Source organism: Brevundimonas pondensis, from assembly GCF_017487345.1.
Lineage (GTDB): Bacteria > Pseudomonadota > Alphaproteobacteria > Caulobacterales > Caulobacteraceae > Brevundimonas > Brevundimonas pondensis.
This window is the reverse complement of record NZ_CP062006.1, coordinates 166,846-269,774: the sequence shown is the minus strand read 5'-3', so window position 1 is coordinate 269,774 and position 102,929 is coordinate 166,846. Positions and strand designations below refer to the sequence as shown.

The window sequence follows — 102,929 nt, the reverse complement described above, 5'->3', positions numbered from 1 at the left end:
ACAGCAGGCCGCTGGACTGAGCGACCGGGACTGACAGCAGTCCACCCGCCGCCGCCGCCGGAGTGACAGGACGGCGCGGAGCCGCGCGCGAGGCCAGAAGGCCCGCAAGGTTGTTGGGGTCCATCAGCAGTAGGCGCGCGATTTCATCCCGCACGGGCTGAGAGGCCGGGGACTGGAACCCGCGCACAAACCCGGCGAGCGGCGACAGGATCGCTTCGGTCCCGGTCTCGATGGCGGCGCCAATCGGCCCCTTGCCGTTGTCCATCTTGTCCGCGAAGTCGCCGATCCATCCGACGCCCCGGTCCTGCTCGCGCATGGCTTCCAGAGCTTCGGCCGTGGTCGAGTTGGTGCCGGGGGCCATACGACCGCCTGAGCGCGCCATGTCCGCTTCAGCCGCCAGCTTGGTCAGGAAGCCGTCCGTGGCCTCCGGTCCCATCAGAAGCGCCAGCTTTTCGCGAACCGCCGGGGTGCGAAGCTGGCGGATATTCACCCGCCCGGTGCGCGCCTTGTTGAACAGGTCATCCACCACCCCGGCGAGGGTGGCGTTGCGTTGGGTCTCGTTCATGCCCTCAACGCGCTGGCGGAAGGTCCGCTCATTGACGCGCGAGGAAAACAGGCTCGGGCCTTCACGGAAAGCGGCCTCGACACGGGGAGCGTCCCCACCAGCCTCCAGAGCCGCCTTGTAGGCCGCCCCCCACGGTTGGTCGGTATTGGTCAGTTCGGCGCGCAGGGCCTGCCGGTTGGCTTCCGCCGCCCGCCCCCCAGTGTCCAGGTTCATTTTCCCCGACGTGGAGTCGCGATAGCCCTCCAGCACGTCATCCATGCCGCGCTTCACGTAGTCCCACGTCTGCATCGACGGGGCTCGGACCTCGGTCACTTCCAGAATGGGCAGGCCCGCGTCATCCACGCCCACGGCGCGCGTGACCATGCCCAGTTCGTCGGGGTTGCGCCCTTCGTCCTGAGCGATCTTGACCGCCTTATTCATGGCGGCGCGGACAGACGGGCGGGACATCAGGTCGCGCAAGACCGGGCTATCCACGTTCTGTGCCTGATAAGCGACCTCATACAGCGGGCGGGCGGTCTCTCGACTCTGACGGGCGATGGTCGAGATCGCGTCTTCCGCCGCGCCAGGCTGAAGGCCTGAGGCCGCCGCAAGGTCATCCAGGACACGGCCCGGCTGTTCGACGGCACGCGACCCCAGCACGTCCAGCGCCATATCCCCGGCTTGGCCAGAGCGACGCGACAGGGCGGTCATCTGGTTGATGCCGGTGCGGCCCATGGCTTCGGCGGCGGTGATCGGCTTGCCGAGCGCGGCCACAGGATCGGCGGCGATGTCACGGCCGGACTGGCTCAGCAGCCCCTTGACATAATCCATGGCCGCGTCGGTGGCTTGGGGCGTGACCGGCTTTTCGGGCGGCTGGACCCCAAGGCCGCGCGAGACCCGCGAAGTCGCCTCGGATGCGCCGGAAGCCGTGCGGCGCAGCAGGCCAGGAACCGCCCCAACAAGCTCGTTCGCCAATGGCCCCGCAGCCGCGCCGATGAGGCCACCGACAGCGCCGGCCTGAGCGCGATCCTGCACGTCGCCGTCCGTATTCGCCGCCCCGAACAGCGCCCCGCCGCCAAGGCCGACTTGAGCCGCCCGGCGAGCCTGATCCACCCGCCCGACACCTTGCGCCACATATTTTCCCGAGGCGGCAGCGCCCGGCAGCAGCAGGGTCGAGGCGAAGCCCGCAATCCCGCCCGCATTGCGCGCGTCACGGTTGGTCTGGTTCAGCAGATCGCGGTTTAGGTCGTAGGACTCTCGCGTCGCCGCATAGCCATCACCTGTTAGGGCGCCGGTCGTCGCAATCGCCGCTTCGTCAAGGAAAGGGATTTGCTCAGCGGCGGCCATGGTGAAGGCCCCGACCTGATCCTCAAGGTTCGGCCGGCGGATATACAGATTGCCGCTGACCGGCTCGTCAGACCCCCGCGCACGGTCGCTGAAAGCGTCTCCGGGAAGCTGATAGACCTCCGCGCCGTTGCGGACCCACGCGCCCTGCTTCAGAGCCGCAACCTCGTCCTCATAGCGGAGGTTGGCCAGGTCAATGGCCGTCTCTCGGGACGATCCCAGACCCTGCCCGGTTTGCTCCTGCGGGAAGGTGTCAACCACCTCGGTCGCAACCGGGTCAGCCGCCCACCACGCATCTTGCGGCGGGGCGTTGCCGGTCATCTGCACGTCACCTTGAGGCTCGCCGTCCAGACTGAAGAACAGGTGATCGCCAATCGCGCGGCCCGTCCCGTTGTCCCATGCCGGTTTCGGGCGCCCCAAAGCGGCCTGAGCCTTGGGGGCGTAGAAGTGCGACGCCCCGCCGGTCACATCTTCCCCCTGAAGCACCCGATCCGCCAGCGCGGCGGCCCGGCGATACTCTGGAGAGTCCGGCGAGATGGACAGCAGTCGCCGGGACGTTTCAGGGTTGCCCCACGGCTCAAACTGGTTGCGCTCAAGCACGACTTGTTCGGGAGTGAGCCCACGGCTCCGGGCGCGGTTCATCACCACGCCGCCTACCGCCAGCATGCCCTCATCACCCTGATTGCCAGCCTCCCCGATGAGGGTGCGCGCAAGGGCGTCGCGGGCGTCAGCGAAGCGGATTTGGGGCGCGGGCTGACGCTGCTGCTGCCGGGCGGGCTGGGGCCGGGCCGGGGCGGCTTGCGGCGCCGGGGTGACGACGGGGTCAGAGGTCCACCATTGATCGGTCAAGGCTTCCTCCGGGTGGAGCCGTCAGGGGCGATGTAGGTGGAGCCGCTGGGGAGCGCCTGATACTGCGCCTGCGTCTGGACGCGGACGGGTTGACCGCCGGCCTGCCCTCCGCCGCTATACTGAGCCTCACGCTGGGCCATGATCCGGCGCTGCGATTCAGTCTTTCGCTGCTGAATGTTGCGGTAGGCCTGGAGACCGTCGAGGACGACATTTTCATCCCCCCAGCCGTCGATGATTTGGTTCAGGGCTCGCAGGGAGTCCCCGTCCGTTTGCGGCCCGGTTGCGTCATTCAGGATGCTGTTCCGCAGGCTTTCGACCGTGCGGCGTACCTCTGCCAAGGCGCGCGACTGGGGAGAACTTTGCCCGGTGGCGTTGCGAACCCAAGCGGACGCGCGCGACAGCGGGTCAAGGTTGACTACATCGTTCTGAAGCAGGCCGATTGCATTGTCCACGCGATCGATTACCGCCTGCCGGTCATCAATGGCCGCTTGGTTCTTTTCGTTGTCGCGACGGATGGCGTCAGGGAGCGCCCGGACTTCCGGGTTGCCCTGAACCGAGTTGATGACCTGTCCCGTGCGGGGATCGATGACGTTGGTCGTCCCGCCCTGCGGCGTGTTCGTGACCTCCGGGGCGATGAAGCCCGTAGCGCGCGGCTGGCCATCAGGCCCCACCCAGGTCGAGTTCGCCGCCAGCACGGGGTTTTCGGCGTTGAAGCGGGCCGTCACGTCCGAGTAGGCAGGCGCCGCCGTCGCGTTGACCGTCGATTGACCGGTCAACGGATCATTGCGGAAAATGTCGTCGTTGACCGTGGAGAATGACGGCGCGGCCACCGACTGCCCCGTGCCGAGAATGTCCGTCCGACCGCCAGCAGCGGTCGATCGGGGCGCGAATTGCTCGCCCACGTTCTTGCGCCACTCTTCGCCGCCGATGCCGAGGAACAGGGCGCGTTCGCGGGGGTTGGTGATCGCAGACAGTGCCTCTTGCTGCATGGCCAGACGCTGCGGCTTCATGGCTTCCGCTTCCAGCCGAGCGCGCTCCGCGTCCAGACCGCCCGTGATGGTCTCGCCACCCAGCACCCGGTCCAGCACCCGCCACCCGCTCACGCGGTCCCGTTTGGGCTGCGACGGGGCCTGCGGACGGGCCGCCACCGCCTGATCGACGCCACGCATCAGCGCCTCATAATCTGGTTGGTTCAGATCCATGCTCAGCAGGCCCGTCCCCCGGTGCAGCTGAGAGCTTAGAAGACCGCGCATCGTGTCTTACTTCCCGTAGCTGAAGCCGAAGTTCATGCCGGTCTGGGTGCCCTTCTGGGTGCCCGACGAGGTGCCCGACGATTTGGTGGTCGTCTCGTTCGCCAACAGGGCCATGAGTTGGTTGATCATGGCGTCGGTCTGCGCTTGGAACGTGTTCTTGTTGCTGTTCTCGCCCTGTGCGATACCCTGCGCCTGCGAATAGCCACGCGAGCGAAGGCCGGCGAGCGTGGTGGCCAGCGTCCGGTCGTATTGTCCGCGCGTTTCAGCCTCAGCCACACCCCGGCGATCCGACGAGCCCAGAGCCCCCCGCGCCAGCATGGCCTTGCGCTGATCGTTCATGGCCAGATCGCGCGAGGCGTTGATGTCCGCCGTCGTCGCGTCAATGACCTCCTGCTGATAGGGGTCTTCATAGGCCTTGTAGGCGTCGGGATCGAGCGCGGCGTATTCCCGGCCGCCCATCTCCCCGATCCGGTCCGTCAACAGCCCGTAGGCGCGCGGCGACAGGCTCGTGGTCTGGTTCTGGTCGAACTGTTGGTTGCTCGACGACTTGGACTTGTTCTTGCTGCCACCGAGGGAAAGCGCCATGCTCTAAAGCTCCTTTTCGACCGCCGGGGAGGCCGGTCGATAGCCGTATTGTCTGAGAAGCCGTGCCCAGCCCTTGCGCCCCGTGGCGCCGCCGCTGTCGCATCCATGTTTGCGCCCGAAGGCTTCGACCTGGGGAAGCAAGGCCCGCATGGCCCCCAACGATCCCCCGGCGATGAAGACGTGCATCACCTTGTGCCGGGGCGAGACGATGAACTCCGCGACCATGCAGCCCTCGGGGTGCTCGAACAGGAAGAAACAGCCCCGCTCGACGCCTTGCCTGATCTCTTCAAAGGTCCAGTCGCATCCCGCGCTTTCGATCCACGCCCGGCAATGCTCCATCAGGACCGCGCCTCGGTGGACAAGGCGCCGGTGTCATCGACCTTCACCGCCCACCACGACCCGTCCGGCGACTGAATCAAGCACTCGTTCCGCCCGAAACGCACCGTATCGCCCTTGCGGACCAGTTTGTTGAACCACTGGACGATCAGGTCGCGGGTTCGGCTTTCGTTGCTGGCGTCGTATTTCGGCCCGGCCTTGGGGAGGATCATCGCTTGCCTCCCGCCTTGGCCTCGAACCGGAACATACCCACCCGGAAGTCCCGGTCAGGCTTGGCCTCCAGCTTCACCGCCACCCGCCGCGCCGAGAACCTGCAATCCGTCTTGGCGGACAGGATGAACGGCCCCTGGTCGTATTCCGGGCTCATGGTCCAGTCCGCCGTGACGAACGACGCTTCCACGTCGCCAAGGGTCTTTTCGTCAGGGATGATGCCGTAAACCGACATGACCCGCTCGCCGTTGGTCAACTCGACCGGCCCTGACACTGCATAGGGCTTGCGCCCGTCCCGGCTTTGCCCGACCTCATGCTCGTAGAGATAGCCGTCCGGATCGACCATCAGGGGGTAGCTGAACACGCCACGATCCGTGCCGGATAGACGGGCTAGGGCGCCGATGTTCCAGTGTCCCTCGCGGTAGTTGAACAGGACGTAGCGGTCGTTCTCCATCGACCCCGCCGAAGGGTAGAACCACCAGATTTCACCGAACTGGCTGTTGTGAACGGCATGGATCTTGGAGACCTGACCCCGGTTGATGTTCGAGAACACGAAATCCCCGACATCGCACGGCAGCGGATCGACCGATCCGTTGAAGACCCAGAAGCCGTTCGGCGCCATCCAGTAGTCGCGAGAGTCCACGACAGCGGCGGCCTGCTTGGAGATGATGCCACAGCCCGAAGCCAGCCGGCGCACGTCGTAGATGTCGGGGTTGCCGACGTTGTATTGCATCAGGTGGCAGTCAACGTTCGTGTGCAGGATCGCCCCACCGCTGATCCGCTTGCCGCACATCAATCGGCCCGACGACTGAACCCGGAACCCGCCCGCCAGATTGGTCCCGGCAGCCTTCCACATGTGCCGGTTCTCAGGATCCGCCCACTCGACCTTGCGCGGATCGCCAGCCGCCCCGAGGGCCGCAACCGCGCCCTCTTCCGTGGTGAAGATCGCCTCAGCCGAGGGGGCGGCGTCCAGAGGATCAACCGACCCGTCCGCCAGCGGCGTGGCCGGGTTGGCGACGTTCAAGTCCCATTCGTAGATCACCCCGCCGAAGCAGGCGGTCAGCACCTCCCCGAAGGTGTCCAGCGTCCAGACCGAGGCCGGAATGACGTTGGTGTTGTCGGGGCGCGGAGTGCCGTACCGACCTTGACCGTACTTTCCCCGGCCATAGCCGCCGCCGGTCGTGGCGTCCTGCCTACCTGCGACGAAATCGACAGGGGTAATGTCGTGGAGAACCCCCCCCCGCGTGAAGACGAACAGGCCTTCATGGGTGCCGACAGCCGCCCATGCCTGATTGGTGTTATCGACCCAGGTCAGGATCGCTCGCGCCTTGCCGGTAACCGGGTCTGACGACTTCTTGCGCCAGCCGCCTACGGGGCGCTTTGTGTCCTCGAACCAGCGCCACAGGTCGGCGTCATAGTAGCGCCCCGCAGACTGGTTCTCGGTGCCGTTTCGGTAGACACCGGGGGGAAGATCAAGCGGGATCAGCATGTCAGAAAGCGTCCCATGCGGCGTCAACGCTGACCTGGACCGACTTTCCGGTGGCGGTGTCTGTAACGACGCAGGCAAATACCGACGCGAGCGTTTGGCCAGAACCCATGCTGGCAGTGAACTGCGTTGTCGAGCCATTCGGCACATTGGCCGCGCCGCCTGCGCCGGAAGTCCGCGCCCACGCATAAGTGAATGGGCCGACGCCGCCGCCGACCGTAACCGTCGTCGCTTCGGTCGAAATGGGACCCGCGAAGCCCGAACCATAAACGCTGTTAGGGCTCGCGGTTGCGACCATCTCCCCAGCGCCCAGCATCACGCACAGCGCCCCGCTCAAGAGACGCCAACCCCCGACAACACCCAGTTATTGGTTGCCTCATGGAGCAGTGTGGCCTGACCGCGAGTTGCGACAGCGCAGTTCTTGTTGGTCGCAGAGCCCGCCAGGGTCAGGACAACGCCCGATCCGCGCGCCACAGTCAGAGCGGCTGAGCCTGAGTTGCGCAGGACGATCACGGTCCCGACCGGGAAGCCGACCGAGCCCACTGGGGGGATGATCAGGGTCCGCGCCGTCGCGCCGGTCAGGCGTAGCGTTTTGCCTGCATCGGTCAGGATCAGCGTCTTGTCGGCGTCAAAGTCGATCACCGGAGCGGCGCGAAAGCCTGCCGAGTCCGTGGAGGTCGGGCCGGTGTCGCCCAGCTTGATCTCGCCGGTCATCGTCCCGCCCGCCTTGGGGAGGGCCGCCCCGGCCACAGTCTCGGTCGCGTTGCCCTGAACCGCCAAAGCGTCCAGATCGGCCTTGATCGGAGCCAGAGCGTCCGTGTTCAGTTCAGCGCCCCAGGTGTCCTCATCGGCATCAATCGTCGGGGTGGCGCCGGTATAGGTGATCGTGACGGTCACAGGGGCCTCCCACGCGCATTGACCGTTCCTGGGAAGGCCTGTCGCTTGTCGTCTGCGTTGATCTGGTCGATGGCGGCGTTGAAGAAGCCGCCCCACACGCCCACGCGGTCGTCGTCTTCGAGATACGGCGCGGCCTGAACGAGGGCGCCGTAGAGGTAGGCGTCGGGGTGCTGCTTAAGGAGCCAGTTGCACCGGTTCGTCGCGGACAGCGGGCACAGGCGCTTGCGGTATCGAAGGCGGCCCGCATGGACCCCATCGGGAACGGGGTCGAAGACGATCCGGTCGGTGATCGTGTAGCGGCACGGACGGCCCGGCGCGGCGAACGCGTCATCCAAGGCTTCCGGCAGCACGTATTCCGGGGCGGTCGAGGGCGTTCCGTCCAACCGCAGGGACTTCACTCCGGCGAAGTCGTTAGGAAGCCAGTAGTCCTCGCCGGAAATCGAAATCTGCATGGTCTGGACCATCTGCCGGCAGTCCAGTTGCCGGTTCATCTGGGCTTCAGCCAGACGGATGAAGTCGGGGACGCGCGCCGTCAGGTCCGAGCGGTTCAGCCAGCCCGCAATGGCTTCGCAAAGGTCGGAATAGGTCTCAAGCGACATGCTCGGACCTCCACTTCGCGACCACCTCGTCCTTCACGGCGAGGGCGTCGATGTAGTCGTATTCCCGCAGGCCGATGTGCTTCACCGACCGGGACAGGTCGTGATCAACCAGCGTGGCGAACCCGGCCTTGCGCGCCTGATTGCAGAACCAGACATCTTCGCCCCAATGCCCGTCAGAGGCTGGGATGTAGGGGATGTAGAACCACGGCTTTTCCATCGCCTCGAACACCGAGCGGTGGATCAGCGACACGCCCATGCCGTTGGCGGCGCACTCTTCCAGCCCCTCGCTTTCGGCTTCGGTGTAGAGCTTCTCGCAGGTCTTCAGCGACCGGAAGGCCACCGGTTCGGACGGCGATCGCCGGGTGGAATAGTTGGCGGTGACGATGGGCTCATTGTGCTTAAGCAGGCGCAGCAGCGTGTCCGCCGGAAAGCGCATGTCGCTGTCCAGCATCATCAGCCAGTCGCAGCCCTCGTCCAGGCAGGATTGCGCCAGCTTGGAGCGTTGGTCGCAGATCAGGGTGCCGGACTGCGTGACCAGCCGCAGTTCCAAATCGGGAACACAGGCCGAAGCGCCCATCATCACGGCAAGCGAATGCGCGAAGCCGGTCATCACCGTGTCACGAGCCGGAATGCCGACCATAACCTTGACGGTCATACCATTCTCCCCGTTCCCTTGAGCTTTCCGGGGCGCGTCCGATACGGGATCGCCTCATCGGTATCGGCCCACGCCATCAGCTTGACCGGGTCTTGAAGGACGCCCCGACGCGTCAGGTCCGCGACCTTCGTGGCGCTCAGGCGCAGCACGCGGTTCTTGGGGTCCAGCTCTTCGCCGTTTCCCCAGCCTTTGGTGACGTGGCTGTTGAATTCGGCCTTGTTGGCCTCGACCAGAGCCGTTTCGTCTTCCACCGTTTCGATGAAGGTGGCGCCGGTCTGGGCGTCGTAGTGAATGAACTCGGTGATCCCCAGCAGGGGGTCGTAGTCGAGCAATCGTCGGGCCATGCGCCCCCCCCATGAAAAAGGGGCCGATCCGAAGACCGACCCCTTCCAGTTTCAGGCTGCGGCCCGGTTAGGCGGCGGCAAGGTCACGCGCGACGGCGTGGGCCTTCTCGTTGTCCACTTGCAGGCCGTATTCGGTCAGCAGGTGGAACTTCTCGGAGTCGCCGGTCTTGGCCAGCTTCTCGGAGAACACCGGACGCAGGGTGGCCAGCGACAGGTATTCCGGGTCGATCAGGTAGGCCCGGTCTTCCGGCATGAACCGGTTGGGAACCACGCTGACGTTGCCGAAGTCCGAAACATAGACATCAGCCGCGCCAATGATGGTGCCTTGCTGGGCGCCGCTGACGTTGTGGCGCTGAGCCGCAATGCCCGCGAAGCCGGACACGACCGACTTGTTGAACGGCCCCACCATCAGCATCTTGGTCTGCCCACCGGACGACCATTGCTGCTTGATGATGTCCTTCAGGATCGTCTCGCTGAAGGTGCGAATGTTCGCCGTGGTGGCGGCGGTGCGGGCCGTGATCGGCGTGGCGGTGTAGGCATAGTCACCAGTGCCGCCGTTGCCGTTGTTGCGGTTGGTCTTCAGCCAAGGGTCCAGCGCGGCGGTCTTGCGGGCCGTGCTGTTGTCGCCGGCCACCGCGACCTGCGAGGAAGTCAGGGTGGCCTCCATGTCCCGCTTCAGCTCCTTCAGGCGCTTGGCCTTCTGGTAAGCGGCTTCCTCGGCGCGACCGGCACGGTCGGTGGCCTCCAGAGTGCCCGAGATGGTGAAGGCCTTCTTGGAGATCTGGGTGTAGTTGCCGACGCGCGTGGTGGGCGAAACGGCGATAGCCGCCGTGTCGTCGCCTTCGATCACCGCATTGGTGGTGACGGCGGCGGCGAGGGCGTCGGTCTGCCACTCGAAGAAGGTCTGCTTGGCCTTCTTCTTGCCGATGTTGGTCAGCAGCGGCACTTCGACCGGGCTGATATCGTAGATGATGTCCGAGAGGTCTTCGCGGACACCGACCGCATCATAGCGGGTAAAGGTGTTCGTAGGGGCGGCCATCAGGCCCTCCGTGATTGTTTCATGAGGATCAGGCGGGCGGCTGCGTCAGTGCTGCCTTCCGCCGCGAGACGATCACGCGCGGCTTTTGTCTCGGTGGCCCTGGAGGGTGGTGTCTTCGGTCCCGGCCGTGCCGTCTTGACCTGATCGACCTTGGCCCGCGTGTCGGGAGCCTTGGCCTTCAGTTGGTCGAACAGCATGGCTTTGCGGAGAGCAACGACGACGCGGTGATCCGCGATGTTGTCGATCTCGTCCTGGCTTAGTCCGATGGACCGGCCATATTCCACCAGCGCGGTTTGTTCAGCCTTGGCGACGGCGGCGTCTTTCCATTCGGGGAGTGCTGCCAAAAGCAGTTCGCCCTCCTGTTTGACGTAGTCCGCACGGGCATTGGCCTCTTCGTGGGCGGTTTCCTCGCTCAATCGCGACTGTTCCGCCTCGACCACCCGCGCCTGTTCGGCCCATTCACGATGCTGAAGCATCTGAGCTGACCATTCGGCGGGGTTGGACTGCCGAAGGCTTTGATCAACCCTCGGCTCGCTGGCTTTCAGAACCTCGTTCAGAGCCTCCAGACGGCTCGAATATTGGGTGCGCGTTTCCGCCAGGGTTTGGCGCTCGGCATCAGTGGACTTCTTGTCCTCTGCCAGCGCCTGCATCCGGCGGGTGAATACCTGTTCGCGGGAGTAGCCCTTCAGAAGCTCATCCAGCGGCACGTCCAGTTCCTCGCCGTCAACTTTCACTTTGAAGGTTTGGCTGGTGTCCTGTTCGCCCTCCGGGGTCTCTTCGGGGTCTGCGTCAGGTTCGCCTTCGGGGTCGTCGGCTTCAGCCTCTGTGGCCTCGGCGTCCTCTTCCTCGGGCTGGGGCTCATCGGCCCCCGTCTCGTCCTGTGGTCCGTGGTCTTCCGACTGGTAGTGGGACAGCAGACGTTCGGCGGCTTGCGCCTCCGTGATGCCAGTCTCTTGCGAGGTGCTGGTGTCAGTCATGTTTTCTCGGGGTTGCGCGGTTGGCTGCGCCGTGACCGCTGTTACCGACCGGCTTTTTCGATCCGGTCGGCGAGATAGACAGCGTCCTCCGACCAGCGCTTAAGCTGGGCTCGGATGGACTGGAGCGCGGCCACCTGATGGAACAGGACTTCGCGCTTATCTTGAGAGAGCGAGGCGCTGTCCCGCCACTCGGCTGACAGCTTGGCTTCGATCTCGGCAAAGGCTTCGGACAGGGTCTCGTCGGCAAGCAGCGTGGCGGACCGGCGGCCCCGCATGAGGGCCTGTTGCACCCGGTCTTCGGGCAGTTCAGCCAGGACCGAGACGGGGAGCCAACGCAGGATCAGGCGACGCAGGAAGGCGCGGATCATCCGGGCTCACCCCCCTGCTCCGGTCCGTTGACCGTGGTGGACGCTGCCGCGACCTTGGCTTGCGCGTTCAGTTCGTTGGCCTGGCGCTTCAACTCGAACTCCATGGCCATCTCGTCCCGCTTCAGTTGAAGCTCGGCGACGGCCTGCTCACGGCGGAACTCGGCTTCGAGCCGCTGCTTCTCGCGCTGGGCCTCGATGTCCATGGCCATTTTCTCGCGGGCGATTTGCAGATCGGCGGCCGCCTTCTGCACCTGAAACTGCATCTGGGCTTCGGCCTTCTGCGCCTCCAGTTGCAGGCGCTGTTCGGCCTCAACCACCTTCGGATCGGGCGGGGGCGGCTCTTGCGCCTTCGCCGCCATGCGCTGCTTAACCTCGTCCGATTCAGGATCGGTGAAGAAGGCGTCGGGGTTCTTGAAGCCCGCCTCCTGGACCAGCTTCGACAGGGTCGTATGATACTGCTTCACCGTGACCAGTGGATTGTCCGGCCCGGTCTGGAGCATGATGGCTTCCTGCTTGCCGGCGATCATCGAAAGGACGCTGATCTTCTGTTCCGGCGACCCGCCCCCCAGACCGACGTTGCAGATCACGTTCATGTCGGAGCGCCACGCGCGCGGGTCCATCGGAACCCACTTGTTACGCAGCTTCACCATGCGTTCGGCGCGCTGGTTCTCCGTGACCAGCACCGCGACCCGGCGGAACAGCTTGCGCATGCCCGACGCCAGGATGCGCGCCATCAGTTCGATACGCTCCTGCGAGCGGGTGAAGTTGCCCTCGGCCGCCGTGGCCGTGGTGTTCTGAAGCGCCTCCGCGTCCAATCCCATCGAGACCTTCGACATGCCGGTGCGGTTCTCCCGCAGCTCGTCCATGTAGGTCAGGAAGGGGAAGGCATGCTGAGCCGTGTTCGGCGCCGCCTGGAAGAAATAGGCCGACGAGGCATCCCCATCAGCCCGCAGGACCGCCCCCACCTCGGTGTTGAGCGCGTCCTCCATGTTGCCGTTGCGACCAACCACGGTGCGCGGGAACAGGCTCTGCGCCAGTCCGTCGAACCCGGCGCGCAACAGGCGAGACTTGCTCTCCTGCACGTCCATGGTCTTATCGGCCAGCGACTCCCCGAAGAAGGTGTGCGGCTCGGGATCGACGTGGAAGTCCGCGAACGGGTGATCGTCCGCCGGCTCCTTGTGGATGACCTTGTAGCCCGGCCCGACAGTGCAGACCTTCATCAGCTCCGCGATGCCGTCGCCGTCGTAGTCAGCCCGCACATAGGCTTCGACGTAGAGAACCTGACGCATCGTCGGGTCAATGGCGTCGTCCAAGCCATTCAGGGCCGGGTTGCGGGCCTGGCGCTCTTCGTTCCAGTCCAGATCATCCGACGCCCCGGCTTCGATGTCTTCCCGATCATAGCCGAGAGCGATCAGGTCAGAGACAGTCTTGGTGGTGCGGTGCGCCTTAAAGGCCGCTTCGTCCAGCGACCGGGCGTCGCGGGAGATCAGGAACTCTTCGGGCGGGATCGCTTCGATGCAGACCTTGTCCACCGGACGGGTCAGCTTGATCCGGACCGACAACCCGGCCTCATCCTCCGAGGACTCGACCAACTCGGCCTTGCGGGCCTTGTTCAGATCTTCCAACAGCAGCGTCAGGCCGTCTTCATCCAGCCCCGTATAGCTGCGGGTGCAGACCTCCTCGGAGTTGTCCCACCAGGTCTTGGTAATCCCCACCTTCTCCCGCAGCGCATTCTTCAGCACCGCGTAGAAGATTTCGAAGCCGTCGTTGTCCGTGGTGACGATGTAGTTGACGTAGTCGGTCTTCTGTTCAGCCTCGTCCACATCTTCGGGGCCGTAGGGCTCGAACTCGACCACATTCTCCGGGCCGAAGAAGATGCGCATCAGGCTCGGCATGGCCGCCGAAATCATGTCGTGCACGTCACGCGAGACAATCTGCGACCGGCCGGGCTCTTCGTCCCCGAACGGACGCCCGAAGTAGTAATCCACCGCCCTGACGCGCTGCGGGCCAATGTCGTCATCAATGAACGACACGGCGTCAGCGATCTCGGCCGCGACGATGCTCTGAAGCTGCGAATCATCCATGCGGTCGGTCATCAGGGCCGCGATCCGTTAGCGCTCATGAGATACCTCGAATGTTGCGGCGGATGGGGGCGTGAACAGCGCCCTTGTCGCGCGGCTTGCCGATTGCGAGGGTGCGGAAAGCGTCGGCAGGATCGCTCGCCCAGTCATGCAGCGGCGTGTCGCGATAGGCCTTCAGCTTCTCGTCCCAGACGCGGCGATACGACCGCAGCGCGTCCAGGCCCTTTTCGCACTTGTCCTTGTCAAACCGGCAGACCGGGATGATTTGGCGGACCTCGTTGATGTCGTTCGCCACCGACTTGGTGCGGGGCACGACACGGACGTTGGTCAGGCCCAGGCTCTTGACCGTGTCTTCGATGGAGCCCGTCGTGCTGACGAGCTGCTCGTTCTCGGCGTCGTGGGGGAGAAGGTGCTCCCCGTAGATGTAGCCCTTGTCCTGAACGACCTTGACGTAGTGATCGATGCCGACGCTGGTGTTGGCGTAGTAGTCCACCAGATCCCAGCCGGCGCCGTTGTCCTGCGCGAACCAGATCACAGTGGCGTCGTTGCGGCCCAAGTCCCAGGCCGTGTGAACCTGCTTCTGGGGATTGTAGGGGACAAACCCGATCCGTCCCTCGGTCTCAGCCTTATCGACCAGCTTGGCGTAGTAGGCCCCCGGCAGGGCCGCTGACCATGAGGTCATGTATTCCTGCTCGAAGATGGCCTCGCCATCCCCTTCGCCGCGCTCCGAGATCAGTTCCGCTTTCTCAGTCGCCAAGGCTTCCGGCGTGAACACGCCCGTCGTGTCCGAGGTCAGGCGCTCCGCGAACCAGTCATCCGACTGTTCGGCCATCTGGAACATGCGGTGCGCGTGGTTGCGTCCGCGTGGCGTGGTGATGAACATGGCCCACCCGCCGTTTTCCAGAAGGATCGGGCGGATCAGCGACCATGCCTGCGGGTTGCTCAGCGCCCACTCCGAGAACACAACCCCAATGGGCGGCGTCCCCACAAGGGCGTCGTAGTTGTCTGACCCGATCACCTGCCAAGTGCTTCCGGTCTTGAACCGGATAAGCATGTCCTGCTCTCGGGTCGTCTCCCTCAGCTCATGGGGAAAGGCGTCATCAATGCGCCGGCGACCGGTGTGCGGGTTCACCGCGTCCCAGATCGCCTTCCGGGCTTGGTTCTGTTGCGGCAGGAGATGCCAATAGACCCCGACGCGCTCATGGGCTGCGCAGGCGGTGTAGTGAAGCGCCAGATCATCCTTGCCGTGGCGGCGAGGCCAGATGGCAACCGCCCGCTTCCCGCCCCCGTGCATATAGCGCCACAGCGGCTCTTGATAGGACCGGGGGGTCCATAGGTGCGGAAGCTCGATCTTCACGCGGGCTTGTTGATGATGACCTGAAGCGGGGCATCATCCTCGCTGCCGCCTGTCAGAGCGACCTTCTCGCCATACTTCTTCGGCGCCAGCTTCGACGCGACCCACTTACGAGCGTCGATGCGGAGGCGGTCCCGCTGCGGGTCACGGACAACGGCCGAAGCCATATCCGCATCAGTCGGTCGCCACTGATCCACGCCGTCCGCGATGTCGATGATCTCTTCCGCGTAGTGATCGGCCTGGGCCTCTCTCGCGTGTGCGTATTGCCGCCGAAACTGTTCGTTCCAATCCTCATCCCCAGCTAGCCACCGGCGCACCGTGGTCTCAGAGGGCATGAAGTCGTCGCGCTGGGCTCCGGTGATCGACCGCAGGCTTTCGCCCTTGGACAGTCGCTCGCAAATCTCGTTGGCGATCTCGGGGGTGAAGTCGCTAGGCCGTCCCATAGTCATTGCCGCCTTGTCTCGGCGTTTCGATCCGAACGGCCGGTCGTTCGTCGCCCATGGTGGCGATCAGGCTGACGGCGCCGCTGCCCGATAGGGTGAAGCTGGCCTTCTTGCCTGAGACTGTAGGGGTGGTTGCTGAGGCGCCGTCGCTCGATACGGTGACGGCCTGGATCTCATCGGGGAAAACCACCTCAACCGCTTGGGTCATGGCGACATCCGCGATGGCTGCGCTCTTACGTGTGTCGAAGCTGCCGCCATAGACCGACAGGCCGCCGCGACGAAGGACGGTGATCCGCATGGGTCAGGCCCTCCTGAGGTAGTCGAGTGTTACGGCCTTCCCGGCTATCACGTGGCTCTCACCACCCGCGCCCCGGTTGCTTTTCGCTGTAAGGTCCGTCGTGTTTGCCCTGCTGCGCACTCTGGCCAGACCAGGGAAGGAACGGCGCGGGGTTGTGGGGTGTCGCCACACGCTGTCCGGCTATGCGCTAGAGGGCGGTGATGTGTGTCCGGTGCGTCGTGGCGATGGTGTTGCCGCTAGGGCGAAGGGGGCTGGCGACAGACCGGCCAGGAACCCCCGACCCTATGTCTGTCGCCGCTACTGCGCCCGGTGATCAAGTCGGGCGGCCCTCAGGTAAGCGAGGGACTTGGACAGCCGACTGGCTCCGCGAGGAACCGTGGCCGGAATCAGAAAGGCCCCGCCGAAGCAGAGCCTTTCCTCGGACGCGCTTCGCGACCTTGGCGTTTTGTCCCATGGTTCGCCCGGGCGGTCAAGCTGCCTTCTTCGACAATCTGTCGAATGAGGCCATAGCGTCGCGGACGTTCTCGGCCATCGCCCTGACGCGGGGGGCGTGAGCATCGTCGTTGACCTCGCCCGTCACCATCTGGACGATCTGGCGCCAATGGGCCGGAGCATTCATGCGAAGGGTGTCCAGCAACCTCATGTCCGTGGCCGAAAGGCGATCCCTGACCCAGCGGGCGCGGTGTGAGGCGAGGATCATGGCTTGGCTAATGTTCTGTCCGGGCGCTCCGTCCGAGCTGGCGCGGATATAGTCAGGGCGCCGCTCGGGGCTGTTATGACCCATGGATGTGTCCAGCGCCTCCTCATAGCGGCGGATGGCGTCGAAGGCGTTCTGGTCGATGGCCCGGCGATCCAGCAGGACGCGGAAGACGTCCTTGCGATTTCCCTTGGCCACCCAGTGCTTGACCTTGTTCTCGTCCCACTCGGCCACCACCAGGGCGTCAATGCCCTGCCCCTTCAGTCGGTCCCGTTCGGCCCGCGCGGCGGCCTGCTCAAGCCTCAGGCGCATGTCCTCGGCGGGGTTGTGCGGTTTACGCTTGGCCATGTGCTGCCCCCTTGGCTTTCAGTGCTTGGGCCATCACGTCCCGCAGGGCTTCGGCCATGCTGGACGGCTGGAGTAGATCAGCGTGGAACCCGCAGTCGAACGGATCGCCCGCCCTCTGGATCAGGTCGATATCAGGGCTATCTGTCGTCGGGGCGCATGAGGCGTCGCACGACACCTGACACTCGCAGACCGAAAACCACCAACCCGGAAGCGCCGCCTTGAACTCAGCAATCGCAGCCTCAAGGCCGGTCGCGGGCTCTGTTCGCCAGTCCGTCACGCTGCTGCCCCCTTGGCTACGCGGGCAATCCGCGCATCGTCGTCTGTGATCGCCGTGGCCAGCTTGCGAGCATGGCGATAGGCGTGTGTTGCGGCCTTGGCCTCCGACATGATCGGCTCGGCCTCCACCTGATCCCGGTAGGTCTTCAGGTGGCCGGCGATGATCAGGGCGCGGGCGTCGATCAGGTCCTCGCGGGTCATCTGGCGGCCTCCGCAAGGCTGTCCAAAATGGCGGCGTCAGCCGCCGCGACCGTGCGGCCCCGTCTCTCGTTCTCAGCAACCCACTTCACGTGCTGGAACCAGTCGCAGGATTGGCAGACATGCGTGTCTTTCGCCGCGCGTATGGCTTTCGTAGAGCGAAGTTCGTAATCTCCACATGCACACCGGACGAGCCATTGAGCCCCGGTTTTCTTGTGTCGTCGGTGATAGCGGATGACCCGCATTCCCTGACCAAACTCGTGGCCGGATAGGTCTTGTCCGCCGGACTGACGGTTGAATACGCCCTCTGGCAAAGGCGGGGCCTTCCAGTGCGCGTGCCAGGAAGGAACGCGCCCATCGTATGTGTCGCCGGTGCCGTCGCGAACTATTGACGCCGTTCGGTTGAGGGGCGCGGCAGCAGCGATGAAGTCGAAATTGGTGGTCTTCATCATCCCTGCCTCGCCATCAATGCGCGGGCCTCGGCGCTGATGCCGGTTTCGTCCACACGCGCCTGGGGGCTGGGGCGCCGCTTGGGTCGGATGTCCCGGATTTCCTTGCCGGCCATCTTCTGGTGGAAGTCTGCCATCAGCGCCTTCATCTGTTCTTGGGTCGGGCGATCCGCAGACTTGGGCTCGGGCTGGACCTCCTCCGGGAACGTCCGCGTCGCCGTCGTGGCGCGCATGTGCGCCCTGGCCCAGACGTTCTCATTCGGCACTGTCATCGCCAGCTCGCGCAGCTTGCCGGGCTTGGCCATGAACTCGGCGTCAGGCGACCGCACCCATGCCGCCATGCCCGCCTCAACCGCGTAGGGCGTCAGGCCGCGCAGGGCGTCGTAGTAATCGGCCCACCACGCCGCCCATTGCCCGTCGTCGCGCTTGGGCTGCGGGAACAGGGCGAAGCGCGTGCCGATGGTCTGGCGGATTTGAGCCTCGGTCGCCGGGGTCAGGGCCGCGTCCCTCAGCGCCGGAAGGGCTTGGCGGGCCTCGTCATGCAGGACTGGCGACCGCCGGATCGTCTCGATGGCGACGCTATCCGAACGCTCTGCGACCAGCCAGGATTTCAGAGGCCCGCTCAGATCCGGCCCAAGCGGCGTCGAGATTGTCTTGCTGTTCGGCGTAACGGTCAGGGCGTTCATTTCGGGGCCTCTGCGGCGTGATTTGTCGGGGTTGAGGGGCTTCGTCTTCCCACCCGGCGTCGTTGAGCCAGGAGGCGGGGTAGGGGATGAACTGGGGGTCGTCCCAGCCGGGCAGGGCGCGTTCGATCCCGGCGATGATCACGGCCAACGGGTCGTCCTCGGTGATCCGCCGCATGGCCTTGGCGAAGGCCTTGACCGCAGCTTCCTTGGATTTCTTGCGGGGATAGGCCGACCAGAACACCGCAAACCCTGCGGTCAAATCCGGCCCCTTACGCGCGGGGGTAGATATATCTCCGGGTGTGGGGGTGGGTTGTTGGGGGTCTGGGGGAAGAAGGGAGGGGAGAGGGTTGGCGTGACTGTCCACGCCTTGTCCCGTGACTGTCCCGTGACCGTCACGCTCTTGGGCGCGTTGGCGGCGCTTCCGCTCACGCGCAGCCGTCCGGCCCGCCTCGACCCTGCACTCGACAGCCTCAATGGCCTCGACAGCAATGGCGATGGCTTCAGGCGTGGCGCCTGCTTCAGCCATGCGGCGGATGAGGACAGCGATGCTCATCTCAGGCCGCCAGCGCGCGTTCAAAGGCGGCGTTACGCTCTGCGATGAGAGCGTTCAGATACTTGCTCGCCGCGTCGATGCGGACCTCAAGCATCATGTCGGGCGCCGCGCCGCAGCTACGGAAGTGGCGCATGATCGACAGCACGCTATCCAGCAGATCGCCATCCGTGACCATCAGCGCCTCTATGCGCTGGACGCCGTGCAGGATGGTGGTGTGGTCCCGTCCGCCGAGCAGCCGGCCGATGGCGGGGTAGCTCAGGTGCGGGCAGACCTCGCGCATGACGTACATCGCCACTTGCCTGGGGCGGGCGATCTGCCAACGGCGGTTCTCGCTGATGATCTGCGTGAACGTCAGCCCGTAATGCTGCGCTACGTAGTCGGTGACGACACGACCGGCGATCCTCATTGGCCTTCACCGATCAGGAGGCGCACGTCTTCCATGCTGCGGCCGAGTTGGGTGGCGATGAACTGCACCCCGGCGCGCGGGAACCGCTGACGGATTTTCTGGATCTCGGTCAGCGTGACCGGACCCTTTCGCGCGGTGGCGTATAGACCGGCGTCGGCCATTACATTTTCTCCGGGGTGACGGTCACGCGGACGCGGGCGGGCTTCACAGGCTCGGCGCCGGTCCAGCGGATGGTGATCTGAACGGTATCGCTGTCGTCGCGGATCACGCCCTTGAGGTACTTCTGGTCCTTGAGGGAATCCATGATCGGCTTGGCGCGGTTGTCGATGTCGCGGAGGGCGCGGCTGGGCCGGTCCACCTCGATCAAGACCGAGTGAGGGCCTCTGATCTGACCTCTGGCCTGCATGGGGATTGCCGCCTGGGCCTCGGCCAGCCACGCGACGTATTCGGCGCTCTTGTAGGTGGCGCCCTTGCCGTTGCGCCAAAGGCGGTTGGCAGAGGGCGGGTAGGGAAGGATGACGGTGATCATGCGACCACCCGGCCGTCCCGGATGCGAACGTCGGTCCCGGCCTTGATCGGCGTAGCGGACAGGGCCGACTGGACAGCGCCGCCGACCTTGTAGGTGATCAGATACTGATCATCCCGGCGAAGGGTGCAGGTCAGGACGTTGACGATCATGCGGCCCTCCGATGTTCGGGCTCATGGGCGGCAGTTTCGGGGAAGTTCGCGTGAAGGCGGTGATGGCAGCGCGGGCAAAGCCAGATCACGTCGAGAGGCTTGCTGTAGTCCTGGTGATGGCCGTGAACCTTGGCCTCGCCGCAGAACAGGCATGGCTCTTTGGTTAGACGCCCGTCGCGCACCGCGTTGTTGACGGCGTTATGCGCCCGGTAAGCGTCCGGGTGAGCCTCGCGCCACTCGCGGGCCTTCTCAATGGTCTGGCGCGATCCACGGCGGCGGTCGTATTCCCGGACGCTATCATTTAAGCGGCGATGCGCCCTGACGTTGGCCGTCGTGCAAACCCTGCACTTGGAGATATGGCCGCTACCTCGGGATTCAGGCTGCTTGTAGAACTCGTCCAGAGTCTTGGTCTGGGAGCACTGGCTGCATTGCTTCGACATGACGGCCCGCGCCCTCAAAATGGAATTGAGTCGTTCAGGTCGTAGCTTTCGCGCGGACCTGACGGCTTGTTGGCGCCACCCGAGGAGAAGCCGGACGAATAATCATCGACCTGGCTGCGCTCGCCCTCACCCTGCGGCTTGCCGCCAAGCATGGTCAGGACGCCGTTGAACTTCTGCAGGACGATCTCAGTCGAATATTTCTCGACGCCCTGAGCGTCTGTGTATTTGCGGGTCTGGAGCGATCCCTCGACGTAGATGGTCGAGCCCTTCTTGAGGTAGTTCTCGCAGGTCTTGACGATGTGCTCGTTGAACACGACGACCGCGTGCCATTCGGTCTTTTCCTTGCGCTCGCCCGACGCCTTGTCGCGCCAGCTTTCGGAGGTGGCGATGCGCAGGTTGGCGACACGGTCGCCGCTGTTCAGCGTGCGGATTTCCGGGTCGCGGCCCAGATTGCCGACGAGGATGACCTTGTTGACGGAGCCGGCCATGATCAGACCTCACCCAGGGCGACGAGGTAGAGGTCGAGGATAGCCTCCTCTTCCTGACGCTTGGCGCGGTCCTGCTTGCGCAGGCGCAGCACCTTGCGGAGGACTTTGACGTCGTAGCCATCGCCCTTGGCCTCGGCGAAGACCTCCTTCATGTCGATGAGGATGGCGTCTTTGTCCTCCTCCAGCCGCTCCAGCCGTTCGATGATGGAGCGCAGGCGCCCCTGTGCTGCTGCTGTCAGAACGTCGGAGGCAGGGTCGAATTCGGTATCAGTCATGGGTTCTCTCGGTTCAGGCGTGAAGGGGTTTGGAGGTGACGGCGGCGTAGGCCAGCTCAGCCGCGACCTGTTCGGTGCGGGCCTTGCGAAGCGCGGTACCCGTTGCGTGCATGGCGCGAGTGTCCCGGCGGATCTCGGCGCGAAGGCGGTCAGCGCGAGCTTTGATGAACGCGCGATTGGCCTCATGAAGACGCAGGGCCGCGCGGGCTTTGCGGAAGCCGAACATGTCGGGGAGGCGCTTCACTTGCCCCGCCCCTTGAACGTCACGACGTTGTCGGCGGCGGGATGAACAATCGGCGGAACGATGGCGGTCGGATTCTGCCCACGCAGGAGACTGTCCTTGCCCGACAGGAATAGGACTGCGCTGTGGAGGCGGGCGAGGGCGCAGGCGATCATTGCGCGGCCCCAGCGTAGGTCTGCACCAGCACCTTGCGGATTTGAGCCGGATATACACGCCTTCCCCGCGCAATGAGGTCCGCGACAGCTTCAGCCATCAGGTCGAACGGGATCGCTTCTGCATGTTCGTCGCGCACAGTGATTGTCCGCGCCTTATCCGGGGACATCGCGATGACGCCACGATCCTTGAGCGCATGGATCATCCGGTGAACCGGAGCCTTACTTGTCAGCCCCATCTCGCGCATGATCTCCTCGTATGACGGAGGGACGCCGTTGAAGGTCATGCGCTTGATGACGGCTAAGCACTCGGCTTGCTTCGGGGTCATTTCGCCCCCCCGTGCACAGCCTGGATCACGTCGTCCGCGTTGGCCTTCACCGTCATGGCCTGCTCGGTGATCGTGCGGCGCTCCATCGGGGTCAGGGTGCCGTCGCGCAGAGCTTCCCGAACGGCGCGTTGCAGATCGGCTGCGGCCTCGGTCGTCTCGCTCGCCTCGGTGTTGGCGCACTCGGGTACGTCATCCCCCTCCATCGCCAGCCGGATCAGATCAATGAGCGCCTGCTTCTCGGCGTCATTGGCGCACTCAAGAAAGCGGTGGAGCGGCAGGGTCGTATCGGGGTGGTTCTCGCTCTCGTAGAGGCTCCACGCGCCCTTGTTCGATAGGCCGCAGGCCATAGCCGCCAGCTCCGACGAGCCGATGCGCTTACGGATGCGCTTGGTCAGCGCCTTGATGACAGGCACGCTCATGTGGTCTTCCTGTTCTGGTAACGTTCCAAGGTGATTGTTTCGGTGAGCTTTGCCGTTGCCCGGCGCACAACAGCGCCATGGACAGACAGCGAGAGGCCGCGACGGGCGGCGATGTGATCTTTGTTTGCTTTCAGTCGCGGACGGCGAGCCGTGAGCCCCTGCCCGCCTCCCGCATCAGTGCAGCCGAATGGGCGGCTGGCGCGGCGCGGTGCGAAGCCCTGGCCGATCAGTCCGAGCCCAAGGTGGCGGAAAGCCTGCGCCGGGTCGCGAGGGCGTACCGCGCCAAGGCTGGACTCACTGGCCCGGCGGTGAGAGCGTGAACCAACCGGAGGGATCGCCATGGCCGAAGTCAGATTTGCAGCCAGCACCATCGAGGGCGCCGTCATCCTGCGGGTCTGGAGCGGCGCCGTGGAATCGCTCGCCAAGCTGTCACCGCAGCAAGCCCGCGACCTCGCACAAGTCCTGCTGGCGACCGCTGACGAAGCGGAAGGCGACGACGCTCGGTACTGAGACCCAGTCATCGACTGGACTCCGAGGCGTGACCGGCCCCACTCTGCCCGCCGCTTACAACGGGGGTTGAATGATGATTGCGGAAATCAGTGCGGGGCTCTCCGCCCTCAAGACGGCGAAGGATCTGATCGAAAGCCTTGACGGTATCGAGGGACGGGCGGCGCTTGCTCAGGTCAAGGCCGACCTGTTGCGAGAGCTGATCAAGGCGTATGACGAACTCCTCGTTGCACGAGAGGAGAAAGCGGCGCTCCTGCAAGCAAAAGACGACCTCGGCAAGGAGTTGGCCCGTCTTAAAGACTGGTCCGACGAGGCTCAACGCTACGAGCCGCAGCGGCGCTATCCGGGTGTTCTGGTCTATGCGCTTAAGAACGCCGAGCGCGCGGGACAGCCACTGCACAACCTTTGTGCAGCCTGTTACAACAAGGGGGCCAAGGGCCTTCTCCAGGCGACGACCGATGTCGATTCGCGGATTCGCATCCACAAGTGCGATACATGCGGCTTCCACGCGCCCGTTGGCGGTGTGATGGATAATGATGACTGAGCCCCCGGCAGACATTGGGCTAGTTCCGCTGCCGGGTCGGGTGGTAGTCGGGGAAGAAGTCGCCCGGCCCCACCTTCACGCCCATCGCGGGGGCAACCGCGAGGATGCGCCGCATCTGACTATGGGTCAGGTTGTTGGTGTGCCGCTTTTCACTGATCGTATGCGGCTTGACGCCCGCCGCCTCGGCCAGCCGGGTTTGGGTGCCGAAGCGCTCGGGCGAAGTGAGGTGGTCGATGACGTTATCGGACATGACCCGATAATATCGGATGAACCGATAATCGCAAGCCCCGATTTATCGGGCGCGCGGCGATATTCTTCCGGTCATAAGGTCGGGATGAACCTCGGGCTGAAACTGAAGGCCGAACGCAAGCGTCTCGGCATGACCCAGGCCGCTCTAGGCGAGCGGCTCAAGGTGGGGCAATCGACCATATCGGACCTTGAGCGCGGCGGCCTTCAGAGCTGGCACGTCCATCGCGACGCGCTCGCCAAGATATTCAACCGGCCTCGCAGCTTCTTTGAGCCGCAGGAGGGCGAAGTCTCCGACGAGTTGCCGGAAGACAGTGTCCACGCCGACTTGCCCGACTCGGTCAGCATCCCAGAATACGACGTGCGGTTATCGGCCGGCGGTGGCTTTGTCGTGGATCGCGAAAGCACGCGGCGCCATTGGGCCTTGCCGCGTTTCTTGGTTGAGGACCGGCTAGGCGTTCGCGCCTCGCAGGCAACCGTCCAGGAGGTCGTTGGCGACAGCATGGAGCCGACCCTATCGAGTGGCGACTACGTGCTAATCGATCTGAACGACCAACGCCTAGGCCTGCCTGGTGTCTTTGCGGTCTGGGATGGCGACGCGCTGGTGTGCAAGCGGTTGGAGCGCGTGCCGGGAACCGATCCTAGCGAGGTAAGGCTGAAGTCCGACAACCCACTGCACGGCGAATATCGCGTGGCCGAGGATCGTGTTCGGGTTATCGGTCGGGTGCGCTGGGTGACGCGTAGGATGTGATGACTAGTCACCGCAGCCATAATTTAGAAATGCTTCAGCCATAGTGTTGGGTGCCGCATAAGACCACTCTGACGTTTGTGCATTAGAGCGCAAGCTAGATGTGAGGTTCTGTCCTGCGAAATGGGCCGATTGCAGCCATCGAAAACGCCACTGAGAACAGTCCAGCTCAACTAGAGACCTGCTTGACCGCACGCCAGCCGTAGATTTTGCGTATTCGAAGCGTACCCATACACGCCCTCGCAACCGGAATGGCTGCGCAAGGACTAATGACTCGCCATCTACGTCTTCACCGATGTATGTCCAGTCGCCCACCAAGACATCAGAGTACTTTGGTGGAAGTTCGACACCTTCGTAATCACTCCCTGGCTCAGCCAGCGTGATTGCAGCCGCTATCAATATAGAGGTGAGCATTCTTGGTTCTAATTACCACGGCTGCGCGTGTATGGAGCCACATACGTCCCGTCCCGGCGGATGTATCCAGACACCGTTGTGTTGCGGGGCGCGTTAGTCGTGGCGCTCGGCTGGCCATAGCAAAGGCCTGTGCAGCTATTGGCTGAGCTGCTTTGCGGTGCCGCTCCGTAAACTTGAGCAGGTGCACGAGGCGTGGAGCCGTAGGAAGACGGCGAGGTCCCTGGCGATGAGCGGGTGTGAGGCGCCACATAGGTGCCGTCTGAGCGGGTGTAGCCCCGAACATTGACTTGGGCCGCTGCAGACCCGGCAATCAGTAGAGCCGCCGCAGCGACCGCGATCCTAAAAAACACGATACCCTCCCAGAGCGTTGCCCGATCAGGGTTACACGACAAGGCCTTGCTGCGCCTCCGATAAAAATATCGGAATGACCGATTGACAATATCGGAGCGTCCGATATTCTCTCCTCACGAACTGAGGAGCGCCACATGGCCAGCACCACACAGACACAAGCCGAAGCCCGCGTCGCTGTTGAAGTGGCCCGCTACGGTTCCGCCCGCGCCGCTTACCACGCGCTGACCGTTCCTTTCGGCCCGGTCCCGACCAATCCTGAGGAAGTCGCCTTCGACCGCGCCCTGTGGTCCGCCATGAACGGCGAGTGCTGGGAGCAAGCGGCATGAGCGCGTTCCCGGTCGCTGGATACGTCCACATCAAGCTGCACGCACAAGCCGTGGCTAACGCTGCACATCTTGTCTACTGGCTGACCCACGAGCGAGGCGGCGCAGACTATCACCGCGACGACCTTCTGGCCGAGTTCGCCAAGCTGGAGGCGCGGTTCACGGAACTGCGCGCCTCCATGGTCGAGGCGGCTGGGGCATGACCCACACCGATTTTACCGCCCGCAACGGCTCCGTGATCGACCCTTGGGGCGTGGCCTACACGCCCGCCGAGGCTGAGTTCCGCGCCGCCGTCATCGCCTCTGTCGCCCTCGATCTCCGATACGACGACGAGTTTGCGGAGGCCTCCACCATCCGCTTGGCCGAGCTGATCCGCGCCTCCCGCCAAGCCCAGCAACAAGGGGTTCCCGCATGATCGATCGTTTTTGGATCAAGGTCTCCAAGAGCGTCGGCTGCTGGGAGTGGTCGGCAGCCATCGACGCCAATGGCTATGGGCGGTTCAAGCTCAATAACCGCTGCACCCTCGCGCACCGTGTCTCGTGGGAGATGGCAAACGGCACCATCCCGGACGGCCTGGTTATTGACCACAAGTGCCGCAATCGGCGCTGCTTGAACCCGGATCACCTGCGCCTTGTGACCCCATCGGAAAACTCCCTGATCAACATTAGGGACGGCGTAACTGGCTTCAAGCCGAAAGAAGCTTGCCAGCAAGGCCATAACTTCTCGCGCGAAAACACACTCATCAATAATCGAGGCGCAAAGGTTTGCCGCAAGTGCGCCAAAGTCTCACGGAACCGCTATCAGGCCAAGCTTAGGAAAGCCGCATGACTGTTGACGCCTTCACCGCCGCGAGCCCGACCTATCGCAAGGCCAAGGCCACCGACCAATCGCGCGGTCGTGGCTGGGCGTTTGACCCCGCCATCCCCCGCCGTTCGGCTGGCTGGTGGATCGGCAACGTCGCCAGTGCCTCGGCCTGCACCCTGTTCGTGGCCTTTGTCGCCGCTCTGCTCTGGAGCGCGTCGTGAGCCTTCAAGTTTCATCCGCAGCCAGGGACTTCGGGGGCGTGGCGCAATCCACGCCTCCGGAGGCTGGCTGGACATTCCGCGCCCCGCGCCACGGCGACCTTGTGGCCTGCCCCTACTGCGCGAACCGCCTGACCGCCTGCTGCGACTACTGCGGCGATGAGGGGGTGCTGTTCGCGATGGATCTCCCGGAGAACCTTCATGGCTGAGTTCAACGACATTGAGCGCCAAGCCCTCGCAGCCAAGAACCTCCGCGAGAGCATCGCCCAACTGGCCCAGGGTGATGAGGACATGATCCTCGACATGACCGAGGGCGAGACCTCGCTGTTCGAGTGCATCGACACCCTGCTGGAGCAAAACACCCACGACGGCGCCCTGATCGAAGGCACGGCCAAGGTGATGGCTGACCTCGATGCGCGAGCTTCGCGTGTTCAGAAGCGCGTCGATACGCGTCGCGCCCTGATCGAGCAGGCCATGACGACGGCCGAGATCAAGAAGCTGGAACGCCCGACCGCAACCCTGACGATGGCGAACCGCGCCGCGTCCCTGCGGATCGACAGCGAGGCGGACATTCCCGCCGAGTTCTGGATCGCCGCCGCGCCGAAGCTGGACCGCAAAGCCCTTTCCGCAGCGCTGAAGGAGGGCCGCCCTGTGACCGGCGCTGCCCTGTCCAACGCGCCCCCGTCGCTTACCGTGAGGGTCAAGTAATGAGCAACGTCGCCATCCTTCCGACATCGGCCCTGTCAGGCGCGCAAATCAGCCTGATCCGCCGCACCATCGCCACCGACTGCAATGACGCCGAGTTCGACTTGTTCATGGCGGCGGCGCGCTCCGCGGGGCTCGACCCCTTCCGCAAGCAGATCAGCCCGCTCGTCTTCAACAAGAACAAGCCAGACAAGCGGCGCATGTCGATCATCACCACGATCGACGGCCTTCGGGTTATCGCAGCGCGCTCGGGGCGCTATCGTCCTGACGAGAACGAGCCGGTCCTCGAATACGACGCCGAAACCAAAGGGCCGACGAACCCGCTCGGCCTGACCAAGGCCCTGGTGAAGGTCTACATCGACGACAAGCCCGTCACGGGCGTCGCCTATTGGGACGAGTTCGCGCCGATCAGTGACGAATGGGGCGAGGGCGACGATGGGCGACGCCGGCCGACCGGGCGAAAGACGCTGGACACCGGCGGCAACTGGGGCCGCATGCCGCGTGTCATGCTGGCGAAGTGCGCCGAGGCCCAGGCGCTGCGCAAGGCCTTCCCCGAAGACCTGAGTGGGCTCTACGAGGGCGCCGAGCTGGATCAGGCCAAGCTAGTCGAGGTCCTGCCATCGGAGGCAGTGGCGACCGAGGAGCGCGATCAGCGGCTTGCCCGCATCGGCGGCGCCAACGGCATCCTGTTCCAGCTCTTCCCGAACGCCCCGCTGGAGAGCGTCGGACTTGGCGTCGTCTATGACCGTCTCTGCGAGCGCGTGTCCGAGATCGGCGACATGCAGATGCTCGACTGGTTCGAGGGCGCCAACCGCGCGCCCCTGCAAGAGTTCTGGGCTCGTGCCTCTGGCGATGCCCTGGAGCTCAAGAAGGTGATCGAGGCCAAGCGGCGCGCGCTCGACACGGTGCCGCAATGAGCGCCCCTCTGCCCTTCGTCTGGGACGGCGAAGCGATGCAGGTCCGCAAGGGCTTCCAGCGCCAGGCCGACGCCACCTACTGCATCGGGGAGAGCTATCGGCTAGCCCCCGTCGAAGACCGCTCCGAGCCAAGCCATAGGCAGGAGTTCGCGTGGCTGCGCGAAGCATGGGCCAGCCTGCCCGAGGCGCTCGCCGCTCAACACCCCACCCCGGAACACCTGCGCAAGTGGGCGCTGATCCAGGCCGGTTACTGCGACACGACCGACTACGCCTGCATGTTCAAGACCGAGGCCCGCCGTCTCGCCGCCTCGCTCCAGCAGCAGACCGATGACTACGCCGTGGTCATCGTCGCAGACACGGTCGTCCGCGTCCTCAAGCCCAAGAGCCAGTCGCGCCGCGCGATGGACAAGGCCGAGTTCCAGGCCTCGAAAACCGCAATCCTTGAGATCGTCGCGGCTCTGATCGAGGTCGAGCCCGCCACCCTCCAGCGCCAGCAGGAGGCTGCATGACCCGCGAACGCGTCATCATCGAGAAGCGCAAGCCGCTGACGCGCGCCGAGTTCGGTCAGTTGATGATCGACCAGGAGGGCAGGTGCGATTGCGGCTGCGGCTTGAAGCTCCAGCCCATGGGCGAGGGCGTCATTGACGAACACCGGGTGCCGCTGGCCCTCGGCGGGACCAACGACCTCTCCAACCGCCATCTGTTCCGCAAGCCTTGCGCCAAGGCCAAGACCTCGGACCGGGATACGCCGGCCATCGCCAAGGTGAAGCGGATCGAGGCTCGCCTGAACGGCACGCGCCGCCCACGCAAGCCGATCCCGAGCCCTGGGTTCGACAAGACGAAATCGCGTGGGTTCGACGGCAAGGTCCGCGCCCGCACCACCCCCACCGCAGGAGCCCGCTGAGATGCTGATCCTCCAACACCGCATCTACCGCGCGGACCTCCAGGCCAACCCGGCCGTCCTCTACGTCTTCGGTGACAACGAGGAGCGCTGGGGTCGTGGCGGTCAGGCAGCCGAGATGCGTGATGAGCCGAATGCAGTCGGCGTCGCCACCCTCAAGGCGCCCGGCGTCTTCTGGACCGAATCCGACGTGGCCCGCCAGTGCGCCGTCATCGACGCGGACATGGCCCCGCTCTTCGAGGCCCTGCGCGCCGGTCGAACCGTCATCTTCCCGCTCGACGGGATCGGCTCCGGCCTCGCGGACCTCGAACGCAGAAGCCCGACCACCTGGGCTCACCTTCAACATCGCATCAACGAACTCAAATCGGCCGGGGAGGCCTGAACATGGCTGCCAAGAAGAAAACGGCTGAGGCCACGCCTGTCATTCGCGCCATCAAGGCCTTTGACCAGAACCTAAAGTGCCGCGATTTCCAGTTCGCGATTGGCGAGACCTTCACCCACGTGGGAACGGTCAAGGCCTGCGAGGGCGGTTTCCACGCCATCACCGGTCACCCGCTGGCGGTCTTCGGATACTATCCACCCGCAGGAACGCGCTTCTGCCTGGTGGAACAATCCGGCGCCACCGACACGGACGACGGGGAAAAGACGGCGTCGGAAATCCTGAAGGTCGGCCAGGAGATCGGTCTTTCGGCTCTGGTTCAGGAGGCGGTGAAGTGGGTTCAGGAGCGCTCGACTCCTGAGGGCGAAACCGCCACCGGCACCCGAGGCGCAGCGTCCAGCACCGGCTACCAAGGCGCGGCGTCCAGCACCGGCGACTACGGCGCGGCGTCCAGCACCGGCACCCGAGGCGCAGCGTCCAGCACCGGCACCCGAGGCGCGGCGTCCAGCACCGGCGACTACGGCGCGGCGTCCAGCACCGGCACCCGAGGCGCAGCGTCCAGCACCGGCACCCGAGGCGCGGCGTCCAGCACCGGCGACCAAGGCGCGGCGATGGCCTCTGGGTTTGAGGGTCGCGTCATGGGCGCCGACGGCAACGCCTTGTTCGCGATCGAGCGAGAAACCTGGAATGGCCCCATCGTCTCCATCGCCAGCGGCATCGTGGGCCAAGACGGCATCAAGGCCGGCGCTTGGTATCAGGCCAAATCCGGCAAGCTGGTCGAGGTTCAGCCATGACCACCCCAACGGAAGTGCTGGAGGCGGGGGCGGACTGGCGGCCGGACGGAAAGCAGGTCATGGCCGCTGCTCGCGAGCTTACCAAGGCCGAGCGTCGCCATGTCATCGCTGGATACATTGGCGGCTGCTCGGCGCCGGTCCTGCGCAGCCTGCGCAACAAGGCGATGTTCTACCTGAAGATCACCAGCCCGAACGGTCGCTGCGGTCACATGGTCCTGACGCCGCTCGGCGTGAATGTTCAGGCGCTGCTCAAGTCCCGCCAAGCCTCCCGCCGTGGGGGTGAGGCATGAGCGTGATCACTGAACTGACGCGCCCGGTTTTGCGCTGGCATGGCGGCAAGTGGTTGCTTGCGCCGTGGATCATCGAGAACCTCCCGCCCCACCGCGTTTACGTCGAGCCATTCGGTGGCGCAGCGTCCGTGCTTCTGCGGAAACCCCGCGCCTACGCCGAGGTTTACAACGACCTCGATTGCGACGTGGTGAACCTGTTCCGTGTCCTGCGCGACCCTGAAAACGGTGCGCGGCTGGCCGACCTCGTGCGCTTGACCCCATTCGCCCGCACCGAACAGGTCGAGGCTTATGATCCTACGGATGATGCAGTCGAGCAGGCCCGCAAGCTGATCGTTAGATCCTTCATGGGCTTCGGCAGAAACGGGACGCACCGCGCCACGGGCTTCAGGGCAAACAGCAATCGGAGCGGCACCACGCCCGCGCGCGACTGGTTCAACTACCCCGAAGCCCTGGCGGCCGTGGTTGAGCGTCTGCGCGGTGTAACCATCGAAAACCGGGATGCCTGCGAAGTGATGGCGGCGCACGATACCGACGAGGCCCTGCACTATGTGGACCCGCCGTATCTGCCGGACACGCGAGACGCTGGGGGAGACTACGCGCACGAACTGACGGCGGAAGACCATGGAAAGCTGTTGGCCTTCCTGGGAGGTCTGAAGGGTGCGGTCGTGCTCTCCGGCTATCCTCACAGCCTCTATGACGACTCGCTCCCGGGATGGACCCGCATCGAACGCGCCGCCCTAGCTGATGGCGCAAGGGCGCGCACGGAAGTCCTGTGGATCAACCCGCAAGGTGAGCGCCGTCTTCATCGCTCGCGCGGGCTTTTCGGAGCAGCGGCATGAGCGGGGTGAAGCATACGCCGTGGACCTATGCATGGGAGTCGGAAAGCTCCGACTGGGTCGTCTGGGGATCGGTAAGTGCCCCAGACGAAACCGGAATGACGTGGCAACCGGCCATCTGCACGCTGTCCGACAGTCAAGGCGAGGACGTTGCCCGCCTGATCGCCGCCGCGCCTGATTTGCTGACTGTCGCGATCAAGAGCCACGAGCCCTACGTAGGGCTGTCGGAGGAAGACATTCGGTCGGTTTACGGGCTGGAAGAGGCCAAGCTGGCCATTGCGCTCCGTGACGCCATAACCCGCGCCACAGGTGACCGCCCCGAGAAGGGAGAGCAAGCATGACCGACCACCCCTCCGCGCTGGTGAGCGTGCCTGTTGAGCCGACGCAAGAAATGGTGGACCGGGCGCAGGAGTTTTGGCCCGACATTCGCGACATGTGGGCCGCCATGCTCGCAGCCGCCCCCGCCGCTCCCCAAGCCGCCGGGGTGGGGGAGGAAGAACTGATTGAGCGCGGCCTGCGGACGATCAGGGCTTATGACGCCGTTCGCTACCTCCGCGACGCTCTGTCAGCCACCACGGCCCGCCTGACTGGCTACGACTGGAACGCGGACCCCGAGGGACTGACCAAGCGGCAGGGCGATGCCTTCGCCGCTGCCGACAAGGTGTTTGCTGACTTGGACGCCGCCGTAGCGGCGCATCCTGAGATCGAACTTCCTGAATGCCAGACATGCGGCGGAGCCGGAAAGATCGAAGAAACGGCCCGCACGGAAGGCGCGAACCAGCATAGCGCCTGTGTCCGAACTTGCGATGACTGCGACGGTTGCGGTTTCGCGCCTGATGATGAACCGGAGCACCTCCGCGCCCCATCGCGCGAGCCGGAAGGCGGGGCGGTGGATGACGGTGCGTTCAAAATCGCGACCGACCTGCATAAGGCCTACGAGCAACTGATCTACGGCCTGCCGAAATATCTCGACGCTGAGAACCTGACGGACGAAGAGAACATGATCCGCGAGGCGTGGGTCACTCTCGACGTGACCGCGCATCGCCTTGCCGCCCTCGTCACCCGCGAGGAAGCCCCAACCTCGCATGTAAGCGACCGTTACAAGTTCGATGACGAGATCGCTTGGCTTCGTGAGGCGGCGCGCTACTTCTCGGCGCGCGACACCCAGGGCGAAGACCGGGCGCACTGGGCCAACGTCTATAACGCTGAGAACGCGAGGAAGTTAGCTGATCGGCTGGCTGAACTGTCAAGCAATCCTTGTCAGTTGGAAGCCCCGGCAGAGGCGGGGGAGGTTGAGTGCGATGGATGCGATGGCGACCGCTGCGTCTATGTCGGATCTCTGTGCAATCCCAGCGCCCTGCCGCAAGCCCGCGAGGACGCGCAGCCGGTGGGATGGCTAAGGGCCGCAGACGAGGAAATGGTCTGCGCGCACCTTGGAGTGGCCGACGCAGAAGACAGCTACGAAACCGCCAAGAAGAAACTTGCCAGTCTCATCCAGTGGAACATCGCCGTAGCGACGGACCCGAGAGTTGGAGGCCACCCCGCCCCCGACGCGCTGCGGGTAGCGGTGGAGGCGTCTGGCTTCCTGCTCGACCGACTGAAGGACCTTGAGCAGGACGTGAACGAACGCGACTTCTATGGCCACGTTCACCCCGCCGCAGCGCGGCTTCGCCTAGCCATCGCCGCCCTGCAAGCCGAACAGGGGGCGAAGTGATGGCTGCTTGGTCCAAGTTTCAGAATGACTTTGACGCTATGACTGACGTGCAGATCGACGCCGAGACTAGCGACATGCAGGACCAGCTTGAGCAGGCTGAGGAGTGGCTTGAGGCCGTTTCCGCGTGGGAAACCGCTGGACGCCCGCGCACCTCGGATAAGGAGGGCGGGGAGTGAGCGATTTCCACGACAGACTGTCCGCTATGCTGGCCAAGGAAGCTACCGCTGCCAGCAAGGCCCCTGACCGTCACGAACGTATGGGCGATATGATCGAGGGCTTGGCGCGTGGGCTGGGCTTTACCGTCGCCATCGCAGCGAACGGGAACGCCGAGACCATCGACACAATGATCGCCGGCGCCGAGCGCTATGCCCTAGAGGAAGCGGCGGACAAAGCCCCGTTCGCGCAGTTCATGGCTGCCGTGAGGAAGCCCCAATGACCCCTCCCATGACCCCGCGCGAGAAGGTGGCGGCTGTAGTTCTCGACGCTGCCGCCGAATACCTAGTTCAGCAATATGGGGCATCCCACGGCCTAGATCACGAGGTCGATAGGACGCGCATCATGTCGGCTATTCCAAACGACGCGATCCTCAACGCCCTCGCATCCGGCTCCGGCGATCATGCGGAACTGGAGGTGGTGGGGTGGATGATTGAGGATTTGATCCTGCCGCAACAGACCTTCACCACAGACGATGACTACGCCCGTCACAGGGCGGCCTACCGCTACGAAGGCGAGGTCACAGCGACGGTCGAACCACTCGTTACCGCCGCATCCGCCGAAGCCAGGATGACGGAACTTAGAAGTGCGTATTGCGCCGCCGAGTCTGACGCGATGACGCTCCGAAAACGAGCCACCCAAGCCGAGCGCCAGCGCGACGAGTTGCGGAAGGCGTTGGAGCCGTTCGCTGAGGCCGCCGAAAGCTTGGACGACGAGACGGGCGACCACGATCACATCTGGGAACTGCCAGCCGCCATGAGTATCGACGCGGGCCATCTTCGCACTGCACGGGCGCTACTCGCCAACCAGGGAGCTGACCAATGACCGACCATAGCGCGCTCATCGAACGGCTGGAGGCTGGATTCTTGAGTTCCAACCCTCACCACAGCGAGGTCTATCAGACGAACACGCTCCTCGCATTAGCCGCCGCAGCCCTCCGCGATCTGACGGCAGGCGACGTGGTTGTGGTACCGATAGAGCCAACGAACGCCATGCTTCAGGGGGCCTGCAAATCCCACACGCCCGGTATGTCGATGGGGGCTGACCGCTTCGGCAGGGTCAGTGGTGAATGCCGGTCGTTTGACCGTCGGCGTCGCATTTGGGCCGACATGATCTCTCGATACCTCCCGTCCGCCCCTAACCAAGCAAAGGAGGCTGGAGAGTGATGGTTCATTCCGCCGAAGACGGCTCCATACCTGTGCTGGATATGTCAGCCCTCATCGCTCTACTGGAAGCCGCTGAGGCGGGAAGCCGGGAGTTGGATGCGGCCGTCTGGGCGGCGTCCAATGGATACGAGCTTTTTGAACACGACGGCGCGGGCTGGCGGTACCGAATGAAGCCCGACGACATCATGCGTCATGAGCGCACGGGCTACATCTCGCCCTACACCACCTCCATTGACGCCGCCCTTGCGCTGGCTGAGAGGGTGCTGCCGGGGTGGCGCAAGTTCGTCGAAGTGGTGGGTGACGGTCGTGGCTCGGCCTGCGTCTTTCTCGCCCACGAAGCCATCGACCGCCCTTGGTTTCACGCTCCAACCCCCGCGCTAGCCCTGTGCATCTCCATCCTTCGGGCCATCCAGCACGGGTACGAAGCCGCAGGCGTAGTCTCCCCTAATCTCAAAGCCAAGGCACAGGGAGAGGGCGGATGAGCCAGCAGCACGTCGATGCCTTCTACGCCAAGCACGGTCCCTGCTGCGCTGGGTGCGACTTCTGGCGGTGGATCAACACGCGCGTCGGAGAGTGCATCAGAATGCCGCCGAACCAATCGCACGACGCGGCGGCGGGTCTGGGCTTTGACTTCTGTTTCCTGCCGCGCTCGACCTCCAACCTAACCGCCAGCGGCCATCTCTGCGGCGAGTTCAGGAACACCCCCACCACGCCCCCTGATGGAGAGGGACGATGAGCGCCGCCGCTGAAAGCCCCGTCCTGACCTTCGACCAAGTTTGTCGTGTCCTTCAGTTAGGAGAACACACCTTGCGTGGCCTGATCGCCAATGGTTCCCTGCGGGCCGGGAAGATCGGCAGAACCTGGCGCGTGCGCCGCGATGACCTGAACGCCTATCTGGAGGCTATGACTTGTCCGTCTTCAAGCGAGGCGAAATCTGGTGGTATGATTTCACGGTTCGGGGCGAACGGTTCCGTGGCTCGACCGGCGCGCGCCTCAAGGAAGACGCCCTCACCATCGAGAAGCGGGAACACCGGAAAGCGCTCGTGGGAGGTCTTCACCAATCCCTCACGCTAGAGGAGGCGACCGACCTCTGGTTTCAGGCCAAGGGCGCCGACAAGAAGTCAGCCAAGACCACGGCCCTGCGCATTGAGATCATGCTGCGCCACATGGGCCAGAATGTGCTGGTTGGGGAGATTGGGGCGCGGCACATCACGGCGGCGATCAATGCCCGTCGCGTGGAGCCCATCCTGCGCGGCAAGAACAGGGTCGAGAGCAAGGCCTACCCGTCCAACAGCACCGTCAACCGGGACATGATAGACTCGACGTTGCGGCCGATCCTGAACTACGCCCGGCGCAATCTGGAGGCCACCGTCAAGGAAATCCCCTGGTCCGACCTGCGATTGTCCGAGCCTCGAGAACGGGTGCGGTTCTTCTCCGATGAGGAGATCGCGGCATGGGAGGCCAACCTGCCCGTCTGGCACCGCCCGCTGCTGCATTTCATCCTGCGCTATGGCGTCCGGTTGAAAGAGGCCTTCTTCCCGCTGTCGGCCATGCACGGTGACGACATATACACCCGCGACCGCAAGAACGGACCCCAGGTCATTACCCTCATACCTGAGGACGCCGCCGAGATGCGGGCGCGCGCCGGCCGAGCGGTTGCAGCGGGACTGGACACTGTGTGGTTCAGGGAGATGCGCGACGGGTCGCTGACGCCGATCCACTGGCGCGGCTTCCAGTCGGCCTCCGGGGTGGCCCTGAAGCGCGCGGGCCTGACCGACGTGCGCGCGGTCCACGACGCTCGCCACCACGCAGGGACCACGCTCCTGCGGCAATCAGGGGGCAATCTGGCCGCCGTTAAGGAGCTGCTTGGTCATGAGGCTATCGCCTCCACCATGCGCTACGCTCACACCTCGCGGGATGACCTGCGCCGAACGTTGCGGCACGTATACGCCACACCAGAGGCAGAGCCAGCTAAAAAGACACGGAAAAGCAAGGTCTTGAAGGCCGTCTGAACTGGATTCAAAATCCTGTTCCGAGAGGAGTGCCGGTTCGAGCCCGGCCACCCGCACCACGTCTGGATGAGCGCCGATCGGCGCCATCCCTTCATTTCCTGACATCGTCATCGACCGGAACGCAGCCTTGGCCGTTCTGGCGCATTCCGTTCGCGAGGAGGGATGTTACGCGCCCCTGCGCCACGCGACATGGGCTGAAACAAAGAATGAGTCCGGCCGCACTTGATTAAGCGGACACAAGTGTCCACTTGGCGATCTTCATGACCCGTCCTCTGAGAAAAGACGCCGCCGAACGCCGCGAGGCCTTGCTGAAGGCCGCCGCAGAGGCCTTTGCGCGCGACGGGCTGGAGACGCCGCTGCACGTCATCGCCGAGCAGGCGGGCGTGGGACGGGCGACGCTATATCGCAACTTCGCCGACCGTTCCGAACTGGCCCTGGCGGTCTTCGTCGGTCAGATCGACGACCTGCACGAACGCACCCAGGCGCGCCTCGACGACCCCGAGGTCTTCCTGTGGTTCCTCGGCCAGATGGTCGAGTTGATGATCCAGAGCGCGGGCCTGGCCGGCGCCATCCGCGACCTGAAGGACGAGGCCCTGGCCCCGATCCGCCACGGCCTGAAGCGGGCGGGCGCCGAGGCCCTGGCGGTGTCGCAAGCCGCCGGCCGGGTGCGGCCCGACCTGAGCGTGGAGGACACCCGCGTCCTGGCCCTGATGCTGGGGGCGCCGTCGCGCACCGTCGGGGTCGCGGACAGGGATCAGTTGAGCCGCCGCGCGCTGGAGCTGGTGCTGGACGCGGTGAAACCTCAGGGGCGCGCCGCATGAGCCGCCGCAACTGGGACCTGCCCTGGGACGAGTATCTGGCGACGCTGAAGCCGCACGAGCGGCCGGCCCTGCCCGGCTCGCCCGCCACGCCCGATCATTCAACGCCGATGCGCTGGGCCTATGCCTGCGTAGGGGTTCTGGTGGCCCTGACCGGCAGCCTGGGCAATGCGGCGGTGACGGCCAACATCCCGCTGCTGGCCGGCTCGCTGGGGGTAACCACGACCGAGGCGTCCTGGCTGCCGGTCGTCTTCGTCATGACCAACGCCTGCATGAACCTGCTGCTGGTCAAGTTCAGGATGCAGTACGGGCTGCGGCTGTTCACCGAGATCATCCTGATGGTCTTCCTGGCCACCGCGACCGCCCACCTGTTTCTAGAGGACTACGGCTCGACCCTAGTGGTGCGCGGCATCGCCGGCATCGCGGCGGCGGGCATGTCGACGCTCGGCATCCTCTACATCATCCAGGCCTTCCCGGCGCAGCACCGGCTGAAGGGCATCATCATCGGCGTCGGCCTGTCCAGCCTGGCCATTCCCCTGGCGCGGCTGGGGGTCGGCTATCTGCTGGATCGCGACCTGTGGCGGGCGGTCTACATGTTCGACCTGGGCCTGGTGCTGGTCGCCCTGCCCGCCGTCTTCGCGCTGAAGATGCCGCCGTCGCAGCGGGTGAAGACCTTCGAGAGGCTGGACTTCGTCACCTTCGCCCTGTTCGCGCCGGGGGTGGCCCTGCTGACCGCCGTCCTGGGACTGGGACGGATCGTCTGGTGGACCGAGGCGCCGTGGATCGGCCTGGCCCTGATCGGGGCCCTGGTGCTACTGACCGCCGCCGTCATCATCGAATACAATCGCGCCAATCCGCTGATCGACCTGAAGTGGCTGGCCGGCGGCGACATCGTGCGACTGCTATTGGCCATCCTGCTGGTGCGGATCGTCCTGTCGGAACAGACGACCGGCGCGGTCGGCTTCCTGCAGCAGATGGGCCTGGGCTACGAGCAGATGCACAGCCTGTTCTGGGTCATGCTGTTCGCCACGGCGGCGGGGACCCTGACCAGCGCCTTCACCCTGAACCCGACCAAGCTGTGGAAGCCCATCTCCATCGCCCTGGTCCTGATCGCCGTCGGCGCCTTCATGGACAGCCACGCCACGGTGCTGACGCGCCCGGCCAACCTCTACTTCAGCCAGGCCCTGCTGGGGTTCGCCGCCGCCTTCTTCATCGGCCCGACCATGATCATCGGCTTCGGCAAGGTGCTGCAGGGCGGAGGCAAGCACATGGTCAGCTTCATCGTCGTCTTTTCGATCGGCCAGAACATCGGCGGCCTGATGGGCTCGGCCCTGGTCGGCACCATCCAGACCCTGCGCGAGAAGTTTCACTCCAACCAGTTGAGCGCCCACATCGACATGGGCGATCCCGAGGTGGTGCTGCGGCTGCAGCAACTGGGTGGGGCCTACGCCCACACCGTCGGCGACGCGGCCCAGAGGCAGGCCCTGGCGCTGAAGCTGCTGCAACAGCAGATCAGCCAGCAGGCCCAGGTCCTGGCCTATAACGACGTCTTCCTGCTGATCGCCGCCGCCGCCGCCGTCGGCGCCGTCTGGGTCGCCGTGAACCACTATCGCCCCCGTATCGAGGCGCGCCGCGCCGCCCACCGCGAGGCGGCCCAGGCCGCCGCTGCCGCCGCTGTCGAATGACCCGGACCCGACCATGACCGACGCCACCCCGCCCCCGCTCAAGCCCCCGCCGCTCCTGCTCCGGCTGCCCCGCCGCCCCCGCCCGCGTCCGCGCCCCAGCCGTCCAGCGGCCGCCGCGTCATGATCAGCGTGGTGCTGGCCCTGATCGCCTTGGTCGGGGTCGGTCTGGTGTTGCACGCCTGGCGCCTGCCGCCCTTCGACGGCGGGCCGCAAGTCACCGACAACGCCTATGTACGCGGCCAGGTGACGGTCATCAGCCCCCAGGTCAGCGGCTATGTGACCGCGGTCGAGGTCCAGGACTTCCAGACCGTGCAACAGGGCCAGCTTCTGGCCACCGTGGACGACCGCATCTATCGCCAGCGGCTGGATCAGGCGAAAGCGGCCCTGCATTCGGCCGAAGCGGCCCTGGCCAACTCGACCCAGAGTCAGGCCTCGGCCCGCGGCTCGGTCGCCCAGACCCGCGCCTCCATCGCCGGGGCTGAATCTGCCGTGACGAAAGCCCGCGCCGACGCCCAGCGCGTGCGCACCCTGTTCGCCGGCGGCTGGGTGGCCCAGGCCCAGGTGGATGTCGCCCAGAACGCCCTGCGCGCCGCCGAGGCGCAACTGGCCGCCGCCCGCGCCGCCGAGGGCGTGGCCCAGACCGGCGTCACCTCGGCCGTGGTCGGGCGCGGCTCGCTGGAGGCCGCCGTCGAGAACGCCCAGGCCCAGGTGCGTCTGGCCCAGATCGATCTCGACAACACCCGCATCACCGCCCCGCGCGCCGGTCGCCTGGGCGAGGTCGCGGTTCGCGTCGGCCAGCAGGTCGCGGTCGGCACGCAGCTGACGGCCCTGGTCCCCGACGTGGTCTGGGTCACGGCCAATATGAAGGAGACCCAGATGCGCGACGTCCGTGTCGGCCAGCCGGTCGAGATCGCCGTCGACGCCCTGGGCGGGGCCAAACTGAAGGGCAGGGTCGAACGCATCTCGCCCGCCGCCGGGTCCGAGTTCAGCGTCATCCGCCCCGACAACGCCACCGGCAACTTCACCAAGGTGGCCCAGCGCATCCCGGTGCGCGTCTCGATTGATCCCGGTCAGGAAGCGGCGACGCGACTGGCCCCCGGCATGTCGGTGACGGCCCGGATCGACGTGCGCGACGTCCGCTGAACCGCGCCGACGCGAAAACTTCATCCAGCTTGAGGGTTGCGTCAGGCTGACGCAGCCCGCATCTGGTCCCGATGACCAGCACCCCGCCCAGTACAACCGCCGCCCCCAAGGGGCCGGGGTTCGCCGAATTCGTCTGCCTGATCGCCGTCATGATGGCGATGAACGCCCTGGCCATCGACGCCATGCTGCCGGCCCTGCCGCACATCGGCGAAGACCTGGGCGTGGTCAACGAGAACACGCGTCAGTGGGTGATCACCGCCTATCTGCTGGGCTTTGGCGGCGCCCAGCTGTTTTACGGCCCCCTGGCGGACCGCTTCGGGCGTCGGCCCATCCTGTTCATCGGCATCGGCCTCTATGTCGGCTTCAGCATTCTGGCCGCCTTCGCCCATTCGTTCGAGTGGCTGATCCTGTCGCGCATCGGCATGGGTCTGGGTTCAGCGGCGACGCGGGTGCTGGCCGTCTCCATCGTGCGCGACCGCTATTCGGGTCGGACCATGGCGCGGGTCATGTCATTGAGCTTCCTGGTCTTCCTCGGCGTGCCCATTCTGGCCCCCACGGTCGGGCAGCTGATCATGCTGGTGGCGCCCTGGCGCTGGATCTTCGGCTTCTTCGCCCTGTTCGGCGGGTCCTTCCTGCTGTGGGCCGCCCTGCGCCTGCCCGAGACCCTGCATCCCGAAGACCGCATGCCGATCAACGTAAAGCGCATCGCCGGGGCCTTTGGTCAGGCCCTGAGCAGTCGCATCGGCATGGGCTACACCCTGGCCATGACGGCGATCAGCGGCGCCCTGTTCGCCTTCATCAACTCGTCGCAGCAGATCTTCTTCGACGTGTTCAAGTCTCCGGGCCTGTTCACCACCGTCTTCGCCCTGGTGGCGGGCGGCATCGCCCTGGCCTCGGTGCTGAACTCGCGGATGGTCGAGAAGCTGGGCTCGCGCCTGATCGCCCATACGGCCCTGTTCGGCTTCATCGGTTTCAGCGTCCTGCACGCCATCGTCGCCTATACGGGGCATGACAGCCTGTGGGTCTTCGCCGCTTTCCAGGCCTGCAAGATGTTCTGCTTCGGCTTCATCGCCGGCAACTTCGGCTCCATGGCCATGGAGCCCATGGGCCATATCGCCGGAACGGCCGCCTCGGCCCAGGGCTTCATCTCGACCATCGGCGGGGCCCTGCTGGGCTTCTGGATCGGCCAGCATTTCGACGGCACCACCGTGCCGATGACGGTCGGTTTCGCGGCCCTGGGCTTCGTCGCCCTGCTGCTGGTTCTGGTCGCCGAGAAGGGACGGCTGTTCAAGGCGCACCATCTGCCGCCGGCTGCAGCCAAGGCTTGATCTTTCGGGGCGAAGGGAGCCTTTTCGGGCGCATCTGAATACGGAGCGTTCGATGACCCTGAAGCTGGTTGGGCAGGTTTCCGCCCTCGCCCTCGCCGCCGCCTTTGTCTCTTCCCTCGGCGCCTGCGCCACCGCGCCCGGAGGATCGGACATGACCGCGCCCGCCGCCACGCCTGCGACGCCCGCCTTCGCCTACGCCAACGACATCCACTCCAACGCTCGTCCGGCCGAGGCGCGGGTCGGCCATGTCGCCCTGGACCTGACCGCCGACTTCGCGAGCAAGACCCTGTCGGGGTCGGCGACGCTGGACGTCACCGGCCGCGTCGGCGCGACCGAGGTGGTGCTGGACACCAAGAACCTGAACATCCGCGGCGTGCGCGACGCGCAGGGCCGCCCGCTGCGCTATGAGCTGGGCGCCATCGACGTCATCAAGGGTCAGGCCCTGACGGTCCACCTGCCCGCCTTCGCCGGGACCGAGGTCCAGAAGGTCGTCGTCGACTATTCCACCCGCCCCGACGCGGCGGCCCTGCAATGGCTCAGCCCGCAGCAGACCGCGGGCGGCCAGAAGCCCTATCTGTTCAGCCAGGGCCAGGCCATCCTGACCCGCACCTGGGTGCCGACGCAGGACAGCCCCGGCATCCGCCAGACCTATTCGGCGCGCGTGGTCGCCCCCGCCGACCTGACCGTGGTCATGTCCGCCGAGCACCTGACGCCGACCGGCGAGGCCGCCGCCGCTGGCCAGAAGGCCTGGCGCTTCGACATGGATCGCCCGATCCCGCCCTATCTGATGGCCATCGCCATCGGCGACATCGCCTTCGCCTCCTTCGACGGCCGCACCGGCGTCTGGACCGAGCCCAGCCGACTGGAGGCCGCCCGCGCCGAGCTGGTCTCGACCCCGCGCATGGTGGACGCCGCCGAGGCCCTTTACGGCCCCTATCGCTGGGGCCGCTACGACCTGCTGGTCCTGCCGCCCAGCTTCCCCTTCGGCGGGATGGAGAACCCGCGCCTGACCTTCGCCACCCCGACCATCATCGCCGGGGATCAGTCGCTGGTCTCGCTGGTGGCGCACGAGCTGGCGCACAGCTGGTCCGGCAATCTGGTGACCAACGCGACGTGGTCGGACATCTGGCTGAACGAAGGCACCACCGTCTATTTCGAGAACCGGATCATGGAGGCTCTGTATGGGCGCGACCGCGCCATGCAGGAGCAGGTTCTCGGCTGGGGCGAGCTGTCGGCGGAACTGGCGACCACCGCGCCGGACGACACCAAGCTGCACATCGACCTGACCGGGCGCGATCCCGACGACGGCCTGTCGGGCGTGCCCTATGAGAAGGGCGCGGCCATGCTGCGCACCATCGAGCGCATCGTGGGGCGCGAGACCTTCGACGCCTGGCTGCGCGGCTATTTCGACCGTCACGCCTTCCAGCCCATGACCGACGTGGGCTTCCTGGCCGACATCCGCGAAAACCTGATCAAGGGCGATGCAGCGCTGGAGGCGCAACTGCAGCTAGAGAACTGGATATACAAGCCGGGCATGCCGTCGAACTGGGTGCCGCCGGTGTCGCACGCCTTCGAGGCGGTCGACCAACAGGCCAAGGCCTTCTTCGCCGACAAGGGTCCGGCCTCGGCCGTCGACTGGCAGAGCTGGAACACCCAGCAGCGCCAGCGCTTCCTGGCCTGGCGTCCCGAGGGTCTGAAGGCCGGCGCCGACTGGCTGACGACGGCGCAACTGGCCGATCTGGAGAAGACGCTGAACCTGGCCAATGAGGGCAACGCCGAGCTGACCTTCGCCTGGCTGCAGATCGCCCTGGCGCACCGTTATGAGCCCGCCGTCGCCACGGCCGACCGCTTCCTGACCAGCCAAGGCCGTCGCAAATTCGTCCTGCCCCTGTTCCAGACCCTGTGGAACGAAGGCGACTGGGGCCGGGCCAACGCCACGCGCATCTACGCCAAGGCGCGGCCGCTCTATCACCCGGTCACGTCGGGCTCGGTGGATCAGCTGGTGGGCCGTCCGTAACCCCTAGAGGTTCACCACCTCGACGCCGTCCTCGCGGGCCAGCCTGTCAGCGAGGACGGCCCGGTGGCAGCCGCAGGCCTCGGCCTCGAAACACAGCAGGGCGATGCGTTTCTCCCCCGCCACATGACGCAGCTGCTGGAAGGCGGCCTCGGCGTCGGGTTCCTGCATGTGGGCGTTGAAGATGGCGTGCATGGTCGCCACGTCGCCCTTACGCGCCGCATCGCGCCCGGCCTTGGGCGTCCCCAGCGCCCGCAGTTGCAGATAGTCCAGCCCCTCGGCCTTCAGGCTCTCGCCCAGCACCGTCTTGGAGAAGCCCGCGATGCGGGACGAGGCCACGGCGCGCACGTCGGCGACCAGCTCGACGTCCGCCGCCTTCAGCCGGTCGATGACCTGGGGCTGGGTGGAGCCTTCATAGCCGATGGTGAATAGCTTCATACGGCGATGATGCGCGCAGGATCGCTTGACGCCAAGCTCTGCAGCAAGCTCTCTGGACGGCACGGCGCACAGCGCGTTTGGGGAGAAAACATGACGGACGAAACGTCGCCTTTAGTCCTGGCCTGTGACCACGTCATAGCCTCGGATCGCCCAATTCGTCTGATCGTTCATCACTCTGACGGCATGTGGCAACTCACATGCGGGGAATATGATCATTCTCCTGAGGGCGCCACGATGCGACCGGTGCACATCCACCACATAGTCGATGATCAGTCCGACCTCGGCGAAGCGATGCTCAAGACGCCCCGAAGTCATCTGTCGGAGCTGACACAAGAAGGTTGGCTCGTTCAGGCTCACGACGACTGAATGTCCATGAGCGACATTTCGTCCATGTTCTGCGTTGCCGTTGGAGGACGCCCATGATCCGCCCCCTGATGAAGGCCCTTCCGCTGGCTGCAGGCCTGATGGTCGCCGCCGCGCCCGCCGCCTTCGCCCAGAACCTGCTGATCCATGGCGGGACCATCTACACGGGCGACCCGGCCCAGCCGACCGCCGAGCAGGTGGTCGTCCGTGACGGAAGGATCATGTCAGTGGGCGCTGAAACGGCAGTGGCGGGCCCCGCCGACATGCAGGTCATCGACCTGAAGGGCGCGACCCTCTTCCCCGGCTTCACCGACGGCCACGCCCATCTGGACGGCATAGGCTGGCGCGAGATGACGCTGAACCTGGAAGGCTCGGCCTCGGTCGTCGAGGCCATGCAGAGACTGAGCGACTGGGCCAGAGTTCACCCCGAGGGCGTCATCATCGGGCGCGGCTGGATCGAAACCCACTGGCCCGAGAAACGCTTCTTGACCGCCGCCGATCTGGACGCCGCCGCGCCGGGCCGGGTGGTCTTGCTGAGCCGCGCCGACGGCCATGCGGTCGCGGTCTCCAGCGCCGCGCTGAGCGCCGCCAAGGTCGATGCGACGACGCCCGCCCCCTCGGGCGGCGAGATCCTGAAAGACACGAACGGCCAGCCGACCGGCCTATTGGTCGACGGGGCCATGGTGCTGGTCGAGCCGCTGACGCCGCAGGCCGACGCGGCGGCGACGCGCGCGGCCTATCGCGCGGGCTTTGACGTCTACGCCCGCTACGGCTGGACCGGCGTCCACTTCATGAGCGCGCCTTGGAAGGACGTGCCGCTGATGGAGGCGATGGCGCGCGACGGCGAGGCGCCGTTGCGGGTCTATAACAGCATCGACATGGGCGACGCCCGCGCCCTGATGGCCAGCGGGCCGCGCGACGCGGGCGACGGGCGCATCATCACCCGGGCGATCAAGTTCTACGCCGACGGCGCCCTGGGTTCGCGCGGGGCCAAGCTGTTCGAGCCCTATTCGGACCGCCCCGACACGTCCGGCCTGATGCTGGCGTCGCGCGAGGCGGTCATGCCCCTGTATCAGGAGGCCCTGCGCACCGGCATCCAGATCGCCACCCACGCCATCGGCGACCAGGGCAATCACGACGTCGCCGCCTGGTACGAGGAGGCCCTGCGGTCCGTGCCGAAATCGGAGTGGAAGCTGGCCGACCCGCGCTGGCGCATCGAACACGCCCAGATCATCCGACCCGCCGACTATCACTACTTCGACGAGCTGCCGATCATCGCCTCGATGCAGCCCAGCCACGCCATCGGCGACCTGCATTTCGCCGCCGACCGTCTAGGCGACGCGCGGCTGGACGGGGCCTACGCCTGGCATACCCTGGTGGATCGCGGCGTCATCGTGGTGGGCGGCTCGGACGCCCCGGTCGAGCGCGGCGATCCCCTGATCGAGTTCTACGCCGCCGTGGCGCGGCGCGACCTGAACGGCTTCCAGGGGCCGGACTGGCGCCCCAACGAGGCCGTGGATCGGGCGACGGCGCTGAAGATGTTCACCCTGTGGCCCGCCTACGCCAGCTTCCGCGAGAAGGAGCTGGGCACCATCGAGGTCGGCAAGCGGGCGGACTTCAGCGCCTTCAATATCGATCTGATGACCGTGCCCGCCGCCGACATTCCCAAGGGCCATGCGGTTCTGACCGTGGTGGACGGACAGGTGGTCTATCGCGCCGACTAAGGCCCTTCTCCCGGCCCTGTGCGTTGCGGCGGGGCGGCGCATCGGTTAAGCCCCGCCCATGGAATTCTTCTCCGGTCGCCCGCCTGCGGCCGGGTTTGGCGTTGGAGCGCTCAGATGGCTGATTTCGCCCCCGGACTGGTCACCGTTTTCGGCGGCTCGGGCTTTGTCGGAACCCAGGTGGTGCGAGCCCTGGCCAAGCGCGGCTGGCGCGTGCGCGTCGCCGTGCGCAAGCCTGCGCTCGCCTATGAACTGCGCATGGCCGGCGACGTCGGCCAGATCCAGACCGTCCGTTGCGACATCACCGACAAGGCCGCCGTCGCCGAGGCGATCAAGGGCGCCGACGCCGTGATCAACCTGGTCGGCATCCTGTTCGAAACCGGCGGCCGCAAGTTCGAGGCCCTGCATGTCCAAGGCGCCGTCAATGTCGCCGAGGCCGCCAAGGCCGCGGGCGTCCAGCGCCTGACCCACATGTCGGCCCTGGGCGCCGACGTGAACGGCAAGGCCGCCTACGCCCGCACCAAGGGCGCCGCCGAGGCCGCCGTGCGCGCCGCCTTCCCCGGCGCCGTGGTCATCCGCCCCTCGGTCATCTTCGGTTCGGACGACGCCTTCCTGAACAAGTTCGCCGCCATGGCGACCTGGTCGCCCGCCCTGCCGCTGATCGGCGGCGGCGTGACGAAGTTCCAGCCGGTCTATGTCGGCGACGTGGCTGAGGCCGTGGCCCGCGCCACCGTCGCCCCGGAAGCCGAGGGCAAGACCTTCGAACTGGGCGGGCCGTCGGTCTGGACCTTCGAGGACATCCTCAAGTTCATCCTGCGCGAAACCAACCGCGACCGCTTCCTGGTCCCCGTGCCCTTCTTCGCCGCCCGCATCCTGGGGTCGCTGGCGCAGATCCCCGCGGCGATCGGCCTGAAGCCGGCCCTGACGAAGGATCAGGTCCTGCTGCTGGAGAGCGACAACGTCGTCTCGCCGAGCGCCGAGGGTCTGGCCGCGCTGGGCGTCGAGCCCACCGGCCTGGAAGCCATCGCGCCGGGTTACCTGTTCCGCTACCGCGTCGGCGGTCAGTACGCCGAAAGCCCCGCCGCCGCCTGAGATCGGCCTAGCCAAGAAAAACCCCTCGGGACCCGTGTCCCGAGGGGTTTTTCTTGGCTGCAATGCAGGGGGGCTTACAGCGCGCCCGTCACCGCCAGTCCGACGATGCCCGCCACGCCCACCACGATCCGCCACCAGGCGAAGGGGCCGAAACCGCGCTTCGACACGAAGTCCAGCAGGAAGCGCACCACCACCAGAGCCGTCAGGAAGGCGGCGACGAAACCCACCGCGATCAGGCCGAAGTCGCTGAAGTCCAGCACGTCGCGGTTCTTGAACAGGTCATAGGCCACCGCCGCCCCCATGGTCGGCAGGGCCAGGAAGAAGCTGAACTCGGCGGCCGAGCGCTTGTCGGTCTTCAGCAACAGGCCGCCCGCGATGGTGGCGCCCGAGCGCGACACGCCGGGGATCATGGCCAGGCACTGGAACAGGCCGATCAGGAAATAGATCCGCATCGGATAGCGGTCCGCGTCCAGATAGACCGGGAACTTGTCCACCCGATCCAGCCACAGCAGCAGCAGACCTCCGACGATCAGGGCGATGCAGATGACCAGCGGCGTCTCGAACAGCACCGTCTTGATGAAGCCGTAGGCGAAGAAGCCGATCACCGCCGCCGGCAGGAAGGCCACGATCAGACCGATCAGAAACCGCCGCGCCGCCGGATCGAAGGGCCAGCGCGTCGCCAGGGTCCACAGCCGCTTGAAATAGACGCTGATGATGGCCAGCAGGGCGCCCAGCTGGATGACGATCTCGAACGTCTTACCGGTGCTTTCGAAGCCGAGGAAATGCCCCAGCAGCAGCAGGTGCCCGGTGGACGACACCGGAATGAACTCGGTCAATCCCTCGACCAGACCCAAAAGGATCGCCGTCAGCCAGTCCGCCATGGAAACTCCGTCTCGACCGGCGACGGTTCGTCCGCGCCGGGCACGCCTTCTCCTTAGCGCCCCGGACAAGACGCCGCCATTGGCGGATGCGCGGTTTTGCGCGACAAGGGCGGGGATGACCGCCTCCACCCTCGACGACGCTCACGCTACGACCCGCCGGATCACCACCCTGTCGGTGGGGACGGCCACCATCCTGATTGTGATGAAGGCCTTTGCGCTCGGCGCCTCGGGCTCGGTGTCGATCCTGGCGACCCTGGCGGATTCCTCGCTGGACCTGATCGCGTCGCTGGCCACCTTCTTCGCCGTCCGCTGGGCGGCCGCTCCCGCCGACCCCGAGCATCGCTATGGTCACGGCAAGGCCGAGGCCCTGGCGGGCCTTGTGCAGGCGGGGCTGATCTTCGCCTCGGCCGTCTTCATCGGCTGGGAGGCGGTGCAGCGCATCTTCGATCCCCGGCCGGTCGTGGCGGGCGGCTGGGCCGTCGGGGTGGTCGTGGTCTCCATCGCCGTCACCCTTTGGCTGGTTTGGATGCAGACACAGGCCTTGAAGAAAACCGCCTCCCTGGCCGTGGCCGGCGACCGCGCCCATTACGCCGCCGACCTGGCCGCCAATGTGGTGGTGCTGATCGGGGTGATCTCGGGCGCCTATCTGGGCGCGCCGGGGCTGGACGCGGCGGCCGGTCTGGTCGTGGCGGTCTGGCTGTTCTGGGGAGCCATCTCGTTGTTGCGCGAATCGGCAGACCATCTGCTGGATCATGCAGGGCCCGAGGAGGACCGGGTCGCCATCACCGCCGCCGTCCTGTCCGATCCCCGTATCTCTGGTCTGCACCAACTTCGCACCCGCATGGCCGGGCAGGTGCTGATGGTGCAGATGCACGTCGATCTGGATCCGCAGCTGACGCTGGAGGCGGCCCACGCCATCGTGGTCGAGGCCGAGCAACGCATCCAGGCCGCCTTCCCCCACGCCGACATCCTGATCCACGCCGACCCGCGCGGCCGTGCGGAAGTCCATGCAACGTCGTCCGACGACGCCGTCGAGCCGCAGCCGAACCAATCAGGCCCCTGGTCCTGACCTGCGACCGGGCGTCGCGGTAAACGGAGCCTTAACGAGCACGGGCGCATGGGTGGAGCAATGTCCGCGCCCGCCGTCCTCTATCATTTCGCCTTCCACCCCGGCTCGCGCACGGCGCGTCTGGCGCTGGGCGAGGCGCGCGTCGATTTCGGCGAAGAACTGGTCAAGCCGTGGGAAGAGGACTGCCCGCTCTTCGACCTCAATCCCTCCGGCATGCCCCCGGTTCTGACGGTGACGGAAAAGGGCAAGACCCTGACCCTGTGCGAAACCGACGCCATCCTCGGCTGGATCGAGGACCGCTCCAAGGGCGACGTCCTGATGCCCGCCGACATCGGCGAGCGCGCCGAGGCGCGGCGCCTGGCGACCTGGTTCAACCGCCGTTTCATCGACGAGGTGGACGCTGTCCTGCTGCACGAGCGGATGGAGAAGCCCCTGCTGCGCCTCGGCCCGCCCGAGGCGCGGATGCTGCGCGAGGGCCGCGACGCCCTGCGCGTTCATCTGGCCATGCTGGAAGGTCTGGCCGCCGGGCGCGAATGGCTGGCCGGGCGCCGGCTCAGCCAGGCCGATCTGATCGCGGCGGGCCACCTGTCGGTGCTGGACTATTTCGGCGAGATCACCTGGGCCTCCTATCCGTCGCTGAAGACCTGGTACTCCAAGCTGAAGTCGCGCCCCTGTTTCCGGACGCTGTTGAGCGACCGTTTCCCAGGCGTCCATCCGGCCACCTGGTACGCCGACCTCGACTTCTGAGGCTAACAGGGGCAAAGGCCCCGTCATGGCGGCCGATCCCCGCATCTTCATCCGACAACGCGCCGCCGAGCTGGGCTTCGGCGTGTGCCGCTTCGCCTCGGCCAGCGAACCCTGGAGCGCGGGCGAGAAGCTGGCCCACTTCGTCGAGGCCGGGCGTCACGGCGACATGGGCTGGATGGAGACGACGCTGGAGCGCCGCGCCCACCCCACCGCCATGTGGGACGGGGCGAAGACCGCCATCGTCCTGGGCATGAACTACGGCCCCGAGGCCGATCCCCTGCCGGAACTACAGGACAGGTCGGCGGGCTATATCTCCGTCTATGCGCGCGGCGACGACTATCACGAGGTCATCAAGGGGCGGCTGAAGATCCTGGCCGGACAGATGGCCGCCCGGTTGGGGCAAGACGTGAAGGTCTTCGTCGACACCGCTCCCCTGATGGAGAAGCCCCTGGCCCAGCGCGCCGGTCTGGGCTGGCAGGGCAAGCACACCAATCTGCTGAGCCGCACCCACGGCAATTGGCTCTTCCTCGGCGTCATCCTGACCGCCGCCGAGATCGAACCGGATGAGCCGGAGACCGAGCATTGCGGCCGCTGCACCGCCTGCCTGGACGCCTGCCCGACGAACGCCTTTCCTGCGCCCTTCCAGATCGATGCGCGGCGCTGCCTGTCCTATCTGACCATCGAGTATGCCGAGCCCTGGCCGATCGAGTTCCGCATCGCGGCGGGGCCGCGCATCTATGGCTGCGACGACTGTCTGGGCGCCTGTCCGTGGAACAAGTTCGCGCAAGGGGCGTCGGAAGCCCGTCTGCACGCCCGCGACGCCCTGAAGGGGCCGAGGCTGGCCGACCTGCTGGCGCTGGACGATACGGCGTTTCGCGCCCTGTTCACCAAGAGCCCGGTCAAGCGCATCGGGCGGGACCGGTTCATCCGCAACGTCCTCTATGCGGCGGGGAACTCCGACGACGCCGAACTGATCGCCCCGGTCGAGGCCCTGCTGGACGATCCGGCGCCCGTGGTGCGCGGGGCGGCGGCGTGGGCCCTGTCGCGGCTGTCCCCCGCCCGATTCTCGCAGCTGCGCGACATAGGGCTGGCGCGTGAGGAGGATGCGGGCGTCCGCCGCGAATGGTCCCCCCTTCCCTGATGCGGAAAAGGGGAAGGCCTTTCGGTCAGTTCTTGGCCGGAACGCGGGTGTCCGTGGCTGGATCGACGGCGCCGGGGCGGCCTTCGGCGGCGGCCTGAGCCTGCTTGTCTTCCAGCTTGTCAGCGACCTTGCCGGCGCCTTCCTCGACAGCCTGAGCCGCCTTCATGGCGCCGGACTCGACCACTTCGCCAGTCTGGGCCGCGACCTCGGCCGCCTTGTCGCCCGCCGCATCGACATTGGCCTCGGCCTTGTTCTGCTCGGCCTGGGTGCAGGCGGCGGCGCCGAGCGCCAGGGCCGAGGCGGCGGCGATCGTCAGGATACGGATGCGCATGGGATGTCCCCCTTCTTGCGTTGAACCTTGGCGGTAAACGCAATTGCGCGAAGGGGGTTGCCTGGCGGCGCTAGTCCAGATCGACCGGAAGGGTCTGGCTGGCCAGCAGCCGCTCGGTCGTGGCCCAATGATCCGGCCCCTGATCTTCGACCCAGGCCTGCACCATGTCGCGACCCAGCCCGTAGTTGATGATGTAGGAGCGGTAGGTCTCGATGAAGGTGAGGCGCTGGTTGGCCCGGTCGCGCGCCACCAGGCTGTATTTCTGCAGTTGGTCCAGCGCCGTCTCGCGGTCGATCCGACCGGCCAGATAGGCGTCGGCCACGGTGTATTCCGCCCGCGCCAATTCACGCGTCAGGGCCAAAAGCTGCGTCTGGGCTTCGGCTGTCGCGGGGTCCAGCCCGGCCAGGGGATAGAGGACGCGCTTCTCGAAATCGGTGCGCTCATGACCGGGGAAGGCCAGGTCGATGCCGTAGTTGGCGCTGCCCTCGGCGATGAAGGACATAGGGCTGAACAGGGGATAGACGCTCATCTCGACCCAGCCCTTCTGCTTCACGAAGGTCTGTTCCAGCAGGGCGTTGTAGACGTGGTGGCCGGGATAGCCCTCGTGGCAGCCCAGATCGACGGCGCGGTCGATGAAAATGGGCAGGTCGGTGTTCACCTGGATCAGGCTGAAGGCGTTCCCCTTGTACCAGTTGTAGCCCGACCATGGCTTGTTGTTGACGAACTCCAGGGTGAAGGTCTCGTTGGCGGGCAGGGTCATGTGCCGCTCGGTGCGCGCCTTGCACTCGTTGATGGCGGCCCGCATCACCGGCTCCAACCGATCCTTGGGAATGACGTAGCGGGCGCGGAAGGCGGCGACCCGGTCGGCCAGCGGTCCTTCGCCGGGGACCAGGGCGTCGATGCGCGCCAGCACGGGATCATAGGACGACAGGGGCCGCAGCTCCGGCCGCACGCCGAACAGGGCCTCGGCCTCGTCGGCGAAGCTCATTTTCTCGCCCTGCAGCATCCGCAGCCGCGCCGAGGCCGCCGAGACGTGGGCCGACAGATAGGCGCGACGTTGCCGGCTCTGGGCGTCCAGACCGGCGGTGGGCAGGGCCTCCAGTCGTCGGCTCAGGGCGGCGGCGCCTTCGGCCAGTTGGGGCAGGCCACGCGGATGGGCCTTGGCCGCCTCAGCCCATTCCGCCGGGCCGTAATAGGCGTCGACATAGCCTGGCTCGCGTTCGCCGATCTCCAGCGTCAGGGCGACATAGTCGCGCCCCACCATGTCCAGGCTGTCCGCCGCAGGTTTCGGCGCGCTGGCGCAGGCGGTCAGAAGGGCGGCGGCCGTCAGGGCGGCGATGGTGGAAACGCGCATGGAAACTCCCTCTCTCCGACCGCGAGGCTAGGCCTTCGCGGCTCTTGAGCCAAGCCGCGCCCAAGAAGGCGTGCCGTCGAGATTCAGGGATTGAGGCGGCCCGGCCCATGCTGTAAGCACCGCCGTCCGGCTCTAGAGCCGCAGACGCACCCGTAGCTCAGCTGGATAGAGTGCTGCCCTCCGAAGGCAGAGGTCACAGGTTCGAATCCTGTCGGGTGCGCCATCTTCTTCCCTGCCATCCTGACTGAACTCAGAACGTCGCCACAAGCTCGCCGCTTGCCGGGACTCGCCCGCCCTGCACGATAGAAGCAAAACGGAGGCGGGTCTCGGCGCCGACAGGGCCACGGAGACGGATGCGTGTCGGGCGTCCCGCGTCCCATTCGACATCCAGCGTCAAGCCGCCGCGCGCACGAACGCCTTTCAACCAGCCGCGCGGCCAGGCCGAAGGCAGGGCGGGCAGAAGTTCAATCTCTCCAGGCCGTGACTGGACGATCATCTCGGCCATGCCGTTGGTCCCCCCGAAATTGCCGTCAATCTGGAAGGGCGGGTGGGCGTCGAACAGGTTAGGATAGGTGCGCTCGGGGCTCAGCAACAGCTTGAGCACATCATGGGTGCGGTCGCCCTCCCCCAACCGCGCCCACAGGTTGATGCGCCAGCCGATGGCCCAGCCGGTAGACAGGTCGCCGCGCAGCTCCAGCGACTTTCGCGCCGCGCGGGCCAGATCGGGCGTGTCGCGCCGCGACATCTGCCAGCTGGGGAAGAGACCATAGAGATGGGAGACATGGCGGTGGTGCGGCTCGGGCGCCTCCATGTCCCAGTCCTGCAGCCATTCCTGAAGCTGGCCGGCCTTGCCGATACGGTCGGCGGGCAGGCGGGCGCGGGCGGCCAGCACTTCGCGGCGGAAGGCGGCGTCCTTGCGCAGGATCTGCGAGGCCTCGGCCACATGGGCGAACAGGTCGCGCAGGATCTGGCTGTCCATGGCGGGACCGGCGCAGACCGAAGCCCCGAACGGATGCAGGTTTTCGGGAGACAGGGACGGACAGGTGACCAGGCCCGAGCCGTCCGGATGGTCGACCAGGGTGTCGAGGAAGAACTGCGCCGCCCCCTTCATCACCGGATAGACCTCGGCCAGATAGGCCTTGTCTCGACCATAGTCGTAGTGGTCCCACAGGTGCTCGCACAGCCAGGCGCCGCCCATGGGCCACAGGCCGAACCGGGCGCCGTCGATGGGGGCCGTGGCGCGCCACAGGTCGGTGTTGTGATGGCAGACCCAACCCCGCGCGCCATAGTTGACGCGGGCGGTGACGGCCCCGGTCTCGGCCATCTGCCTGACCATGGTGATCAGGGGTTCGACGCACTCCTGCATGGCCAGGGGCTCAGCGGGCCAGTAGTTCATCTCGGTGTTGATGTTGATCGTGTATTTCGACCCCCAGGGCGGACTGGTCTTGTCGTTCCACAACCCCTGAAGATTGGCGGGCTGCGTTCCCGGTCGCGAGCAGGACAGCAGCAGATAGCGCCCGTACTGGAAATAGAGGGCGGCCAGGGCCGGGTCGTCCAGGGTCTGGGATTTCGATACGCGCTGATCGGTGGGTTGCAGGGCCGCCTCGGTCGCGCCGACGGCGAAGCTGACGCGCCGGAACAGAGGCTGATAGTCGGCCAGGTGACGAGCCTTCAACTGGTCGAAGTCGGGCGTAACCTGTTGCAAGGTCGCCAGGGTTCGGGCCCGCGGGTCGCCGCTGACGTCCCTGGGGCCGACATGGCTGGTGGCGGCGGCGACGAGCAACAGGACCTCGTCCGCGCCTTCGACCCTCAAGGCCTTGCCGTCCGCCCGGGTCAGGCCGCCACGCGTGATCACCCGGACGCGGGTCTCGAATGTGAGGGCGGCAGGCACGTCGAACTGCGAGCCGTTGCGGCCGCTCAGGATCAGGTCGCCGTCATGCACGGCGGCGTCGGCGGCCTGGGGCGTCTCGAAGGCCGCTTCAAAACTCAAGGCGCCCGGTCGGTCGGCGCTCAGACGCATCACCACCACGTCGTCGGGCCGTGACGCGAACACCTCGCGGCGATAGGCGACGCCGTCCTGGCGGTATTCCGTAGTGGCGATCGCCTGGTCCAGATCGAGATCACGGCGATAGCCGCTGGAGGCCGAGGACACCCCGAAGCTCAGCATCAGGTCGCCGATGGTCTGATAGGACATCTGCCGGATGGGCCTGGCCATCATCCCTGCCTGGGCCAGATTCTGGGCCTCGGGATAGCGGCCGTCGAAGATCAGCCGCCGAACCTCGGGCAGGACCTTGAGGGCTTCGGGGCTGGACGGATCATAGGGGCCGCCGGCCCACAGGGTGTCCTCGTTCAGTTGCAGGCGTTCTCGCGCCACGCCGCCGAAGATCATGGCCCCCAGCCGCCCATTGCCGACGGGCAGGGCCTCGACCCAGGCCTCAGCCGGGTTGCGATACCAGAGCTTGAGCTCGCCTTCATCGCCGGTGCGCGGCAGGGGCGCGAAGGCCTGGGCCTGAACCACGGGCGGCGAGGCGGCCAGACCGGCGGCCGCGGCCGAAGCCATCAGCAAACGACGGCGCGACAGCGCCACGGGGTTCGAAGGCATTTCCACTCCTGCCTGATGCCGCGATTGGCTCACGATCCATGGGGCGACACCGCCCTTGAGCACGATTAGTATGATTATTCAGAACATATGGAAACCGGTTACCTTTGGGGTGCGGCGACAGGTTCGGGCCTCGTTATTTGACCAGAGCGACGCCGCATCCGATGAAGCCTGTGTGAGCGAACCCGTCCTTCCCGTCCGACGCCTGCCCAAGGGGCGATTGCCAGCACCGCCGTCCGGCAAGGGACGGATAGCGGGCTTTGCCGACATCCGGTTGAGCATTGAGCAGGCCGAGACCTCGCTGGAGGCGGCGGCGGACCGGCTGTCATTGCCCCGCTCGGGCTGGGTCTCCGGGCGGTTCGACATGCTCGCCATCTCTGGCGGCGCAGCGGGCGGGGCCTATGGCGCGGGGGCGCTGGTCGGCCTGACGGAAGCCGGACTGAGGCCCGAGTTCGCCCTGGTCACAGGGGTCAGCACCGGCGCCCTGATCGCGCCCTTCGCCTTCCTGGGACCGGACTGGGACGAGCGTCTGGCCGACGCCTATGTCGGCGGTCACGCCGCCGACCTGTTGAGCCTGCGCCAACTGGCCTCCAGTTTCACCGGGGGTCTGTTCCGCGGCGAGGCCCTGGACGCCCTGATCCATCCCTTCGTCGACGAGGCTTTGATCGACGCCGTGGCCGCCGAGCACGCGCGCGGCCGGCGCCTGCTGGTGGCGACGACCGATCTGGACAGCCAGCGATCGTGCATCTGGGACATGGGGGCCATCGCTTCGCATGGCGGCGTGAAGGCCGTGGATCTGTTCCGCGAGGTTCTGGCCGCCTCCGCCAGCCTGCCAGGCCTGTTCCCCCCGCGCCGTTTCCCTTGCGAGGTCGACGGCGACAAGTTTGAAGAGATGCACGTGGACGGCGGGGTCGCTGCGCCCCTGTTCCTGATGCCTGAAGGCCTGCTGCGCTGGAACCGGCTGGGGCGACGGCTGCATCGCGGACGGGTGCATGTCCTGGTCAATATGGTGCTGGAGCCCGAGCCGCGCACCACGGCGCCGAATGTGGCGGCGGTGCTGACCCGCAGCTTCGACGCCATGCTGCGGTTTTCCTATCGGCAGGCTCTGGGGACGGCGACGACCTTCTGCGCGGCGCAGGGCTTGCCGATCAGCGTCGCCTCCATCCCCGACGCGCCAGACCAGGGCGGCATGCTGAGTTTCGACACCGCCACGATGCAGCGTCTGTTCGACGCCGCGCGCGAGCGGGCGCGGGCGGGCGAGTTGTGGCGTTCGCCCGTGGCGGAACGACAGGGGCTTCAGGGCCTGATGGATCGGTTACGGCCGCGCGGATAGGCGCGTGGCCTTGATGCAGCCCATCCCGAGGCGCATGGGAAGGTTCTCCTCCCCAAGACTTCCAAGGCCCCGATGACCGACGTCGACAAAATCCCCGCCCAGCTTCCCGAAGGCCAGCCCGTGGGCCGCGTCATCGCCATGCCCGCCGACACCAACCCCGAAGGCGACATCTTCGGCGGGTGGCTGCTGGCCCAGATGGACCTTGCGGGCGCCACCCCGGCCTTCGAGCGCGCCAACGGCCGCTGCGCCACCGTGGCCCTGGACGGCATGGTCTTCCACCAGCCGGTCTCCGTCGGCGACGAGGTGTCGATCTACGCTCGAGTCGTCCACGCCGGCCGCACCTCGATCCGCGTCCACGTCGAGGCGTGGAAGCGCTCGCGCGGTCAGCCCGAGGCCCAGTCGGTGCGCGTGACCGAGGGCGTCTTCACCTATGTCGCCATCGATTCCGACCGCAAGCCGCGCGCCCTGCCGGCGGTGTGAGCCTCTTCGCATACGGGTGCGGCGCCGGGACAAGACCAAGCGCCGCACTCGGTAATTCTTGACGTTCGAGGCTTCGCACCCTACCTGCGGGCCATGGCTATTCGTCGCATCCTCACCATCGATAACGCCGCCGACCTGGCGATCCTCAAGGCCGTCTCTCCCCCCGTCGAGGGCGGCGTGACCGACGCGCTGCGCGCCCTCATGGACGACATGCTGGAGACCATGTACGCCGCGCCGGGCATCGGCCTGGCCGCCGCACAGATCGGCGAGCTGAAGCGCGTCGTGGTCATGGACCTGGGCGACAAGCCGGTCGAGGGCGCGTCGGAAGACCCCGAGGCCGAGGAAAGCGAGGACCTGCAACTGGCCCGTCGCAACCCGCGCTTCTTCGTCAATCCGGAGGTGATCTGGGCCTCGGACGAGATGTACGCCTACGAAGAAGGCTGCCTGTCGGTGCCCGACTATTACGACGCCGTCGAGCGTCCGGCCCGCATCCGCGTCCGCTATCTGGATTACTCGGGCCAGCAGATCGAGGAAGAGATCGAGGGTCTCTACGCCGTCTGCTTCCAGCACGAACTGGATCACCTGAACGGCGTCCTGTTCATCGACCACCTGTCGCGCCTGCGTCGCGAACGCGCCGTCGCCAAGGTCAAGAAGAACGCAAGGCTCGCCGCCTGATGGCCCGCAAGACCACGATCATCGACCCGCGCGGCCGTCGCCGCCTGACCCGCAACCAGAAGGTGGGCGCGGCCAGCCTGGCCACCATTGTCGCCGTCGCCGCCGTCGGCGTGGTGGCGGGTCTGCTGCTGGACCGTCTGCTCGATTTCGACGACGCCCTGGATGCGGGCGGCGAGTGGGACGAGGGCGGCGGCGTCTATACGCGCTGGATGTAATCCGCCCCACGGTCTAAAGGCGTGGCCATGCGCCTAGCCTTCATGGGAACTCCCGACTTCGCCGTGCCGTCACTGGCCGAGCTGATCGCCTCGGGACACGAGATCGTCGCCGTCTATTCGCAGCCGCCGCGCCCCAAGGGCCGGGGTCAGAAGCTGACGCCGTCGCCGGTTCACGCCTTCGCCGAGGCCATGGGCCTGCCGGTCTTCACGCCCGAGAGCATGAAGTCGCCGGAGGCCATCGACACCTTCCGCAGCCTGGATCTCGACGCCGCCTGCGTCGTCGCCTACGGCCAGATCCTCAAGCCCGAGGTGCTGGAGGCGCCCCGTCTGGGCTGCTTCAACCTGCACGGTTCGCTGCTGCCGCGCTGGCGTGGGGCCGCCCCGATCCAGCGCGCCATCATGGCCGGCGACCGTCAGACCGGCGCCCAGATCATGCGAATGAGCGAGGGCCTGGACGAGGGCGCGATCATCCTGTCCGAGGTCATGGACATCTATCCCGACGACACCGCCGCTTCGTTGACCGAGCGCATGGCGCATCTGGGCGCCGCCCTGTGGCCCCGGGCCCTGGCCGCCATCGAGCGCGGCGGCTTCACCGAGACCGAGCAAACGGGCGAAGCGACCTACGCCAAGAAGATCACCCCCGCCGAGGCCCGCATCGACTGGACCCGTTCCGCCGCCGAGGTGGACGCCCACATCCGCGGCCTGTCGCCCTTCCCCGGCGCCTGGTTCGAGGTCGAGGCCGAGGGCGAGCCGGTGCGGATCAAGGCGCTGATGTCGGCGCTGGCCGAGGGCGAAGGCGAGCCCGGACAGGTGCTGGACGACGCCTTGACGGTGGCCTGCGGAACCGGCGCGGTGCGCCTGCCCCGCGTGCAGCGCCCCGGCAAGGCCGCGCAGTCGGCGGATGAAATGCTGCGCGGCTTCCCGGTTCCAGCCGGAACCCAGCTCGGCTGATGCCCCGCTACCGCTTCACGGTCGAGTACGACGGATCAGCTTACAACGGCTTTCAAGCCCAGGCAGGCCAGCCGACGGTGCAGGGCGCGATCGAGACGGCGGTGACGGCCTTTTCCGGCCAGACCGTGCGCATCGCCGCCGCCGGGCGCACCGACACCGGCGTCCACGCCACGGGCCAGACCTGCCATGTCGATCTGGACAAGGAGTGGCCGGCGCGGACGGTGATGAACGCCCTGAACGCCCATCTGATGCACGAGGCGGTGGCGGTGCTGGACTGCGCCCCGGTCAGCGACGACTGGCACGCCCGCTTCACCGCCAATGGGCGCAAATATCTGTATCGCATCCTCAACCGTCCCGGCCGTCCGGCGTTGGACCGGGGCCGGGTCTGGCACGTCAAGAAGCCGCTGGACGCCGAGGCCATGCATGCGGCGGCGCAGGCCCTGATCGGCCTGCACGACTTCACCACCTTCCGCGACGCCCAGTGCCAGTCGGCCAGTCCGGTCAAGACTCTGGACGTGGCGCGCGTCAGCCGTGTCGGCGAAGAAGTGCATCTGGTGTTCGAGGCGCGCAGCTTCCTGCACCGTCAGGTGCGCTCGATGGCCGGCAGTCTGGCCGAGGTCGGTCTGGGCCGCTGGAGCGTATCTGATCTGGCGGACGCCCTGGCCGCCAAGGACCGCGCGCAATGCGGTCCGGTGGCGCCGTCAGACGGTCTCTATCTGACGGGCGTCACCTATGAGACCGAGGCCTGAAGCCTAGCGCTTGAACAGACCGCCCAGGGCGCCGCCGATGCCGCCCGGCAGATTGTTCAGCAGGCCGCCCAGCAGGTCGTCGGCGCCCTCGGCCGAACCATTCGGGGTCAGACGGTCGACGGCTTCAGGCAGCAGGCCGGCGAGGGTCTCGCTGGCCTGTTCAGGTGAAATGCCCAGTTTGGCGGCGAAGTCGGCGATGGGGCCGGAGCCGAGCACCGAGGCGATCTGCTCGGCCGAAATCCCGGCGTTGCCGCCCTTGCCGATCCATGAGGCCGCGACGTCGCCCAGGCCGTTCTGGCCGAACTTCTCGACCAGACCCCCGACGCCGCCCTGACCCTTCAGCAGGTCGGAGAGGCCGCCCGCAGCGTCGTCGCCGAGGCCGCCGAGCACATTATCCAGAAGTCCCATGGTCGTTCTCCGAGTTGAAGCCGGCAGTCTGAGGGAACGAGGCTACGCTTTTGTGGCGGGATCGCAAACGATCGCAAACCCGCCGACGGCGCGGCCCTTAGTTGCGGGCCGAGTTGGAGCTGGAGGTCACGGCCTGACCTGCGGCTTCCAGATCGCGGCCGACGCCGGCGACGGTGTTGCAGGCGGCGGTGGCCAGGGCGGCGGCGATGACGCCGAGAGCGATGAGCTTGCGCATGGAGATTTCCCCGAGAAAAGGCGATTGAGCGCTTCAACGTGAAGCTTGGCCACAAGGTTGCATGGCCAATTCATCCTTCAATCTGCTAACGGCGAAACCATGACGCAAGCTCCCGACACCGCCGCCCGCCGTCTGGTCGACACCCTCGTGATGAACGGGGTCGACAAGGTCTTCTGTGTGCCGGGCGAGAGCTATCTCGCCGTGCTCGACGCCCTGGCCGACGTGCGCGACAAGATTGAGGTCATCGTGTGCCGCCACGAGGCCGGCGCCGCCAACATGGCCGAGGCCTATGGCAAGCTGACCGGCAAGCCGGGCGTCTGCATGGTCACGCGCGGACCGGGCGCGACCCACGCCTCGATCGGCGTGCACACGGCGCATCAGGACTCCACGCCGATGATCCTGTTCGTCGGCCAGATCGCCCTGAGCGACCGGGGCCGCGGCGCCTTCCAGGAGGTCGACTACCGCGAGGTCTTCGGCGGACTGGCCAAGTGGGCGACCGAGATCGAAAGCCCGGAACGCACCGTCGAGGTGGTCGAGCGCGCCTTCGCCACGGCCCTGCAGGGCCGCATGGGCCCGGTGGTCGTGGCCCTGCCCGAGAACATCCTGCATGACGCCGGCGGCCCTGCCCCGGTGCGGCCCGTGGTCGCCGCCAAGGCCGCGCTGGACCCGGCCTTCGTGGAGCAGGTGAAGGCGCGTCTGGCCAAGGCCGAGCGCCCCATGCTGATCCTCGGCGGCTCGGGCTGGACCGACGCCGCCACTGACGCCATCTCCGGTTGGGCCGAGCGGCTGGGCCTGCCCGTCGCCCTGTCTTTCCGTCGCAAGGATCTGATCCGCAACGATCATCCGGGCTATGCGGGCGACCTCGGCCTCGGCCCGAACCCGAAACTGGTCGCACGGGTCAAGGACGCCGACCTGCTGCTGGTGATCGGCGCCCGCATGGGGGAGAACCCGACCCAGGGCTACACCCTGCTGGATCGCGCGAAGACCGCCGAGACCCTGATCCATATCCATCCGGGGGCGGAAGAACTGGGCCGCGTCTGGGCGCCCGCCCTGGCCGCCGCCTCCGACAATTCCCTGGCGGCCCTGGCCCTGTCGGCCATCGATCCGGGCCGGACCTGGAACGAGCAGGGCGCGACCGCCCACGCCGATTTCATGACCTTCTCCTCGCCCATCGAGGTGAAGAGCGCGGTGAACATGAGCGAGGTCATCGCCCATCTGGCCGAGGTCCTGCCCGAGGATGCCATCCTGACCAATGGCGCGGGCAATTTCGCCGCCTGGCTGCACCGCTTCCATCGCCATCAGGCCCGTCGCACCCAGTTGGCCCCGACCTCGGGCGCCATGGGCTACGGCTATCCGGCGGCGCTGGGGGCCAAGGTGGTCCATCCGTCGCGCGAAGTGGTCTGCATCGCGGGCGACGGCGACTTCATGATGAGCGCCAACGAGATGGCCACCGCCGCCCAGTACGGCCTCGGCGTCATCGTGGTGGTCGTGGACAACGGCACCTTCGGCACCATCCGCATGCACCAGGAGCGGGAATACCCCGCCCGCGTCATCGCCACCGAACTGAAGAACCCCGATTTCGTCAAATACGCCGAGGCCTTCGACGCCTTCGCCGTGCGCTGCGAGGCGACAGCGGACTTCCCGGCGGCTCTGGCGGCGGCGCGGGAAGCGGCGGCGGGCGGTCGTCCGGCGTTGATCCACCTCATCACCGACGCCGAGCAGATCGCGCCGGGCCGCACCATCACCGACCTGCGCGGCGCCTGACGCCTCTCTCCCTGCGGCGTCCGGCGACTTGCGCCCGACGCCGTGAGGGGGAACAGTGCCGCCTCGCAGTTCCGAGGGGGTTTCATGCGTCGTTTTCTGATTTCGTCCGTCGCCGTTCTGGCGCTTTGCGCCGTGGCGCCCGCCGCCATGGCCCAGACCGTCGCACCTGTCGCCGCCTCGTCGCAGGCGCAAAGCGAGGATGCGCGCCTCAACGCCTTCTTCGAGCAGGCCTTCCAGGAACGGATCGCGCTCAGCCCGCAGCAGATGACGTCGCTGGGCCTCAAGACCGACTACGACAAGCTGGACGACGTCTCCGACGCCGCCGCCGCGCGCTCTTTGGCGCTGCAAGAGGCGCAACTGGCGCAGATGAAGGCCGACTTCGATTCGTCGAAGCTCAGCAATCAGAGCAGGATGTCCTGGCGCCTGTTCGAATACGGGGTGCAGCAGGCGCGCCTGTCAAACCAGTGGCGCGACTGGAATTTCCAGTTCGCCGCCAACGGCAACCCGACCACCAGCCTGCCGGTCTTCCTGATCAACAACCATCGTATCAGCAGCGTCTCGGACGCCGAGGCCTATGTCTCGCGCATCACCGAGGCCGAGCGCTACATGGGCCAGGTGGCGACGACGCTGAAGGCGCGCGCCGCCGAGGGCGTGGTCTCGCCGCGCTTCGTCTTCGAGCCCTCGATCGAGAACACCCGCAACGTCATCACCGGCGCGCCCTTCGACGGCGGCGCGGACAACCCTGTCTGGGCCGACTTCCAGAAAAAGGTCGCCGCGCTGGATACCGATCAGGCGACCAAGGACCGGCTGCTGGCCTCGGCCCGCGCCGCCCTGACCGGTCCCTACAAGCGCGGCTTCGACAATGTCCTGAACGCCCTGACCGAGGTCCGGCCGCTGGCCGACAGCGACGCGGGCGTCTGGCGGCTGCCGAATGGCGAGGCCTACTACAACGCTCGCCTGCAGCTCTCGACCACGACCGACCTGACCGCCGACCAGATTCACCAGATCGGTCTGGACGAGGTGGCTCGCATCCAGCGCGAGATGGAGGTCATCAAGACCAGGGTCGGATTTGAGGGCTCGTTGCAGGACTTCTTCGCCTTCCTGAAGACCGATCCGCGCTTCCAATATCCGAACACGCCGGAAGGCAAGGAGCAGTATCTGACCGACGCCCGCGCCTTCATCGCCCAGGTGATGGCGGTGGCGCCGCAGTGGTTCTCCAACCTGCCCAAGGCCGCGCTGGAGGTCCGCGCTGTCGAGCCGTTCCGTGAAGCGACGGCCTCGATCGCCTTCTATAACGCCCCTGCGCCCGACGGTTCGCGTCCCGGCATCTACTACGTCAACCTGTCGGACATGACCCAGGTGCTGAAGCCCCAGATCGAGGGCATCAGCTATCATGAGGGCGCGCCGGGCCATCACTTCCAGATCGCCTACGCCCAGGAGATCGAGGGCCTGCCGCGCTTCCGCCGCTTCGGCGGCTACGGCGCCTACGCCGAGGGCTGGGGCCTGTACGCCGAACAACTGGGCAAGGAGATGGGCTTCTATCAGGACCCCTATTCCGACTTCGGCCGCCTCTCGACCGAACTGTGGCGCGCGGTGCGTCTGGTCACCGACACCGGCCTGCACGCCAAGCGCTGGAGCCGCGAACAGGCGATGGACTATTTCCGCCAGAACTCGCTGCTGTCGGAACGCGACATCGGCAAGGAGGTCGAGCGCTACATCACCAACCCCGGCCAGGCGACCAGCTACAAGATCGGCGAGTTGAAGATCGAGGAGCTGCGCGCCAAGGCCGAGGCGACGCTGGGCGACAGGTTCGACATCAAGGACTTCCACGCCGTGGTCCTCGGCTCCGGCTCGGTGCCGCTGGACGTGCTGGCCGATCAGGTCAACGCCTGGATCGCGGCGGGCGGCGGCAAGCCGGTCGCCTGAGGCTCGCGTTTGGGGCGTTTGAGCGGTAAAGGGCCGCCATGCCCTTTACCGCCACCGTCCTGACCATGTTCCCCGAGGCCTTTCCCGGGCCGCTCGGCGTGTCGCTGATCGGCACCGCCTGGCGCGAGAAGGGGCTGTGGGACCTGCAGACGCTGGACATTCGCGCGTTTTCCGAAGATAAGCGCGGCTTCCTGGACGACACCCCCGCGGGTGGCGGTCCTGGTCAGGTGCTGAAAGCGGACGTGGTGGCTCGGGCTTTGGATAGTCTGGAAGGCCCGCCTCGGCCGCTTTTGTACATGAGCGCACGCGGTCGACCCCTGACGCAGGCGCGAGTGAAGGAATGGGCCAAGGCCGACGGAATCGTCGTGCTTTGCGGTCGTTTCGAGGGGGTGGACCAGCGGGTGCTCGACGCCCGAGGGTTCGAGGAGATTTCCGTCGGAAACGCGGTCCTCGCCGGTGGCGAGGCGGCGGCCATGGTGGCGATCGAGGCGTGCGTACGACTGGTCCCCGGTGTTCTCGGCGCGGCTGAAAGCCTGTCGTCCGAGAGCTTTGAGGACGGTCTTCTGGAACACCCGCAATACACGCGACCGCGGACGTTCGAGGGGCACGACATTCCCGAGGTGCTGCTGTCAGGCGATCACAAGAAGATCGCGCAATGGCGAGAGGCGCAGCGGGAAGAGACTACGCGGGAACGGCGTCCGGACCTCTGGGCGGCGCATCTTGCAAAGACGACTGCGGAGCCTGGCTCCGCCAAATCAAAGGCAAAGGGCGCAAAAGCCCGAGGAGAATAGAATGAATATCGTCCAGCAACTCGCTGCCGAAGAAAAAGCCCGCCTGCTCGAAGGCAAGACCATCCCGAACTTCCAGCCGGGCGACACCCTGCGCGTCAACGTGAAGATCAAGGAAGGCGAGCGTGAGCGCGTTCAGGCGTTTGAAGGCGTCTGCATCGCCCGCGACAGCGGCGGCATCAACGAGACCTTCACGGTCCGCAAGATTTCCTTCGGTGAAGGCGTGGAGCGTCGCTTCCCGATCCTGTCGCCGAACATCGAATCCATCGAAGTGAAGCGTCGCGGCGTCGTCCGTCGCGCCAAGCTCTATTACCTGCGCGACCGTCGCGGCAAGTCGGCCCGTATCGCCGAGCGTCAGACGGCCCGTCCGAACAAGGGCGCCGCTGTGCCCGTCACCGGTTCGGCCGACAAGGGCGACGAGGCTTAATCCAGGCTTCAGCTCTGCGCTGATCATGATTGAGGCCCCGGCGGAAACGCCGGGGCCTTTGTCATTCCTGGTGCGCTAGCGCGCGCCGCACTGCTTGAGCCGCCCCCCATGAAGGGGAGGGAGATTCTCACGCCCTACTGCGGATACAATGGATTGTCCGCATCCTGCCGGCCTTCGAGGCTGCGCCTCAGGACGTGCATCTCGTCTTGGCCGGTTCGGACGGCGGCATGGGCCCGACGGATGGTCTCGCGGGTGGTGGCCGACAGGGCCTCATCGCTGAGGGCGCGGTCGAACCGGGCCTGCAGATGCGCCTCGCCGCTCTCGATCGAGCCGACGACCGAGGCCTCGTCCCGCATCAGGGCGTGCTTGATGTCCATGAAGGCGCGCTGGGCCTTGGCCAGGATCGAACCCTCGTCCTCGGGGTGGCCGCCCATGCCGCGCACCGCCGTCTGCAGGTCGGCCGCGACCTGGCGTCGTTCCTCGCTGCGACGCAGGAAGAGGTCGCGATAGCGCAAGTCCGCAGTTTCGACCGCCGCCTCGGCATAGCCGTCCGCGCTGTCGATCAGGCCCTCGGCCAGACCGTTCAGAACCTTGATGTCATGACTGTTGGGGTTGCTCACCAGAAACCTCCGTGGCTGACCCAGGTGAAACCCGCGCCAGCAGCGAAGGTTGCCAGATCAGAGTTTCGTGCGCAGCGACCAGAGTTCCGGGAAGCACCGACGCTTCAACGTCTCGACCAGATAGCCCACCCCGTCGGTGCCGCCGGTGCCCTGACGACGGCCGATGATACGCTCGACCGTCACCACGTGCTTGTGACGCCAGGTCAGCAGGGCGTCGTCCAGATCGACCAGCTTCTCGGCCAGTTGATACAACGGCCACCAGCGCTCGGTGTCGCGGTAGACCTCCAACCAGGCGGCCTCGACGCCTTCTGACGGCTCATAGGTCTGGCTGACGTCGCGGTTCAGCACCTCGGCGGGGACGGGCAGGCCGGCCAGCGACAGCTGGCGCAGGGCGTCGTCATAGAGGCTGGGGGCGGCCATCGCGGCTTCCAGCGCCGCATGAGCCTCGGGCCGTTCGACGTGGAAGCGCAGGAAGCGCGGGTCCTTCAGGCCCAGCATGGTCTCCAGACGGCGGAACTGGTCGCTCTGGAAGCCGGAGCTGGCGCCCAGATCGCCGCGGAATTTCAGATAGTCCGAGGGCGTCATGGTGGCCAGGATGTCCCAGCTCTGGGTCATGACCGACTGGATGCGGCTGACGCGGGCCAGGCTCTTGTAGGCGGGCACCAGGTCACCGGCGCGGATCAGGCTCTGGGCCAGGGCCATCTCGTGCAGGATCTGCTTGAGCCACAGTTCCTTGGTCTGGTGGATGATGACGAACAGCATCTCGTCATGCTGGTCCGAGCGCGGGTGCTGGGCGCTCAGCAGGTCGTCGAGCGACAGATAGCCAGCATAGGTGATGCCGGTCGGCTCGTGCTTGGCGGTCTCGATCGCGTGGCCGCGAATGTCGTTATTTGCGTCGGTCATCCGCCACCTATCGCCGGATCAGGCCCGAAGAGCCAGCCCGGAAGCGACGGAACAATCAGTTGGCGGCGCGGGGCTCGTTCGCGGCGGCGGCGGCCATCTGGCGACCGTTGTCAAAGGCGTCGCGGGCGCCTTTGTAGACAAAGCCGTAGGTCGGATAGACGGTGGTGCCCAGGGCGTTGATCGGGTTGTACCAGACCTTGACCCGGCTCCAGTCGCCGGCCGGGGACACGTCCACCACGGTGACGTTTTCCTCGACCTTGCCGCGGCTGCCGCCCCAGTTGGCGTGGGTCACGCGGATGACGCGGTCGGTCAGGATGTCGGAAACGACGGCGACATGGCCCTTGTCCATGCGGCCGGTGGGCTGGAAGACCAGCACCGAGCCGGTTTCCGGGGCGCGGCCGGTGCGGAACTTGTCGACGGCCTGGCGCCACCAGGTCCAGGCGTCGCCGAAGATGTTGATGCCCGAGAACATGCGGGCGAAGGTCACGCACTGCCAGTAAGGGTCGTCAGCCTTGGCCGGCGCGGGGCCGATCGCAAAGAACCCGAGGGTCGCCGCAACCGCGGCGGCTGTGAGCCGTTTCATCATCTGGCGTGCTCCCGACTAAAACGCGGACCAAGCCTTAGACGATAGTGTCCGAAGGTTGAAGAACCGTTTCCGACTGTTTCGCCGTGTGATCCACAGGCGGGCGTCGCCGTTCGGCCATTCCGCGCAGGGCCTTCCGGGCCGGGCGTTCGACCAGATGGTAGGTGGCGGCGGCGGCGGCGATCAGACCCAGAATGATCCCCATCCACACGAGAACGTGAAGACGCTTGTCCTCCGCCCCGGTCGCCCGAGCGGCCAGATTGACCGCCAGAATCTGCCAGGGGGCGCAGACCATGTAGACCGAATAGCTGATCTCGCCGAGGTAGACGGCCGGCTTCGACCCCAGCCAGCCGGCCTTGCCGGCCGGGATGGAGGCCAGGGCCAGGATCAGCAGGCCGGCGGCCAGAACCGTGATCGCGTCCCAGGCCATGACTGAGGCCGAGGCGACCATGACGAGAGCGGCCAGCAGGGCCAGCAGCCCCGCCCGAGGAAGGGGCGCCCGTCGATAGACCAGATAGAGGGCGCAGCCGTAGGCGAAACAGGGCACGATCCGCAATGCGCCCCAGCGGAAGGTGGCCTCGGTCAGGGGGAAGCCCGCGAAACGCTCGAACGCCGCGTACAGACCCATCAGGAAGACCGCCGCCCCTGCCGCCGCCACCCAGGGACGCCGGCGCAACGGCCAGGCCGCCAGGGCGAACAGGGGAAAGGCCAGGTAGGCGAACCATTCGGCCGAAATCGACCAGGAGGGGTGGTTCCAGCCGGCCTCCCCGGCGAAGCCCCAGGCGTGAACCATCAGCAGGTGGGCGGGCAGGGTCTTCCAGCTGAGGACACTGTCGTCGATGCTCATGCCCACGGCCACGGCGGCCAGGCCAAGCGCCATAACCCCCAGCAGGGTGAAGACATGCAGCGGATAGACCCGCGCGATCCGCGCCCACAGGAAGCCCCGATAGGAGAACCGCTTTTCCGCGAAGGCGTGGAGATAGACGTGGCTGAGGATGAAGCCCGACAGGACGAAGAAGAGCTCGACGCCCAGATAGCCCTTGGCCGCCAGATTCGGCAGGAAGCCGACGTTCAGGTTGGGCCAGAAGGTGTAGAAGACCACCCACAGCGCGGCCATGAACCGCAGGGCGGTCAATGGGCGAAGATCGACAGGCGTCGGGGTCATGCGGCCACCATGAAAGAGCGCCGCTTTGGGAAGCGTCAAGCGGCCTGAAGCCTCAGCAGCAAGACTGGCGCCAAGAAAACGCCCTTTACACTCATCCCCTCCCCCCCGCCGAAGTGAGCGGGATAGGCGAGACCTACTCGACCCGTCCGCTTTCACCCGCCTTATCGATGGCGGCGACGGCGGCGGCGCAGCCGGTCAGGCTCTCGCCGCCGATCTCGACCCTGGCGGTCAGGGGGTAGGTGCGGTCGCTCATGCCGTCGGAGCAGTCGGTGGCCGCCAGGGTGACGACCAGAGGGGTCTTGGCCTCGGTCTCGGCGGTCCAGACGGCGACGGCGCCCTGTAACGCCGGGCCAGGGTTGGCGGCCTTTTGCTCGGGGCGGTCGACGCCCGAATAGGTCAGGCCCGCAGGCGTGATCTCGACGGCCCAGAAGGGCTCCGTGCCCATCACCCGCAGCGGCTGATCCAGATCGACCCCGGCCAGGGTGCGAACCTCGGCCGGGGCGGCGGGCGCCTTTTCGGCCACCGGCTGCGAGCAGGCGGCGAGAGCGGTCGTCGCCACAAACAGGGGGGCGACAAGGGTTGCGATGCGCATGACGGGCTCCGTTTCAGGTCGATTCTCAGGAACCGCAGGCGCGATCTGCGGTCAAGGGCAGGCGCCAAACGCATCGCGCTGCGCTATGGTGCCCGCCATGACGAATCGCGTCGCCTCCGCCTCTGCTCCCCTCACCGCCTGCGAGTTCTTCGCGGGGGGCGGTCTGGCAGGCCTGGGCCTGTCCAGCGGGCGTGCCGGGTTCGGCACGGTCTTCGCCAACGACATCGACCCAATGAAGGCCCGCGCCTTCCGCGCCAACCACGCCGGGACCCTGCTGGCCGAGGGCGACGTCTGGGATCTGACGCCTGCCGAGATTCCCGGAACGCCGGACCTGTGCTGGGCCTCGTCGCCCTGTCAGGACGTCAGTCTGGCGGGCGCGCGCGGCGGGCTGAAGGCCGTGCGCTCGGGCGCCTTCTGGGGCTTCTGGAAGCTGATGCAGGGGCTCGACCTTGAGGGCCGCGCGCCGCGCATCATCGTCATCGAGAACGTCGCCGGTTTGTTGACCTCCGGCGAGGGAGCCGACTTCGAGGCCGTCTGCGCCGCCATGGTCGAGGCCGGCTATCGCGTCGGCGCGCTGGAGATGGACGCGGCCCTCTGGCTGCCCCAGTCGCGGCCGCGCCTGTTCGTCATCGCCATGCGCGAGGTCGAGGGGCCGACCGTCGCCACGCCGAGCGGTCCTTTCCACACGCCACGCCTGATCGCCGCCCACGCCCGCCTTTCCGAAAGCGTGCGGGCCAACTGGGCCTGGTGGGCCCTGACCCCGCCGCCGCGTCGCAATCTGGACCTGTCCACCGTGCTGGAGGCCAGGGTTCCGGTCTTCACCAGGGCTCAGACCAAGGCCTTGCTGGCCATGCTGTCGCCGCTGCACCGGGCGCGGCTGGACGCGGTCCTGGCCTCGGGCGAGCGCCGCGTCGGCGCCGCCTTCCGCCGGGTGCGGACCCTGGACGGGGTCAAGCATCAGCGGCTTGAGCTGCGCTTCGATGGTCTGGGGGGTTGTCTGCGCACGCCCTCGGGCGGCTCGTCGCGGCAGTATGTGCTGATCTGCGACAAGGGCCGGGCGAGCATGCGCCGCCTGACGGGACGCGAGGCGGCGCGGCTGATGGGGGTGTCGGACGACTATCGGCTGCCGACCAGCGAAAGCGCGGCCCTGAAGCTGATGGGGGATGCGGTCGCCGTGCCGGTGGTCGAGGCCCTGACGCGGCAGTTGTTCGAACCGGCGCTGGGCGTCACGGATGACGGCGCGGTAGCCGCCTAATAGAGGGTGTCGTTGTCTTCGGCTTCGTCCCGGCCGGGGTCCAGTCGATTATCGACTTGATCGTCCCAACCCTCGCGATCCGACCTGAAGGCCAGACTCATCAGCAGTCCGGCCAGACCGACCGTGCCCAGCACGCCCAGTCCCATGGCGATCCAGCCGTGAACGGACATGGGACCGCCGCCGATCAGTCGCCAGTATCCGGCCAGACCGAGGGTGACGACGGCGGCGATGACGACCGCCAGGCCGAGGGCCAGCAGGAAGCGCCCTGCTCGACCTTCGACCCGGGGTCTTTTCATCGCGTCAGATCAACGCTGGACCCACTGGCCCGCGGCGTTCTTGTACCACTGGCCCGAGCTGATGCGCGGCAGCAGCTGGGTTTCGAACATCCGGGCGCCGGCCACATCGGCCGAGGTGCCGGCGTCGGCGGCGCTGCGGGCATAGGCCTGGCGGCGGCCGGCGTTGGTGGCGCTGACGGCGGCCTGGGTGTCGGCGTTCACCGAGGTGCGCACGCCGAGGAAGCCGTCGGCCTGCTCGCCGACCGATCCTGCGGCCTTGGCCTGGTCGACCAGGGCCTTTTGCGAGGCGGTCTGGGCCACGGCGGCGCCGGCGGCCACGCCCAGGGCGGCGACAGCGGCGACGGCGACGAAGAGCTTGCGATGGTTCATGTTCAGCCCCTTTCTTTCGGTCAGAACAGGTTGGGGTTTTCGCGCAGGAGGTTCTGCAGTTCCTGGTCGAGCTTGATGCGGATGTCGGCGTCCAGCTTGGCGTAGATCTGCAGCGGTTCGCTGAATTTGATGTTCACCGTGGGCGCGCACGCGGCGACGCTGACGGCGGCGAGGCCGAGCAGGGCGATCTGACGCTTGCTGATCATGAGGCCGATCTCCGAAGGCGGCGGTTGAAGTCGTGACGATCTAACGCCACGGCGCGTGAACGGGTTCTGAACAAAGCGGCGCGGTATCTCAAGGGTCAATCCGGCGTTTCGCCGCGACGGGCGTATTCCATCAGGTCCGAGACGATCTCATTGGCGTTCCAGGTCGTGTCCAGCGTCAGGTCGATCGGCGTGTCGGACGGCAGATTCAGCTTCTTGTTCAGGAAGTCGCGACGGATCAGCTCCATCCAGCTCAGACGCAGCTGTTCGCGCTCGGGCGGATCGTGCCGGCCGTTGATATGGAACCGGACCCCCAGGCGACCACCATCCAGGCTGTTGACCTCGGCGGACAGGCCGCTGATCGCAAGGTCCTGCATGGCCTGATAGGCCAGATCCTGCATGGTGTTGGGCGGCAGGGGCGCGCCGTCGGCGGCCCCGCCGCCCGCCGCCAGATCGTCGAAGACCTCGGGCTTGATCGACAGACGGCCCGGCCGAACGGCGGTCAGCACGCCGCCGACGATGCGCCAGCCCGTATCGGGCGCGAAGGTGAAAGGCAGGCGACCGGACACCACGGAATCCAGCTCGGCCTTATCCTGCAGGTTGGCGCTCTTCATCAGCTCGTTCAGCTGCACCTGCTCGACCACGATCACCCCGCCCCAGGCCTCGCCTGGCGTCAGGGGAATGTTGAAAGGCTCGATGCTGATACGCCCGCCCGCCGCCTGGATCTGACCACCCGCCAGGTTCAGCGCCTTCTCGTCCAGGGCGAAGCGCAGCTCCAGATCGGTCAACGGGGTGACCGTCTCCAGTCGGTTCACCGTCAGCACCTGATCCGGGGCGGTGATCAGCGGCGTCAGGCTTGTGAACTCGACGCGACCCTTCAGCCCCTGCACCTTGCCAGCCGGGCTGGTGAAGTCGAGCTCGGTGATGGTGGCGACGCCGGAGCTGGAGGTCGTGCTCGGGGTCCAGTCAAAGCGCCCCTCGAAGCCGGCCGAGCCCTCGACAGGCGACTTCAGGTAGTCACCGGCCAAGGGGCTGAGATCGTCGGGCTGCAGCCCCTGGGCGGTAAAGAAGAGATTCGGGGCGCTGATGGTCACGCCGCCCGCCTCGGCCTTTCCATCGTGGCGCAGGTCGATGCGGCCGATGGCTTGCTCCAGACGGGTCAGGTCGAACCCGCCGCTCCAGACGTCATTGGCCAGCCGCGCCTCGCCGACCGCGGTCAGCGGCAGGAAGCGCAGGGGATCAGTCGTGTCGGACGCCAGGGCGCGCGTCACGCTCGCCGTCATCGACAGGCCAGCGGGCTTTCCGTCCACGACCAGTCGCCCCTGGGCGTCGGAGAAGCGCATGGCCAGGAAGGGGGCGGTGGCGCCGACGTCTGTCAGGGCCCCCTGCGCGCGCCAACTTCCGTCCACGACCGTGATCAGGGGGGCGTCGGCCGGGCAGAAACGGCCGGCGATATCGGTCACGTCGTTCTCGCCCAGCTCCAGCTTGGCGACGCTGAGGGGGATGCAGTCGCCCGTCGCATAGGTCAGTCGCCCGCCGTCGGAGGCCAACTCGCCCCTGGTCGACAGGGCGATGTTGCGCGCCGGGCCGAAGTCCAGCGCCGCCTGACCGTCCACCACGGCGCGGAAACCGCCGCGTGTCAGGCTCCACGACGGCACGTCGATCCGGGCCTCGGGCAGGCCGCCGCCGCGTTGTGAAGCGATGCTGAGGGCGCCGCCGCCGGCCTGATCCGGCTCAGCCGCGAACAGGGGCGTCTTCGCCGGCGAGAAGGTCAGAAGACCGCCGTTGGCGGGGCGCGCCGTGGCCGGCCGCGTCAGCGTCAGCTCGGTGCCCGCATTGCCGGTGGCGAACCGGACGCCGGGAGCGTCGATGGCGAAGGCGCCCAGGGCGCGCTTCAACTCGGCCACTTCCGGCAGATCATCCCTTGCCGGGGCGCCGAGGCCGGACCAGGCGGTGCGCGCGGCGGACAGCGCGCCCTGGGCCGTGATCCGGGTCACGCTGTCGCGCACCACGTCCAGCGCCAGACGGCCGCGGGCGTCGCTCAGCGTCAGGTCGCCGGAACTCAGCCGTCCGGCCGTCAGGGCCAGAGGGCCCTGCACTTCGAAGGCGTCTCCACGCCCGCCCGCCGTCAGTCCGGATGAGGCCAGCACCGCCTGACCCAGCCGGGTCTGCCCCATGGCGCCGCTCTCGAGGCGAACGACAGCGGGGGAACCGATGCGCCATTCCAGGCCGCGCTCCCCCTCACTTGCGGCGATGTCCGCGCGACTCAGGGCCAGGTCGACGCCGCGCGCCTCGAACCCCTGACCCGCCATCCTCCTCGCCCGCACACGCGCCTGTCCCTTGCCTGAGACTCGGAAGGCTTCCAGCCAGCCTTCGGTCACGCCGTCGAAGTCCAGCGTCGCGTCGGCCTGCCGCCCCTCGACGCCGCCTGCCGCCAGGGCGTCAGCGGTCAGGTGGGCGGCGATGACCGCGCGCCCGTCGCCGCGACGCGTCTTCAGGTCGGGATAGGGCAGATCGCCGGTCAGGCTCAGCTTCGCCGCCGACCCGCTGGCGTCGGCCAGAGCGAAATCATCAGCGGCGGCCTCGACCTTAAGCGCCACGCGATCGCCCGTGGTGGTCAGATCCACGATCGCGCTCAGACCACGCGCCTCCACGTCGCCGCTCTTCAGCGAAGCGGCGGGCAGGCGGGCGTTCAGCCGCATCAGCTTGCTGTTGTCGATCCGCGCATCCGCCAGAACCTGAACGGGGCCGTATTCGGTGTCGATGCGCGCGCGGCCGCCCTCGACGACGACCAGGGGAGCGCGGCTGTCGGGACGCGGCGGCTTGCCCATGAACTCCTCGACCAACGGGTCGAGCGAACCCAGCGACAGCTTGCCCTTCTTCCAGCTGGCGCGCGCCAGCGGTCGAACCAGGCGGATGCGACTGGGCGTCACGCCCAGGCCGGCCTTCGACCAAGGCATGCCCAGGGCGTAATCCACCTCGACCCGTTCGACCTTGAAGTCGGGATTGCGCGGGTCGCCAATGCTGATCTTGCCGACGAAGCCGTCCACTTCCAGTCGATCCACCTCGACATCGGCGTCGATGCCCTTGCGATCCAGCCATCCGACCAGAAGTTCGCGCGCGGCGGCGCGGCGGTTAAGATAGAGGGCGGCGGCCAGAAGGACCAAAAGAGCCAGACCGATCAGGACAACGGCCAAGGCCGTCCGGACGGCGGAGCGCGCACGGCGGCGGGCGGGCTTTGAGGCAGGGGTCTCGTCGGTCAAGGCGCTCGGCGGTCCGTCGTCGAATGAAGGCGTAACAACGCCACAGATCGCGCTGCAAGGACAGGCGTGACTGTATGAACACTGATGCGTGGCGCGGCAGTCACTGTTCAGTCAAGCAAGGCGAGAAAAGGGCCATTGTCCGCCGAGGATTCAGGAAAAACAGTGGAATACTTGACTTGCACCCGGCCAAGTTAACCAATTGTAACCTACGCGCTTCCCAAGATGGGACGGACGGGCTATATCGCTCGCTTCGCGTTTGGGGGGACCCGGGCGTGATCCATGATTCGAATGGTTTGGCGCCAGTAGGGCGTCGTCGATTGCCGGGGACCGATGGCTCAGTTCGATCCGCGCCGCCAGCCCATGCGGCTTGCGCCGTATTTCCTGACGACGGCCGCCGCCGTGACCATCGCCCTGATGGCCGGTCAGGCCTATGAACCCGTCCGCGCCGAGGAAGTTCCCGCGCTGACAAGCGAGCAGATCGCCTATCTTGAGACCCAGGCCTACGCCGCCGCCGGCGCACCGGCCGGTCTGACGGCCCCCGAAGCCATTCCTGTACAAATCCGTCGTGGCGAGACCTTTGAGCAGGCCGTGCGCCGCACAGGCATCGGCGCCGAGGAAGCCAGCGCCGTCGCCGCCACCATCGCCAGCGCCTTCGACCTCAAGGACATGCGGGCCGGCCTGAAATTCGAGACCGCCGTCTCCAAGCCGCGCGGCGGCCGGGGCGACGCTCGCCTGATCGGCCTGACCATGCGCACCGGCCCAGCCAGCCAGCTGACCGTGTCGCGCAGCTTCGACGGCGCGCTTCGTCTGCGCGCCCTCGACGAAAAGGTGACCCACGAAACCGTCGTCGCCAATGACAAGGTCCAGCGCTCCCTGTCGGCCAGCGCCCGCGAACTGGGCGCCACCTCGGCGGTCGTCCGCCGCGCCAGCCAGCTGTTCGCGCACAAGTTCGACATGCAGCGCGACGTGCGCGCCACCGACGAGTTCACCCTGGTCTTCGACCGCTCCGTGACCGAGGCCGGTCGCACGGTGGAGACCGGCGAACTGCTCTACGCCGAGCTGAAGGGCCACGCCTTCTATCGTTATCAGCGCCCCGGCGCGAAGACGGCCGAGTATTTCGACGCCACCGGCAAGAATACGCGCACCGCCATGATGCGCACGCCGCTGACCAGCTTCCGCCGTGTCAGCTCGAACTTCGGCGTCCGCACCCACCCCATCTCGGGTTATCGCAAGATGCACCAGGGCATGGACTTCGCCGCCACCACCGGCACGCCCATCGTGGCGCCCGCCGACGGCGTGGTCGTCGAGGCGCGTCGCTGGGGCGGTTACGGCAACTGGCTGCGCATTCGCCATGCCAACGGCCTGGAAAGCGGCTACGGCCACCTGTCGCGCTATGGCTCGGGCATCCGCGCCGGTCAGCGCGTGTCCCAGGGTCAGGTCGTCGCCTATGTCGGCTCGACCGGCGCCTCGACCGGCCCGCACCTGCACTACGAAATCTGGCGTAACGGCCAGCGGATCAATCCGTCCGGCATCAAAACGCAGGAAGGCACCGTCCTGGCGGGCGCCGATCTGGCCGCTTTCCGCGCCGAAAAGGCCCGCATCGACCGCATTATCGCCGCCGGCGGCCAACGTCGCCCTGTAGTGCAGCAGGCCGCCGTCTCGGGTCTGCGCTCGATCGAGGGCTGACGGCCGGGGCGCCCCGGCCCCGGCCTATCGCACCAGAACAGGCGTACGCCCCTGTGTCGGGCACTGCACGCCATGTACGCGCACGTCCGCCTCGCCCAGCCTGAGCCCCAGCAGGTCCAGCAGCGGCTGGATAATTCCGTCCAGAACCGGCCCCAGCGGCGTCAGAAGCACGCCGACCGCCTGAACCAACCCGCCCAGATCCAGCCCCAGCAAGCTGACCTCCAGCCTCTGCAGAAGGCTGACGACAAGGCCGTTGACGAAATGGCGCGACCGCGCTGTTCGGGTCTTTTGCATGTCGATGTCGGCTTGACTGAAGGTCACGTCCGTCCAGTCCGGATCGGCGATTTCCAGGTCGGCATGAGCCTTGAGGGTGACAAGGTTCAACACCGAGACCAGGGTGGCGGGCGAACTGGTCAGGGGCGTTTTGAAGTTCTTCAGTTTCGCCTCGTCAATCACGCCCACGCGCGCACGCGCCACGCCCGGGCGAACGGCCAGGGTCACAGTCGTCGCCGCGCCGCAGTCTATCCGCTTCAGACGCGCCTCCGACGCGGCGGCCTCCACCAGGATCGGCAACTTCACCTGGGCCAGACCCGCCAGGGCCTGAGACGTCGTCGCCTTCAGGTAGATACGCGCCTGGGCCGTGCGAATAATGGGCTCGTCCTTGCTGGTGATTGTCAGCCACGGCGACTTGTTCGGCCGCTCCCCGATGGCCAGCATGATATCCAGGTCCGCCAATCCGGCGCGCGCGCCCAGATCCAGCGCCACCTGGCGATCGCCGTTGGCCGTCTCGAGAGAGGCCATGATGAGATCCATTGCCGAGACATTGGCGTTCAGCGCCTCACGCAGTCCGTGGCGAGCGTCGGCTTCAACGCCAATCAGATCCTTCAGCTTCAGCCTGGCGTCGATCGGCGCGCGCGTCAGCTTGCTGAGGGCGCTTTTGGCGTCCGCGCCGGCGACCGCTTCGAGAACCTTCAGCGCACGGCCGACCGTCACTTCCTGCTCCAGAAGAGCGTCATAGTCGCCGGCGGTCAGACCAAGGTCCGCAGCCAGGGCGTCGGAGAACTGCAGCAGGTTGACCTGGGCGCCGGCCAGGGCGCGATAATCCATGACCGTCAGCGAGATGTTCGACCCCAGCAGCCCTGACAGCAAGGCGTTGGCCAGCCCCCCGTCCAGGCTGGCCAGACGGGACCCGATCGAAAACATGGCCTGGGGGCGCCCGCCCGGAATGGCCGCGACGGCGCTGCGGCGCACCGCGACGGCGTCCCGCTGCATGATGAGCCGTCCGAAGAAAAGCGGCGCAGGGGCCGTCACCTCGACCCGAGCGGCGTTGGGCTCGAGCACCCCGGGGCTGAAGCGGTCTGCCGGGGCGATGCGCGCATCGGCGACATAGGCGCCCTTGACCACGCTGACCGCCTGAACCTCGGCCAGATTGGCCGAGGCGGTGGCGCGCGCCGCAGCCTCGGCATGCGACAAGTCATGGGCCGCCGCCATGGCCGACAGATCCGCCGCGCCCTGCACCTGCCGCGCCTTCAGCATCACCGAGCCCAAATCGACGGCCAGCGCTGCAAGGACACAGATCACCGCGCCGAAGACGGCGGTCATGATCGCGATCCCGCCTCGTTCGTCGCCAGTCCAGCGCCGGACGACCATGTCAGTAACCTCCCAGGCGCACCACCGCCGTGCGGCGAATGATCCGCGGGGGCGATGGGACAAGACCTGACAGCGCCATCAGCGGATGATCGGCGGCGTCATAGGCGACTGTCACGCGGATGGCCGAACCGGCTGCGTCCACGCTGACGCTCGCTTGCTCCGGCCGTAGCCCCAGGTCACCGACCTGGGCGGTGACAAAGTCGACCGCGAGTTGTTCACGCTCCGCGCGGTCCAGTCCGGCGATCGCGGCGCGCGCGCCCTCGGACGCCAGAGACTGGACAGAATGGGCCATCCAGAACCAGCTGCCGTAGATCAGCAGCCCAGACATCAGGAGGATCAGCAGCGGCGCGACCATGGCGAACTCGATCGCCGCCACGCCGCGCCGGTCATGCCGAAGGCGAGAAAGAAGACCGAGCCGCTTCATGAACGAGCCTCATCTTGTTTTCGTCCCTATCGTATAACGAGCATCATTAAACCAAGATAAACGCATAGGTTGAAATACGAGGATCGCGCCCTCTTGTGGATCCGCCCGTCTTGAGCGTGGCTGGACGACCGGATAGACAGGGCTTTCGCTGCTTGCGAAGGATCGCCCTCCGGCGTCGCTCGCGGGTCCAGCAATGCGGCCGTAGTTCAGAGGTAGAACGTCAGCTTCCCAAGCTGAATGTCGCGGGTTCGATTCCCGCCGGCCGCTCCAACACTTAGCTGATTTTCAGGTCAGCTTTTTTCTGCACTTTTTTCCGTTTCCGTTCTGCGGCCGTTCTGATCCAGCTTCGCGATGCGTTCGCGGAGCAGCGCGTCTCGGGTCACGTAGCGCCGGATAATGCGGTCGACGCTCTCCTCGTCCCAGGCGGTGGCCTCCGCGATCTCGCGCTTCGAAAGGCCGGCCAGATACATCCGCGTGGCGGCCGTGCCTCGGAAGTCGTGGAAGTGAAGATCGGCGCCGTTCAGCTTCGCGGCGATCAGCGCCTTGTTCCAGCTTGAGCCGAAGCCGGTCTTCCAAGGCAGTCCGTCGCTATTCGTCAGGACGATGGTCGAGACCTTGGGGATTTCCTTCAGCAGCGCGCTCAGCTCGCCGTACATCGGGATCAGCGCGCCCTTGCCGGTCTTGCTGGTCGACGGGAGGTCGATAGCCAGATCGCTGATGTGGCCCCACGAAAGGCGCAAAAGGTCGCCTTGGCGCAGTCCGGTCAGGGCGGCGAGGCGGGCAGCGAACATGACGTGCGCCGGCGCCTTCTCGGCAAGGGCCATCAGATGCTCGGGCGTCCAGATCCGATCAGCACGGTTGCTGGAATAGCGGTTCTTCATGCCGATGCAGGGGTTCGACGTCAGCATGTCGTTGTCGACGGCGTAGGTCAGCAGGGCCGACAACACCTGCTTGGCCATGTCCGCCTGCCTGGGGTGGTCTGACCAGTTCTTGTCGAGCCAGCGCTTGATGTGGGGGCGGATGGTGGTAGCGCGGTCGAATTGGGCGATGCGCAGCGGCCCGAAGTGGTTCTGGATCGCCTTCACGAACGGCTTCCAGTTCTTCTTGGTGCTGTCGGCCATCCCGCCCTTTTCGCGGGGCTTGGTCCAGGCGTCCGACGCGAACCACATGTGCGTCAGGCTGAGCATCTTGGACTTGTCGCCGGTCTTCCTGGTCGCCAGCGCGGCGGCCAGCTCTTCGACGAAGGCGGCGGAGCCCGGCTCGGCGTGCAGCCGCGGCGCTCCTTTACCCTTCCAGGCATAGAGATAGACGGCGCCGCTCTTGGCGACGACCCGGTAAACCGAATCCAGTTTGACCTTGGCGGCCACGGGCTATCCCTTCCGCTTCTCGTCCCACTCGGCCAGTTCACGGTCGAGATCGGCGTCGTCATTGGCGCTCTCGGGCGCAGGCTGCGCCGGAAGGCTGTCGCTCGGCAAGATCAGGATGTCGCCGGTCGCCCGCTCGATGCGGACATAGAAGGGCACGTTGGCGGGCGTCCTCAACCACGGCGCCGGAGTCTTTCACGCTCGACAGGGTCGGGCGCTTGTCCTTGGACGGGCCTTGATCGACGGTGCGGTTCAGTTGCGACAGGATCACCACCGGGACGCCCAGGCGCTTGGCCATGGCGTTCAGGTCATTCGATACGTCTCTGGTCTCTGCGGTCACGTTGCCGCGCCGCTCCTGCGAGGGCTTCACCTTGCCGATGTGGTCTACGATGACCGGGCCGGGCCTAATGCCCTGGCGCTTCCACACCCTATGCAGGCGCACCACCGCCGCCTGGATCTGGGCGACGGTCAGGTTCGGGCGCATGTCATAGGAGATCGGCCAGCGCCGGATGGTCGCCCGCGCTTCGTTTAGGCGCTCCCACTCGTGGGGCTTCAGGTCACCGGCGATGGCGCGGTCGATTGTGATGTTGGACGTCACGCCGCCATACGCCGCGGCGGTTCGGTCATAGACGACGTCGCAGGCCATCCGCATGGCCATCGGCACCTCGGACATCTCCAGGGAGAAGTACGCCACCCCCAGGCCGACGGAGGCGCAGCCCTTCGCGACCTGCATCCCGGCCACGGTCTTGCCCATTCCGGTCCAGCCGGCGATGACCGTCACCTCGCCCGCGTTCAGGCCACGCAGCTTCTCGTCCACCGACTGGAGACCGATCGGATAGTTGACGGCGCCGTCACGGGCCCGGGCGATGGCGATGGCCTGGTCGAGCATGTCGCCCGCGTCGATCCATGCCGTCTCGATGCTGCTGGTCTCGGCGATCTCCGCGCTCTCGCGCTCCATGTCGCCCAGGATTTCGTCGCCCGAAGCATCAGAAGTGTCTCGGGCGCGCTCGGCGGCCTTGCGGGCGGTGGCTTCGATGGCCCGCCATCGACACCTACGCCAAGTCGGTGACCGGTCAGGCCGAGGACGTGCTGTGCGTCATGGCTCAGCCGGGTTGGGCCGGGAACTATGAAGCGACCGACTATCCCTGGGCCGATCTGGCCATGCTGGAGCTGTCGGAGGCCGATCCGAACTTCGTCCTGGCCTGCCCGGCCTATTTCCTGCCGAAGTCGTCGGACACGCCGCACTACAACGCGCAGGGCAACAAGATCCGCGGCGCCTATTACGGGCTGGCGATGAAGCGGAAGGTGGTGGACCGGCAGGCGTTCGCGCCGCTGAAGCCGCTGTCGATCCGCCGTCAGGGCAAGCTGCTGACCGTCCGGTTCAACCCGGTCGGCGCGCTGAAGATCGACACCATGGCGTTCGCCTCTGTCGCCAGCGCCGGGTTCAGCCTGGTCACGGCGGCCGGGGCGGCCATCGCCATCGACCGCGTGAACGTGACGGGGCGGGACACCGTCACCATCACCGCCGCGACGGCCCCGGCAGCCGGGGCCAAGCTGCGCTACGGCTTCGCCGCGACTGGCGTCGGCGGGGGCAACCTGAGGGACAGCCAGGGCGATGTGATCGTCTTCGACCCCGCCGGCCTGAACCATCCCATGCACAACTGGTGCGCCCTGTTCGAAAAGGTGCTGTCGTGACCGCTCTTCGCTCTCCTTCGGCCGCCTTCGCCCGGCCGGTCAGCGCCATCCTGAACCCCAACCGCGACGGCATGGTAGGTGAGTTCGTGTTCGGCGGCGACGCGGCGGCCTCGCGTCGCAATCTGGCGCAGCGCGGCAAGCTAGCGACCGTCAACGGCGCGCCGACGTGGAGCCCCAACTGGGCACGGTTCACCAACACCTCGGGCCAAAACATGGACACGGGCGTTGCGTCCTCCATGCGCGATATGACCGTGGTCGCTGTCATGCGCAGCATCGGCGGCGTCGGCGAGGCGGTGATGAGCAACGGAACGCCCCTGGCGGGGTTCATCCTGGCGCACGCCAACCACGAGTGGCGGTTCAACAACAGCCTGAACGCCAACCCGCCCGAGGCCGCGAGCGTCTCGCTCACATCCGGCGAGACCGACTTTCGCTGCGGCTTCGGCTGGGGCGCGTTCGGAACGGTTTCGAACCTGTCCGTCGGCGCGGCCGGAACCGGCTTCGGCTCCAACTCAGGCAGTCAAGCCAATGGCGGGAGCCGCGGGGGCCAGAACTTCATCGTCGCCCCAGATCTCGGTGTTGGCGGCCTGACGTTCGATATCGCCTACCTGGCCATCTATGATCGCATGCTGACCGACCGCGAGCGGCTGGAAATCTACCAGAGCCTGCGCACCGGCCTTTCGGGCCGCGTCGCCATTCTCTGACGAACCCGGTTCGTCACCTATCCAGCCGCTTGGACCGCAATAGCAGCTCATCTCCACTGAAGCCGTTTCCCAAAGGCATGACGATCACCGGCAACAAGGCGTCATCAAACGATGGCGCTTCGGCCGTTCCAATGTTCGGTCCAGACGAGCTGACCTTGATGAGCTACATCGCCGTCGAAATGGGTGTTCGGGTTCGCCTGGAGAAAAACGACCGCGTTCGGTTCAATGTCTATCAGGATCGAGAAGGCGCTTTGGACTTCATAGTTAGCTCGTGCTCCCTTCGATACGTCCCCTAGGGCCGCGGCAAAAAGATACTAGGTTCCTGCCTTATTGAGCCAATCAGGCATCTCGTCTTTGGCGGCCTTGATGCGCTCGCTAACGATCTTCTCGGCCGCGTTCCAATAGCTGTGACAAAATCGGGTACAGTTCCCGTCGGCATATGGTCCTGTCAGGGCAGAACAAACCGAACCACAACACAGGCGTTGGGCCTCGACATCTACCTCTTCCTCAAAATGTTTCAGGTGGTCAGGTGTCAAGTTTTTCCTCGTCGCACAGCGCCTCAGCAATTTTGCTGGAGCGCTCGATAAAATCCTCAGGCTGAGGAACGTCCTTTTGAGATGCGGGCGTAGCCGCCGCTACTCCAGTCGCGTGGCGTAGGAAAGTCCGCATAACGTGCAAGACGCCCTCCTCCGTCACATTGCGGAGGTCGGGGGCGTAGTAGGCTCCTCGCGATGCCATGCTGGTGATGATCTCGAAGGATGGGAAGTAATGCACGTTCCGATGCTGCTTGGTCAGCATTTCTGCTACGACCCGCAACACCGATTTGGAGTATGTGGTGGCGGAAAGAACGTGCTGGTCAGGTTCAGCTGTCGCAGCCAGCGGGACCGGAGATACGGTGAGTATCACCTTGGCGGCCGGATTTAGAAGACGCAGGTGATCAAGGAAGGCGTTCATGTCACCCAGGACGTCGTCGACGCCGTAATTAATGAAGGCATACAGATCGGGATTGAAGGTGCCGCCTTCGACACCAGGCGCGATCGGGTAGGCCGCGCCATCCGCCTTTGAAACCCACCCCTCAGTCAAGCCGAGGGTAAAGACGAAGACATCTAAATTGGCGAACATTTCGCGCACCATGCGCAAATGCTGATCGCGGTCAGCCAGCATTTCTCCTTCGGATATATAGCCTCCCGGCTGGGTCGAGGGCCTGAACGGGTCAATGAAGGAGCCGTCGCCCGCGACCCACACATCATCACTCGGAGTGAATGATCCTACAGCTCGTTGGATCAACTGAAGGAGTTGTCGGGCAGTGTAGATGTTCCCGTATCGTGCGGAAAAAAGGCCGTAATTCTGAGCCGCAGCGACGTCGAACGGAATGAGGGGATGAGCTTGTTCAGCTACATAATAACAGAAACCGCTGGCTTTCAGATGGCGGGCAATATGTTGAGCAAAGCAACTTCCAGCCGTAGCGACTTTGGTCTCGGGGTGGATCTTCAAATCAAAGCGTCCAACCGGGTCAATCTCTCCGGGTGCTACCGATCCGACCGAACGCTTCCAAAAGGCCTTGTCAGGAAGGTTCTTGTAGGGATGAACGCTCATGCGATTGGCTTTCTAGGCAACACCATGTCGAGCAAGTTGAGGACCATTTCCCCATATTCCTTATTCGCGTGGGTGGCGTCCTTGCCGTAAAATTCGGGCGCCAGGAAACCGACCGCAGTTAGAGCTTTGGCAGGTGGAGCAATTACGTCAATCTTGAGAGGCGCAAATATCTCGCGCATCATACGTACCTGAACGGCCCATAGCTTTAGACGCACGATAGCTGGGGTGACCCCAGCTTCTTCTATGCCATTATCGCGAAACAAGCTTTCAGATTTGGTTCTGACAAACTCATCGTCTTCCTTTGGCGGCGGTGGAGCAAGTACGAAGACGCGACCTGGTCCTGACTTGCGGTACATCTTCAAAAGCTCGACGTCACGAACACCCAAGAGCTTCCGGAAGGTAGCTTCCATAGTGCGCTGCGGAATTATGCAGGCTCCTGGGAGAAGGTCTTCGGTGGGAACGTCAGGTTCGTAAAAATCGAAGGGCTCAGGATGCTGGATCATCCCGAACGCGTTGAACTGATTGCCACCTATTGTAGAAACCAGAACCGCGTTCCTGGCCGCCCCTTGGAACATTGAGACGCCTTCAGCGTGAGTAATGCCTTCGATGATCGTTTCACCCTTGGCAGCTTGATACCGACTAACAAAAACTTGGCGGTCGGCAACGAGACCGCCACGGGTTTTGAACGCCCGGGCTATCGCCGTAGTGTGGCTATCGCCTAAAATAAAAAGCTCAGGTCTATCAATCATTTGATCCGAAGAGCCTTAAAGAGACGGCGAATTGGATACCGAAGACGGGCGGATCGTTCCTTCTGACCGACCAACCGAATACGTTCGCTTAGCGCGATTTCCGTCTTTTTCTCCAAGGTCCGCATGTGCTTCTCGCTGCCAGGCACGCCGACCAGGTCGAACATTCGATTTCTAAGGGCGCTTTCTTTGGCCTTCAGGCGCGCAATTCGTTCGTCAATCTCGGTCATTCATCGGCTCTAGCTGCCGATCCCCCCAAGCTCAAGTTTCGCATTCTTTCCGGACCATCGAGCGGCCGCAGGTCTACCGAGGCCTTCGCAACGGCCTCGCGGGCCGCGTGACCATCCTCTGACGAACCCGGTTCCAGCCAGGTTCTCAACTACATCCTAAAATCGGAGGGGGCGCATGACGCCATCTATCTGGCTCGCTCTTGCGAGCCTGTGCGCCGGTCTGTTCGTTCAGGTCGCAGTCTTCGCCTTCATGCTGGGACGGTTGTCGCAGCGGGTGACGACGCTGGAACGCGACGGCTCCGCGCTGCAGGGCATTCGTGACGCCGTGACCAAGCTGACCGTGCAGATGGACACGGCCCAGGGCGACATCAGTCACATCAGCCGGGACGTCAGCGGTCTGCAACGGTCCCTTTCGAACATCGTGACGGATCGCGCGAGCAAGGCGCTGGAACTGCCGTCGCCGCCACGTCAACGCCGCAGGGGGACGCCGTCATGAGCCGCAAACCGCCCCGCTGGTGGCCGCAGGTGATCAACCTGCCGCGCACCACGACGATCCTCGCTCTGGGCTTCCTCGCCGGGAACCTGCTTTTCCTGCCGGTGATCGCCTGGTTGGGGGACATGGTCGCCGAGCGCTACGCCGACGCCGTCATGCTGGTGGCGTCCATGTTCAAGGACGGGATGCTGCTGATCCTGGGCTTCTACTTCGGGCGCAACCAATCGAGCGAGAGCGGCGGCTAACTGCCGAAGGCGATCCACCCCAAGACGCCGAAGAGGGCCAAGCACAACAGGGTCAGGACAATCTCCAATGTCCGACCAGTGCGTCTACTTGGCCTTCTCGCCACGTCCTGCCTCCATCTAAAGAACGTTAGTATTCCGCCGCGCTACGCGGTTGTCCAGCAGCAGCGGCCGACCTCCCCCACAATCTGAACTGGAGAACACCATGCTCGACGAACGTCGACTGCAAGCGAACCTGCGCGTGCCCGTTGACGGCATCATCGGCGCCGGAACCCTGACAGCCCTGTTCGCGAAGATGGGCGCCGCGCCTGCCATCGCGGCCGAACTGGGCCTTGCCGCCAACGTCCACTTCCGGACCTACGGCATTCTCGATACCGGCCTTCGCCTGGCGCACTTCATGGGCCAGTGCAGCCATGAGAGCGGGGGCTTCCGCTACATGGAGGAGATCGCCAGCGGCGCCGCCTATGAGGGCCGTGCGGATCTCGGCAACACCCAACCGGGCGACGGGCGGCGATACAAGGGCCGCGGGCCTATCCAACTGACGGGCCGCAGCAACGCGCGCTTCTACGGCCGAAAGTGTGGAATCGACTTTGAGACCCGTCCAGACCTGATGGCAGTGCCGTCGATCGGCATCCTGACGGCCTGTATGTACTGGGATCAGAAAGGCCTCAATGCCTACGCTGACCGCGATGAGGGGACAGCCATCGGCAACGGAATCAACCGAGGCAATCCAAAGAGCGACAAGCAGCCGAACGGTGCAGCCGACCGCATCGAAAGGACGGCACTTGCGAAGAAGATCATCCTCTAGAGCGGATCACCGCAGCCGCTTGGGCGAACGTGTGCTGCCTGCGGACTATCAGGTGATAGGTCGCTTGATAGTCTAGCCCCGCATTTTCGGCGGCCTCGGGCAAGCTGATCAGGCCGCCATCCACTTCGACCATGTGGACATTGCGCTTGTTGCGGTTCTGGGCCTTGCGGTCTGCCCACCGGCAGTTTTCCGGCTCGTAGTCCCCATTCGTGTCGATCCTGTCGATCGTCATTCCTTTGGGGCACTCGCCCATATCGGCGAGGAAGGCTGAGAAGTCATCCCTCCAGCGCTCGCACATACCGATGCCTCGACCGCCATAGTCGGGATACGACTTGTCGGCTGTGCTGTAGCAGCGCGCCTTCGCATGGCTCCATGCTTTCAACGTCGGTGAGGTGCGCCCTCCGGACGTGTGGCCGTGCGTAAGGTTCTTCGCCTTGGAAACCTCACGTCGAAGGCATCCGCAGCTCTTCGTCAGACCGCGCTCAACGTTGCGCCGGAACGCGACGAAGTCCGAACCACAATCGCAGCGATAGCGCCACTTCTCGCCAACCACCTGCGCAACTGCGACCAGCCGTCCAAACCGCTCATCAGGAGATGTTGTCATGCCCGATAGTTTACCCGACCGCGAACTCTGTAACAAGCTCCAGACCGCCAGGGCAAGGGGCTGATCCTGTGATCGCGACCCTCAAGGCCTTCGACACGTCTGCCAAGGTCATCTTCGGCCTGTTGGTCCTGGGCGTCATTCTGAGCCTCGCCATGGCCGTCTTCACCATGCGCAGCGCCCGCCACGAAGCCCGCAAGGCCGAAGCGGGCCAGACCTTCGCTGAAGCGCGCACCGGCGCCGCTCAGGACGCCAGCGCCGTACGCGACCGCGCCGACACCCGAAACGACCAGATCACCAACGCCGTCCAGGAAGGAACCGCCGATGTCCGTCAGGCCCCTGATCGCTCTGCTGCTACTCTCGCCGCTCGCCGCGGCGTGTGCCGGATCAACCCAGGTGCTGGGACCGACTGTCGGCTGCTCCTCGCTGATCCCAAGCGGGTGGACTGAGCCTGTTCCGTCCGCCGCCCTGCCGCCGGCCGACGCCGTCGAGGCCGACTGGCAGGTGTTTGGGATCGAGCAGACCGGTCAACTCGCCCGCGCCAACGGACGCACGGCGGACGTGGTGGAGATCGTGACGTCCTGCGAGGCGCGGGATGCGGCGGCGGTCAGGCGAATAGAGCGGCCGTGGTGGGCTAAACTCTGGCCGGGCTAGGGGTATCGGTCTGAACGACCCCCTTCCAGCGTCGAGCCCTCAGGCTCCGCTATTCAGGCCCGCTCCGGTTCGCCGGGGCGGGCTTTCTTGCATTTGGAACCAAACCGGTGCCGCGTTGTTGAACGCTTGCAGACAGGCAGGGCTGGCCGCTTTGCTGTCTGTGTAGTCCCTGGGAGGGGACTAAGCGCCCCCGTCGTCCCTAAGCCGGCGGGGGCGTCTCGATTTTAGATCTTGGATGTCAGATCGCGATACGGCGAGCCTCGGTCGCCCGCCTCGGCGCGGGTCAGCACCTTCGTTTCGAACAGGGATGAAACCACGACCTTCACGCCGCGATGCCGGATGCCCTTGTCGAGCGTCTTGGCGGTTCGTTCAATCTGATAGAGCGTCTCGCACCAGTCGGTGCTGTTGGCCTCGATCAGCCCGGGCAGTAGGTCGGGATTGTCGCCTGCAGCGGCGGCCATAGCGTCAATGGCGGCGGTCAGTTCGTCGGGGGTCATGTTCGACCGTCTATCTGAGTCGCCGCTGCCCTGCGCTGTTTCAGGGCACTTCTCCGCGTTTCGATGGTCTTGGTCTGGAACAGCCAGTCGCTGTGGGTCTGAAACTTCGCCTGGCCTTCCGGGGTCATCAGCCATTCGGCCCGCATGCCCCGGTGAGCCTGAAAGCGGATCATCCCCTTACAGTCGCCGTTTGTGCAGAGCGGCAGGTGGTCGAGCATGGGGTAGCCCACCCCCCTCTCACGCGCGATGCGCTGAAGGTCCACCTCCCCGAAGTCCCTGCACCACTGACATGATCGGGTGACGCGGACGCCGCCCTCGATCAGGCCGCCGACAGTCTTGGGGGTCATTGCAGCTGGACGCCCCGCCGCCGCTCCAGCCCGGCCTGCATCATAGACGATCGACCACTACGGCGGCGCGCCAGCCGACAAGTTGGAGAGCGAGGCGGCACGGCTTCAGATTTTTCTGGCACCAGTTAACCGTTTGAAATCGCTAAGCGCCTCAAAGGGGCGTTTTTCCAGCAGCGCCTTGATCGGTTAAGCGAATACGCCGCTTCCCAAGCTGAATGTCGCGGGTTCGATTCCCGCCGGCCGCTCCAGCCTTTTCTCACAGAGCACAGCCATGACGGCAGGCCTGCGCTTCGGCGGCGACTCCGGTCGGGCGGAACGCTGGGGGGCGTGCAATTCCGCAGTGAGGTCGTCGCGCCGAAGCGCCTGTTGAACAAGGCGCCTGCGCGCCCGTCCCGGCCCGCCCGATGAAGCGTCGATCCCGCTAGGGCGGTGGTGGCGACCGACGTCTCAGGGTCCTGTTCGATCGACATGCGAAGCGGCCTGAGGCTTCGAGTATCGATGAAATAATCAAATGATACAGTCTCACGCCCTTATCCGGACAGACGCGGGCGCTTCAGAAATTCTGACCAAGACTTGTATATTGGCAGACCCTGGCACAGGTCATTTACATTTCATCATCGAGACAGTCATGCGCGTTTCTCGCCCGACCCGACAATGACGAGCAAGGAGATTGCATTAACGCGTCGCAGTCATGCGAACGACGTCGCCAGACCTAGGTGGCGGGCGTAACCGGCGCCGGGCCCGTTGTCTGAACACCAGCAGCGGGCGCGCCAACCTTCTCGGCCGGAGCTGTCTGGCCGACCAGGATCGGCCCCAGCGCAAAGGCTGCGGCGGCCGCGCCTGCGGAAAGGGCAAGAACGGCGACGACGACATAGGCTAGGGCCGAGCCGGTCCTGCGGCGACGGATGCCGCCGGTCTTGACCCCGCGAATGATCACGAACGGGCGTTGGCTGAAGGCTTCGGAGCCGATGATATTATGCTGGGACAAGAACGCGCTCCCCGACTGTCCAGGAATGGATCAGTTCAAAAGTGCGTTCCGATAAGGCCAAAGGATGGCGAACGCCGATCCCCTGGTCGGTTCAACTTCCGAGGGTGACGCTGATCATCCGCCCGCCGCGCGTCTGGACGCGCTTCATCACCACCATGATGTCGTCCCCGGCCTTGACCGGCGAGATCAGGAACCAGCTGCCGTCGGGCAGGCCGGTGAAACGGAAGGCGTCATTGGCGCAGGCCTGGGCGCGTTCAAAGGAACGGTAGTCGGCGCCCTGTTCACCGGCCGAGCGGGCGCGCACCACGGCAGCGGGCACAGCCGCGCGCTCGGTCGAGCCATAGAGACGCTGCATCCGGGCGCGGGTGTAGCCGGTATCGGGGATCAGGCCGACATTGCCGACGCAATGAAAGCTCTTTCCGTCCTGGACGAAGGCGACACGCCCCTCGATCGAGGCCTGGCCCGCGCGGGTCGACCAGGCGAAGGCGTCTGCGCTGAACTCGGTCGAGTCGCCGCCGGTCACGCCCCCCATCGGAGTGGTGGCGCAGGCGCCAAGGGCCAATCCGGCCGCAACAATGGCGGCGAGGGCGAAGGAAGGGCGACGGATCGACATGGAGGCTGCTCCCGGAACGCGTTTCAAGCGTCACCGGCATGACCCCCTATGACGCGGCGAGTCAAGGTTGCCCGGCGTCGCGGCCTGCGCCACAAGAGCGCCGGAGACCGGGCGCAGAGACCGGCCGAGAAACGAGTTCAGGGGCTTCATGACCGTCACCATCGACGACATCCGCGCGGCGCAGTCACGCATCGCCGGCCAGGTCGACCGCACGCCTGTCCGCTATTCCCGCCGCCTGTCGCAACTGACCGGCGCGGAAATCTGGATCAAGTTCGACAACCTGCACTTCACCGGCAGCTTCAAGGAGCGCGGCGCCCTGAACCGGCTGCTGCAGCTGACGCCGGATGAAATGAAGCGCGGCGTCGTCGCCGCCTCGGCGGGCAACCACGCCCAGGCCCTGGCCTATCACGGCGGCCGTCTGGGCGTGCCCGTGACCATCGTCATGCCCGAGGGCACCCCCTTCGTGAAAGTGGACGGCACGCGCGCCCACGGCGCCAATGTCGTCATCCACGGCCTCGATTTCTCCGGCTCGACCGAGGAGGCCAAGCGCCTTCAGGCCGAGCACGGCTATGTCTTCGTCTCGGCCTTCGACGACGAGGGGATTGTCGCAGGCCAAGGCGTCTGCGGCCTAGAATTCGTCGAGGACGCGCCCGATCTGGACGCCCTGATCATCCCCATTGGCGGCGGCGGGCTGATCGCCGGCAGCGCCATCGCCGCCAAGGCGATGAAGCCCGACATCAAGATCTATGGCGTCGAGGCGGCCCGTTATCCCTCCTTCACCGCCCGTCGTCGCGGCGAGCCGGCCAGGTGCAGCGGCCAGACCATCGCCGAGGGCATCGCCATCAAGGCCGTGGGCGAAATCCCCTTCGCCCTGGCCGACGGCCTGATCGACGAGGTCTTCGTCTGCGAGGAAGCCGACTTCGAGAAGGGCGTGGCCCTGCTGGCGACCTTGGAGAAGACGGTGGCCGAGGGCGCCGGGGCCGGCGGTCTGGCCGCCATCCTGGCCAACCCGGAACGCTTCAAGGGCATGAAGGTCGGCGTCGAGCTGACCGGCGGCAATATCGACGCCCGCATGCTGGCGGTGGTGCTGAACCGCGAAATGGTTCGCGAGAAGCGCCTGATCGTCTATCGCATCCTGGGCGACGACCGCCCCGGCATGCTGTCGGCCATGGCCGCCGTGATCGGCGGCCTGGGCGGCAACATCATCGATGTCGTGCATAACCGGCTGGCGCTGGACGTGCCGGCCAAGGGAGCGGAGTTCGACATCATGGTCGAGACCCGCGACGCCCGTCATGCCGAGGAAATCGGCGAAGCGCTTAAGGAACGCGGCTATGAACTTCGCATGGGCTGAACGCCCCTTTGGGCCCGCACTGATCGCGGTCTCCGCCGCCGCCCTGCTGGCTGTGAGCGCCTGTAACCGCCAGCCCGCCGTGTCAGGCGCGGATCTGGCGAAGAACGCCGAGGCCGCCGCCGCCTTCATGAAGACCAATGCCACGGCGGAGGGAGTCCAGACCCTGCCGTCAGGCCTGCAGTACAAGGTGGTCGCCAGCGGCCCGGCGGGCGGGGTTCATCCCGACCGCAACGATCTGGCGCGCGTCGACTATGAAGGCAGCCTGACCGACGGCACCGTCTTCGACAGCTCGTTCAAGCGCGGCGCCCCCGCTGTCTTCAGCCCCGAACAGGTCGTACCCGGCTGGACCGAAGCCCTGCAACTGATGAAGCCCGGCGACGAATGGCTGCTCTACGTCCCGCCTGAGCTGGGCTATGGCGAGGCGGGCGGACCGCCGCTGATCCCCGGCAACGCCGTCCTGGTCTTCCGACTGAAGCTGCTGGACGTGGCTCCGGTGCCGGGCGGCGGGCGCGGCGTAGGCGCAGCGGACGTCTGACGGTCGTCACCGTTCGGCCAGCAAGGCCTCAACCAGAGCCTTGGCCTCATCGCTCGCCCAATCGGCCTCGCCGGTCAGGACCGCGCGGACATTGCCCTGACGATCCAGCAGGATCGTCTGGGGCATGGCCCCCTTGCCGGGAAACTCGAACGGCAGCTGGAATTTCGGATCGGCGTAATAGGCCAGAGGCGGGTGGTCGGCGATGAAGGCGCGGGCCTCGGGCACGGCCTTGTCCACGTCCATGCTGATGGTCACCACGGCCACGTCGTCGCGGCCCTTGTAGTGCTCGGCCAGCGCCGCCAGAGTCGGCATCTCGATCTTGCAGGGCGCGCACCAGGTGGCCCACAGGTTGACCACCGCCACCTTGCCCTTGAAGGCGCTGAAACGGACATCGCGGCCCTCGGCGTCCTTGAAGACGTAGTCGGGCGCGAGCGTGGGGGCGGGCGTCAGCAGCTTGGACAGCGAGCCCTTGGCGTAAACCGCCAGCGACGAAGGCGCGGACTCTTTGCCCCCGCCGTCGCGATTGGCGTATAGCATCGCCGCGCCGCCGATCACGCCGATCAGCAGCACCGCCGTCGCCACGCCCGCCAAAGTCCGTTTAGAGCCGCTCATGTCCGACACGCCTTCCAACACCCCTCAGGGTCAGTCTCTATGGGGCGGACGCTTCAGCGCCAAGCCCGCCGACATCATGCAGGCCATCAACGTCTCCATCGGCGTCGACAAACGCCTGTGGGCGCAGGATCTGGCCGGGTCGCGGGCGCATTGCCGCATGCTGGCCCAGCAGGGCATCATCCAGCAGGCCGACGCCGAGGCCATCCTGGGCGGGCTGGACGCCATCGAGGGCGAGATCAGGGGCGGGACCTTCCCCTTCCGTGACGCCTATGAAGACATCCACATGAACGTCGAGGCCCGCCTGTCCGAGCTGATCGGCGAGCCGTCGGGGCGTCTGCACACGGCGCGCAGCCGCAACGACCAGGTGGCGACGGACTTCCGCCTGTGGGTGCGCGACGCCTGCGACCGCACCGTGGCGCAGCTGAAGGCGCTGCAAGCCGCCCTGCTGGACCGCGCCGAGCAGCACGCGGGCGACCTGATGCCCGGCTTCACTCACCTGCAGACGGCCCAGCCGGTGACCTTCGGCCACCACCTGATGGCCTATGTCGAGATGTTCGGCCGCGACGCCAGCCGCTTTGCCGACGCCCGCACCCGGATGAACGAGAACCCGCTGGGCGCCGCGGCCCTGGCCGGCTCGCCCTTCCCCATCGACCGCCACATGACCGCCAAGGCGCTCGGCTTCGACCGTCCGATGGCCAATTCGCTGGACGCCGTGTCCGACCGCGACTTCGCCCTGGAAAGCCTGGCCGCCGCCTCGATCGCGGCGGGCCACCTGTCGCGTCTGGCCGAGGAGATCGTGGTCTGGATGACGCCGATGTTCGGCTTCGCCTCCCTGCCCGATGACCTGACCACCGGCTCGTCGATCATGCCGCAGAAGCGCAACCCCGACGCCGCCGAGCTGGTGCGCGCCAAGACGGGCCGCATCAACGGCGCCCTGATCGCCCTGACCACGGTGATGAAGGGCCTGCCCCTGGCCTATTCCAAGGACATGCAGGAGGACAAGCCGCCGGTGTTCGAGGCCTTCGACGCCCTCGATCTGGCCCTGACGGCCATGACCGCCATGGTCGCCGCCATCATCCCCAACACGCCGCGCATGGCCGCCGCCGCCGGGGCCGGCTTCTCGACCGCCACCGATCTGGCCGACTGGCTGGTGCGCGAGCTGAACCTGCCCTTCCGCCAGGCGCACCACGTCACCGGCGCCGCCGTGAAGCGGGCCGAGGCGCTCGGCGTCGGTCTGGGCGAATTGCCGCTGACCGAGCTGCAGGCTCTGGATGGCCGGATCACCGAAGGCGTGTATGAAGTCCTGACGCCCGAAGCCTCCTGCGCCAGCCGCCAGAGCTTCGGCGGCACGGCGCCGGAACAGGTCCGCGCCCGCATCGCCGACTGGAGAAGCCGCCTGTGAAAAAGACCCTGATCCTCGCGGGCGCCGCCGCCCTCCTTCTCTCGGGCTGCGGCCGCATGGCCGATCTGGAAGCGCCCGGCGCCGTCCAGACCGAGCGCGCGCCGCGCGACCGGAACGCCAAATCCCTGCCTGAGCCGGCGACCGTGAACCGCCCGAACAGCCAGAACCCCATCGACAGCGGCGCCTCGGACCCGTTCGGCCGCACGCCGCCGCTCTGATCGGCCTTCTTCCTCCAGACTGGACTCCCCGCCGGTGCATTATTTCGACCTGAAGGACGGCGTCCTGCACGCCGAGGGCGTCTCGCTGGAGACGCTGGCGGCGGAGGTCGGCACCCCGACCTATGTCTATTCCTCGGCCACCCTGCGTCGTCACTATGGTCTGCTGCGCGACGCCTGCGACGCCCACAAGGACGCGCTCGGCGAGGCTCTGATCGCCTTCGCGGTCAAGGCCAACTCCAACCTGTCGGTGCTGGCGACCCTGGCGCAGATGGGCTGCGGCGCCGACACCGTGTCCGAGGGCGAGATCCGTCGGGCGCTAGCGGCGGGCGTCCCGGGCGAGCGCATCATCTTCTCCGGCGTGGGCAAGACCGACGCCGAACTGGCCTTCGCCATCGACGTCGGCGTGCGTCAGATCAACGTCGAGTCCTCGGCGGAGCTGGAGCGGCTGATCCTCGTGGCGGCCGAGAAGTCGGTTTCCCCGGCCATCGCCATCCGCGTCAATCCCAAGATCGGCGCCGGCGGCCACGCCAAGATCACCACCGGCGGCGCGGGCGACAAGTTCGGCGTGCCGGTCGAGGAGGCCCTGTCCCTCTACGCCCGCGCCTCCGCCTCGCCGCACGTCACGCCCGTGGGCCTGGCTTGCCACATCGGCAGCCAGATCACCGACCTGACGCCGCTGGAAAACGCCTTCCGCGTCCTGCGCCAGATGACCGAAACCCTGCGCGCCGACGGCTACAGCGTCACCCGCCTCGACCTCGGCGGCGGCCTGGGCGTGCCCTATTACGGCGACGCGGAAACCGCCTCGCCCGTCGACTATGTGGCCATGGCCGCGCGGGTGCTGGACGGTCTGAACGTCGAGGCGGCCTTCGAGCCGGGCCGGCTGATGGCCGCCAACGCCGGCGTGCTGTTGAGCCGGGTCATTCAGGTCAATGAGCGCACCGACGGCCGCCGCTTCCTGGTGCTCGACGCGGCGATGAACGACCTGATGCGTCCCGCCCTCTATGACGCCTTCCACGACCTGAAGCCCGTGCGGCCGCGCGCAGGCGAGATGCGCCCCTACGACGTGGTCGGCCCCGTCTGCGAGACCGGCGACACCTTCGCCCGCGACCGCGACCTGCCGCCGCTCGAGGCGGGCGATCTGGTGGTCTTCATGAGCGCGGGCGCCTATGGGGCCGTCATGAGCGGGGAGTACAACACCCGCCCCCTGGCCGCCGAGGTTCTGGTCGACGGTGAGCGCAGCGCGGTCATCCGCCCACGCCCGACCTATGAGCAGATGTTCGCGCGCGAGCCGATGGCGGACTGGCTCTAGGCCTCAGTCCAGCGCGCAGATGTCCGGCAGGCCGCGCATCCCGCCCCTGTGGTCCAGGCCGTAGCCGACGAGGAAGCGGTTGGGGGCCTCCCAGCCGACGAAGTCGGGTTCGGGCGCGCGCGCCTCGGGCCAGGGCTTGCGGGCGAAGACGCAGGTCAGGACTTCCGACGCTCCGGCTTCCTTCGTGATGCGAACGGCCTCGGCCAGCGACAGGCCGGTGTCGAAGACGTCGTCCAGGATCAGCACCCGCTTGCCCGCGATGGGCCGCTGATAGGGCGCATAGACGTCGATCTTGCCGCGACTGGTCTTCTCGTCGCCATAGGAGGCCAGCCATAGGGCGTCGAAACGGACGTGGCGGCCTTCGCGCGACAGGGCGCGGGTCAGGTCGGCCCCGAACCACAGCCCGCCGGTCAGCAGGACAGCGGCCACCGTCTCGTCGTCGATGACGGGGGCGATGCGCCGCGCGAGGTCGGCGACGATCGCCTCGATCTCGGCTTGCGGCAGAAGAACAGTCGGGGCGGGCGTCGGGTCGTGATCAGCCATGCCCGGCGGATAGACCCTAGGCGGGGCTGCTGTCGAGAGGCTGGGCGTCCACAGGCGTCAGATCATAGGCCGTGGCGCGACGCAGACCTTCTTCCGGGGCGGGCGGAGGGGCGCGACGCGCGGGGCGGGCGGCAGCCTGCTCAATGCGCGGCGCGGGGATCGGGGCGGCATGGGCGGTCTTCTTCGGCTCCATGACGAAGTCAACGCCGACGCCGGACGCCTTGCGTTCCGGATCAGGAATGACGACAGCGAAGCCCTGGACCTTGCCGGGCAGGACCGGCGCGGTTTCCAAACGCACGACCCGGTGCGCCAGTTCGTCCCCTGCCGCATTGAGAAGGGCCACGCGCACGGGCGGCGCCACAACCTCATTGTCGCGGATATTGCGCAGCGCACCTGAAACCACGACCTTGCCAGGGTCATGCGAGGCGGTCCTGGCGCCCACGGCTTCGAATTCGAGACCGGCCAGATTCACCGGCGCCCTGACCAGGTTGTAGATCGCCGCCGCCCGGGGCCAGGCCTGGACGATCTGAAGACGGAAGACGAAGGCCGCTGCCACCAGCGAAACGACAACAACCGTCAAAACCGCCCAGGCCGCGCCCTGGGCCGCGGCACGGCGCATCTTGCGTTGCTGTTCCGCCTTGGCCCGGAAGGCGCGCGGCAGTTCGGGGGCGGGCGTTTCGGCCAGGCTGTCGGGCGTCTCGTCGCGCTTGCCGAAGCCGGCGTGTTCAACGGCAGGCTCCTCGGCGGCGGACAGCTCCAGGGGCTCGTCCTCCAGGGTCGCGCGCCAGTCATGGCCACAGGACTTGCAGCGCACGCGGCGTCCGTTCGGACCGATCGCCTCATCGGACACAAAATAGCTGGTGGCGCAGGCGGGGCAGGTCAGTATCATGTCAGCTGACTGCGAGGCTCGACGCCCCCTCCTGTCGAGGCGCCCGCAACGCCCCGGTCCAATACGAAACCTGATGCCAAACTCGACCCGACGCGCCGCCGACCCTGATTCCGCGCCCGACACCGTCCGCCTGCGGGGCGTGGGTTTCGGCTATGCGGACAGGCCCGACGTCCTGCGCGACGTTAACCTTAGTCTGCCGCAGGGCTCTTTCCACTTCCTTACCGGACCCTCCGGCGCGGGCAAATCGTCGCTTTTGCGGCTGCTAACCTTGGCCGAACGGCCGCAGACGGGGCGAATCAGCCTGTTCGGACGCGAGGTCACCGACTTGCCGCGCGGCGGCGTGCCTGCCTTCAGACGGCGGATGGGGGTGGTGTTTCAGGATTTCCGCCTGCTGGACCACCTATCGGCCTTTGACAACGCCGCCCTGCCCCTGACCCTGGCGGGCGGCAAGCGCGCGGACCATGCCGCCGACGTGGCCGAGATGCTGCGCTGGGTCGGCCTGGGCGACCGCATGGACGCCCTGCCCCCCGCCCTATCCGGCGGCGAGAAACAGCGCCTGGCCATCGCCCGCGCCGTCATCACCCGTCCCCGCCTGATCCTGGCCGACGAACCGACCGGCAGCGTCGACCGCCCCATGGGCGAGAAGCTGATGCGGCTGTTCCAGTCGCTGAACAAGCTGGGCGCCACCGTCCTGATCGCCAGCCACGACGAAGCTCTGGCCCAGCGGGTCGGCGCCGCCGTCCTGCATCTGGAGAACGGCCATCTGAGCCAAGCCGCTCCGGCGGGGGAGGCCGCATGATCCGCGCCCTGTTCCGACCCGGCCCCGGCCTGCTGTCGCGCGAGGCGGGCGGCGAGCGCTGGCTGATGGTGGTGGTCGCCGTCCTATGCTTCCTCGCCTCCATCACCGCCGTCGGGGCCCTGGCCGCCGACCGGGCCGCGCACGGCTGGGCGCGTCAGCTGCGGGCCGAGGCCACGGTCCAGGTGCGCCCGCGCGTGGACGAGACCGGCCCCACCGCCGCCGCCCGCGCCGCCGAGACCCTGGCCGGGGTCAAGGGCGTGGCCGAGGCCGAGGCCATGGACCGCAAGGCGGCGGAGCGCCTGCTGCGACCCTGGGTCGGCGAGGCCGCCCTGCCCGACCTGCCCCTGCCCTATCTGGTCACGGTGCGGCTGGACCCGAACAACCCGGCCAGCGCCCCCACGCTCAGCCGCGCCCTGGCCGAGGCCGGACTGGACGCGTCTGTCGACGACCACAGCCTGTGGCGCGGCGAGGTCGAGCGCTCGGCCGGGGTCATCACGGCCCTGGCAGGCGCCGCCTTCCTGCTGATCGCGGCCGCGACGGCGGCGGTCATCGCCTACGCCACCCGCGCCGGCATGGCGGCCCAGGCCTCGGTGATCGAGACCCTGAGCCTGAACGGGGCCTCGGACGGCTATGTCGCGGGCCTGTTCCAGCGCCGCTTCGGCAGGCTGGCGGCCCAGGCAGGGGCCATGGGGGCGGGCGTGGCTGCTTTGATGCTGGGCCTGCTGCGGCTGATCGGCGGCGAGGGCGGACTGACTCCAGCCCTGCCCCTGGCCTTCAGCGATCTGGCCGTTCTGATCGCCTGTCCGATCCTGGCCTTCGGCGTCGCCATGTTGGCCGCCCGCTTCACGGCGCTGGCGAAGCTGGGCGGTCGTGGCTAGTTAAGCATCATGAAGTTCCTGACGCTGATCGCCGTGGTGGCGCTGATGTGGCTGGTGGGGCTGTTCGCCTTCGCCGAGCGCGTGCGTGGCCTGACGCCGGCGCCCGAACCGGCGCGCGCCGACGCCATCGTCGCCCTGACCGGCCCCTCGGCCGAGCGCGTCAACGCGGCCATTCGCCTGCTGGAGCAGGACAAGGGCCGCCGGGTGCTGATCTCTGGCGTCAATCGCGACGTGCGTCGCAAGGAACTGCGCGCCCTGACCCCGGGCTCGACCAAGCTGTTCAACTGCTGCGTCGATCTGGGCTTCGAGGCCGAGAACACCGTCGGCAACGCCCAGGAGATCGCCGCCTGGGCGCGGGCCAAGGGCTATGACGATCTGATCGTCGTCACGTCCGACTACCATATGCCGCGCAGCCTGCTGGAGATCCGCGGCGCCGCGCCGGGGGTCCGCTTGACACCCTACGCCGTCTCGACGCCATCGCTGGACAACTCGCGCTGGTGGCGCGCCGCTGTCACAGCCCGGCGCATGACGTTGGAATACATGAAATACCTGGCCGTGCTGGGCCGCGAGGGGATGCATCGCCTGACGGGCAATCATCCTGAACGTCCCGCCGCCGACGACGCCGTCGCCCAAGGCGAACCCAAGGCCCGAGAATGACTGTGCTGCGCTCGCTGATCTTCACCCTATGGCTCTATCTGTCGATGGTGATCTTCGCCGTCGGCCTGTCGCCGGCGCTGCTGATGCCGCACCGCGCGGCCATGGGGGTCATCAAGCTGTGGGCGCGCTTCGTCCTGTTCGGGCTGCGCTGGATCGCCGGCGTTCGCGTCGAGTTTCGCGGATTGGAGCACCGGCCGACCGGCGCCGCTCTGATCGCCGCCAAGCACCAGGGCATGCTGGACGTGGTGGCGCCTTTCGCCATCCTCGACGACCCTTGCTTCGTCCTGAAAAAGGAGCTGATGCCCCTGCCCTTCTTCGGCTGGTTCGCCTGGAAGACAAAGATGATCGCCGTCGATCGCTCGGCCCACTCCAAGGCGCTGAAGGACATGGTGCGCCAGACCCGCGCCCGTCTGGCCGACGATCGCCAGATCCTGATCTTCCCGGAGGGCACCCGCACGACGCCGGGAGAGCCCGCCGACTACAAGCCGGGTGTGGCCGCGATCTATCGCGACGTGAACGCGCCCTGCTGGCCTATCGCCACTAATTCCGGCGCCCACTGGCCGGCGCACGGTTTCAAGCGCTACCCGGGCGTGGTCGTCTTCGAGTTCCTGCCGCCCATTCCGGCGGGTCTGAAGCGCGCCGAGTTCATGGCCGAACTGGAAAGCCGGATCGAAACCGCCTCCACCGCCTTGCTCACGCCCAAAACCTAGGCTGTTGCATCCCGCAGCCGGGCCTCCCCGCCCGGCGCTCGTCTGGATGCTTCATGAAACTGCACGCCCTCGTCTTCGCGACCGCCCTGTTCGCCCTGCCCGCGGCCTCCGCCCTGGCGCAGGCCCAGCCCTATGAGCAGGTCGAGGCCCCGACGACGTGGAAGGTGGATATCGGCGGCGGCGTCGTGCGTGGCTTCAGCGCCACCGGCGCCAAGAGCGATCAGTTCAACTTCACCGCCTGGGGCTCGGCTTCTTACCGCGACGTGGTCTACGCCAACGGCCTGGACGGCCTGGGCTGGAACGCGATCAGGCGCGACGACTTCCACGCCGGGGTGCAACTGCGTCCGCGTTTCGCCGCGGGCGACATCGAGGGCTCGACCCTGGATCGCCCCGACCTGGGAGCCGACGCCGCCCTCTACGCCTACAAGCGCCTGCCAGGGAATGTGGTGGTCGGCGGCCGCGTCCAGCACGACGTCACCGGCGACGATGCAGGCACGGAAGTCATGGCCTCCGTCGGCCATCAGCGCGTGACTCGCGTCGGCCTGCTGCAGGTCATGGCCTATGGCCGCGCCTTCGACGATGCGCGAGCCAAGCGCTATTTCGGCATCGCTCCGGACGCCGTTCCGGGCAGCGGCTTCAGCGACTATGAGCCGTCCGGCGGCGCAGCGGGCGCGGGCGCAGCCGCCCTGCTGGCCATCCCGATCGGCGACCGCTTCGGCATGGGCGCCTTCGTCAACTACGAACAGCGCCTGGGCGACATCAAGGACAGCCCCCTGCTGAAGGACGACCACGTCTGGCGCGCGGGCCTGATCGGGGTCGTCCGTTTCAACAGCGGGCAATAGTCAGATCAGCTGGCGGCGAACTCGCTGAGGGCGTCGATCACGGCGCGGTTCTGGTCTTCCGTGCCGATGGTGATGCGCAGGCAGTCGGGCAGGCCGTAGCCGCCGACCGGACGCACGATGATGCCTTTGGAGTTCAGATAATCGCTGGCGGCGGCGGCGTTGCGCTTCTCATCGGCGAAACGGACCAGGACGAAGTTGCCCGCCGAGGGGAAGACCTCAAAGCCGAAGCCGCGGATGGCCTGGGTCATGCGCGGGCGCCAGTCCAGCACCAGATCGCGCGAGGCCTTCTGGTGCGCCTCGTCACCGAGCGCAGCCGTGGCGGCGTCGAGCCCCGGCACCGAGACGTTGAACGGCAGGCGGATGCGATCCGCCGCCTGTTCGATGGCCAGCGGCGCGTAGCCGAAGCCGATGCGCAGGCCGCCTAGGCCGTGGATCTTCGAGAAGGTGCGGGTGACGACGATGTTCGACGCCTCGCGGGCCAGACCGAAGCTGGTCTCCCACTCCGGCTCGACCACGAACTCGGCATAGGCCTCGTCCACCACCAGGATGACGTGGGCCGGCAGGGCGGCGTGCAGACGGCGGATCTCCTCGCCCGAGTTCCAGCTGCCGGTCGGGTTGGACGGGTTGGAGACATAGACGATCTTCGTCCGCTCATCGACCTGTTCGAGGATGGCCTCGACCTCGGCCTTCATGTTCGGCTCGGCCGCCAGCTTGACCTCGGCGCCGCAGGCCTTGGCCGAGATGCGGTAGGCCAGGAAGCCGTACTGGCCGGTGACGATGTTGTCGCCCGCGCTCAAGTAGGTCTGGTTCAGCAGGGCGAAGACCTCGTCCGAGCCGTTGCCGAAGATCAGGCGCTCGGGCTCCAGACCGTGATGGGCGGCCACCGCCTCGCGCAGCTTGGTGGCGCGGCCGTCGGGATAGACATGGATGTTCTTCAGGGCGGCGGCATAGGCCTCGCGCGCCTTCTGACCGGCGCCCAGGGCGTTCTCGTTCGACGACAGCTTCATCGGCTCGGCGAAGCCGGCGATGGCGCCCTTGCCGCCCACATAGGGGGCGATGTCGAGGATGCCGGGCTTGGGGGCGGGCGCGGTGTTCGCGTCGGTCATGGGCGTCATCCTCGAAATGCGTGGTCAGTAAACGGGCGCGGCGCCGATGACGCCGCTCATCTGGCCGGGGGCGTTGCTCAACCGCCCGTCCTCAGCCTGCACATAGCCTGTCAGGACGAACAGCTTCAAGCCGCCCCCCGCCGTCAGGGGCGCGGCGATCAGGCCGGCCTCGCCCAGGGCCGCCACGATACGGGCGTCGGACGCGGGGCTATCTGTGACCCAGAAGGTGCGGTCGTCGCCGGTCGGGCCGGGGGCCTCGGTCGAGACCAGCAGGGCGCGGGGCGTCCCGGCGGCGTCGTCCGGCAGGGCGGCGATGACCTTGAGCATGGGCAAGGCCAGCAGTTTGCCCCACCAGGGTCGGGCGCTGAGATCGATCAGGGCGCGGCCCCCTTGCCGGGCCGTGGCCAGCGCCTGATCCGGCTCGGCGACCGGACGGCCGATCAGGCCCCAGCGGTCGGCGGCCAGCGCCTGCGACAGCGGCCCGCAGGTGGCCAGAGCCGGGCCGGTCGCCGCCTCGATGCGGCCCAACACGGCACGCAGGGCCGGACGCTCCGACGCCGGAATGTCGCGCAGCAGCGCACGCAGGGCAATGGCGTCGGCGTCGGCGGCACCGCGCGCCCCGGCGGCCAGACGCGCCCGCGCCGCCGCGATCAGGGCGCGGTCCAGCGCCAGCCGCTCAAGGTCTTCCGGCGGTTCGACCAGCATCAGAACAGCTGCGGCGCCGGGGCCAGGGCGAAGGGGCCCAGATAGGTGCGCCCGCCCTTGAAGTTCAGCACCAGATCGACCGCCTGGCCCTGTTCACCCATCCCGCCCTGCGGCGCGGCGGCGGCGGCGCGGGCGGCGGCGGCGCGATCCACCGAACCGCCCTGCTGGGCGCCGGCCAGACCGACGATGGCGGCCAGAGGCTTCTCGGCGCGCAGGAAGACCTCGCCCTCCAGACGCCCCTTGTCGTCGGCCGACAGGGCCGGGCTGGACAGGAAGGTCTTGCTCTCGCCCGCGCCCAGTTCACCCTTCATCTCGACAAAGCGCCCGCCGGCGGCGGTCCAGGCCGACAGCAGGCCCTTGGCGTCCGCGCCCTTCAGCGCGCCGGCCTTCTCGATCACAGCCTCGACCTGGGCGTTCAGCCTCCCGGACTGGGTCAGGCCCTCGACCGGGCCATTGGGGCGGCCCTCGCCGTCGACCAGACGGAACAGGACGTCGACGTCGTCCGTCGGGGCGTTCGACCCGGCCACGTGCGGCCGCATGTAGAACTGGACCAAACCCGCCTTGGCCAGGGGGAAGGGTTCGGCGTCAGGCAAGGCGGTGAAGACCGGCTTGGACAACTCGACCGCCACATTGGGCCAACGCTGGGTCAGGCCGTGGACGCTCATGCGAATGGCCTCGGCGCGCACCGCCGTCTTGCCCTTGGCGCCGCGCGTCATGACCAGACCGTCGGGCGCG

The 102,929-nt window shown here is 66.6% G+C and carries 136 protein-coding genes, 2 tRNA genes and 1 pseudogene (3 of these 139 cut by a window edge); 69 read left to right on the top strand and 70 right to left on the bottom strand.

All coding sequences use genetic code 11. The annotated features are described in order from the left end of the window. Positions 1–34: the 3' end of a hypothetical protein gene (locus IFE19_RS01525; protein ID WP_207825090.1), read on the top strand. 218 nt of this gene lie to the left of the window's left edge; 34 of the gene's 252 nt are visible here — the last part of the coding sequence; its start codon lies beyond the left edge, outside the window; it ends in the stop codon at positions 32–34. Here IFE19_RS01525 and IFE19_RS01520 read toward each other — a convergent pair. The 34 genes from IFE19_RS01520 to IFE19_RS01355 form a co-directional block, all read right to left on the bottom strand. Further along, positions 1–2,737: the 5' portion of a cell wall hydrolase gene (locus IFE19_RS01520; RefSeq protein WP_207825089.1), read on the bottom strand. Its footprint begins 11 nt before the window's first position; the window shows 2,737 of its 2,748 coding nt (coding positions 1–2,737); the start codon lies at positions 2,735–2,737; the stop codon falls past the left edge of the window. The genes IFE19_RS01525 and IFE19_RS01520 overlap by 45 nt on opposite strands. Next, a complete protein-coding gene (locus tag IFE19_RS01515; protein WP_207825087.1) occupies positions 2,734–3,939 on the bottom strand; it encodes a hypothetical protein in 1,206 nt (401 codons plus the stop codon). The genes IFE19_RS01520 and IFE19_RS01515 overlap by 4 nt, the downstream gene beginning before the upstream one ends. Before the next feature lie 57 nt (positions 3,940–3,996). After that, complete coding sequence (locus IFE19_RS01510) at positions 3,997–4,575, bottom strand: hypothetical protein (protein ID WP_207825085.1); 579 nt, start codon at positions 4,573–4,575, stop codon at positions 3,997–3,999. A gap of 3 nt (positions 4,576–4,578) precedes the next feature. Beyond that, a complete protein-coding gene (locus tag IFE19_RS01505) occupies positions 4,579–4,914 on the bottom strand; it encodes a hypothetical protein (RefSeq protein WP_207825084.1) in 336 nt (111 codons plus the stop codon). Further along, the gene (locus tag IFE19_RS01500; RefSeq protein WP_207825082.1) at positions 4,914–5,123 is read right to left on the bottom strand and encodes a hypothetical protein; all 210 of its coding nucleotides are present in this window, start codon (positions 5,121–5,123) and stop codon (positions 4,914–4,916) included. The genes IFE19_RS01505 and IFE19_RS01500 overlap by 1 nt, the downstream gene beginning before the upstream one ends. Next, positions 5,120–6,610, bottom strand: a complete 1,491-nt coding sequence (locus tag IFE19_RS01495; protein ID WP_207825080.1) for a hypothetical protein — start codon at positions 6,608–6,610, stop codon at positions 5,120–5,122. The genes IFE19_RS01500 and IFE19_RS01495 overlap by 4 nt, the downstream gene beginning before the upstream one ends. 1 nt (position 6,611) lies before the next feature. Then, positions 6,612–6,926 (bottom strand): hypothetical protein, encoded by a 315-nt coding sequence (locus IFE19_RS01490; RefSeq protein WP_207825079.1) that lies wholly within the window; start codon positions 6,924–6,926, stop codon positions 6,612–6,614. Positions 6,927–6,940: 14 nt separating this feature from the next. Next, complete coding sequence (locus tag IFE19_RS01485; protein WP_207825078.1) at positions 6,941–7,504, bottom strand: hypothetical protein; 564 nt, start codon at positions 7,502–7,504, stop codon at positions 6,941–6,943. Continuing rightward, complete coding sequence (locus IFE19_RS01480; protein ID WP_207825077.1) at positions 7,501–8,103, bottom strand: phage adaptor protein; 603 nt, start codon at positions 8,101–8,103, stop codon at positions 7,501–7,503. The genes IFE19_RS01485 and IFE19_RS01480 overlap by 4 nt, the downstream gene beginning before the upstream one ends. Next, the gene (locus IFE19_RS01475; RefSeq protein ID WP_207825076.1) at positions 8,093–8,758 is read right to left on the bottom strand and encodes a glycosyltransferase family 2 protein; all 666 of its coding nucleotides are present in this window, start codon (positions 8,756–8,758) and stop codon (positions 8,093–8,095) included. Before IFE19_RS01475 ends, IFE19_RS01480 begins: the two co-directional genes overlap by 11 nt. Continuing rightward, positions 8,755–9,090: a hypothetical protein gene (locus IFE19_RS01470; RefSeq protein ID WP_207825075.1), complete on the bottom strand. Its 336-nt coding sequence runs from the start codon at positions 9,088–9,090 to the stop codon at positions 8,755–8,757. Before IFE19_RS01470 ends, IFE19_RS01475 begins: the two co-directional genes overlap by 4 nt. Before the next feature lie 79 nt (positions 9,091–9,169). Next, on the bottom strand, positions 9,170–10,141 hold the full coding sequence (locus tag IFE19_RS01465; RefSeq protein ID WP_207825074.1) for a DUF5309 domain-containing protein: 972 nt from the start codon (positions 10,139–10,141) through the stop codon (positions 9,170–9,172). Beyond that, positions 10,141–11,118 (bottom strand): hypothetical protein, encoded by a 978-nt coding sequence (locus tag IFE19_RS01460; protein WP_207825073.1) that lies wholly within the window; start codon positions 11,116–11,118, stop codon positions 10,141–10,143. The genes IFE19_RS01465 and IFE19_RS01460 overlap by 1 nt, the downstream gene beginning before the upstream one ends. A 41-nt stretch (positions 11,119–11,159) precedes the next feature. Then, complete coding sequence (locus IFE19_RS01455) at positions 11,160–11,486, bottom strand: hypothetical protein (RefSeq protein ID WP_207825071.1); 327 nt, start codon at positions 11,484–11,486, stop codon at positions 11,160–11,162. Continuing rightward, positions 11,483–13,582, bottom strand: a complete 2,100-nt coding sequence (locus IFE19_RS01450; protein ID WP_207825070.1) for a portal protein — start codon at positions 13,580–13,582, stop codon at positions 11,483–11,485. Before IFE19_RS01450 ends, IFE19_RS01455 begins: the two co-directional genes overlap by 4 nt. 22 nt (positions 13,583–13,604) lie before the next feature. Continuing rightward, positions 13,605–14,924, bottom strand: coding sequence for a hypothetical protein (locus tag IFE19_RS01445; protein WP_207825069.1), 1,320 nt, complete (start codon positions 14,922–14,924; stop codon positions 13,605–13,607). Then, positions 14,921–15,364: a terminase small subunit-like protein gene (locus tag IFE19_RS01440; RefSeq protein ID WP_207825068.1), complete on the bottom strand. Its 444-nt coding sequence runs from the start codon at positions 15,362–15,364 to the stop codon at positions 14,921–14,923. Before IFE19_RS01440 ends, IFE19_RS01445 begins: the two co-directional genes overlap by 4 nt. Continuing rightward, positions 15,351–15,662 (bottom strand): hypothetical protein, encoded by a 312-nt coding sequence (locus tag IFE19_RS01435; protein ID WP_207825067.1) that lies wholly within the window; start codon positions 15,660–15,662, stop codon positions 15,351–15,353. The genes IFE19_RS01440 and IFE19_RS01435 overlap by 14 nt, the downstream gene beginning before the upstream one ends. A gap of 469 nt (positions 15,663–16,131) precedes the next feature. Beyond that, complete coding sequence (locus IFE19_RS01430; RefSeq protein WP_207825066.1) at positions 16,132–16,707, bottom strand: hypothetical protein; 576 nt, start codon at positions 16,705–16,707, stop codon at positions 16,132–16,134. 273 nt (positions 16,708–16,980) lie between these two features. Next, positions 16,981–17,184: a hypothetical protein gene (locus tag IFE19_RS01425; protein WP_207825065.1), complete on the bottom strand. Its 204-nt coding sequence runs from the start codon at positions 17,182–17,184 to the stop codon at positions 16,981–16,983. Further along, on the bottom strand, positions 17,181–17,633 hold the full coding sequence (locus IFE19_RS01420; protein WP_207825064.1) for a hypothetical protein: 453 nt from the start codon (positions 17,631–17,633) through the stop codon (positions 17,181–17,183). Before IFE19_RS01420 ends, IFE19_RS01425 begins: the two co-directional genes overlap by 4 nt. Beyond that, the gene (locus IFE19_RS01415; RefSeq protein WP_207825062.1) at positions 17,630–18,316 is read right to left on the bottom strand and encodes a hypothetical protein; all 687 of its coding nucleotides are present in this window, start codon (positions 18,314–18,316) and stop codon (positions 17,630–17,632) included. Before IFE19_RS01415 ends, IFE19_RS01420 begins: the two co-directional genes overlap by 4 nt. Further along, entirely contained in the window at positions 18,210–18,575 is a 366-nt protein-coding gene (locus IFE19_RS01410) for a hypothetical protein (RefSeq protein WP_207825061.1), read from the bottom strand. Before IFE19_RS01410 ends, IFE19_RS01415 begins: the two co-directional genes overlap by 107 nt. Positions 18,576–18,870: 295 nt before the next feature. Continuing rightward, positions 18,871–19,275 (bottom strand): helix-turn-helix domain-containing protein, encoded by a 405-nt coding sequence (locus tag IFE19_RS01405; RefSeq protein WP_207825059.1) that lies wholly within the window; start codon positions 19,273–19,275, stop codon positions 18,871–18,873. Next, on the bottom strand, positions 19,272–19,436 hold the full coding sequence (locus IFE19_RS01400) for a hypothetical protein (RefSeq protein ID WP_207825057.1): 165 nt from the start codon (positions 19,434–19,436) through the stop codon (positions 19,272–19,274). Before IFE19_RS01400 ends, IFE19_RS01405 begins: the two co-directional genes overlap by 4 nt. Then, positions 19,436–19,804 (bottom strand): RusA family crossover junction endodeoxyribonuclease, encoded by a 369-nt coding sequence (locus IFE19_RS01395; RefSeq protein WP_207825055.1) that lies wholly within the window; start codon positions 19,802–19,804, stop codon positions 19,436–19,438. Before IFE19_RS01395 ends, IFE19_RS01400 begins: the two co-directional genes overlap by 1 nt. Then, complete coding sequence (locus IFE19_RS01390; RefSeq protein WP_207825053.1) at positions 19,801–19,953, bottom strand: hypothetical protein; 153 nt, start codon at positions 19,951–19,953, stop codon at positions 19,801–19,803. The genes IFE19_RS01395 and IFE19_RS01390 overlap by 4 nt, the downstream gene beginning before the upstream one ends. Then, a complete protein-coding gene (locus IFE19_RS01385; RefSeq protein WP_207825051.1) occupies positions 19,950–20,393 on the bottom strand; it encodes a hypothetical protein in 444 nt (147 codons plus the stop codon). Before IFE19_RS01385 ends, IFE19_RS01390 begins: the two co-directional genes overlap by 4 nt. Positions 20,394–20,407: 14 nt before the next feature. Then, on the bottom strand, positions 20,408–20,881 hold the full coding sequence (ssb, locus tag IFE19_RS01380) for a single-stranded DNA-binding protein (protein ID WP_207825049.1): 474 nt from the start codon (positions 20,879–20,881) through the stop codon (positions 20,408–20,410). A gap of 2 nt (positions 20,882–20,883) precedes the next feature. After that, positions 20,884–21,156, bottom strand: coding sequence for a DUF2312 domain-containing protein (locus tag IFE19_RS01375; RefSeq protein WP_207825047.1), 273 nt, complete (start codon positions 21,154–21,156; stop codon positions 20,884–20,886). A gap of 13 nt (positions 21,157–21,169) precedes the next feature. Next, positions 21,170–21,400 (bottom strand): hypothetical protein, encoded by a 231-nt coding sequence (locus IFE19_RS01370; protein WP_207825045.1) that lies wholly within the window; start codon positions 21,398–21,400, stop codon positions 21,170–21,172. After that, on the bottom strand, positions 21,397–21,552 hold the full coding sequence (locus IFE19_RS01365; protein ID WP_207825043.1) for a hypothetical protein: 156 nt from the start codon (positions 21,550–21,552) through the stop codon (positions 21,397–21,399). Before IFE19_RS01365 ends, IFE19_RS01370 begins: the two co-directional genes overlap by 4 nt. Beyond that, positions 21,549–21,878, bottom strand: a complete 330-nt coding sequence (locus IFE19_RS01360) for a LexA family protein (RefSeq protein ID WP_207825041.1) — start codon at positions 21,876–21,878, stop codon at positions 21,549–21,551. Before IFE19_RS01360 ends, IFE19_RS01365 begins: the two co-directional genes overlap by 4 nt. Then, on the bottom strand, positions 21,875–22,297 hold the full coding sequence (locus IFE19_RS01355; protein WP_207825039.1) for a hypothetical protein: 423 nt from the start codon (positions 22,295–22,297) through the stop codon (positions 21,875–21,877). Before IFE19_RS01355 ends, IFE19_RS01360 begins: the two co-directional genes overlap by 4 nt. 339 nt (positions 22,298–22,636) lie before the next feature. Between IFE19_RS01355 and IFE19_RS01350 the strand changes: the two genes are divergently transcribed. Beyond that, positions 22,637–22,807: a hypothetical protein gene (locus IFE19_RS01350; protein WP_207825037.1), complete on the top strand. Its 171-nt coding sequence runs from the start codon at positions 22,637–22,639 to the stop codon at positions 22,805–22,807. A 70-nt stretch (positions 22,808–22,877) separates the two neighbouring features. Further along, a complete protein-coding gene (locus tag IFE19_RS01345) occupies positions 22,878–23,348 on the top strand; it encodes a hypothetical protein (RefSeq protein ID WP_207825035.1) in 471 nt (156 codons plus the stop codon). A gap of 19 nt (positions 23,349–23,367) precedes the next feature. Here the strand turns inward: IFE19_RS01345 and IFE19_RS01340 are convergent, their stop codons facing one another. Continuing rightward, positions 23,368–23,598: a hypothetical protein gene (locus tag IFE19_RS01340; RefSeq protein WP_207825034.1), complete on the bottom strand. Its 231-nt coding sequence runs from the start codon at positions 23,596–23,598 to the stop codon at positions 23,368–23,370. A gap of 84 nt (positions 23,599–23,682) precedes the next feature. On the opposite strand from IFE19_RS01340, the gene IFE19_RS01335 reads away from it, so the two are divergent. Further along, positions 23,683–24,345, top strand: a complete 663-nt coding sequence (locus IFE19_RS01335) for a S24 family peptidase (RefSeq protein WP_207825033.1) — start codon at positions 23,683–23,685, stop codon at positions 24,343–24,345. 3 nt (positions 24,346–24,348) lie between these two features. Here IFE19_RS01335 and IFE19_RS18055 read toward each other — a convergent pair whose 3' ends face one another. Next, entirely contained in the window at positions 24,349–24,756 is a 408-nt protein-coding gene (locus IFE19_RS18055; protein WP_404822147.1) for a surface-adhesin E family protein, read from the bottom strand. Between the two features lie 485 nt (positions 24,757–25,241). On the opposite strand from IFE19_RS18055, the gene IFE19_RS01330 reads away from it, so the two are divergent. The 28 genes and pseudogenes from IFE19_RS01330 (at position 25,242) to IFE19_RS01200 (ending at position 43,370) form a co-directional block, all read left to right on the top strand. After that, the gene (locus tag IFE19_RS01330; RefSeq protein ID WP_184273451.1) at positions 25,242–25,433 is read left to right on the top strand and encodes a hypothetical protein; all 192 of its coding nucleotides are present in this window, start codon (positions 25,242–25,244) and stop codon (positions 25,431–25,433) included. Continuing rightward, positions 25,430–25,633 (top strand): hypothetical protein, encoded by a 204-nt coding sequence (locus IFE19_RS01325; RefSeq protein WP_207825032.1) that lies wholly within the window; start codon positions 25,430–25,432, stop codon positions 25,631–25,633. Before IFE19_RS01330 ends, IFE19_RS01325 begins: the two co-directional genes overlap by 4 nt. Next, positions 25,630–25,845, top strand: coding sequence for a hypothetical protein (locus tag IFE19_RS01320; protein ID WP_207825031.1), 216 nt, complete (start codon positions 25,630–25,632; stop codon positions 25,843–25,845). Before IFE19_RS01325 ends, IFE19_RS01320 begins: the two co-directional genes overlap by 4 nt. Further along, a complete protein-coding gene (locus tag IFE19_RS01315) occupies positions 25,842–26,258 on the top strand; it encodes an HNH endonuclease signature motif containing protein (protein ID WP_207825030.1) in 417 nt (138 codons plus the stop codon). The genes IFE19_RS01320 and IFE19_RS01315 overlap by 4 nt, the downstream gene beginning before the upstream one ends. Beyond that, positions 26,255–26,455: a hypothetical protein gene (locus tag IFE19_RS01310; protein WP_207825029.1), complete on the top strand. Its 201-nt coding sequence runs from the start codon at positions 26,255–26,257 to the stop codon at positions 26,453–26,455. The genes IFE19_RS01315 and IFE19_RS01310 overlap by 4 nt, the downstream gene beginning before the upstream one ends. After that, positions 26,452–26,661 (top strand): hypothetical protein, encoded by a 210-nt coding sequence (locus IFE19_RS01305; protein ID WP_207825027.1) that lies wholly within the window; start codon positions 26,452–26,454, stop codon positions 26,659–26,661. The genes IFE19_RS01310 and IFE19_RS01305 overlap by 4 nt, the downstream gene beginning before the upstream one ends. Further along, positions 26,654–27,160: a siphovirus Gp157 family protein gene (locus IFE19_RS01300; RefSeq protein WP_207825025.1), complete on the top strand. Its 507-nt coding sequence runs from the start codon at positions 26,654–26,656 to the stop codon at positions 27,158–27,160. The genes IFE19_RS01305 and IFE19_RS01300 overlap by 8 nt, the downstream gene beginning before the upstream one ends. Next, positions 27,160–28,074: a phage recombination protein Bet gene (gene bet / locus IFE19_RS01295; RefSeq protein ID WP_207825023.1), complete on the top strand. Its 915-nt coding sequence runs from the start codon at positions 27,160–27,162 to the stop codon at positions 28,072–28,074. The genes IFE19_RS01300 and bet overlap by 1 nt, the downstream gene beginning before the upstream one ends. Then, positions 28,071–28,583 carry a hypothetical protein gene (locus tag IFE19_RS01290; RefSeq protein WP_207825021.1) on the top strand — a complete coding sequence of 171 codons (513 nt, stop codon included), beginning with the start codon at positions 28,071–28,073 and terminating at the stop codon, positions 28,581–28,583. Before bet ends, IFE19_RS01290 begins: the two co-directional genes overlap by 4 nt. Continuing rightward, positions 28,580–28,978 carry a hypothetical protein gene (locus IFE19_RS01285; RefSeq protein ID WP_207825020.1) on the top strand — a complete coding sequence of 133 codons (399 nt, stop codon included), beginning with the start codon at positions 28,580–28,582 and terminating at the stop codon, positions 28,976–28,978. Before IFE19_RS01290 ends, IFE19_RS01285 begins: the two co-directional genes overlap by 4 nt. Position 28,979: 1 nt before the next feature. Continuing rightward, the gene (locus IFE19_RS01280) at positions 28,980–29,357 is read left to right on the top strand and encodes a DUF7831 domain-containing protein (RefSeq protein WP_207825018.1); all 378 of its coding nucleotides are present in this window, start codon (positions 28,980–28,982) and stop codon (positions 29,355–29,357) included. Between the two features lie 2 nt (positions 29,358–29,359). Further along, a complete protein-coding gene (locus IFE19_RS01275) occupies positions 29,360–30,148 on the top strand; it encodes a DUF7666 domain-containing protein (RefSeq protein ID WP_207825016.1) in 789 nt (262 codons plus the stop codon). Beyond that, positions 30,145–30,438, top strand: coding sequence for a hypothetical protein (locus IFE19_RS01270; RefSeq protein WP_207825014.1), 294 nt, complete (start codon positions 30,145–30,147; stop codon positions 30,436–30,438). The genes IFE19_RS01275 and IFE19_RS01270 overlap by 4 nt, the downstream gene beginning before the upstream one ends. Then, the gene (locus IFE19_RS01265) at positions 30,435–31,277 is read left to right on the top strand and encodes a DNA adenine methylase (protein WP_207825012.1); all 843 of its coding nucleotides are present in this window, start codon (positions 30,435–30,437) and stop codon (positions 31,275–31,277) included. Before IFE19_RS01270 ends, IFE19_RS01265 begins: the two co-directional genes overlap by 4 nt. Next, the gene (locus IFE19_RS01260) at positions 31,274–31,615 is read left to right on the top strand and encodes a hypothetical protein (protein WP_207825011.1); all 342 of its coding nucleotides are present in this window, start codon (positions 31,274–31,276) and stop codon (positions 31,613–31,615) included. Before IFE19_RS01265 ends, IFE19_RS01260 begins: the two co-directional genes overlap by 4 nt. Then, positions 31,612–32,988, top strand: a complete 1,377-nt coding sequence (locus tag IFE19_RS01255) for a DnaJ-like cysteine-rich domain-containing protein (protein ID WP_207825009.1) — start codon at positions 31,612–31,614, stop codon at positions 32,986–32,988. Before IFE19_RS01260 ends, IFE19_RS01255 begins: the two co-directional genes overlap by 4 nt. A gap of 38 nt (positions 32,989–33,026) precedes the next feature. After that, positions 33,027–33,164: a hypothetical protein gene (locus IFE19_RS01250; protein ID WP_207825007.1), complete on the top strand. Its 138-nt coding sequence runs from the start codon at positions 33,027–33,029 to the stop codon at positions 33,162–33,164. Further along, on the top strand, positions 33,161–33,424 hold the full coding sequence (locus IFE19_RS01245; protein ID WP_207825005.1) for a hypothetical protein: 264 nt from the start codon (positions 33,161–33,163) through the stop codon (positions 33,422–33,424). The genes IFE19_RS01250 and IFE19_RS01245 overlap by 4 nt, the downstream gene beginning before the upstream one ends. An 8-nt stretch (positions 33,425–33,432) precedes the next feature. Continuing rightward, positions 33,433–34,026, top strand: a complete 594-nt coding sequence (locus IFE19_RS01240; RefSeq protein ID WP_207825002.1) for a hypothetical protein — start codon at positions 33,433–33,435, stop codon at positions 34,024–34,026. Between the two features lie 337 nt (positions 34,027–34,363). Further along, positions 34,364–34,849 (top strand): hypothetical protein, encoded by a 486-nt coding sequence (locus IFE19_RS01235; protein WP_207825000.1) that lies wholly within the window; start codon positions 34,364–34,366, stop codon positions 34,847–34,849. Beyond that, positions 34,846–35,103: a hypothetical protein gene (locus tag IFE19_RS01230; protein WP_207824998.1), complete on the top strand. Its 258-nt coding sequence runs from the start codon at positions 34,846–34,848 to the stop codon at positions 35,101–35,103. Before IFE19_RS01235 ends, IFE19_RS01230 begins: the two co-directional genes overlap by 4 nt. Beyond that, positions 35,100–35,210: pseudogene (locus tag IFE19_RS18050) on the top strand (hypothetical protein); the annotation flags it as partial. The gene IFE19_RS01230 and the pseudogene IFE19_RS18050, both read left to right, overlap by 4 nt. Before the next feature lie 65 nt (positions 35,211–35,275). Continuing rightward, positions 35,276–36,379: a tyrosine-type recombinase/integrase gene (locus tag IFE19_RS01225; RefSeq protein WP_207824997.1), complete on the top strand. Its 1,104-nt coding sequence runs from the start codon at positions 35,276–35,278 to the stop codon at positions 36,377–36,379. A 260-nt stretch (positions 36,380–36,639) separates the two neighbouring features. Next, positions 36,640–37,200 carry a TetR/AcrR family transcriptional regulator gene (locus IFE19_RS01220; RefSeq protein ID WP_207824996.1) on the top strand — a complete coding sequence of 187 codons (561 nt, stop codon included), beginning with the start codon at positions 36,640–36,642 and terminating at the stop codon, positions 37,198–37,200. Next, positions 37,197–38,882, top strand: coding sequence for an MFS transporter (locus IFE19_RS01215; RefSeq protein WP_207824995.1), 1,686 nt, complete (start codon positions 37,197–37,199; stop codon positions 38,880–38,882). Before IFE19_RS01220 ends, IFE19_RS01215 begins: the two co-directional genes overlap by 4 nt. A gap of 120 nt (positions 38,883–39,002) precedes the next feature. Next, a complete protein-coding gene (locus IFE19_RS01210; RefSeq protein WP_207824994.1) occupies positions 39,003–40,025 on the top strand; it encodes an HlyD family secretion protein in 1,023 nt (340 codons plus the stop codon). A gap of 71 nt (positions 40,026–40,096) precedes the next feature. Continuing rightward, positions 40,097–41,353, top strand: a complete 1,257-nt coding sequence (locus IFE19_RS01205) for a multidrug effflux MFS transporter (RefSeq protein WP_207824993.1) — start codon at positions 40,097–40,099, stop codon at positions 41,351–41,353. Positions 41,354–41,405: 52 nt separating this feature from the next. Continuing rightward, the gene (locus IFE19_RS01200) at positions 41,406–43,370 is read left to right on the top strand and encodes a M1 family metallopeptidase (protein ID WP_207824992.1); all 1,965 of its coding nucleotides are present in this window, start codon (positions 41,406–41,408) and stop codon (positions 43,368–43,370) included. A 3-nt stretch (positions 43,371–43,373) separates the two neighbouring features. On the opposite strand, the gene IFE19_RS01195 is transcribed toward IFE19_RS01200, so the two are convergent. Then, positions 43,374–43,805: a DUF488 domain-containing protein gene (locus IFE19_RS01195; RefSeq protein ID WP_207824991.1), complete on the bottom strand. Its 432-nt coding sequence runs from the start codon at positions 43,803–43,805 to the stop codon at positions 43,374–43,376. A gap of 90 nt (positions 43,806–43,895) precedes the next feature. Here IFE19_RS01195 and IFE19_RS01190 point away from each other — a divergent pair, with 90 nt between their 5' ends. The 3 genes from IFE19_RS01190 to IFE19_RS01180 all read left to right on the top strand — a co-directional run bounded on the left by IFE19_RS01190 (position 43,896) and on the right by IFE19_RS01180 (position 46,981). Then, positions 43,896–44,171: a hypothetical protein gene (locus IFE19_RS01190; protein ID WP_207824990.1), complete on the top strand. Its 276-nt coding sequence runs from the start codon at positions 43,896–43,898 to the stop codon at positions 44,169–44,171. Between the two features lie 53 nt (positions 44,172–44,224). Next, positions 44,225–45,892 carry an amidohydrolase gene (locus IFE19_RS01185; protein ID WP_207824988.1) on the top strand — a complete coding sequence of 556 codons (1,668 nt, stop codon included), beginning with the start codon at positions 44,225–44,227 and terminating at the stop codon, positions 45,890–45,892. Between the two features lie 114 nt (positions 45,893–46,006). Further along, on the top strand, positions 46,007–46,981 hold the full coding sequence (locus IFE19_RS01180) for a complex I NDUFA9 subunit family protein (protein ID WP_207824986.1): 975 nt from the start codon (positions 46,007–46,009) through the stop codon (positions 46,979–46,981). A 74-nt stretch (positions 46,982–47,055) separates the two neighbouring features. On the opposite strand, the gene IFE19_RS01175 is transcribed toward IFE19_RS01180, so the two are convergent. Further along, the gene (locus IFE19_RS01175) at positions 47,056–47,862 is read right to left on the bottom strand and encodes an undecaprenyl-diphosphate phosphatase (RefSeq protein ID WP_207824984.1); all 807 of its coding nucleotides are present in this window, start codon (positions 47,860–47,862) and stop codon (positions 47,056–47,058) included. Between the two features lie 115 nt (positions 47,863–47,977). Between IFE19_RS01175 and IFE19_RS01170 the strand changes: the two genes are divergently transcribed. Genes IFE19_RS01170 through queG form a run of 3 tightly spaced genes read left to right on the top strand, consistent with a single transcriptional unit; the run spans position 47,978 to position 50,819 of the window. Continuing rightward, a complete protein-coding gene (locus IFE19_RS01170) occupies positions 47,978–48,931 on the top strand; it encodes a cation diffusion facilitator family transporter (RefSeq protein ID WP_207824982.1) in 954 nt (317 codons plus the stop codon). Positions 48,932–48,991: 60 nt separating this feature from the next. After that, complete coding sequence (gene fzlA / locus IFE19_RS01165) at positions 48,992–49,678, top strand: FtsZ-binding protein FzlA (protein ID WP_207824980.1); 687 nt, start codon at positions 48,992–48,994, stop codon at positions 49,676–49,678. Between the two features lie 25 nt (positions 49,679–49,703). Beyond that, positions 49,704–50,819 carry a tRNA epoxyqueuosine(34) reductase QueG gene (gene queG, locus IFE19_RS01160; protein ID WP_207824978.1) on the top strand — a complete coding sequence of 372 codons (1,116 nt, stop codon included), beginning with the start codon at positions 49,704–49,706 and terminating at the stop codon, positions 50,817–50,819. Positions 50,820–50,844: 25 nt separating this feature from the next. On the opposite strand, the gene IFE19_RS01155 is transcribed toward queG, so the two are convergent. Together IFE19_RS01155 and IFE19_RS01150 are read right to left on the bottom strand one after the other, a co-directional pair. Further along, entirely contained in the window at positions 50,845–51,150 is a 306-nt protein-coding gene (locus IFE19_RS01155; protein ID WP_207824976.1) for a hypothetical protein, read from the bottom strand. Between the two features lie 70 nt (positions 51,151–51,220). Further along, positions 51,221–52,504, bottom strand: coding sequence for a hypothetical protein (locus IFE19_RS01150; protein ID WP_207824974.1), 1,284 nt, complete (start codon positions 52,502–52,504; stop codon positions 51,221–51,223). Between the two features lie 146 nt (positions 52,505–52,650). On the opposite strand from IFE19_RS01150, the gene IFE19_RS01145 reads away from it, so the two are divergent. Beyond that, positions 52,651–52,727 (top strand) — tRNA-Arg (locus IFE19_RS01145). 27 nt (positions 52,728–52,754) lie between these two features. On the opposite strand, the gene IFE19_RS01140 is transcribed toward IFE19_RS01145, so the two are convergent. Continuing rightward, positions 52,755–55,106 carry a glycoside hydrolase family 95 protein gene (locus IFE19_RS01140; protein WP_225910344.1) on the bottom strand — a complete coding sequence of 784 codons (2,352 nt, stop codon included), beginning with the start codon at positions 55,104–55,106 and terminating at the stop codon, positions 52,755–52,757. Between the two features lie 172 nt (positions 55,107–55,278). On the opposite strand from IFE19_RS01140, the gene IFE19_RS01135 reads away from it, so the two are divergent. The 6 genes from IFE19_RS01135 (at position 55,279) to truA (ending at position 59,506) form a co-directional block, all read left to right on the top strand. Beyond that, positions 55,279–56,436, top strand: coding sequence for a patatin-like phospholipase family protein (locus IFE19_RS01135; RefSeq protein WP_225910343.1), 1,158 nt, complete (start codon positions 55,279–55,281; stop codon positions 56,434–56,436). A 72-nt stretch (positions 56,437–56,508) separates the two neighbouring features. Continuing rightward, on the top strand, positions 56,509–56,916 hold the full coding sequence (locus IFE19_RS01130) for an acyl-CoA thioesterase (RefSeq protein WP_207824971.1): 408 nt from the start codon (positions 56,509–56,511) through the stop codon (positions 56,914–56,916). 93 nt (positions 56,917–57,009) lie between these two features. Continuing rightward, on the top strand, positions 57,010–57,591 hold the full coding sequence (locus IFE19_RS01125; RefSeq protein WP_207824969.1) for a peptide deformylase: 582 nt from the start codon (positions 57,010–57,012) through the stop codon (positions 57,589–57,591). Continuing rightward, entirely contained in the window at positions 57,591–57,806 is a 216-nt protein-coding gene (locus IFE19_RS01120; protein WP_105563730.1) for a hypothetical protein, read from the top strand. The genes IFE19_RS01125 and IFE19_RS01120 overlap by 1 nt, the downstream gene beginning before the upstream one ends. Before the next feature lie 27 nt (positions 57,807–57,833). Then, a complete protein-coding gene (fmt, locus tag IFE19_RS01115; protein ID WP_207824966.1) occupies positions 57,834–58,757 on the top strand; it encodes a methionyl-tRNA formyltransferase in 924 nt (307 codons plus the stop codon). Then, on the top strand, positions 58,757–59,506 hold the full coding sequence (truA, locus tag IFE19_RS01110; protein ID WP_207824964.1) for a tRNA pseudouridine(38-40) synthase TruA: 750 nt from the start codon (positions 58,757–58,759) through the stop codon (positions 59,504–59,506). Before fmt ends, truA begins: the two co-directional genes overlap by 1 nt. A gap of 3 nt (positions 59,507–59,509) precedes the next feature. Here truA and IFE19_RS01105 read toward each other — a convergent pair whose 3' ends face one another. Further along, positions 59,510–59,914 carry a YidB family protein gene (locus IFE19_RS01105; protein WP_207824958.1) on the bottom strand — a complete coding sequence of 135 codons (405 nt, stop codon included), beginning with the start codon at positions 59,912–59,914 and terminating at the stop codon, positions 59,510–59,512. A 97-nt stretch (positions 59,915–60,011) separates the two neighbouring features. After that, positions 60,012–60,149, bottom strand: a complete 138-nt coding sequence (locus IFE19_RS01100; protein ID WP_207824957.1) for an entericidin A/B family lipoprotein — start codon at positions 60,147–60,149, stop codon at positions 60,012–60,014. Between the two features lie 99 nt (positions 60,150–60,248). Here IFE19_RS01100 and IFE19_RS01095 point away from each other — a divergent pair, with 99 nt between their 5' ends. The 4 genes from IFE19_RS01095 to rplS all read left to right on the top strand — a co-directional run bounded on the left by IFE19_RS01095 (position 60,249) and on the right by rplS (position 65,054). Beyond that, on the top strand, positions 60,249–61,913 hold the full coding sequence (locus IFE19_RS01095; protein ID WP_207824955.1) for a thiamine pyrophosphate-binding protein: 1,665 nt from the start codon (positions 60,249–60,251) through the stop codon (positions 61,911–61,913). A gap of 84 nt (positions 61,914–61,997) precedes the next feature. Beyond that, positions 61,998–63,839, top strand: a complete 1,842-nt coding sequence (locus IFE19_RS01090; RefSeq protein ID WP_207824953.1) for a DUF885 domain-containing protein — start codon at positions 61,998–62,000, stop codon at positions 63,837–63,839. Positions 63,840–63,877: 38 nt separating this feature from the next. Next, positions 63,878–64,630 (top strand): tRNA (guanosine(37)-N1)-methyltransferase TrmD, encoded by a 753-nt coding sequence (trmD, locus tag IFE19_RS01085; protein ID WP_207824951.1) that lies wholly within the window; start codon positions 63,878–63,880, stop codon positions 64,628–64,630. A gap of 1 nt (position 64,631) precedes the next feature. Then, the gene (gene rplS / locus IFE19_RS01080; protein ID WP_207824949.1) at positions 64,632–65,054 is read left to right on the top strand and encodes a 50S ribosomal protein L19; all 423 of its coding nucleotides are present in this window, start codon (positions 64,632–64,634) and stop codon (positions 65,052–65,054) included. A 134-nt stretch (positions 65,055–65,188) separates the two neighbouring features. On the opposite strand, the gene IFE19_RS01075 is transcribed toward rplS, so the two are convergent. The 5 genes from IFE19_RS01075 to IFE19_RS01055 all read right to left on the bottom strand — a co-directional run bounded on the left by IFE19_RS01075 (position 65,189) and on the right by IFE19_RS01055 (position 68,917). Next, positions 65,189–65,674 carry a PA2169 family four-helix-bundle protein gene (locus tag IFE19_RS01075; RefSeq protein ID WP_207824947.1) on the bottom strand — a complete coding sequence of 162 codons (486 nt, stop codon included), beginning with the start codon at positions 65,672–65,674 and terminating at the stop codon, positions 65,189–65,191. Positions 65,675–65,731: 57 nt separating this feature from the next. Continuing rightward, positions 65,732–66,577 carry a tryptophan 2,3-dioxygenase gene (locus IFE19_RS01070; protein ID WP_225910342.1) on the bottom strand — a complete coding sequence of 282 codons (846 nt, stop codon included), beginning with the start codon at positions 66,575–66,577 and terminating at the stop codon, positions 65,732–65,734. A 55-nt stretch (positions 66,578–66,632) separates the two neighbouring features. Then, on the bottom strand, positions 66,633–67,163 hold the full coding sequence (locus IFE19_RS01065; RefSeq protein WP_207824945.1) for a CHAP domain-containing protein: 531 nt from the start codon (positions 67,161–67,163) through the stop codon (positions 66,633–66,635). Between the two features lie 34 nt (positions 67,164–67,197). Continuing rightward, on the bottom strand, positions 67,198–68,325 hold the full coding sequence (locus IFE19_RS01060; RefSeq protein ID WP_207824943.1) for an acyltransferase family protein: 1,128 nt from the start codon (positions 68,323–68,325) through the stop codon (positions 67,198–67,200). A 133-nt stretch (positions 68,326–68,458) separates the two neighbouring features. Continuing rightward, the gene (locus IFE19_RS01055; RefSeq protein ID WP_207824942.1) at positions 68,459–68,917 is read right to left on the bottom strand and encodes a COG3650 family protein; all 459 of its coding nucleotides are present in this window, start codon (positions 68,915–68,917) and stop codon (positions 68,459–68,461) included. A 97-nt stretch (positions 68,918–69,014) separates the two neighbouring features. Between IFE19_RS01055 and IFE19_RS01050 the strand changes: the two genes are divergently transcribed. Then, positions 69,015–70,172, top strand: coding sequence for a DNA cytosine methyltransferase (locus tag IFE19_RS01050; RefSeq protein ID WP_207824939.1), 1,158 nt, complete (start codon positions 69,015–69,017; stop codon positions 70,170–70,172). Here the strand turns inward: IFE19_RS01050 and IFE19_RS01045 are convergent. The 4 genes from IFE19_RS01045 to IFE19_RS01030 form a co-directional block, all read right to left on the bottom strand. After that, positions 70,169–70,468, bottom strand: coding sequence for a hypothetical protein (locus IFE19_RS01045; protein WP_207824937.1), 300 nt, complete (start codon positions 70,466–70,468; stop codon positions 70,169–70,171). The two genes, IFE19_RS01050 and IFE19_RS01045, sit on opposite strands and share 4 nt — an antisense overlap. A gap of 9 nt (positions 70,469–70,477) precedes the next feature. Further along, positions 70,478–70,837: a YdbL family protein gene (locus tag IFE19_RS01040; protein ID WP_207824935.1), complete on the bottom strand. Its 360-nt coding sequence runs from the start codon at positions 70,835–70,837 to the stop codon at positions 70,478–70,480. A 20-nt stretch (positions 70,838–70,857) separates the two neighbouring features. After that, on the bottom strand, positions 70,858–71,043 hold the full coding sequence (locus IFE19_RS01035; RefSeq protein WP_207824933.1) for a YnbE family lipoprotein: 186 nt from the start codon (positions 71,041–71,043) through the stop codon (positions 70,858–70,860). Between the two features lie 95 nt (positions 71,044–71,138). Then, entirely contained in the window at positions 71,139–74,303 is a 3,165-nt protein-coding gene (locus tag IFE19_RS01030) for an intermembrane phospholipid transport protein YdbH family protein (protein WP_225910341.1), read from the bottom strand. A 330-nt stretch (positions 74,304–74,633) separates the two neighbouring features. On the opposite strand from IFE19_RS01030, the gene IFE19_RS01025 reads away from it, so the two are divergent. Beyond that, the gene (locus IFE19_RS01025) at positions 74,634–75,989 is read left to right on the top strand and encodes a M23 family metallopeptidase (RefSeq protein WP_207824931.1); all 1,356 of its coding nucleotides are present in this window, start codon (positions 74,634–74,636) and stop codon (positions 75,987–75,989) included. Between the two features lie 24 nt (positions 75,990–76,013). Here IFE19_RS01025 and IFE19_RS01020 read toward each other — a convergent pair whose 3' ends face one another. Next, positions 76,014–77,639, bottom strand: coding sequence for a TadG family pilus assembly protein (locus tag IFE19_RS01020; protein WP_207824929.1), 1,626 nt, complete (start codon positions 77,637–77,639; stop codon positions 76,014–76,016). Between the two features lies 1 nt (position 77,640). Then, positions 77,641–78,063: a TadE/TadG family type IV pilus assembly protein gene (locus tag IFE19_RS01015; RefSeq protein WP_207824927.1), complete on the bottom strand. Its 423-nt coding sequence runs from the start codon at positions 78,061–78,063 to the stop codon at positions 77,641–77,643. A 195-nt stretch (positions 78,064–78,258) separates the two neighbouring features. Here IFE19_RS01015 and IFE19_RS01010 point away from each other — a divergent pair. Further along, a tRNA-Gly gene (locus tag IFE19_RS01010) sits at positions 78,259–78,333 on the top strand. A 20-nt stretch (positions 78,334–78,353) separates the two neighbouring features. Here IFE19_RS01010 and IFE19_RS01005 read toward each other — a convergent pair. Beyond that, positions 78,354–79,430 (bottom strand): tyrosine-type recombinase/integrase, encoded by a 1,077-nt coding sequence (locus tag IFE19_RS01005; RefSeq protein ID WP_207824925.1) that lies wholly within the window; start codon positions 79,428–79,430, stop codon positions 78,354–78,356. 58 nt (positions 79,431–79,488) lie between these two features. After that, the gene (locus IFE19_RS01000; protein ID WP_207824923.1) at positions 79,489–80,385 is read right to left on the bottom strand and encodes a DnaB-like helicase C-terminal domain-containing protein; all 897 of its coding nucleotides are present in this window, start codon (positions 80,383–80,385) and stop codon (positions 79,489–79,491) included. A 107-nt stretch (positions 80,386–80,492) separates the two neighbouring features. Between IFE19_RS01000 and IFE19_RS00995 the strand changes: the two genes are divergently transcribed. Continuing rightward, positions 80,493–81,122, top strand: a complete 630-nt coding sequence (locus IFE19_RS00995) for a hypothetical protein (RefSeq protein WP_207824921.1) — start codon at positions 80,493–80,495, stop codon at positions 81,120–81,122. Continuing rightward, a complete protein-coding gene (locus IFE19_RS00990; RefSeq protein WP_207824919.1) occupies positions 81,119–81,823 on the top strand; it encodes a hypothetical protein in 705 nt (234 codons plus the stop codon). Before IFE19_RS00995 ends, IFE19_RS00990 begins: the two co-directional genes overlap by 4 nt. 525 nt (positions 81,824–82,348) lie before the next feature. Here IFE19_RS00990 and IFE19_RS00985 read toward each other — a convergent pair. Genes IFE19_RS00985 through IFE19_RS00975 form a run of 3 tightly spaced genes read right to left on the bottom strand, consistent with a single transcriptional unit; the run spans position 82,349 to position 84,395 of the window. Beyond that, positions 82,349–83,419 carry a GSCFA domain-containing protein gene (locus tag IFE19_RS00985; protein WP_207824917.1) on the bottom strand — a complete coding sequence of 357 codons (1,071 nt, stop codon included), beginning with the start codon at positions 83,417–83,419 and terminating at the stop codon, positions 82,349–82,351. Further along, positions 83,416–84,168 (bottom strand): hypothetical protein, encoded by a 753-nt coding sequence (locus IFE19_RS00980; protein ID WP_207824915.1) that lies wholly within the window; start codon positions 84,166–84,168, stop codon positions 83,416–83,418. The genes IFE19_RS00985 and IFE19_RS00980 overlap by 4 nt, the downstream gene beginning before the upstream one ends. Further along, on the bottom strand, positions 84,165–84,395 hold the full coding sequence (locus tag IFE19_RS00975) for a hypothetical protein (RefSeq protein ID WP_207824913.1): 231 nt from the start codon (positions 84,393–84,395) through the stop codon (positions 84,165–84,167). Before IFE19_RS00975 ends, IFE19_RS00980 begins: the two co-directional genes overlap by 4 nt. Before the next feature lie 175 nt (positions 84,396–84,570). Between IFE19_RS00975 and IFE19_RS00970 the strand changes: the two genes are divergently transcribed. The 3 genes from IFE19_RS00970 to IFE19_RS00960 all read left to right on the top strand — a co-directional run bounded on the left by IFE19_RS00970 (position 84,571) and on the right by IFE19_RS00960 (position 85,938). Next, positions 84,571–84,891: a hypothetical protein gene (locus tag IFE19_RS00970; protein ID WP_207824912.1), complete on the top strand. Its 321-nt coding sequence runs from the start codon at positions 84,571–84,573 to the stop codon at positions 84,889–84,891. Then, entirely contained in the window at positions 84,888–85,133 is a 246-nt protein-coding gene (locus IFE19_RS00965) for a hypothetical protein (protein ID WP_207824909.1), read from the top strand. The genes IFE19_RS00970 and IFE19_RS00965 overlap by 4 nt, the downstream gene beginning before the upstream one ends. 202 nt (positions 85,134–85,335) lie before the next feature. After that, positions 85,336–85,938, top strand: coding sequence for a glycoside hydrolase family 19 protein (locus IFE19_RS00960; RefSeq protein WP_207824907.1), 603 nt, complete (start codon positions 85,336–85,338; stop codon positions 85,936–85,938). Here IFE19_RS00960 and IFE19_RS00955 read toward each other — a convergent pair. Then, complete coding sequence (locus tag IFE19_RS00955) at positions 85,928–86,542, bottom strand: hypothetical protein (protein WP_207824906.1); 615 nt, start codon at positions 86,540–86,542, stop codon at positions 85,928–85,930. The two genes, IFE19_RS00960 and IFE19_RS00955, sit on opposite strands and share 11 nt — an antisense overlap. 68 nt (positions 86,543–86,610) lie before the next feature. Here IFE19_RS00955 and IFE19_RS00950 point away from each other — a divergent pair, with 68 nt between their 5' ends. Both IFE19_RS00950 and IFE19_RS00945 read left to right on the top strand, forming a co-directional pair. Then, entirely contained in the window at positions 86,611–86,988 is a 378-nt protein-coding gene (locus IFE19_RS00950) for a hypothetical protein (RefSeq protein WP_207824904.1), read from the top strand. Continuing rightward, the gene (locus IFE19_RS00945) at positions 86,936–87,193 is read left to right on the top strand and encodes a hypothetical protein (RefSeq protein ID WP_207824688.1); all 258 of its coding nucleotides are present in this window, start codon (positions 86,936–86,938) and stop codon (positions 87,191–87,193) included. Before IFE19_RS00950 ends, IFE19_RS00945 begins: the two co-directional genes overlap by 53 nt. A gap of 224 nt (positions 87,194–87,417) precedes the next feature. Here the strand turns inward: IFE19_RS00945 and IFE19_RS00940 are convergent, their stop codons facing one another. From IFE19_RS00940 to IFE19_RS00925, 4 genes are all read right to left on the bottom strand, one after another. Beyond that, positions 87,418–87,690 (bottom strand): hypothetical protein, encoded by a 273-nt coding sequence (locus IFE19_RS00940; protein WP_207824903.1) that lies wholly within the window; start codon positions 87,688–87,690, stop codon positions 87,418–87,420. Next, positions 87,687–88,037, bottom strand: a complete 351-nt coding sequence (locus IFE19_RS00935) for a hypothetical protein (protein ID WP_207824902.1) — start codon at positions 88,035–88,037, stop codon at positions 87,687–87,689. The genes IFE19_RS00940 and IFE19_RS00935 overlap by 4 nt, the downstream gene beginning before the upstream one ends. A 712-nt stretch (positions 88,038–88,749) precedes the next feature. Then, positions 88,750–89,025: a hypothetical protein gene (locus IFE19_RS00930; protein WP_207824900.1), complete on the bottom strand. Its 276-nt coding sequence runs from the start codon at positions 89,023–89,025 to the stop codon at positions 88,750–88,752. Positions 89,026–89,116: 91 nt separating this feature from the next. After that, complete coding sequence (locus tag IFE19_RS00925) at positions 89,117–89,638, bottom strand: hypothetical protein (RefSeq protein ID WP_207824897.1); 522 nt, start codon at positions 89,636–89,638, stop codon at positions 89,117–89,119. A gap of 148 nt (positions 89,639–89,786) precedes the next feature. Between IFE19_RS00925 and IFE19_RS00920 the strand changes: the two genes are divergently transcribed. Next, entirely contained in the window at positions 89,787–90,989 is a 1,203-nt protein-coding gene (locus IFE19_RS00920; RefSeq protein WP_207824895.1) for a threonine ammonia-lyase, read from the top strand. Further along, a complete protein-coding gene (locus IFE19_RS00915) occupies positions 90,970–91,524 on the top strand; it encodes an FKBP-type peptidyl-prolyl cis-trans isomerase (RefSeq protein ID WP_207824893.1) in 555 nt (184 codons plus the stop codon). Before IFE19_RS00920 ends, IFE19_RS00915 begins: the two co-directional genes overlap by 20 nt. Positions 91,525–91,530: 6 nt before the next feature. Here the strand turns inward: IFE19_RS00915 and IFE19_RS00910 are convergent, their stop codons facing one another. Then, positions 91,531–92,136, bottom strand: a complete 606-nt coding sequence (locus IFE19_RS00910) for a TlpA family protein disulfide reductase (protein ID WP_207824891.1) — start codon at positions 92,134–92,136, stop codon at positions 91,531–91,533. On the opposite strand from IFE19_RS00910, the gene argH reads away from it, so the two are divergent. Genes argH through lysA form a run of 3 tightly spaced genes read left to right on the top strand, consistent with a single transcriptional unit; the run spans position 92,135 to position 95,065 of the window. Beyond that, complete coding sequence (gene argH, locus IFE19_RS00905; RefSeq protein WP_207824889.1) at positions 92,135–93,538, top strand: argininosuccinate lyase; 1,404 nt, start codon at positions 92,135–92,137, stop codon at positions 93,536–93,538. The two genes, IFE19_RS00910 and argH, sit on opposite strands and share 2 nt — an antisense overlap. Next, a complete protein-coding gene (gene lptM / locus IFE19_RS00900) occupies positions 93,535–93,756 on the top strand; it encodes an LPS translocon maturation chaperone LptM (protein WP_207824887.1) in 222 nt (73 codons plus the stop codon). The genes argH and lptM overlap by 4 nt, the downstream gene beginning before the upstream one ends. A gap of 34 nt (positions 93,757–93,790) precedes the next feature. Then, positions 93,791–95,065 carry a diaminopimelate decarboxylase gene (gene lysA, locus IFE19_RS00895; RefSeq protein ID WP_207824885.1) on the top strand — a complete coding sequence of 425 codons (1,275 nt, stop codon included), beginning with the start codon at positions 93,791–93,793 and terminating at the stop codon, positions 95,063–95,065. 3 nt (positions 95,066–95,068) lie between these two features. On the opposite strand, the gene IFE19_RS00890 is transcribed toward lysA, so the two are convergent. Together IFE19_RS00890 and IFE19_RS00885 are read right to left on the bottom strand one after the other, a co-directional pair. After that, entirely contained in the window at positions 95,069–95,608 is a 540-nt protein-coding gene (locus tag IFE19_RS00890) for a phosphoribosyltransferase (protein WP_207824882.1), read from the bottom strand. A 16-nt stretch (positions 95,609–95,624) separates the two neighbouring features. Then, positions 95,625–96,497, bottom strand: coding sequence for a DUF3426 domain-containing protein (locus IFE19_RS00885; RefSeq protein WP_207824880.1), 873 nt, complete (start codon positions 96,495–96,497; stop codon positions 95,625–95,627). 73 nt (positions 96,498–96,570) lie between these two features. Between IFE19_RS00885 and IFE19_RS00880 the strand changes: the two genes are divergently transcribed. From IFE19_RS00880 to IFE19_RS00860, 5 genes are read left to right on the top strand one after another with little or no spacing between them, the layout of a single operon-like run. After that, positions 96,571–97,296, top strand: a complete 726-nt coding sequence (locus tag IFE19_RS00880) for a cell division ATP-binding protein FtsE (protein ID WP_207824879.1) — start codon at positions 96,571–96,573, stop codon at positions 97,294–97,296. Then, positions 97,293–98,174: a cell division protein FtsX gene (locus IFE19_RS00875; RefSeq protein WP_207824876.1), complete on the top strand. Its 882-nt coding sequence runs from the start codon at positions 97,293–97,295 to the stop codon at positions 98,172–98,174. Before IFE19_RS00880 ends, IFE19_RS00875 begins: the two co-directional genes overlap by 4 nt. A gap of 9 nt (positions 98,175–98,183) precedes the next feature. Next, positions 98,184–98,831, top strand: a complete 648-nt coding sequence (locus tag IFE19_RS00870) for a YdcF family protein (protein WP_207824875.1) — start codon at positions 98,184–98,186, stop codon at positions 98,829–98,831. Next, positions 98,828–99,541: a lysophospholipid acyltransferase family protein gene (locus IFE19_RS00865; protein WP_207824871.1), complete on the top strand. Its 714-nt coding sequence runs from the start codon at positions 98,828–98,830 to the stop codon at positions 99,539–99,541. Before IFE19_RS00870 ends, IFE19_RS00865 begins: the two co-directional genes overlap by 4 nt. Positions 99,542–99,594: 53 nt before the next feature. Continuing rightward, positions 99,595–100,383 (top strand): MipA/OmpV family protein, encoded by a 789-nt coding sequence (locus tag IFE19_RS00860; RefSeq protein WP_207824869.1) that lies wholly within the window; start codon positions 99,595–99,597, stop codon positions 100,381–100,383. Positions 100,384–100,388: 5 nt separating this feature from the next. Here the strand turns inward: IFE19_RS00860 and hisC are convergent, their stop codons facing one another. The 3 genes in view from hisC to IFE19_RS00845 are tightly spaced (at most 24 nt apart) and all read right to left on the bottom strand, a layout consistent with a single transcriptional unit that may run on beyond the window. Next, on the bottom strand, positions 100,389–101,489 hold the full coding sequence (hisC, locus tag IFE19_RS00855) for a histidinol-phosphate transaminase (RefSeq protein ID WP_207824867.1): 1,101 nt from the start codon (positions 101,487–101,489) through the stop codon (positions 100,389–100,391). 24 nt (positions 101,490–101,513) lie between these two features. After that, positions 101,514–102,194: a hypothetical protein gene (locus IFE19_RS00850; protein WP_207824865.1), complete on the bottom strand. Its 681-nt coding sequence runs from the start codon at positions 102,192–102,194 to the stop codon at positions 101,514–101,516. Continuing rightward, on the bottom strand, positions 102,194–102,929 hold the 3' portion of the coding sequence (locus IFE19_RS00845; RefSeq protein ID WP_207824862.1) for a DUF2125 domain-containing protein. 329 nt of this gene lie beyond the right edge of the window; 736 of the gene's 1,065 nt are visible here — the last part of the coding sequence; the start codon falls outside the window, past its right edge; the stop codon is at positions 102,194–102,196. Before IFE19_RS00845 ends, IFE19_RS00850 begins: the two co-directional genes overlap by 1 nt.

What these genes read in the sequence shown, in the direction of transcription:
- IFE19_RS01405 (WP_207825059.1), bottom strand. Translation starts at nt 19,275, where the DNA reads ATGAGGATCGCCGGTCGTGTCGTCACCGACTACGTAGCGCAGCATTAC.
- truA (WP_207824964.1), top strand. Translation starts at nt 58,757, where the DNA reads ATGCCCCGCTACCGCTTCACGGTCGAGTACGACGGATCAGCTTACAAC.
- IFE19_RS01385 (WP_207825051.1), bottom strand. Translation starts at nt 20,393, where the DNA reads ATGTCGAAGCAATGCAGCCAGTGCTCCCAGACCAAGACTCTGGACGAG.
- IFE19_RS01455 (WP_207825071.1), bottom strand. Translation starts at nt 11,486, where the DNA reads ATGATCCGCGCCTTCCTGCGTCGCCTGATCCTGCGTTGGCTCCCCGTC.
- IFE19_RS01340 (WP_207825034.1), bottom strand. Translation starts at nt 23,598, where the DNA reads ATGTCCGATAACGTCATCGACCACCTCACTTCGCCCGAGCGCTTCGGC.
- IFE19_RS01480 (WP_207825077.1), bottom strand. Translation starts at nt 8,103, where the DNA reads ATGTCGCTTGAGACCTATTCCGACCTTTGCGAAGCCATTGCGGGCTGG.
- IFE19_RS01270 (WP_207825014.1), top strand. Translation starts at nt 30,145, where the DNA reads ATGACCACCCCAACGGAAGTGCTGGAGGCGGGGGCGGACTGGCGGCCG.
- IFE19_RS01350 (WP_207825037.1), top strand. Translation starts at nt 22,637, where the DNA reads ATGGCCGAAGTCAGATTTGCAGCCAGCACCATCGAGGGCGCCGTCATC.
- IFE19_RS01365 (WP_207825043.1), bottom strand. Translation starts at nt 21,552, where the DNA reads ATGATCGCCTGCGCCCTCGCCCGCCTCCACAGCGCAGTCCTATTCCTG.
- IFE19_RS01285 (WP_207825020.1), top strand. Translation starts at nt 28,580, where the DNA reads ATGACCCGCGAACGCGTCATCATCGAGAAGCGCAAGCCGCTGACGCGC.
- IFE19_RS01095 (WP_207824955.1), top strand. Translation starts at nt 60,249, where the DNA reads ATGACGCAAGCTCCCGACACCGCCGCCCGCCGTCTGGTCGACACCCTC.
- IFE19_RS00975 (WP_207824913.1), bottom strand. Translation starts at nt 84,395, where the DNA reads ATGACCGAGATTGACGAACGAATTGCGCGCCTGAAGGCCAAAGAAAGC.
- IFE19_RS01505 (WP_207825084.1), bottom strand. Translation starts at nt 4,914, where the DNA reads ATGGAGCATTGCCGGGCGTGGATCGAAAGCGCGGGATGCGACTGGACC.
- IFE19_RS01240 (WP_207825002.1), top strand. Translation starts at nt 33,433, where the DNA reads ATGACCCCGCGCGAGAAGGTGGCGGCTGTAGTTCTCGACGCTGCCGCC.
- IFE19_RS01355 (WP_207825039.1), bottom strand. Translation starts at nt 22,297, where the DNA reads ATGAGCGTGCCTGTCATCAAGGCGCTGACCAAGCGCATCCGTAAGCGC.
- hisC (WP_207824867.1), bottom strand. Translation starts at nt 101,489, where the DNA reads ATGACCGACGCGAACACCGCGCCCGCCCCCAAGCCCGGCATCCTCGAC.
- IFE19_RS00910 (WP_207824891.1), bottom strand. Translation starts at nt 92,136, where the DNA reads ATGAGCGGCTCTAAACGGACTTTGGCGGGCGTGGCGACGGCGGTGCTG.
- IFE19_RS01175 (WP_207824984.1), bottom strand. Translation starts at nt 47,862, where the DNA reads ATGGCGGACTGGCTGACGGCGATCCTTTTGGGTCTGGTCGAGGGATTG.
- rplS (WP_207824949.1), top strand. Translation starts at nt 64,632, where the DNA reads ATGAATATCGTCCAGCAACTCGCTGCCGAAGAAAAAGCCCGCCTGCTC.
- IFE19_RS00955 (WP_207824906.1), bottom strand. Translation starts at nt 86,542, where the DNA reads ATGACAACATCTCCTGATGAGCGGTTTGGACGGCTGGTCGCAGTTGCG.
- IFE19_RS00935 (WP_207824902.1), bottom strand. Translation starts at nt 88,037, where the DNA reads ATGACCCCCAAGACTGTCGGCGGCCTGATCGAGGGCGGCGTCCGCGTC.
- IFE19_RS00940 (WP_207824903.1), bottom strand. Translation starts at nt 87,690, where the DNA reads ATGACCCCCGACGAACTGACCGCCGCCATTGACGCTATGGCCGCCGCT.
- IFE19_RS01275 (WP_207825016.1), top strand. Translation starts at nt 29,360, where the DNA reads ATGGCTGCCAAGAAGAAAACGGCTGAGGCCACGCCTGTCATTCGCGCC.
- IFE19_RS01420 (WP_207825064.1), bottom strand. Translation starts at nt 17,633, where the DNA reads ATGATGAAGACCACCAATTTCGACTTCATCGCTGCTGCCGCGCCCCTC.
- IFE19_RS00890 (WP_207824882.1), bottom strand. Translation starts at nt 95,608, where the DNA reads ATGGCTGATCACGACCCGACGCCCGCCCCGACTGTTCTTCTGCCGCAA.
- IFE19_RS01435 (WP_207825067.1), bottom strand. Translation starts at nt 15,662, where the DNA reads ATGCGGATCACCGTCCTTCGTCGCGGCGGCCTGTCGGTCTATGGCGGC.
- IFE19_RS00965 (WP_207824909.1), top strand. Translation starts at nt 84,888, where the DNA reads ATGAGCCGCAAACCGCCCCGCTGGTGGCCGCAGGTGATCAACCTGCCG.
- IFE19_RS01045 (WP_207824937.1), bottom strand. Translation starts at nt 70,468, where the DNA reads ATGAAAAGACCCCGGGTCGAAGGTCGAGCAGGGCGCTTCCTGCTGGCC.
- trmD (WP_207824951.1), top strand. Translation starts at nt 63,878, where the DNA reads ATGCCCTTTACCGCCACCGTCCTGACCATGTTCCCCGAGGCCTTTCCC.
- ssb (WP_207825049.1), bottom strand. Translation starts at nt 20,881, where the DNA reads ATGGCCGGCTCCGTCAACAAGGTCATCCTCGTCGGCAATCTGGGCCGC.
- IFE19_RS01070 (WP_225910342.1), bottom strand. Translation starts at nt 66,577, where the DNA reads ATGACCGACGCAAATAACGACATTCGCGGCCACGCGATCGAGACCGCC.
- IFE19_RS01375 (WP_207825047.1), bottom strand. Translation starts at nt 21,156, where the DNA reads ATGACTGATACCGAATTCGACCCTGCCTCCGACGTTCTGACAGCAGCA.
- IFE19_RS00980 (WP_207824915.1), bottom strand. Translation starts at nt 84,168, where the DNA reads ATGATTGATAGACCTGAGCTTTTTATTTTAGGCGATAGCCACACTACG.
- IFE19_RS01290 (WP_207825021.1), top strand. Translation starts at nt 28,071, where the DNA reads ATGAGCGCCCCTCTGCCCTTCGTCTGGGACGGCGAAGCGATGCAGGTC.
- IFE19_RS00985 (WP_207824917.1), bottom strand. Translation starts at nt 83,419, where the DNA reads ATGAGCGTTCATCCCTACAAGAACCTTCCTGACAAGGCCTTTTGGAAG.
- IFE19_RS01020 (WP_207824929.1), bottom strand. Translation starts at nt 77,639, where the DNA reads ATGGTCGTCCGGCGCTGGACTGGCGACGAACGAGGCGGGATCGCGATC.
- IFE19_RS00880 (WP_207824879.1), top strand. Translation starts at nt 96,571, where the DNA reads ATGCCAAACTCGACCCGACGCGCCGCCGACCCTGATTCCGCGCCCGAC.
- IFE19_RS01360 (WP_207825041.1), bottom strand. Translation starts at nt 21,878, where the DNA reads ATGACCCCGAAGCAAGCCGAGTGCTTAGCCGTCATCAAGCGCATGACC.
- IFE19_RS01230 (WP_207824998.1), top strand. Translation starts at nt 34,846, where the DNA reads ATGAGCCAGCAGCACGTCGATGCCTTCTACGCCAAGCACGGTCCCTGC.
- IFE19_RS01200 (WP_207824992.1), top strand. Translation starts at nt 41,406, where the DNA reads ATGACCCTGAAGCTGGTTGGGCAGGTTTCCGCCCTCGCCCTCGCCGCC.
- IFE19_RS01280 (WP_207825018.1), top strand. Translation starts at nt 28,980, where the DNA reads ATGCTGATCCTCCAACACCGCATCTACCGCGCGGACCTCCAGGCCAAC.
- fmt (WP_207824966.1), top strand. Translation starts at nt 57,834, where the DNA reads ATGCGCCTAGCCTTCATGGGAACTCCCGACTTCGCCGTGCCGTCACTG.
- IFE19_RS00860 (WP_207824869.1), top strand. Translation starts at nt 99,595, where the DNA reads ATGAAACTGCACGCCCTCGTCTTCGCGACCGCCCTGTTCGCCCTGCCC.
- IFE19_RS01035 (WP_207824933.1), bottom strand. Translation starts at nt 71,043, where the DNA reads ATGATCAGCAAGCGTCAGATCGCCCTGCTCGGCCTCGCCGCCGTCAGC.
- IFE19_RS01450 (WP_207825070.1), bottom strand. Translation starts at nt 13,582, where the DNA reads ATGACCGACCGCATGGATGATTCGCAGCTTCAGAGCATCGTCGCGGCC.
- IFE19_RS01180 (WP_207824986.1), top strand. Translation starts at nt 46,007, where the DNA reads ATGGCTGATTTCGCCCCCGGACTGGTCACCGTTTTCGGCGGCTCGGGC.
- IFE19_RS00925 (WP_207824897.1), bottom strand. Translation starts at nt 89,638, where the DNA reads ATGTCGATCCGTCGCCCTTCCTTCGCCCTCGCCGCCATTGTTGCGGCC.
- IFE19_RS01060 (WP_207824943.1), bottom strand. Translation starts at nt 68,325, where the DNA reads ATGACCCCGACGCCTGTCGATCTTCGCCCATTGACCGCCCTGCGGTTC.
- IFE19_RS01215 (WP_207824995.1), top strand. Translation starts at nt 37,197, where the DNA reads ATGAGCCGCCGCAACTGGGACCTGCCCTGGGACGAGTATCTGGCGACG.
- IFE19_RS01025 (WP_207824931.1), top strand. Translation starts at nt 74,634, where the DNA reads ATGGCTCAGTTCGATCCGCGCCGCCAGCCCATGCGGCTTGCGCCGTAT.
- IFE19_RS01055 (WP_207824942.1), bottom strand. Translation starts at nt 68,917, where the DNA reads ATGCGCATCGCAACCCTTGTCGCCCCCCTGTTTGTGGCGACGACCGCT.
- IFE19_RS01415 (WP_207825062.1), bottom strand. Translation starts at nt 18,316, where the DNA reads ATGAACGCCCTGACCGTTACGCCGAACAGCAAGACAATCTCGACGCCG.
- IFE19_RS01250 (WP_207825007.1), top strand. Translation starts at nt 33,027, where the DNA reads ATGACTGACGTGCAGATCGACGCCGAGACTAGCGACATGCAGGACCAG.
- IFE19_RS01140 (WP_225910344.1), bottom strand. Translation starts at nt 55,106, where the DNA reads ATGCCTTCGAACCCCGTGGCGCTGTCGCGCCGTCGTTTGCTGATGGCT.
- IFE19_RS01265 (WP_207825012.1), top strand. Translation starts at nt 30,435, where the DNA reads ATGAGCGTGATCACTGAACTGACGCGCCCGGTTTTGCGCTGGCATGGC.
- IFE19_RS01000 (WP_207824923.1), bottom strand. Translation starts at nt 80,385, where the DNA reads ATGGAGCGCGAGAGCGCGGAGATCGCCGAGACCAGCAGCATCGAGACG.
- bet (WP_207825023.1), top strand. Translation starts at nt 27,160, where the DNA reads ATGAGCAACGTCGCCATCCTTCCGACATCGGCCCTGTCAGGCGCGCAA.
- IFE19_RS00970 (WP_207824912.1), top strand. Translation starts at nt 84,571, where the DNA reads ATGACGCCATCTATCTGGCTCGCTCTTGCGAGCCTGTGCGCCGGTCTG.
- IFE19_RS01510 (WP_207825085.1), bottom strand. Translation starts at nt 4,575, where the DNA reads ATGGCGCTTTCCCTCGGTGGCAGCAAGAACAAGTCCAAGTCGTCGAGC.
- IFE19_RS01050 (WP_207824939.1), top strand. Translation starts at nt 69,015, where the DNA reads ATGACGAATCGCGTCGCCTCCGCCTCTGCTCCCCTCACCGCCTGCGAG.
- IFE19_RS01170 (WP_207824982.1), top strand. Translation starts at nt 47,978, where the DNA reads ATGACCGCCTCCACCCTCGACGACGCTCACGCTACGACCCGCCGGATC.
- IFE19_RS01015 (WP_207824927.1), bottom strand. Translation starts at nt 78,063, where the DNA reads ATGAAGCGGCTCGGTCTTCTTTCTCGCCTTCGGCATGACCGGCGCGGC.
- IFE19_RS01465 (WP_207825074.1), bottom strand. Translation starts at nt 10,141, where the DNA reads ATGGCCGCCCCTACGAACACCTTTACCCGCTATGATGCGGTCGGTGTC.
- IFE19_RS00915 (WP_207824893.1), top strand. Translation starts at nt 90,970, where the DNA reads ATGAACTTCGCATGGGCTGAACGCCCCTTTGGGCCCGCACTGATCGCG.
- IFE19_RS01325 (WP_207825032.1), top strand. Translation starts at nt 25,430, where the DNA reads ATGAGCGCGTTCCCGGTCGCTGGATACGTCCACATCAAGCTGCACGCA.
- IFE19_RS01475 (WP_207825076.1), bottom strand. Translation starts at nt 8,758, where the DNA reads ATGACCGTCAAGGTTATGGTCGGCATTCCGGCTCGTGACACGGTGATG.
- IFE19_RS00870 (WP_207824875.1), top strand. Translation starts at nt 98,184, where the DNA reads ATGAAGTTCCTGACGCTGATCGCCGTGGTGGCGCTGATGTGGCTGGTG.
- IFE19_RS00960 (WP_207824907.1), top strand. Translation starts at nt 85,336, where the DNA reads ATGCTCGACGAACGTCGACTGCAAGCGAACCTGCGCGTGCCCGTTGAC.
- IFE19_RS01300 (WP_207825025.1), top strand. Translation starts at nt 26,654, where the DNA reads ATGGCTGAGTTCAACGACATTGAGCGCCAAGCCCTCGCAGCCAAGAAC.
- IFE19_RS01315 (WP_207825030.1), top strand. Translation starts at nt 25,842, where the DNA reads ATGATCGATCGTTTTTGGATCAAGGTCTCCAAGAGCGTCGGCTGCTGG.
- IFE19_RS01205 (WP_207824993.1), top strand. Translation starts at nt 40,097, where the DNA reads ATGACCAGCACCCCGCCCAGTACAACCGCCGCCCCCAAGGGGCCGGGG.
- IFE19_RS01255 (WP_207825009.1), top strand. Translation starts at nt 31,612, where the DNA reads ATGACCGACCACCCCTCCGCGCTGGTGAGCGTGCCTGTTGAGCCGACG.
- IFE19_RS01310 (WP_207825029.1), top strand. Translation starts at nt 26,255, where the DNA reads ATGACTGTTGACGCCTTCACCGCCGCGAGCCCGACCTATCGCAAGGCC.
- IFE19_RS01335 (WP_207825033.1), top strand. Translation starts at nt 23,683, where the DNA reads ATGAACCTCGGGCTGAAACTGAAGGCCGAACGCAAGCGTCTCGGCATG.
- IFE19_RS01430 (WP_207825066.1), bottom strand. Translation starts at nt 16,707, where the DNA reads ATGGCCAAGCGTAAACCGCACAACCCCGCCGAGGACATGCGCCTGAGG.
- IFE19_RS01390 (WP_207825053.1), bottom strand. Translation starts at nt 19,953, where the DNA reads ATGATCGTCAACGTCCTGACCTGCACCCTTCGCCGGGATGATCAGTAT.
- IFE19_RS01425 (WP_207825065.1), bottom strand. Translation starts at nt 17,184, where the DNA reads ATGACCCGCGAGGACCTGATCGACGCCCGCGCCCTGATCATCGCCGGC.
- IFE19_RS01105 (WP_207824958.1), bottom strand. Translation starts at nt 59,914, where the DNA reads ATGGGACTTCTGGATAATGTGCTCGGCGGCCTCGGCGACGACGCTGCG.
- IFE19_RS01260 (WP_207825011.1), top strand. Translation starts at nt 31,274, where the DNA reads ATGAGCGGGGTGAAGCATACGCCGTGGACCTATGCATGGGAGTCGGAA.
- IFE19_RS01400 (WP_207825057.1), bottom strand. Translation starts at nt 19,436, where the DNA reads ATGGCCGACGCCGGTCTATACGCCACCGCGCGAAAGGGTCCGGTCACG.
- IFE19_RS00850 (WP_207824865.1), bottom strand. Translation starts at nt 102,194, where the DNA reads ATGCTGGTCGAACCGCCGGAAGACCTTGAGCGGCTGGCGCTGGACCGC.
- IFE19_RS18055 (WP_404822147.1), bottom strand. Translation starts at nt 24,756, where the DNA reads ATGCTCACCTCTATATTGATAGCGGCTGCAATCACGCTGGCTGAGCCA.
- IFE19_RS01395 (WP_207825055.1), bottom strand. Translation starts at nt 19,804, where the DNA reads ATGATCACCGTCATCCTTCCCTACCCGCCCTCTGCCAACCGCCTTTGG.
- IFE19_RS01130 (WP_207824971.1), top strand. Translation starts at nt 56,509, where the DNA reads ATGACCGACGTCGACAAAATCCCCGCCCAGCTTCCCGAAGGCCAGCCC.
- IFE19_RS01515 (WP_207825087.1), bottom strand. Translation starts at nt 3,939, where the DNA reads ATGGATCTGAACCAACCAGATTATGAGGCGCTGATGCGTGGCGTCGAT.
- IFE19_RS01120 (WP_105563730.1), top strand. Translation starts at nt 57,591, where the DNA reads ATGGCCCGCAAGACCACGATCATCGACCCGCGCGGCCGTCGCCGCCTG.
- IFE19_RS01345 (WP_207825035.1), top strand. Translation starts at nt 22,878, where the DNA reads ATGATGATTGCGGAAATCAGTGCGGGGCTCTCCGCCCTCAAGACGGCG.
- IFE19_RS01440 (WP_207825068.1), bottom strand. Translation starts at nt 15,364, where the DNA reads ATGGGACGGCCTAGCGACTTCACCCCCGAGATCGCCAACGAGATTTGC.
- IFE19_RS01125 (WP_207824969.1), top strand. Translation starts at nt 57,010, where the DNA reads ATGGCTATTCGTCGCATCCTCACCATCGATAACGCCGCCGACCTGGCG.
- fzlA (WP_207824980.1), top strand. Translation starts at nt 48,992, where the DNA reads ATGTCCGCGCCCGCCGTCCTCTATCATTTCGCCTTCCACCCCGGCTCG.
- IFE19_RS01220 (WP_207824996.1), top strand. Translation starts at nt 36,640, where the DNA reads ATGACCCGTCCTCTGAGAAAAGACGCCGCCGAACGCCGCGAGGCCTTG.
- IFE19_RS01495 (WP_207825080.1), bottom strand. Translation starts at nt 6,610, where the DNA reads ATGCTGATCCCGCTTGATCTTCCCCCCGGTGTCTACCGAAACGGCACC.
- IFE19_RS01195 (WP_207824991.1), bottom strand. Translation starts at nt 43,805, where the DNA reads ATGAAGCTATTCACCATCGGCTATGAAGGCTCCACCCAGCCCCAGGTC.
- IFE19_RS01155 (WP_207824976.1), bottom strand. Translation starts at nt 51,150, where the DNA reads ATGCGCATCCGTATCCTGACGATCGCCGCCGCCTCGGCCCTGGCGCTC.
- IFE19_RS01100 (WP_207824957.1), bottom strand. Translation starts at nt 60,149, where the DNA reads ATGCGCAAGCTCATCGCTCTCGGCGTCATCGCCGCCGCCCTGGCCACC.
- IFE19_RS00920 (WP_207824895.1), top strand. Translation starts at nt 89,787, where the DNA reads ATGACCGTCACCATCGACGACATCCGCGCGGCGCAGTCACGCATCGCC.
- IFE19_RS01330 (WP_184273451.1), top strand. Translation starts at nt 25,242, where the DNA reads ATGGCCAGCACCACACAGACACAAGCCGAAGCCCGCGTCGCTGTTGAA.
- IFE19_RS01190 (WP_207824990.1), top strand. Translation starts at nt 43,896, where the DNA reads ATGACGGACGAAACGTCGCCTTTAGTCCTGGCCTGTGACCACGTCATA.
- IFE19_RS01185 (WP_207824988.1), top strand. Translation starts at nt 44,225, where the DNA reads ATGATCCGCCCCCTGATGAAGGCCCTTCCGCTGGCTGCAGGCCTGATG.
- IFE19_RS01090 (WP_207824953.1), top strand. Translation starts at nt 61,998, where the DNA reads ATGCGTCGTTTTCTGATTTCGTCCGTCGCCGTTCTGGCGCTTTGCGCC.
- argH (WP_207824889.1), top strand. Translation starts at nt 92,135, where the DNA reads ATGTCCGACACGCCTTCCAACACCCCTCAGGGTCAGTCTCTATGGGGC.
- IFE19_RS01500 (WP_207825082.1), bottom strand. Translation starts at nt 5,123, where the DNA reads ATGATCCTCCCCAAGGCCGGGCCGAAATACGACGCCAGCAACGAAAGC.
- IFE19_RS01320 (WP_207825031.1), top strand. Translation starts at nt 25,630, where the DNA reads ATGACCCACACCGATTTTACCGCCCGCAACGGCTCCGTGATCGACCCT.
- IFE19_RS01460 (WP_207825073.1), bottom strand. Translation starts at nt 11,118, where the DNA reads ATGACTGACACCAGCACCTCGCAAGAGACTGGCATCACGGAGGCGCAA.
- IFE19_RS01210 (WP_207824994.1), top strand. Translation starts at nt 39,003, where the DNA reads ATGATCAGCGTGGTGCTGGCCCTGATCGCCTTGGTCGGGGTCGGTCTG.
- IFE19_RS00875 (WP_207824876.1), top strand. Translation starts at nt 97,293, where the DNA reads ATGATCCGCGCCCTGTTCCGACCCGGCCCCGGCCTGCTGTCGCGCGAG.
- IFE19_RS00885 (WP_207824880.1), bottom strand. Translation starts at nt 96,497, where the DNA reads ATGATACTGACCTGCCCCGCCTGCGCCACCAGCTATTTTGTGTCCGAT.
- IFE19_RS01040 (WP_207824935.1), bottom strand. Translation starts at nt 70,837, where the DNA reads ATGAACCATCGCAAGCTCTTCGTCGCCGTCGCCGCTGTCGCCGCCCTG.
- IFE19_RS01065 (WP_207824945.1), bottom strand. Translation starts at nt 67,163, where the DNA reads ATGATGAAACGGCTCACAGCCGCCGCGGTTGCGGCGACCCTCGGGTTC.
- IFE19_RS00865 (WP_207824871.1), top strand. Translation starts at nt 98,828, where the DNA reads ATGACTGTGCTGCGCTCGCTGATCTTCACCCTATGGCTCTATCTGTCG.
- IFE19_RS01150 (WP_207824974.1), bottom strand. Translation starts at nt 52,504, where the DNA reads ATGCGCGTTTCCACCATCGCCGCCCTGACGGCCGCCGCCCTTCTGACC.
- queG (WP_207824978.1), top strand. Translation starts at nt 49,704, where the DNA reads ATGGCGGCCGATCCCCGCATCTTCATCCGACAACGCGCCGCCGAGCTG.